This window comes from Marinoscillum pacificum, from assembly GCF_024714495.1.
Lineage (GTDB): Bacteria > Bacteroidota > Bacteroidia > Cytophagales > Cyclobacteriaceae > Marinoscillum > Marinoscillum pacificum.
Window position 1 is genome coordinate 1 of record NZ_JAMZMJ010000010.1, and the last position, 115343, is coordinate 115343.

General features: G+C 40.2%; 94 protein-coding genes and 2 tRNA genes (1 of these 96 running past the window's edge). 48 read left to right on the plus strand and 48 right to left on the minus strand.

All coding sequences use genetic code 11. The features are described from left to right. The 3 genes from NXS00_RS19110 to NXS00_RS19120 form a co-directional block, all read right to left on the minus strand. On the minus strand, window positions 1–781 hold a 781-nt coding region (locus NXS00_RS19110), incomplete at its 3' end, for a CHASE3 domain-containing protein (protein ID WP_258100870.1). A gap of 5 nt (window positions 782–786) precedes the next feature. Continuing rightward, window positions 787–2157: a sigma-54-dependent transcriptional regulator gene (locus NXS00_RS19115; protein ID WP_258100871.1), complete on the minus strand. Its 1371-nt coding sequence runs from the start codon at window positions 2155–2157 to the stop codon at window positions 787–789. A gap of 16 nt (window positions 2158–2173) precedes the next feature. Beyond that, entirely contained in the window at window positions 2174–2539 is a 366-nt protein-coding gene (locus NXS00_RS19120; protein ID WP_258100872.1) for a response regulator, read from the minus strand. A 308-nt stretch (window positions 2540–2847) separates the two neighbouring features. Between NXS00_RS19120 and NXS00_RS19125 the strand changes: the two genes are divergently transcribed. The 4 genes from NXS00_RS19125 to NXS00_RS19140 all read left to right on the plus strand — a co-directional run bounded on the left by NXS00_RS19125 (window position 2848) and on the right by NXS00_RS19140 (window position 5052). Beyond that, window positions 2848–3267: a DUF2267 domain-containing protein gene (locus tag NXS00_RS19125; RefSeq protein ID WP_258100873.1), complete on the plus strand. Its 420-nt coding sequence runs from the start codon at window positions 2848–2850 to the stop codon at window positions 3265–3267. Window positions 3268–3271: 4 nt separating this feature from the next. Beyond that, entirely contained in the window at window positions 3272–3691 is a 420-nt protein-coding gene (locus tag NXS00_RS19130; protein ID WP_258100874.1) for a hypothetical protein, read from the plus strand. 459 nt (window positions 3692–4150) lie between these two features. Further along, window positions 4151–4777 (plus strand): porin family protein, encoded by a 627-nt coding sequence (locus tag NXS00_RS19135; protein ID WP_258100875.1) that lies wholly within the window; start codon window positions 4151–4153, stop codon window positions 4775–4777. Window positions 4778–4980: 203 nt separating this feature from the next. After that, window positions 4981–5052: transfer RNA gene (locus NXS00_RS19140), tRNA-Arg, on the plus strand. A 359-nt stretch (window positions 5053–5411) separates the two neighbouring features. On the opposite strand, the gene NXS00_RS19145 is transcribed toward NXS00_RS19140, so the two are convergent. From NXS00_RS19145 to NXS00_RS19175, 7 genes are all read right to left on the minus strand, one after another. After that, a complete protein-coding gene (locus NXS00_RS19145; RefSeq protein ID WP_258100876.1) occupies window positions 5412–12689 on the minus strand; it encodes a sugar-binding protein in 7278 nt (2425 codons plus the stop codon). Between the two features lie 287 nt (window positions 12690–12976). After that, window positions 12977–14575, minus strand: a complete 1599-nt coding sequence (locus NXS00_RS19150) for a hypothetical protein (protein ID WP_258100877.1) — start codon at window positions 14573–14575, stop codon at window positions 12977–12979. A gap of 26 nt (window positions 14576–14601) precedes the next feature. Beyond that, window positions 14602–15813 (minus strand): glycoside hydrolase family 99 protein, encoded by a 1212-nt coding sequence (locus NXS00_RS19155; protein WP_258100878.1) that lies wholly within the window; start codon window positions 15811–15813, stop codon window positions 14602–14604. A gap of 51 nt (window positions 15814–15864) precedes the next feature. Continuing rightward, window positions 15865–17424 (minus strand): RagB/SusD family nutrient uptake outer membrane protein, encoded by a 1560-nt coding sequence (locus tag NXS00_RS19160; RefSeq protein ID WP_258100879.1) that lies wholly within the window; start codon window positions 17422–17424, stop codon window positions 15865–15867. A 9-nt stretch (window positions 17425–17433) separates the two neighbouring features. After that, entirely contained in the window at window positions 17434–20892 is a 3459-nt protein-coding gene (locus NXS00_RS19165) for a SusC/RagA family TonB-linked outer membrane protein (protein ID WP_258100880.1), read from the minus strand. Window position 20893: 1 nt separating this feature from the next. Then, window positions 20894–21931, minus strand: a complete 1038-nt coding sequence (locus NXS00_RS19170; RefSeq protein WP_258100881.1) for a FecR family protein — start codon at window positions 21929–21931, stop codon at window positions 20894–20896. Between the two features lie 134 nt (window positions 21932–22065). Continuing rightward, window positions 22066–22728, minus strand: a complete 663-nt coding sequence (locus NXS00_RS19175) for an RNA polymerase sigma factor (protein WP_258100882.1) — start codon at window positions 22726–22728, stop codon at window positions 22066–22068. Between the two features lie 183 nt (window positions 22729–22911). Between NXS00_RS19175 and NXS00_RS19180 the strand changes: the two genes are divergently transcribed. Next, window positions 22912–23784, plus strand: coding sequence for a sterol desaturase family protein (locus NXS00_RS19180; RefSeq protein WP_308709492.1), 873 nt, complete (start codon window positions 22912–22914; stop codon window positions 23782–23784). After that, on the plus strand, window positions 23784–24581 hold the full coding sequence (locus NXS00_RS19185; protein WP_258100884.1) for a M23 family metallopeptidase: 798 nt from the start codon (window positions 23784–23786) through the stop codon (window positions 24579–24581). Before NXS00_RS19180 ends, NXS00_RS19185 begins: the two co-directional genes overlap by 1 nt. Here the strand turns inward: NXS00_RS19185 and bamG are convergent. The 4 genes from bamG to NXS00_RS19205 all read right to left on the minus strand — a co-directional run bounded on the left by bamG (window position 24578) and on the right by NXS00_RS19205 (window position 28312). After that, window positions 24578–25807, minus strand: a complete 1230-nt coding sequence (gene bamG, locus NXS00_RS19190) for a BamG family beta-barrel-assembly machinery protein (RefSeq protein WP_258100885.1) — start codon at window positions 25805–25807, stop codon at window positions 24578–24580. The two genes, NXS00_RS19185 and bamG, sit on opposite strands and share 4 nt — an antisense overlap. After that, window positions 25800–26810, minus strand: a complete 1011-nt coding sequence (locus NXS00_RS19195) for a Kelch repeat-containing protein (RefSeq protein ID WP_258100886.1) — start codon at window positions 26808–26810, stop codon at window positions 25800–25802. Before NXS00_RS19195 ends, bamG begins: the two co-directional genes overlap by 8 nt. Further along, complete coding sequence (locus NXS00_RS19200; protein WP_258100887.1) at window positions 26803–28056, minus strand: DUF4270 family protein; 1254 nt, start codon at window positions 28054–28056, stop codon at window positions 26803–26805. The genes NXS00_RS19195 and NXS00_RS19200 overlap by 8 nt, the downstream gene beginning before the upstream one ends. Window positions 28057–28123: 67 nt before the next feature. Beyond that, window positions 28124–28312 carry a hypothetical protein gene (locus NXS00_RS19205; protein ID WP_258100888.1) on the minus strand — a complete coding sequence of 63 codons (189 nt, stop codon included), beginning with the start codon at window positions 28310–28312 and terminating at the stop codon, window positions 28124–28126. Between the two features lie 224 nt (window positions 28313–28536). Between NXS00_RS19205 and NXS00_RS19210 the strand changes: the two genes are divergently transcribed. Together NXS00_RS19210 and NXS00_RS19215 are read left to right on the plus strand one after the other, a co-directional pair. Then, complete coding sequence (locus NXS00_RS19210) at window positions 28537–29601, plus strand: sensor histidine kinase (RefSeq protein ID WP_258100889.1); 1065 nt, start codon at window positions 28537–28539, stop codon at window positions 29599–29601. After that, the gene (locus tag NXS00_RS19215; protein ID WP_258100890.1) at window positions 29594–30286 is read left to right on the plus strand and encodes a LytR/AlgR family response regulator transcription factor; all 693 of its coding nucleotides are present in this window, start codon (window positions 29594–29596) and stop codon (window positions 30284–30286) included. The genes NXS00_RS19210 and NXS00_RS19215 overlap by 8 nt, the downstream gene beginning before the upstream one ends. Here the strand turns inward: NXS00_RS19215 and asnS are convergent. After that, window positions 30283–31731 (minus strand): asparagine--tRNA ligase, encoded by a 1449-nt coding sequence (gene asnS, locus NXS00_RS19220; protein WP_258100891.1) that lies wholly within the window; start codon window positions 31729–31731, stop codon window positions 30283–30285. The two genes, NXS00_RS19215 and asnS, sit on opposite strands and share 4 nt — an antisense overlap. Window positions 31732–31843: 112 nt before the next feature. Here asnS and rpoN point away from each other — a divergent pair, with 112 nt between their 5' ends. Together rpoN and NXS00_RS19230 are read left to right on the plus strand one after the other, a co-directional pair. Then, window positions 31844–33289, plus strand: a complete 1446-nt coding sequence (gene rpoN, locus NXS00_RS19225) for an RNA polymerase factor sigma-54 (RefSeq protein WP_258100892.1) — start codon at window positions 31844–31846, stop codon at window positions 33287–33289. A 12-nt stretch (window positions 33290–33301) separates the two neighbouring features. Continuing rightward, window positions 33302–33907: a hypothetical protein gene (locus tag NXS00_RS19230; protein WP_258100893.1), complete on the plus strand. Its 606-nt coding sequence runs from the start codon at window positions 33302–33304 to the stop codon at window positions 33905–33907. Here NXS00_RS19230 and NXS00_RS19235 read toward each other — a convergent pair. Then, window positions 33904–34590 (minus strand): outer membrane beta-barrel protein, encoded by a 687-nt coding sequence (locus NXS00_RS19235; protein WP_258100894.1) that lies wholly within the window; start codon window positions 34588–34590, stop codon window positions 33904–33906. The two genes, NXS00_RS19230 and NXS00_RS19235, sit on opposite strands and share 4 nt — an antisense overlap. A gap of 269 nt (window positions 34591–34859) precedes the next feature. Here NXS00_RS19235 and NXS00_RS19240 point away from each other — a divergent pair, with 269 nt between their 5' ends. Next, on the plus strand, window positions 34860–35108 hold the full coding sequence (locus NXS00_RS19240; RefSeq protein WP_258100895.1) for a GIY-YIG nuclease family protein: 249 nt from the start codon (window positions 34860–34862) through the stop codon (window positions 35106–35108). Further along, window positions 35099–35175: transfer RNA gene (locus NXS00_RS19245), tRNA-Arg, on the plus strand. The genes NXS00_RS19240 and NXS00_RS19245 overlap by 10 nt, the downstream gene beginning before the upstream one ends. A gap of 172 nt (window positions 35176–35347) precedes the next feature. Here NXS00_RS19245 and NXS00_RS19250 read toward each other — a convergent pair. After that, on the minus strand, window positions 35348–36475 hold the full coding sequence (locus NXS00_RS19250; protein ID WP_258100896.1) for an amidohydrolase family protein: 1128 nt from the start codon (window positions 36473–36475) through the stop codon (window positions 35348–35350). Between the two features lie 75 nt (window positions 36476–36550). Between NXS00_RS19250 and NXS00_RS19255 the strand changes: the two genes are divergently transcribed. After that, window positions 36551–37291 (plus strand): murein L,D-transpeptidase catalytic domain family protein, encoded by a 741-nt coding sequence (locus NXS00_RS19255; protein ID WP_258100897.1) that lies wholly within the window; start codon window positions 36551–36553, stop codon window positions 37289–37291. Here NXS00_RS19255 and NXS00_RS19260 read toward each other — a convergent pair. Beyond that, window positions 37288–38880 carry a L,D-transpeptidase family protein gene (locus tag NXS00_RS19260; protein ID WP_258100898.1) on the minus strand — a complete coding sequence of 531 codons (1593 nt, stop codon included), beginning with the start codon at window positions 38878–38880 and terminating at the stop codon, window positions 37288–37290. The two genes, NXS00_RS19255 and NXS00_RS19260, sit on opposite strands and share 4 nt — an antisense overlap. Before the next feature lie 103 nt (window positions 38881–38983). After that, a complete protein-coding gene (locus NXS00_RS19265; RefSeq protein WP_258100899.1) occupies window positions 38984–39406 on the minus strand; it encodes a hypothetical protein in 423 nt (140 codons plus the stop codon). 315 nt (window positions 39407–39721) lie between these two features. On the opposite strand from NXS00_RS19265, the gene NXS00_RS19270 reads away from it, so the two are divergent. Both NXS00_RS19270 and NXS00_RS19275 read left to right on the plus strand, forming a co-directional pair. Then, a complete protein-coding gene (locus NXS00_RS19270) occupies window positions 39722–39991 on the plus strand; it encodes a hypothetical protein (protein ID WP_258100900.1) in 270 nt (89 codons plus the stop codon). Between the two features lie 2 nt (window positions 39992–39993). Then, on the plus strand, window positions 39994–40188 hold the full coding sequence (locus tag NXS00_RS19275) for a PspC domain-containing protein (protein WP_258100901.1): 195 nt from the start codon (window positions 39994–39996) through the stop codon (window positions 40186–40188). Here NXS00_RS19275 and NXS00_RS19280 read toward each other — a convergent pair. From NXS00_RS19280 to carB, 5 genes are all read right to left on the minus strand, one after another. Beyond that, window positions 40185–41351 (minus strand): formimidoylglutamase, encoded by a 1167-nt coding sequence (locus NXS00_RS19280; protein WP_258100902.1) that lies wholly within the window; start codon window positions 41349–41351, stop codon window positions 40185–40187. The two genes, NXS00_RS19275 and NXS00_RS19280, sit on opposite strands and share 4 nt — an antisense overlap. A 105-nt stretch (window positions 41352–41456) precedes the next feature. Continuing rightward, window positions 41457–42758: an NADH:ubiquinone reductase (Na(+)-transporting) subunit F gene (nqrF, locus tag NXS00_RS19285; RefSeq protein ID WP_258100903.1), complete on the minus strand. Its 1302-nt coding sequence runs from the start codon at window positions 42756–42758 to the stop codon at window positions 41457–41459. Between the two features lie 132 nt (window positions 42759–42890). Continuing rightward, window positions 42891–43730 (minus strand): acetyl-CoA carboxylase, carboxyltransferase subunit beta, encoded by an 840-nt coding sequence (accD, locus tag NXS00_RS19290; RefSeq protein ID WP_258100904.1) that lies wholly within the window; start codon window positions 43728–43730, stop codon window positions 42891–42893. 102 nt (window positions 43731–43832) lie between these two features. Then, window positions 43833–44087 (minus strand): DUF4834 family protein, encoded by a 255-nt coding sequence (locus NXS00_RS19295; protein WP_258100905.1) that lies wholly within the window; start codon window positions 44085–44087, stop codon window positions 43833–43835. Between the two features lie 14 nt (window positions 44088–44101). Further along, entirely contained in the window at window positions 44102–46915 is a 2814-nt protein-coding gene (carB, locus tag NXS00_RS19300) for a carbamoyl-phosphate synthase large subunit (RefSeq protein ID WP_258100906.1), read from the minus strand. Between the two features lie 168 nt (window positions 46916–47083). On the opposite strand from carB, the gene NXS00_RS19305 reads away from it, so the two are divergent. The 5 genes from NXS00_RS19305 (at window position 47084) to NXS00_RS19325 (ending at window position 50216) form a co-directional block, all read left to right on the plus strand. Continuing rightward, window positions 47084–48061, plus strand: a complete 978-nt coding sequence (locus tag NXS00_RS19305; protein WP_258100907.1) for a helix-turn-helix transcriptional regulator — start codon at window positions 47084–47086, stop codon at window positions 48059–48061. 55 nt (window positions 48062–48116) lie between these two features. Beyond that, window positions 48117–48743, plus strand: a complete 627-nt coding sequence (locus NXS00_RS19310; protein ID WP_258100908.1) for a GyrI-like domain-containing protein — start codon at window positions 48117–48119, stop codon at window positions 48741–48743. Between the two features lie 68 nt (window positions 48744–48811). Further along, window positions 48812–49489: a VOC family protein gene (locus tag NXS00_RS19315; RefSeq protein ID WP_258100909.1), complete on the plus strand. Its 678-nt coding sequence runs from the start codon at window positions 48812–48814 to the stop codon at window positions 49487–49489. A gap of 7 nt (window positions 49490–49496) precedes the next feature. After that, window positions 49497–49937, plus strand: coding sequence for an SRPBCC family protein (locus NXS00_RS19320; RefSeq protein ID WP_258100910.1), 441 nt, complete (start codon window positions 49497–49499; stop codon window positions 49935–49937). 63 nt (window positions 49938–50000) lie between these two features. Next, window positions 50001–50216, plus strand: a complete 216-nt coding sequence (locus NXS00_RS19325) for a DUF3185 family protein (protein ID WP_258100911.1) — start codon at window positions 50001–50003, stop codon at window positions 50214–50216. Window positions 50217–50263: 47 nt separating this feature from the next. Here NXS00_RS19325 and NXS00_RS19330 read toward each other — a convergent pair whose 3' ends face one another. The 4 genes from NXS00_RS19330 to NXS00_RS19345 are packed head-to-tail and all read right to left on the minus strand — an operon-like array spanning window position 50264 to window position 58068. Further along, complete coding sequence (locus NXS00_RS19330; RefSeq protein ID WP_258100912.1) at window positions 50264–51991, minus strand: OmpL47-type beta-barrel domain-containing protein; 1728 nt, start codon at window positions 51989–51991, stop codon at window positions 50264–50266. Between the two features lie 36 nt (window positions 51992–52027). Further along, complete coding sequence (locus NXS00_RS19335) at window positions 52028–53770, minus strand: ATP-binding protein (RefSeq protein ID WP_258100913.1); 1743 nt, start codon at window positions 53768–53770, stop codon at window positions 52028–52030. A 55-nt stretch (window positions 53771–53825) separates the two neighbouring features. Then, window positions 53826–55556, minus strand: coding sequence for an ATP-binding protein (locus tag NXS00_RS19340; protein WP_258100914.1), 1731 nt, complete (start codon window positions 55554–55556; stop codon window positions 53826–53828). Between the two features lie 58 nt (window positions 55557–55614). Next, window positions 55615–58068 carry a zinc-dependent metalloprotease gene (locus tag NXS00_RS19345; protein WP_258100915.1) on the minus strand — a complete coding sequence of 818 codons (2454 nt, stop codon included), beginning with the start codon at window positions 58066–58068 and terminating at the stop codon, window positions 55615–55617. A gap of 221 nt (window positions 58069–58289) precedes the next feature. Here NXS00_RS19345 and NXS00_RS19350 point away from each other — a divergent pair, with 221 nt between their 5' ends. After that, entirely contained in the window at window positions 58290–59963 is a 1674-nt protein-coding gene (locus NXS00_RS19350) for an FAD-dependent oxidoreductase (RefSeq protein ID WP_258100916.1), read from the plus strand. A 140-nt stretch (window positions 59964–60103) separates the two neighbouring features. Here NXS00_RS19350 and NXS00_RS19355 read toward each other — a convergent pair whose 3' ends face one another. The 4 genes from NXS00_RS19355 to NXS00_RS19370 form a co-directional block, all read right to left on the minus strand. Continuing rightward, window positions 60104–61186: an alkaline phosphatase family protein gene (locus NXS00_RS19355; protein WP_258100917.1), complete on the minus strand. Its 1083-nt coding sequence runs from the start codon at window positions 61184–61186 to the stop codon at window positions 60104–60106. 130 nt (window positions 61187–61316) lie between these two features. Beyond that, on the minus strand, window positions 61317–62714 hold the full coding sequence (gene lpdA / locus NXS00_RS19360; protein WP_258100918.1) for a dihydrolipoyl dehydrogenase: 1398 nt from the start codon (window positions 62712–62714) through the stop codon (window positions 61317–61319). Between the two features lie 67 nt (window positions 62715–62781). Continuing rightward, window positions 62782–64326: a 2-oxoglutarate dehydrogenase complex dihydrolipoyllysine-residue succinyltransferase gene (odhB, locus tag NXS00_RS19365; RefSeq protein ID WP_258100919.1), complete on the minus strand. Its 1545-nt coding sequence runs from the start codon at window positions 64324–64326 to the stop codon at window positions 62782–62784. A gap of 10 nt (window positions 64327–64336) precedes the next feature. Then, window positions 64337–67051: a 2-oxoglutarate dehydrogenase E1 component gene (locus NXS00_RS19370; RefSeq protein ID WP_258100920.1), complete on the minus strand. Its 2715-nt coding sequence runs from the start codon at window positions 67049–67051 to the stop codon at window positions 64337–64339. A gap of 210 nt (window positions 67052–67261) precedes the next feature. Between NXS00_RS19370 and NXS00_RS19375 the strand changes: the two genes are divergently transcribed. The 16 genes from NXS00_RS19375 to NXS00_RS19450 all read left to right on the plus strand — a co-directional run bounded on the left by NXS00_RS19375 (window position 67262) and on the right by NXS00_RS19450 (window position 82232). Further along, window positions 67262–67858 (plus strand): 30S ribosomal protein S16, encoded by a 597-nt coding sequence (locus NXS00_RS19375; protein ID WP_258100921.1) that lies wholly within the window; start codon window positions 67262–67264, stop codon window positions 67856–67858. Window positions 67859–67870: 12 nt separating this feature from the next. Continuing rightward, window positions 67871–68404, plus strand: coding sequence for a ribosome maturation factor RimM (gene rimM / locus NXS00_RS19380; protein WP_258100922.1), 534 nt, complete (start codon window positions 67871–67873; stop codon window positions 68402–68404). Beyond that, complete coding sequence (gene trmD, locus NXS00_RS19385) at window positions 68401–69075, plus strand: tRNA (guanosine(37)-N1)-methyltransferase TrmD (RefSeq protein WP_258100923.1); 675 nt, start codon at window positions 68401–68403, stop codon at window positions 69073–69075. Before rimM ends, trmD begins: the two co-directional genes overlap by 4 nt. Before the next feature lie 111 nt (window positions 69076–69186). Next, complete coding sequence (locus NXS00_RS19390) at window positions 69187–69864, plus strand: hypothetical protein (RefSeq protein WP_258100924.1); 678 nt, start codon at window positions 69187–69189, stop codon at window positions 69862–69864. 234 nt (window positions 69865–70098) lie between these two features. Continuing rightward, window positions 70099–70488 (plus strand): hypothetical protein, encoded by a 390-nt coding sequence (locus NXS00_RS19395; protein ID WP_258100925.1) that lies wholly within the window; start codon window positions 70099–70101, stop codon window positions 70486–70488. A gap of 8 nt (window positions 70489–70496) precedes the next feature. Beyond that, on the plus strand, window positions 70497–71258 hold the full coding sequence (locus tag NXS00_RS19400) for a sensor histidine kinase (RefSeq protein ID WP_258100926.1): 762 nt from the start codon (window positions 70497–70499) through the stop codon (window positions 71256–71258). Beyond that, window positions 71255–71878 (plus strand): response regulator transcription factor, encoded by a 624-nt coding sequence (locus NXS00_RS19405; protein ID WP_258100927.1) that lies wholly within the window; start codon window positions 71255–71257, stop codon window positions 71876–71878. The genes NXS00_RS19400 and NXS00_RS19405 overlap by 4 nt, the downstream gene beginning before the upstream one ends. 103 nt (window positions 71879–71981) lie before the next feature. Next, complete coding sequence (gene rplS, locus NXS00_RS19410) at window positions 71982–72335, plus strand: 50S ribosomal protein L19 (protein WP_258100928.1); 354 nt, start codon at window positions 71982–71984, stop codon at window positions 72333–72335. A gap of 159 nt (window positions 72336–72494) precedes the next feature. Continuing rightward, window positions 72495–73274 carry a diaminopimelate epimerase gene (gene dapF / locus NXS00_RS19415; RefSeq protein WP_258100929.1) on the plus strand — a complete coding sequence of 260 codons (780 nt, stop codon included), beginning with the start codon at window positions 72495–72497 and terminating at the stop codon, window positions 73272–73274. A 49-nt stretch (window positions 73275–73323) separates the two neighbouring features. Further along, entirely contained in the window at window positions 73324–76683 is a 3360-nt protein-coding gene (gene secA, locus NXS00_RS19420; RefSeq protein WP_258100930.1) for a preprotein translocase subunit SecA, read from the plus strand. Further along, entirely contained in the window at window positions 76662–77183 is a 522-nt protein-coding gene (locus tag NXS00_RS19425) for a hypothetical protein (protein WP_258100931.1), read from the plus strand. The genes secA and NXS00_RS19425 overlap by 22 nt, the downstream gene beginning before the upstream one ends. Further along, entirely contained in the window at window positions 77176–78369 is a 1194-nt protein-coding gene (locus NXS00_RS19430) for a M20 metallopeptidase family protein (RefSeq protein WP_258100932.1), read from the plus strand. Before NXS00_RS19425 ends, NXS00_RS19430 begins: the two co-directional genes overlap by 8 nt. Window positions 78370–78516: 147 nt before the next feature. Then, entirely contained in the window at window positions 78517–80241 is a 1725-nt protein-coding gene (locus tag NXS00_RS19435; RefSeq protein WP_258100933.1) for a Na/Pi cotransporter family protein, read from the plus strand. A gap of 24 nt (window positions 80242–80265) precedes the next feature. Next, entirely contained in the window at window positions 80266–81423 is a 1158-nt protein-coding gene (locus tag NXS00_RS19440; RefSeq protein WP_258100934.1) for a Na/Pi symporter, read from the plus strand. A gap of 67 nt (window positions 81424–81490) precedes the next feature. Further along, a complete protein-coding gene (locus NXS00_RS19445) occupies window positions 81491–81856 on the plus strand; it encodes a phage holin family protein (protein ID WP_258100935.1) in 366 nt (121 codons plus the stop codon). Beyond that, entirely contained in the window at window positions 81837–82232 is a 396-nt protein-coding gene (locus NXS00_RS19450; protein WP_258100936.1) for a hypothetical protein, read from the plus strand. Before NXS00_RS19445 ends, NXS00_RS19450 begins: the two co-directional genes overlap by 20 nt. On the opposite strand, the gene NXS00_RS19455 is transcribed toward NXS00_RS19450, so the two are convergent. The 7 genes from NXS00_RS19455 to panC all read right to left on the minus strand — a co-directional run bounded on the left by NXS00_RS19455 (window position 82229) and on the right by panC (window position 87932). Next, window positions 82229–83146 carry an AraC family transcriptional regulator gene (locus NXS00_RS19455; RefSeq protein WP_258100937.1) on the minus strand — a complete coding sequence of 306 codons (918 nt, stop codon included), beginning with the start codon at window positions 83144–83146 and terminating at the stop codon, window positions 82229–82231. The genes NXS00_RS19450 and NXS00_RS19455 overlap by 4 nt on opposite strands. 126 nt (window positions 83147–83272) lie before the next feature. Further along, window positions 83273–84412, minus strand: a complete 1140-nt coding sequence (locus tag NXS00_RS19460; protein WP_258100938.1) for an acyl-CoA dehydrogenase — start codon at window positions 84410–84412, stop codon at window positions 83273–83275. Window positions 84413–84554: 142 nt separating this feature from the next. Beyond that, window positions 84555–85250 (minus strand): zinc metallopeptidase, encoded by a 696-nt coding sequence (locus tag NXS00_RS19465; protein WP_258100939.1) that lies wholly within the window; start codon window positions 85248–85250, stop codon window positions 84555–84557. A 13-nt stretch (window positions 85251–85263) separates the two neighbouring features. Then, complete coding sequence (gene rfaE2 / locus NXS00_RS19470; protein WP_258100940.1) at window positions 85264–85737, minus strand: D-glycero-beta-D-manno-heptose 1-phosphate adenylyltransferase; 474 nt, start codon at window positions 85735–85737, stop codon at window positions 85264–85266. Continuing rightward, the gene (locus tag NXS00_RS19475; RefSeq protein WP_258100941.1) at window positions 85718–86719 is read right to left on the minus strand and encodes a lysylphosphatidylglycerol synthase transmembrane domain-containing protein; all 1002 of its coding nucleotides are present in this window, start codon (window positions 86717–86719) and stop codon (window positions 85718–85720) included. The genes rfaE2 and NXS00_RS19475 overlap by 20 nt, the downstream gene beginning before the upstream one ends. A gap of 6 nt (window positions 86720–86725) precedes the next feature. Continuing rightward, window positions 86726–87076, minus strand: a complete 351-nt coding sequence (gene panD, locus NXS00_RS19480) for an aspartate 1-decarboxylase (RefSeq protein ID WP_258100942.1) — start codon at window positions 87074–87076, stop codon at window positions 86726–86728. A 7-nt stretch (window positions 87077–87083) separates the two neighbouring features. Further along, window positions 87084–87932 (minus strand): pantoate--beta-alanine ligase, encoded by an 849-nt coding sequence (gene panC / locus NXS00_RS19485; protein ID WP_258100943.1) that lies wholly within the window; start codon window positions 87930–87932, stop codon window positions 87084–87086. Between the two features lie 107 nt (window positions 87933–88039). Here panC and NXS00_RS19490 point away from each other — a divergent pair, with 107 nt between their 5' ends. From NXS00_RS19490 to glmS, 3 genes are read left to right on the plus strand one after another with little or no spacing between them, the layout of a single operon-like run. Next, window positions 88040–88849 carry a glycogen/starch synthase gene (locus NXS00_RS19490; protein ID WP_258100944.1) on the plus strand — a complete coding sequence of 270 codons (810 nt, stop codon included), beginning with the start codon at window positions 88040–88042 and terminating at the stop codon, window positions 88847–88849. Continuing rightward, window positions 88842–90206 (plus strand): DUF4270 domain-containing protein, encoded by a 1365-nt coding sequence (locus NXS00_RS19495; protein ID WP_258100945.1) that lies wholly within the window; start codon window positions 88842–88844, stop codon window positions 90204–90206. The genes NXS00_RS19490 and NXS00_RS19495 overlap by 8 nt, the downstream gene beginning before the upstream one ends. A gap of 6 nt (window positions 90207–90212) precedes the next feature. Next, complete coding sequence (glmS, locus tag NXS00_RS19500) at window positions 90213–92051, plus strand: glutamine--fructose-6-phosphate transaminase (isomerizing) (protein ID WP_258100946.1); 1839 nt, start codon at window positions 90213–90215, stop codon at window positions 92049–92051. 451 nt (window positions 92052–92502) lie between these two features. Here the strand turns inward: glmS and NXS00_RS19505 are convergent, their stop codons facing one another. Continuing rightward, window positions 92503–94005: a DUF4374 domain-containing protein gene (locus NXS00_RS19505; protein ID WP_258100947.1), complete on the minus strand. Its 1503-nt coding sequence runs from the start codon at window positions 94003–94005 to the stop codon at window positions 92503–92505. Between the two features lie 14 nt (window positions 94006–94019). Beyond that, window positions 94020–96317, minus strand: coding sequence for a TonB-dependent receptor plug domain-containing protein (locus NXS00_RS19510; protein ID WP_258100948.1), 2298 nt, complete (start codon window positions 96315–96317; stop codon window positions 94020–94022). 375 nt (window positions 96318–96692) lie between these two features. Between NXS00_RS19510 and NXS00_RS19515 the strand changes: the two genes are divergently transcribed. Both NXS00_RS19515 and NXS00_RS19520 read left to right on the plus strand, forming a co-directional pair. Next, on the plus strand, window positions 96693–97913 hold the full coding sequence (locus tag NXS00_RS19515) for a PepSY-associated TM helix domain-containing protein (protein ID WP_258100949.1): 1221 nt from the start codon (window positions 96693–96695) through the stop codon (window positions 97911–97913). Next, the gene (locus NXS00_RS19520; protein ID WP_258100950.1) at window positions 97900–99009 is read left to right on the plus strand and encodes an alpha/beta hydrolase; all 1110 of its coding nucleotides are present in this window, start codon (window positions 97900–97902) and stop codon (window positions 99007–99009) included. Before NXS00_RS19515 ends, NXS00_RS19520 begins: the two co-directional genes overlap by 14 nt. On the opposite strand, the gene NXS00_RS19525 is transcribed toward NXS00_RS19520, so the two are convergent. The 5 genes from NXS00_RS19525 to NXS00_RS19545 form a co-directional block, all read right to left on the minus strand. After that, entirely contained in the window at window positions 99006–101426 is a 2421-nt protein-coding gene (locus NXS00_RS19525) for a TonB-dependent receptor (protein ID WP_258100951.1), read from the minus strand. The two genes, NXS00_RS19520 and NXS00_RS19525, sit on opposite strands and share 4 nt — an antisense overlap. Further along, a complete protein-coding gene (locus tag NXS00_RS19530) occupies window positions 101404–101865 on the minus strand; it encodes a PepSY-like domain-containing protein (RefSeq protein WP_258100952.1) in 462 nt (153 codons plus the stop codon). The genes NXS00_RS19525 and NXS00_RS19530 overlap by 23 nt, the downstream gene beginning before the upstream one ends. Before the next feature lie 83 nt (window positions 101866–101948). Beyond that, the gene (locus tag NXS00_RS19535; protein ID WP_258100953.1) at window positions 101949–102581 is read right to left on the minus strand and encodes an START domain-containing protein; all 633 of its coding nucleotides are present in this window, start codon (window positions 102579–102581) and stop codon (window positions 101949–101951) included. Between the two features lie 19 nt (window positions 102582–102600). Beyond that, window positions 102601–103887, minus strand: a complete 1287-nt coding sequence (locus NXS00_RS19540) for a sensor histidine kinase (protein WP_258100954.1) — start codon at window positions 103885–103887, stop codon at window positions 102601–102603. Further along, window positions 103884–104558: a response regulator transcription factor gene (locus tag NXS00_RS19545; protein WP_258100955.1), complete on the minus strand. Its 675-nt coding sequence runs from the start codon at window positions 104556–104558 to the stop codon at window positions 103884–103886. The genes NXS00_RS19540 and NXS00_RS19545 overlap by 4 nt, the downstream gene beginning before the upstream one ends. Window positions 104559–104829: 271 nt before the next feature. Here NXS00_RS19545 and NXS00_RS19550 point away from each other — a divergent pair, with 271 nt between their 5' ends. The 5 genes from NXS00_RS19550 to NXS00_RS19570 all read left to right on the plus strand — a co-directional run bounded on the left by NXS00_RS19550 (window position 104830) and on the right by NXS00_RS19570 (window position 111675). Next, window positions 104830–107223 (plus strand): TonB-dependent receptor, encoded by a 2394-nt coding sequence (locus NXS00_RS19550; protein WP_258100956.1) that lies wholly within the window; start codon window positions 104830–104832, stop codon window positions 107221–107223. Between the two features lie 27 nt (window positions 107224–107250). After that, window positions 107251–108453 (plus strand): DUF4374 domain-containing protein, encoded by a 1203-nt coding sequence (locus NXS00_RS19555; RefSeq protein ID WP_258100957.1) that lies wholly within the window; start codon window positions 107251–107253, stop codon window positions 108451–108453. A 14-nt stretch (window positions 108454–108467) separates the two neighbouring features. Then, the gene (locus NXS00_RS19560; RefSeq protein ID WP_258100958.1) at window positions 108468–110003 is read left to right on the plus strand and encodes an ankyrin repeat domain-containing protein; all 1536 of its coding nucleotides are present in this window, start codon (window positions 108468–108470) and stop codon (window positions 110001–110003) included. Window positions 110004–110008: 5 nt separating this feature from the next. After that, window positions 110009–110497 carry a DUF2271 domain-containing protein gene (locus tag NXS00_RS19565; protein ID WP_258100959.1) on the plus strand — a complete coding sequence of 163 codons (489 nt, stop codon included), beginning with the start codon at window positions 110009–110011 and terminating at the stop codon, window positions 110495–110497. 713 nt (window positions 110498–111210) lie between these two features. Continuing rightward, complete coding sequence (locus NXS00_RS19570; RefSeq protein WP_258100960.1) at window positions 111211–111675, plus strand: MBL fold metallo-hydrolase; 465 nt, start codon at window positions 111211–111213, stop codon at window positions 111673–111675. Between the two features lie 162 nt (window positions 111676–111837). On the opposite strand, the gene NXS00_RS19575 is transcribed toward NXS00_RS19570, so the two are convergent. Then, window positions 111838–113943: an outer membrane protein assembly factor BamB family protein gene (locus NXS00_RS19575; RefSeq protein ID WP_258101048.1), complete on the minus strand. Its 2106-nt coding sequence runs from the start codon at window positions 113941–113943 to the stop codon at window positions 111838–111840. Between the two features lie 174 nt (window positions 113944–114117). On the opposite strand from NXS00_RS19575, the gene NXS00_RS19580 reads away from it, so the two are divergent. Beyond that, the gene (locus tag NXS00_RS19580) at window positions 114118–114846 is read left to right on the plus strand and encodes a YoaK family protein (RefSeq protein ID WP_258100961.1); all 729 of its coding nucleotides are present in this window, start codon (window positions 114118–114120) and stop codon (window positions 114844–114846) included. A 452-nt stretch (window positions 114847–115298) separates the two neighbouring features. On the opposite strand, the gene NXS00_RS19585 is transcribed toward NXS00_RS19580, so the two are convergent. Then, window positions 115299–115343, minus strand: partial view of a hypothetical protein gene (locus tag NXS00_RS19585; RefSeq protein WP_258100962.1) — the 3' portion only. It continues 450 nt past the right edge of the window; 45 of the gene's 495 nt are visible here — the last part of the coding sequence; its start codon lies beyond the right edge, outside the window; it ends in the stop codon at window positions 115299–115301.

Here is a 115343-nt window from a genome sequence, read left to right on the forward strand (position 1 = left end):
CAACAACCTCACCATCACTATTTCGAATGGAATTGAATGCCAAAATTCCATTTGGAGAACTATCTAACACACTCTTAATGAGGTTCTGATAAAACTTTCTTCGGTCTATTTCGGACTGCAGTTCTTCAATTTTGGAAGCTAGTTGTTTATTCACTTTGACATTGCTGTTCACTAACCGATTCGCTCTAATAAAAAGCAAACCGATAACGACCAAGGTAACTATAGTAAGAGCAAGCAAATTACGTGGTGTGGAAGTTTCTTCATCTTCTCTATGCTCTAACCTATTCAATAAAATAGATTGCTCCTCGCGAACTATTTTGCTAGACTTATCAAGAACAAGTTCTAGCGCATTGGCTTCTTGAAGTATTAGAGACGAGATCACTCCCTTCGCACTATCTCCACCTAAAAAGGTATTTTTCACTTGTTCGCCAATATCGAGATAATCCATTATCAGCAGGTGCAACTCTTTAACTCTGGTCCTTTGATCAGCATTATCCAACACCAAACTGTCCAACAAAGCAGATTTGATTTCTACATATTGTCTAATGGCAACTGGATCTGAAATAATGGTATCATTCAGAATAACCGCTTTTCTTATTTCATTGGAAAAGTTTACCGGGTAGTTGGTCATCTGCTCGGTCTCTATCCGAACCAGTTCGCTATGCTCTACCCAAAGGTTGTCTGTTTGATGGTCTTCAAAAGTGTTGTATACCCGCCAGGAAATCCCCAAAACGGTCAAAAGTGAAATCACAAATACCGCTTGATATGCTCTGTTACTCATTCTGGTTATATCGTAATATCAAATGCCTTCAACTTATTATAAAGCGTCTTTCTGTCAATGTTGAGAAGTTTCGCTGCTTTGGTCTTGTTATAGCCTGATTTCTTCAAGGCATTGATTATCACCTGTCGCTCCGCCAACCCTGAAGCAACCTTCAGATCTGGTGCTCCAATGGCAACAGGAACTGCCTCATCTTGCATTTCTTCCACTTCCATCGGATACATAATTTCCTCCGGAAGTTGCTTCACCGTAATGTACTCTCCAGGACATAATAGAACTGCCCGCTTGATCACGTTGCTCAGCTCTCTTAAGTTGCCATACCAACCATATCCCTTTAACACGTCCATAGCCTCGGTATCAAATCCTGCAACATCTTTATTTAACTGAGCATTGGCCATCGCCAAAAAATGAGATGCAAACAATGCTACATCATCTGGGCGATCTCTTAGTGGTGCCAGTTCTATTTTAAATTCGTTTATGCGATGGTAGATATCCTCACGGAAGCGATTTTCTCGTATCGCTAGTTTTAGGTTTTCATTTGTTGCTGCTAAAACGCGTACATCTATCGGAATGTCTGAATTGGATCCGATCCTTCTGATCTTACGCTCCTGAAGCACTCGAAGCAATTTGACTTGATTATCATAAGATAAATTTCCAATCTCATCCAAGAATAGCGTACCACCATTCGCCATTTCGAAACTACCTTGCTTGTCCTTCAGTGCACCAGTGAATGACCCTTTCACATGACCAAATAATTCAGAGCCTGCCAGTTCTTTTGGAATTGCTCCACAATCAATTGCCACAAATGGACCATCGGCTCTATTGCTTTGATGATGGATAGCATTGGCAACAAATTCTTTACCCGTACCCGTTTCACCTGTGATTATTACAGACATTTCAGTTGGTGCAATCAAAGCTATTTGCTGAGACACGCTCTTGGACTGCTCACTTACGCCTACTACGAATTTGCTGGTTGTTTTTTTAGGCTTAGAAGTCTTAATGGGTTCAGAAGGAGGAGTTGCTTTTTTCAGCGCCTCTTTGATCGTAACCAGAATTTCATCCGGGTAAAGCGGTTTGGTTACATAATCACAAGCACCGTGCTTCAGCGTTTCAACAGCTGTGCGAACATCTGAATATCCTGTAATAATGATTACGGAGACATTACGATCTAATATTTTGATCTTTTGTAATAACTCAACTCCCTCAACATTTGGAAGTTTGTAGTCACAGAGAATCAAGTCAAATCGATCCGTTCTTAAAGTCTGGAGAGCATCGTCTGCTGTATGAGTAAAACTCGCCTCGTACCCATTTTTGGTCAGAAACTTAGATAAGAGAAGGCATATATCCTTGTCATCATCTATGATAAAAATTTTCTGCATCTGAATGGAGCTTTAGTTACCCCTTTGTTTTAAGTAAAAAATCTTCAAATAATTCTAGCACGTCGGATTTTGAAAATGGCTTAGGCAGAAACTTATAAACCTGCTTCTCTATCATTTTCTTATGATCACTTACGGAAGTATACGCACTGCATACTATCACTACAATATCATCCTTGATGGCTTTCAATTTTGGGATGATATCCAATCCATTACCATCCGGGAGGTTTATATCCAGGAAAGTAACTTCAAAGTCTCCTGTTTTAAATAAATTCAATCCACTCTGAAGCGTATTTGCTGTCTCCACAGTATGACCAGATTTTTTCAACACTTGACTTAGCAAAAAACAAATTTCCGTTTCGTCATCAATTATCAATATTCTCATCGACGGGCTATTATCTATACTTTATTAATCAGTAGGTAGTGATACTAAATACTATTCTACTTCAATAAAGAAAATATCAAACCAATCTACTCCACGAGCCAGATTCCCCGAATGGGGCGTCAGCTATGTTGGGAATATTCCACAAGATGGGGAATAAATTCCACACACTGTGGAAGCGACTTCTTCTTAACACGCGTTTATTCTAATTGTTTTGATTGATTTCTCAGAAAAAACGAAGAAAATGATCTTTTCCATTTTTTGGCACGACTTTTTGATAGTTATCCGCATACTCAAAAACCACAATCACTATGAATTACAACAATGACGAAGTGCTTTTCAATCAGATCCAAATAAAACTTGGAGTTGTAGACAGCTTAGATAATAAAAGAATCATCGGCAGAGTGATTCATGTTTTAAGAGATCAACTTTCTGAAGAAGAATCAGAAGAGATCATACAAAAACTGCCTGTAGATCTTACCATGATTTACCTAACTGCCTGGAAGGTGACTCCACACAGATCAAGCACCTATCACCTGGATGAGTTTGTCACTCGACTTTTGGAAACAGATAGCATCATGCCTAAGAAGGTTTTCAGAACAGAGATAGAAGCTCTAAGAGCATCAATCATTGTTCTAACAGAACTAGACAAGAGATACAACCTGTTGGATTATCTACCAGGTAGCATCAAAAATGAATTGAATAACGCAATGTTAAACGAAGCAGCATAATATCATGATACTTGAATCCACAACACAGACCGCCTCTTTTCAAAGAATTGATCTTAGCTCAGATAACATTCTTGGTAAACTAAAACAATCAACGAATAGCTATCAAAACATTCTGATGCTTTGTAAATATCCTCCTCTGCACAAATTGATTTCAGAGACAATCGAGGAACGAAAAAGGCTAATGAACCTGCTAGACTTTGAATTACCGGAAACACATCGCCAGTTCAATACTCCTAATGAAACGCTGACATGGGCTAGAACGGATGAAAATGAGTCATTAAAGCAAGTGGATCAAGGCTTAATCAACAGCATGAATTACCTGGTTCAATACTATCCTTTCACTACTTCTACTTCAAGAAAGATTCAGTCATTCGTATCAAACCTTGAAAATCATATAGAGCAAGTAGAAGCTATTCTTGAATAGCTAAAGGAGTTTTTAGAACCTAGTCCCTTTTTTCACTCTACTATTATCACCATGACTTTTTTTATAGTGTTGTCATTTAAGATGTTGCAGCTTCATGTAAGGCAAAGCATCCGACATTTATGGCAACGATTACTTGGCAAATAAACATTACCCAAAATGATAAGACCTTTTGACTTCATATTAAACACTCATAGCAAAAGGTCTAAACTCACCCCAAACTGTGGAATTATATCTACACTGTCGATTTAAATCCACACTAATTACCCAGCCGAAAGGCTAACAATCCACCAAAAACCAATGATATAGCTAAATAGAAGGAATTTTCACCTTTTGGCATGTCTATTGAATAATTACAAATAACTCAAAGCTATACTTCTTCTGACAAAATAGTCGATCGGTGATCACTGACAGGAGAATTTGGCCAGCTTAAATTTTTAAAAATTAAAAGATTAATTCAACATGAAAACTCTATACAAAACAACCTTATTGCTTGCCTTTGGTCTTATTGCAGGTCTGAATATTTCAAACGCACAGGAAGCCCGCTCAGGTCTTAAAGGTGGTATTAATTTAAGTAACCTTTATCTAGATGAAGCAGATGATGAAAACCTAAGATTTGGATTTCATGTAGGTGCCTATACTCAATTATTAGGCCCTTCCAACATGGTAGGATTCCAACCAGAGATCGCGTTTTCAACGAAAGGGGCACGTGGAATGTATGATTTCGCTGGATATGAAGGAGAAGTAAAATTCAATCTTAATTATGTGGACGTCCCTTTACTAGCTGTAATTAAACTGGGTGAAGTAGCTGAAATTCATGGTGGTCTGTACACTGGTTATTTGATCAACGCTAATGTAACCACTGAAGGTGACCTGGGAAGTGGAGAAGATGAACTAGACAGAGACAACTTCAACACCTGGGATTACGGTTTAGCGGCAGGTTTTGCTTTCAATCTAGAAGAAATCAGCATCGGTGCAAGATATAACTATGGCCTACAGGAACTAGCCAAAAGCGATGAAGCAAAGACTTTATTGGATGACTCGAAGAACTCAAACACTCAATTCTTCATTGCATTCAATTTGAATTAAAAAAGACAGTAATTTTCCTCTTCATACAAGAACCTATCACTTACAGAGTGGTAGGTTCTTTTTTTATGAGAATCAGCTTAAAGTGATTAAAATTTGAAATAATTGTCGTGAGTAGCTGATTTCACTATTTTTGCGACTTCTCATTAAAGAGATGGTCCCGTAGTTCAATGCCTGCCTGCCGGTAGGCAGGGATAGAATATTTTGGCCTCTTAGTTCAACGGATAGAATAGGCGTTTCCTAAACGCTTGATCCAGGTTCGATTCCTGGAGAGGCTACTTCCTAAACTTTAGATGCAGCCGCGTCGGCGGTCCGATTCGATTCTCTACCTTGTCGGCAGACAGGCTGCCGGGACTACAAATACCAAAGTTTCCTAAACTCCTGATCCAGTGTGAACGACAAGTTCGGGTAGCCGGTGCCATTCGATTCCCTTTCTTGACGGCAGGCAGGCTGGAGGGGCTACTTTCCTAAACTTTAGATACAGCCATCCGAGGTTTCGGCGGTGCGCCGCTGCGACTCGATTCCCTGCCTTGTCGGCAGATAGGCTGTAGAGGCACTTATACAATTATGAATTCTTCATAAAAAAGCCCTCCATTGCTGAAGGGCTTTCCAAAAAATAAATGAAGAATCAATCAATCTACTTCACCAAAACTCTCTTCAATACCTCACCTTCACCTACCAAACGAAGGAAGTAAACCCCAGGGATTACCTGCGTCACATTGATGGTTTCTTTAGAGGATTTGATTTCTCCTGACTGTACAACAATCCCCGTAAGAGAAATCAATTCGTAACTATTTAGGACATGCTCTCTAGAATTCACATAGATCTTATCATCCATTACTGGAACCGGATACACATCTACATCTTCTGAACTCAAAGTACTAAATAGCTCACTTGCTACCCTTGCTCCTCCTACTGACTCTAGTGCCCACTGAGCACTTTGCCACGATCCGTCAATGGTACCATGCTGAGCATTTCCGTTCAGGTTCTCCACATGGATGTAATTAGTACTTTGCCATACATTGCGAACTCTACTGTATGTGCCATCTACATTTTCAAGGGTCCATCTTGAGCTGTACCATCCATATGTTCTGGACGTACACTGCACATTTCCTGTTAGGTTTTCAATATGCATGTATTCTCCAGTGCCAACGTTGCGGATTTCTACATTTCCGCCACCTACATCTTCAAGTTCCCACAGATAGTTATCACCCGATCCTGTAGCGCTGTACGTAACTGTAGCACCACCATCTCCAAGATACGTATTCTGCCATCTGTTTCGGATTCGATATCCAGAAGCACTTGTACCATTATTCACCGTTACGCTTATATCATCTGTAGCAGTTAGTGATCCATCACTTACAGTCAATCTGAAGACATACGTATTGCCATCACTCAAGCCAGTTACAGAAGTACTTGCATTTGATGAATTGCTAATAGTAGCAGAAGGTCCACTTATCTGGCTCCAGCTGTAGCTAATCGGATCGCTATCAGGATCACTTCCAGAACCACTTAAACTCACTGAGGTGGTGCCTGAATTGAGTGTCTGATCTGAACCAGCGTTAGCTGTTGGTGCCTGATTGGATGTACCACCTGCACTTGAGATGATGATTTTATCCAGATTGTGATTCGGATTATCAAAAGCGACACGCATTACTTGCACACCAGCACTTAGTGGAACATTATCCACACTTACTGTGGTCCAATTTTGCCATCCTCCAGTATTCACACTTGTGACAGTACCTGTCTTATCTACTCCATTAAATTCTACATGGAAGGTTCCTCCACTGAGAGTAGAAGCCACTCTAAAGTCAAAGTCATAATTACCTGCAGCAGTAACATTAACAGTATACTCAGTCCACTCGCCTGCTGACGTCCAGCCAATATTAAGACCTCCATCGCTACAGTTTTCAGTGTCAACTCCTTCGTTTGTTCTGCCTTGTCCCCCTTGATTGGCCGCATCGGCATCATTGTATGCTACCCCTGCACCACCAGTATCAAAGTTTTCAGCCTCTACCGTTCCTGGCAAGCTCACTGGTGATCCCAGATAAGGATCCTGCTGAACCACAACTACCGTGATTTCACAATTATCAGTAAGACCGTTGGCATTGGTCGTCACCGTAATAGTAGCCGTACCAGCTGCATTTGCTGTCAATAAACCACTAGAGTTAACAGAAAGAACTGATGCGTTGCTCGTCGAGAAAGTCACATTCTTATTTGTCGCATTGGCAGGAAGTACCGTCCACGACAACTGATGTGAATTGCCTGCATCCAATGATCCAGGACAGGTCAACGAAACACTTGTCGGCAAAACTTCTTGCGTTGAAACGGTAACAGTTGTTGTCGCTGTAATACCATTGACTGTAGAAGCGGTAATGGTCGCTGTACCATCTGCTACCGCAGTAACCACGCCATTAGAAACTGTTGCCACACTCGTATTACTACTTGTCCACGTTACCGATTTATTGGTAGCGTTTCCTGGAGATACCGTTGCCGTGATGGTACTAGTACTACCAGAATTCAGACTCAAAGAAGTCGGACTCACAGTGATTCCAGTTGGATCAACAGAATTACAATAGGTCAAATTGATATTACCTGGAGTATCTAACTGAACATCTGGTTGAGATGCAGCATTGGAAACGGACAAATCACAAATGGTCACATTCGCCTGAATCTGATTATCCATCAAAATAGCATACCCAGCATAATCATCATAAGTACCAGTAGTAAAATTGTTCGCATTGCCATCCAAACCTGTTCCATTGATCGTTATGTTATTCAACTGTAAGTTTTGAATGGTATATGAAGGGTTCACTGCATAAATGAAAATAGCATCCTTCTGTGAATCGATGATATCGATATTGTCAAAAGTGACATTATTGATATTGTATAATTTGGTAAAGATGTCAATCGCACCGTATCGATTCGACCACAAGTTGGCATTGGTACCTGATCCAATTACCGTGATGTTGCTAAACTCAATCAGGTCATTGGTAAACTGATAGCCAGGGAAATCCGAATTGATACGAAGGCCAGCTTCTGTGTTGTCTTTTACAATGATGTGATGAGCTTTGTGTCCACCGCCACCAAAGAATCCAACACCGGCTGCTCTCAAGGTATTTTCTGTAGTACAGTATCTAAATTCATTGAACATACTTGCAGTAGGACCATCAGAAGGAGACCATGAAGCTATCGCATCGTCCAGGTTATTTCGCATGTCAGAATGCTCTACAATCGAGTAGGATGTTCCACTTGACAAGTTGATACCATCCGCATAATTGTTTCTGAATCGGCATTCGCTAACTGTCAAATTAGATGTAGCCACTCCATTGACCTGCCAAATCCATGCACCAGTTTCATGGTGAACCACCCACATTCTTTCGATTGTGGAATTACTACCGAATGATCCGGTAATTCCTTTGTAATCCGAAGTTCTATTGGTATTCTCAGTAGTCAGGTATAAGTCTGATACATGGACATTGCCTCCATCAGCGCTGATACCTCCAGCACTTGGAGTCCCTTGCAGGAAATGTAATTCTGAATACCACATTCCAGCACCCTGAATCGTAATATCATGACCAATACTCAACTTGAAACTCAAGTCCCAAACACCTTCTGGAATGTACAACGTCTTTCCACTTGTTCGCGCATTATTCACTGCATTGACAAATGGCTGAGTGTCTGAAGATCCATCATTTTTCACCGCACCAAAATCCTCCACAGAAATCATAGTCGCTGCATTGAAGGCTACCGGAGCAGGAATTGGTTCCAACTCCATGAAATCAACGATGTAATACGCAATACTTCCTGAAGCAGCATTTCTCTCCAATCTGAAAGTGGTTCCCTGAGGGTACGACTGATCCAGCTTGATTCGCTTCTCATCATATCTCATGCGAATTGTACGATTGGTACCCGGTTCGTTGCGAGGCAGATTAGGATCGCCACTATTTACATTATCAAAATAGTTATACGCCCACTTAGAAGTCAGATCAATGTTGCTATGGAAATTGCCATTGATGTACAAAGCCAGACTTCCGTTCAATCCACCACCATTTGGCGCATCTGGCATGCTGTAACGAATCACCATACCCTGTCCACCTGCTGAGGTCGTCCACTCTACGTATTGTCCAGTGCTGTTTAGTTTCACAGCAGTTCTATCGGTAGCTTCAAACTGAAGATCCGCTTGAGTCATACTGAATGGAAGCACCTCTGCGCCACCACCTGCAGATGCTCCTGAAGCCTCATATCGGGTATAAGGTGCATCATAATAACCTCGATCTGTAGGATATGTTGGTTGTGTACTTACCGTCACCGTTGATACGGCTGCATTTGTATTGCCGTCGTTATCAGTAACGGTTAATTCAAACTGATAAGAACCTTCGATCAATCCACTTAGGCTTAAAGTAGCCGTATTTTGTCCTGAAAGAGTCGCTGTATTTGGACCGCTCAGTTGTACCCAGGCATATCCAGTGATTGTCCCATCTGCATCTGAACTAGCGGATCCATTAACAGAAGTACTGTTATCTGGAAGTGTAATGCTACTGTTAGTTACAACTGCCACAGGTGGATCCTGAGGAGCCTCCGTGACAGTAATCACTAAAGACTCGGAATCTGTTCCGGCAGTATTGGATGCAGATATGCTCACATTATAAGTTCCAGCAGCACTCAAAGTGCCACTCAACTGGCCAGTACTGGTATTAACAGAAATTCCGGAAGGCAAATTGGTCGCTCCAAACGATGTTGGGAAATTAGCTGCAACAATGCTGTAGTTAATTGCTTGACCTTCTTCTCGAGTAATCTCCAATTGACTGGTGATACTCGGAGTTGTAGGCGTGATTGGCTCACAAGTAGTCAAGTAAACCGAACCAAACAGACTTGGATTGCTCCAACCCATTTCTGTAGTGGCAAAACTTGATACCTGAGAATCTCTACTTCCTCCTCCATCATCATCATCTACAGCTACATCAAACCCGATGGTATAGCCGATGGAAGGAGATACGCCAATCGTTGACCATGGAATGGCAGCCTTGCAAACATATCCTCCAGAAACCGCAAACATGTTGAAGGTAATGCCTGTCGAATTTTGAACTGAATTTCCACCTAAATGCACGGTTGCATCATTCCAACGGAAGCCAAATTGGAAATCATTGATCCCGTCGTAAGAAGTTCCTTTTGAGTTGTTTCCATCAATGAAAATGTTCACCACGTCATCATTCCACCATTCAGAGCCAGAGTCATTGTTCAGTGAATTATCCGATACTTCAACCAACACATACAGTGCTTGATTGTCATACATAGCACGCCACTGTCCTGAATAATCACCTGGCAATCCACCGACAGTCACATTAGAGATGCTACGAGATGGAACTTCACTCCATGCAGATTCAATAGTAGCCGTATTTCCTGGTGCATTGGCCGTCAACCCGATTACAGGAGCGGTACACGGAGGATTTTCATTGTCCTTGATGGTTACAGTGGCAGTACCAGCACCAATATTGTAGTTTCCATTATCGACAATAGTCAATGTAATCGTTTCGTCTCCTTCAAAATCCGAATCGTCTGTTGCCGTGACAAAAATAGACTGAGACAAACTGGACTGAGTCAATGTTACAGATCCCGATAAAGCAGGAGTTGCTGAATAATCTCCAGCAGAGGCAGAACCACTTACCGTATAACTGACCGTAAGATCTCCTGCCAATTCAGTGGTACTAATCACAAACTCTCCATTTGCGCCACCTTCAAAAGCTTCACTCACCACTGCTTCAATATTGACTGCAGAAGTCACATTGATCGTTACCTGATCAGTTGCTGAAGGATTGTCATCAGATGTTACGGTGATGATTGTCTGACCTACACCCGTTGCTTCAAACTGACCTGTTACCTGATTGATCGATCCAACAGATGAATTGCTGTCTGTATAAGTCACTGCTTTATTCGAAGCATTTTGAGGTGCAAATGTCGGTGCAAGATTTACTGTCTGACCAACCACCAAAGAAAGCGGGCCGTCTGGCATGTTCACAGACTGCACACCAACTGGCTCTGTGAAATAAGTGTTAACCACCAAATTTCCAGTAGTAATGATGCTATCCTCTGTTTCCCAACTGATCCATTGTGGATTGTACAAATCTATTTGTCCACTGGCGCTGGCCGCAATTCCAGTACCACCATCAGTATAAACCACTGTATTGTGATCGTATGGATCTAGTCCTGTCCCATCAACTTTCAACGAATGAAACTCAATATTTTGATAAGGCCCACCTTCAAGCGTGATCGCATGTCTCTGTGAATTAATCAGATCAATATCTTCCCAATACACATTCCAAAGTCCAGCTGCACCAGAAAGGTAAATAGCACCAATTTCCTCATTGAACAAGTCATAAGTTGTACCATGATTGATGATGGTGATATTACTCATCACTGACTGGTTGTTTTGAAGAAACTTAAATCCTGGGAACGTATCAGTAAATCGAATACCCGCACATCCTCGTCCATCACGAATCAAAACGTGGTTCACACCATGTCCATCGGCACCATGGAAAGCCACACCACCTGCGCGCCAAACATTCTCCACCGTACTAAATTGCAAGGTGTTGTGAGTACCTGGTGTTCCGTGACCAAAGGCATCAGATGACCAAACCGCAAACCCATCATCTCCACTGTTTCTGATATTGGTATGCTCTACTGTACAATGGTTACTTCCTTCCGCAAAGTTGACCCCATCAGCATAGTTGTTTCTGATTCGGCAATTAGAGATGAGCATATTATTGGTAATATCTGGTTGTGAAGCTCCTTCTACTGCCCAATCGTAATCCGCAAACCACATGCCTGTCTCAAAGTGTTCTACCCAGACATTTTTCACCTGAGAGTAACTACCCCATGTACCAAAAACACCTTTGTATCCTTTGTACGGCTCATTCCAACCAGGAATTCGCTCATTATCCGGGCAAAAGCGATCGTTATTATTGGTGGTAATATGCACATCTGAGAACTCAAGTTGATCTGCTCTCGCCTTAACTCCTCCAGAAAATGCCAGATCAGAAGAGAAGAAAAGCTCGGTATGCCACATTCCCGCACCTTGCACTTTGATGTTGCTGGCGTTTAGTCTAAACTGACCGTTCAGATAATACTTTCCCGGTGGGATGTACATGTTTTTACCTTGTGCATTGGCATCAGCCAAACAAGCATGGAAAGCTGCCAAGTCATCAACCTGATCATTTCCATTGGCATTGTAAGGCGCATCTGTTACCGACAGGTAATTAGCAGGAGGTCCTTTTACGGCTTCAATTGGTTCTATTTCTATAAAGTCAATTCCATATTCAAAAGAACTTCCGCCAGTCTTTTCCAATCGAATGGTACTTCCTGGAGAAAGAGGGGTATTCAGTTTGAAGTTGATATCATCAAAATACATCCTGACTTCACTGAAACCTTGATTAGGAATATTTCCTCCCTGGGCTCCCTGGAATTTATTCAAGTAATGAAATGCCCAATAAGAGTTTAGTGTGATCGTTTGATCCAAAGCTCCATTTACATAGACATTCAATGCTGCTTGATTTCCAGTACCCGATGCATTATCAGGAATAGTGAATCTTAAGGTTACTCCATTGGCTGATTCTCCAACTGTCCATTCTGCATAATCTCCATCAGAAACTAAAGCCAAATAATGCTGAGTAGAAGCTTCAGCCGCTGCTACATCAGGTAAGAATTCATAATCTGTGCGGGCTTGAGCCTGAGACTGGGACGTATTGTCCGACTCATATCTGGTGTAAGGCATTTGATAGGCTCCTCTTGGGAGACCATCGCCTTGTGCATACAATGCCGCACTCAGTGCGAACAATAGTAGATACGTGAGTAGTTTTCCAATTGTCGTTGACTCTTGATGGAGCCAACCAATTGGTCGTTTTTCATCATTTTTCATAGGGTTTTACATTTAATAGGTTGGTTTTAAGAGTAGACAGGTGTCAAACTCTTGTGATTCATTTTGAAATGGTTCTGTTTCATAGGCATTATTGATTTATTTTAAATAGCGGTTTTGTAAAAACATACCTCACCTGTTGGCATCAATACCTTTAATGAATCATTAAGAAAAGCGGGGAAAAATGCGATCCGTCTTGAGCGACGGATCGCGGAGTGATGATGGAGCCTTACATCAGGCTCTATTACTTCTTCATACTATTACATCATCCTAATATCTATTTCAAACTACTACTGTGCAGGCTCAATGTTCAGCGTTCTTCCCTGATCCAGTGAGTTAATAGTGAAGGTTATCACATAATCTCCACCAGTTGCCACGAAGTAGTTGTCTTGTCCATCTTCTTTGATGATTTGCTCATCATCGAAAGCTGCTCCGGTATGGTTTGCACCACCGAAGGTTACCCATTCTCCATCAGGGCTTTCTCTGAAAACAAATGATCTTCCTTCAATCAATTCCAATTCCCAGGTCCATGAGTAGATGTCTCCATCTTTTTCAGGAGTCTTTGCAAAGTGAATGGCATCCCACGCACCTTCTGTTGTTCCTTCTACAAAATATGCGTTGCCAAATATTCCATACTCTTTAGCAGACAAATCATCACCACCTGCTGAAGGTTCAATGGTCAAAGTACGGCCATCATCCTCGGAGTTGATTGTGAACGTCACATCATAAGTACCTGCAGTTTGCACCCAGTAGTTGTCCTGACCATCTTCTTGAATGATCAATTCATCATCAAAAGCAGACCCTACTTTTCCAGCACCTCCATAGGTAATCCAAATGGTTCCATAAGGATCTCTTAACACGAATGCTCTGTCTGCAATCAATTCAACAGTCCATTTCCAGTTGTAAAGATTACCATCTCTTTCAGGCGTTTTCACCATATGAACAGTTTCCCACTGACCAGTCGGTTCTGCGCCATCTATTTTGTAAGCATTGCCAAACCATCCGATCTCCACAGCAGAATAATCATTCTCCAATGTTCCAGTTTTTTCTTTGGTCTCATCCCACTCACCTGTGCTTGCATTGAATGCCAATGTGTACGTAAATAACCCTGTTTCAATGTTTGGCAGGTTTACATCCATATAAACCAAATCATTTTCACCAGCATCCCAGGCTGCTTGGTAGTCAGCCACACCCAGATAATCTATCGTAGCGATTACGCCATCATTGTACAATTCATAACCTTGATTGAAGCGAATTTTGTAACCAGCTGCTCCAAACAAACCTAAGTCTGTTGCTTCGAAAGTAGTTCCTTCAGCAGTTGCAGATTTCATTGGAATCGCAGTGCTTTCTGTCCATTGACCAGGAGTAGCATCTCCGATCACATTGATTTCAACTTTCATCATTCGGAATGATTCCGTAGAGATGTCCACAAACAGCTTATAGAGCCCTTCATCAGCTATAGTGATTGGATCTCCATCAGCAACGAGTGTTCCATGGATGATATCTGCATCAATGTCCGTAAAGTCAAGTTCTAAACCATTAGTAACAGAGGCAGCTCCTTCTACGCCGTAGGTAGTAGCTTCTTCACCCTCTACATAACTGATTTGAAGGGTACTGTTAGCTCCGATATACATGAGCTTTCCGAAGTAACCATCTACGTTTTCTGCTCCACCACTTTTAGCTGGATTAAGAGTCGCTAAACTCATTTTTGCATTGGGCTCCAGTGCTGTGGTCGCAATGGTATTACTTCCAAAAACATAAGCACCATCCACTTTTGGCACCAGCACTTCTGGCTCATTTGGTTCATCCTCTCCACAGGACATGAAGATGGATGTCGTCAGCACTAAGGCAGCTAACAAAATCCTGTTTAGGTAATTAGATTTCATCATATTAGGATTTAATTGCGATTAATGATTTACAGTTGATTTATTATTTCCGAAGCCTTTTCAGGCCTTAGTTCCGATAAATGCAGGAATGCCTCATCCAACTTCTCCATCGCTCCTTCATTCCCTTTTGATTCTTTTCTTTTCGAGTAATACTGATGTACTAATTCCAACTCTTCCACGCCATAGGTCACTCCGGAAAAATTCTGAATGCTTTCCAGAAACTGAAAGCCAAATTCATCAGTAGGTTCAATCATGGTTCCTTCTCCAAAGTCATTCCATGTGACCAGTTGTACATAATCCAGGTTATACTCCGCAGCTTTTGCTAATTGATCTTCCAAGGTTTGGCCACCTCGATGACTCAAATACCCGTAGCCTTCACCCCAGCCACCTTCTTTGTAGTAATCGTCAAAACCAGGGCATGCTGAGCCAACCAACAATCCATCTTTGTAGGTGGAATAAAAATTATCCAGATCACGCATATCTGTATTGAAATCCACCCAGGAAAACTCCCCACCCCCATTGGATCCTACATAATAATCATGTCCCCAAAGCGGCAAGAAAAGGGGCTTCTCCTCGGTAATGGAAAAGATTTCTGTCCAATCATCGGCATCTCTGAAGTAGCGAGGGCCGAATGTCAGCAGCAGCGGACGATCATTGATACTGATGTATTGATCTCTGGTGAAATAATCGGTTTCAAGAAACTCTATATCCTGCTGTGCTGCTTCTACTTCTGTAATATTCTTTCTGGTGGCTACTGCTTCTACTGTATATTCTTCGTAGACAATACCGAAGCCCAAACCAATGGTATCAAGCTTGGATACCAGAGCATCACTATTGGCGAAGTTGACATGGTAATCCAATGCTTTATGTGTGCCATACCAATCAATAAGCACACCATCAATGCCAGCATATTTCATTAATAAAAGATGATACTCTATCACATCTGGGTCAGCAGAATCATAAGGTCCGATCAATGGATAATAGTGAGCAGCAATATCTCTTTTACCTTCACCATCTATATTATCCGGGTTGCTGTTAGCCATGCGCCAATGACTTCCCCAAAGGCCAGAAAAATCCTTCGATTGGAACCACGGCATGTAGTGCATGTAGAGTTTTGTAGCATTGGTTTTATCCACCAAAACAGGCTCATACTTCACTTCATCGGGCGTGACCTCCTGATCTTTACAACCAGTCAACCAGACTGAAAAGAGCATAGTTATCCCAGTGATCAAACTGATCATTTTTTTATTTTTTTGATACAAAAGCATTATTCTATCTTATCCGCAATCGATTTATTCGTAACCTGTACTTGGTGTCATATTTGGGTTATTATCTATTTCCTGTAGTGGCACCGGGTAGTAATAATCTTTGTCATCATAGATGATTTCACCTTGAGTTACCCGAAAGTCATTGTACTTCATCACCTCTTCCTGTACAATTCCCCATCTCACGATATCATACCAGCGATGACCTTCCGCAAACAGCTCTCTAAAACGTTCTTCTCTAATCGAATCTCTCAGCTGCACTCCCGACACTGCATAATCCACACTTCCTTCAGGAGTATTGGGATTGAAACCGTAAGCTCTACGACGAACCTTATTCATAAATTCTGCTGCCAAAGCATCATTTCCAGTATTATTCAGCACTTCGGCATACATCAAATACACATCCGAAAGGCGCATATTCACGAAGTTGATTCCGCTATTTCTATTGGTTGAATAGACTGAATAATCTTCAGGAACGTACTTTCTAAAACTATGACCAGTATAATTGAACTCACTCTCACCTACAGGCACCATAGTGCCATCTACATTGGCTGCTGAATCTTCTGGCGCATATGTGCTAATTTTCAATCTCGGGTCATTGCCAAAGCGGAAAATATTCACCCCATGTGGCGTACAGTTGCTCCACCCTCTTCCCGGAGGTGCCAGAGTCAGAGCTATTCCAGAACCCAAACCATTCTCCCAGATATTCTGCTGCATATCTATGGTATAACTCAGTTCAAAAATGGTCTCATCACTGAACTCCTGCTTGCCTTGAAACATGTCGTCAACCCCTTGAAAGTCCAGTAATGAAAAATTCCCTGAGTTAATCACTTCTTCGAAATAAGCCTTTGACTGATCATAATCCTCCATGTAGAGATATACCTTCCCAAGGTAGCCTTTTGCTGCCCAGCTCGTGGCACGAGCAATATTGTCATCATTCCAACTTGGAGGCAATAGTGATTCGGCCATTTTCAAATCCTCGACAATTTGATTGTAGACCCGACCAACTGAAGCTCGCTCCTTCATCATATCATCGCGAGTAGTTGCTACTTTCAAATGAAGAGGAACAGATAGTTTGGTGCTATCCTCGGCAAACCCAGCTTCTCCCCAAAGTCTCACCATGTGGAAATAGGCAAAACCTCTTAAGAAATGTGCCTGACCCAAAATCAAATCCAATTCTGCTTTCTCCGTTTCATTCGGAGCATATTTATCAGTGAATATTGGTGCATTCTCTATCAAGTCATTGGCCCGAGCCACTACACGATACCAACCTCTCCAGGCGAGGTATAAATTACCATCTCCGGAAGTCACTTCGTTTCGACATTGGGCATTCCAATAGTCAGAAGTGTGAGGCAAGGCCAGCAATGTCTGCACATAAAATGCCTGCCCGAACAGGTCGATACTCTTGGTAGCGGAGTAAACAGAATTGAGTGAATACTCGAAATTATCTACGTTAGTATAAAAGTTCTCAGCAACAATTTCATTTGGATTGGTCAGATCCAAAAACTCATCCTCACATGCCATGACCAATGTCAAACCGATGAATGCTAGTGCTATGTGTTTTATTCTTTTCATGATCGTTTTCATCCTTTGTGTTTAAAACTGCACTTCCAGTCCTCCTCCAAAAGTTCTGGTGTGAGGATACAATCCATAATCAATTCCTCTGCCTACATTGGATCCTGCGATTTCCGGATCCATGCCAGAGTATTTCGATATAGTCAGCAAATTATTCGCATTTACATACAAGCGAATTTTACCAACCTTTAGCTTGCTCAGAATATTTTCAGGCATGTTAAATCCAATCTGGGCATTTCTCAATTTCAAGTAAGAACCATCTTCAACGAAGTAAGTAGATGGTCTACTAAAGTTCCCATTCGGGTCACTAGCAATGTTTCTAGGATGCTGAGTGTGATTTTCAGGAGTCCAAGCTTCAAAAATGTCTGTAGAGGTATTGGAATCGCCGAAGAAGTTACGGGAATACGCCTTATTGGCATTGAACACGTCTACCCCTTGAAGTCCCTGAAACTGCAGCAACAAATCAAAAGTCTGATTGTAGGACATGTTGATATTGAAACCATACATCACTTTTGGCCAAGGATTCCCAATGAAGGTTCGGTCATGCTCCCAAGTAACTTGTCCATCAGGAACACCTTCCGGACCACTAATATCTTTGTACATAAAATCTCCTGCTCCTGTACCACCTTCCTGATAGGTCCCGTCTGGCGCCCAGCTATTGATCGCATATACATCTGTTTCAGAGTTGAGCATCTGCTGTACCACAAAACCATAGAAACTTGATACTGGCATACCTGCTTCTGTTCGAGTCATTCCTCCTATTTGTCCTCCACCAGCTCCAGCCGTGATGTACTCATCACCGAACAGTTGCAGTACCTCGTTTTTCATGAGCGAAGCATTGGTATTCAAAGTCAATCCAACCTTCCCATAGTTATCCCGATACGTTATCTCCAGGTCAAGCCCGGTATTACGCATGGTTCCAACATTTAGCTCTGGATTAACCGGATTGAAGTTGTGCACTGCCAAACCGACAGACGAAGGAACTGGCACTGGGTATAATAGATCTTTGGTGTCTTTGATATAATAGTCTGCAGTGACCGAAAGTCGATCCTCCAAAAGACCTACATCTAACCCAATGTTATGCATGTTTACCTCTTCCCATTTTACATCTCCGTTTGGGAACTTACTGATGAAGTAACCCGGCACTTTGTTCGTACCATTGAGATCGAATGCGTAGGTACTAAATTGAGAGGAGTACGTCTTGGACCAGATATATCCAGGGATCTTATCTGATCCAAGCTTACCGGTACTCACTCTCACTTTTAGGTTGGAAATGAAGGCAATCGAATTGAAGAAACTTTCATTAGACACTCTCCACCCAAGAGAGTAACTAGGAAAGATTCCCCAGACATTGTTGGGACCAAACTGCGGTGACGAAGCATCGCGACGGACGTTTGCTTCTAACAAATAGCGGTCGTCAAAATTGTAGTTGATTCTACCAAATTGTGACAAAATTCTTGATTGACGTAAAGTATATCGATCCGAGATAGTGGCATTAGGCCCCATCACATTGAAACTCCAAGCTACGTCAAGTGGTGAACCGGAAGCCATAACAGGAAATCCATTCCCTTCATACTTCTGAGCTTCGTAACCACCCATTACTTTGATGTTGTGTTTACCAAATGTTTGATCGTAGGTAGCCACCACATTGCCAATGATCGTTTCATCATTTCCATCTACATAAGTCAAGCGACCAATTGGGTCTGCAAAAGCTCCATAGTTGAAGGCTTCTTTGAATGACTTACCAAGAAATGATAAGTAGTTGTACCCTACCTGACCTCTGATAGTCAAAACATCCAGTGGCTTGATCGCTAAATAAACACTTCCATCCAATCTGTTGTAAACTCGTTTTTCATGCTGCTGATATTGAGAAGCGACAGGATTTGGCCCCTGAAAATAAGCAGGAGCCATACCCCATCCGCCGTAAGGATTAGTCTCATCATAAATTGGCATGATCGGAATGGAGCGATAAGGAATGGCTCCATTATAGTCTTCATTGAAATTATCAATTGGATTCTCAGATACACGCGACAATAAAACGCGTTCTCCAATGGTAATCCACTTAGCTAGATCCAGATCCGAATTGAATCGCATGCTGAATCGCTCAAAGTTGTTTTCGATTAAGATTCCTTCCTCGTCATCATACCCGAAGGACAAGTAGTAATTAGAGGACTCAGTTCCTTTAGCAACAGAGAAGTCATGGTAATGAGAAAAACCAGAACCGTCATAAAAAGCATCTATCCAATCAGTATCATGTTCCCAGTCATCCCAGGAAGGCTCGGGGTTCTGACCAGCGTTGATTCTGGACTGCTTTTTATAGTTGACAAAATCTTCGCTCCCTAATAAAGTTGGCAATCTGATAGGGTTCACTTTAGCGAAAGAGCTCTTGTAGCTGATTTGCGTTTTGCCTTCCTTTCCTCTTTTGGTTGTTACGAGAATTACTCCATGAGCAGCAGCAGCGCCATAAATAGCGGAACTTGCAGCATCCTTGAGAATCTCAATTGATTCAACATCGTCCAGATTGAAATGATTTCCAGGAGCCATTCGAACGCCATCAATGATCCAAAGTGGATCTGTATTATTAATGGAGCCTACACCTCTGATGTGAATAGTCGGGCTAGCACCTGGAGCACCTCCACCTTTGGAGACAAAAACACCCGAGGACATACCTTGCAGCGCCTGATCTAAACGTATCACTGGACGGTTTTCTAAATTCTCCACTTTCACAGAGGAAACTGATCCAGTCAGATTAGATCGCTTTTGCTGTCCATATCCTACCACAACAACCTCCTCCAAAGCAGAAATATCAGTTTCCAAAGTCACGTTGACTTGAGTCTGATCTGTGACCAGAACTTCTTTGGATTTATATCCTACAAAGGACACAATTAAAATGGCAGGAAGTGTTCCCTCCTCAATGTCCAACTTGAAAGTACCATCTACATTGGTAATGCTTCCATCCCCAGCATCTTTCACGATAATGGTAGCCCCAGGCAGGCCTTCTCCGTTATCATCTGTCACTTTTCCCGTAATTGTTCTAGGTCCGGTTGAGATTTTACTGTTCTTGACAGATTGTATTCCATTTCGGTTCAGTTGATCAAATTGCTTTGCTTTTTGATCTTCTTTCTGCTTTGTTGGTACGTCTGCCTTCTTTAGGATGATGTAGGTTGATTCGTTGAGCTTTTCGAATGTGAGTTTGTGTGGCTCTAACAGTTTTTCTAAGAATTGATTTAGCTGTGCTTTTTCTTTTGGCAGTTCAAGCTGTTCGTCAATGTCCAGATCTTTGAGTAAATCATCATCGTAATTGAAAAATACCCCGAATGATTTCTCAATCTCAAAAAGTATCTGCTTGAAAGTATCTGCCGAAGTATCGCTGAGCACTACTTCGTGAGGCTTAGCTAAAGCCTTTTTGCTCAAACCAAAGGCACTCACACTCAATATGAGTAGGGAGAGAAAAAGTGATATGGTTTTAATGCGTATCATTTCAAAGGTTAGGTTTGATGATTACAGTTTGTCCTTTTCGGTTGATCTCCAGATCAAAAGTTTTACTGATGGTAGTCAGCAGTAAGTCGATATTGTCAGCAGGCACAGTTCCAGTGAAGTAATGTTCAGAACTAGCACCTTGAGTGAAGAAAACATCGATATCATAATTGGTTTTTAGCAGCTCACTGATTTCTTCCAGAGAAGTTCTTCTGAAAATGAGCAGGTTATTTTTCCATGATGACACTTCCTCAGGATCAACTTCTTCTTTTACTGCTTGCTCAGTTGGGGTGTCATAGGTTACGCGTTCTCCAGGCATCATGTCAACATCTTCCTGGGTAACTTGATTCTTCAAAACTACTTTCCCTGAAGCGAGATCAATTTGACTTTTCTTACCTCGGCTGAAGACATTGAATTCTGTTCCAAGAACATTGACATCTACTTTATTAGCATGAACAATGAACTTTTGATCAGAAGCAGTGTGGATGACATTGAAAAATGCCTCTCCATCCAGCCATACTTCTCTATCAGCATTCTCAGCTTCAAATTCACCCACATAAAGTTTTGAATTAGCATTGAGTACTACCACCGTTCCATCTTCCAATTGTACTTCTCTGGTTTCTCCAAAGTCTGTCGTGTAGGCCAGCTGATTGTTTTCAGTAACTTTTATTAGCGAATAGATCGCAGCAACCATAGCCAGCACCAACGAAGCAGCAACAGCCAATTTGGCCCATATCCTAGTTCCATTTGATGAATAGCTATCTAATGGCATGAATCGAACTGGAACTTCATCGTTAGTTCCGTCAATTCTAGAGGTGATATTATTGAAGATCAGATGCTCATCTTCATCCGACAGCTCATGATAAGGGAAGGATAGATTTTCCAGGATACGCTTTGCCGCTTTGATATCCGCAAGTCTCTCCGGGTGCTCCTGCAACCAATTATTCCAATAAGCATCGGAATGATCATCTGGTTGAAGAACCCACTCGCGAAAGTCTCGGTCTAGCGCAAAATCTTCTATCGTGTAACTGTTGTAATCCATTCTTCCTTGTTCTGACCCTAGAAAGGAAGAATGTCCTCTTTTTTCTACTCCAAAAGAGAAGAAAATTTCAACATTTACATTTTATTCAAAATAAAGAGAAATATATTGAATATAAAAACAGCAATTCAGGAGTTTTATTGAGAAATTTCTACCATTTCCACACTACATTCTACAGCAGCTGCGATCAAAGCAGGACTCAAATAGAAGAAATTAGCTCTTGATAATGTTTTTCTCAATGACTCTACTCCACGCCATGCCAGATTGTAGACCGTCTTCACATTCACATTCATCATGGATGCTGCTTCCTCATAGCTAAGGTTTTCATAATAAATATGATAAAGCGCTTCTCGCTGACGAGCAGGCAAATCAGAAATCGCCTCACTGAGTTTCTGTGCAATTTCTTTTTCGGTTAATCCTGCCCTTGAAGTGAACTCAGCCAGACTTCTTTTGCTCATTATCTGAGAAAGTTTGGTAGAAGTACTGGACGTAGATTCCCAACGTTTGTTGTTTGATTGTGTTTTGGCGATTTTTCTACGAAGCGATCGCATGAGGTAAAACTTAATGTTGTCTGTATTACCCAATCGCTCTCTATTGGCCCAGATTTCTACAAATAGGTCCTGTATACTTTCTTTAACCAAAATAGCATCCGGAACGAACGTCATCCCGTAATTATAGAGTTGTTTGACAAATTTGTGATATATCAATTCAAAGGCATCACGATCTCCTCCTCGGAATAAATCCCAAAGCTGAGCATCGTTTTGATCCTCAAAAAAATGATGAATTGATCTTTCGTTCAAAATCTCGTAATTAACTGGTTATTTATTGATGCTATTTTTAATTTCTTTTAGAAGTAAGATCACTAAAAAATCAATTTTAAATTTAAAGCAAAATTTTTCGTTTTCGCAAATAGCCCCAATTTCTGATTGTTAAGGCCACTTTTTTCAATCATTAATCGTTAATTTTATAGAAACAACAACCCAATGATGGAACAGCTGATAGACTTTTTTGGTGAAGTACCTACCTGGTTTAGGTCGATGATATTGATAGGAGGAATTGTCTTATTTTGGATTGCTGAAGGAATACTCCCACTATTCAAATTTCAATATCAGAAGGTTCGTCACGCAGGGATCAATCTCTTTTTCACAATGACCACTGCAATCATTGGTTTTGGACTGGCAAGTGTACTTTTAATGTCTTCCAATTGGGTAGCCGAGAACCAGTTTGGATTACTTTATATCATTGATTTACCTCTTTGGGCACAAATCGTGGTAGGTGTATTGTTACTCGATATGATAGGAGCTTATTTTATCCATTGGACGGAGCACAAAGTGAAGTGGATGTGGAAGTTTCATCTGGTTCATCATAGTGACACCACTGTGGATGTGACCACAGGATTGAGACACCATCCAGGTGAGACAGTTTTCAGAATAGCATTCACCATTATGGCCGTCATAGTAGTTGGAGCACCTATAGGTATTGTGATGTTGTATCAATCATTATCTGTGTTATTTGCACACATCACTCATGCCAATATCAATCTTCCAAAAGGTCTTGACAAGGCGTTATCGTACATTTTTGTGACACCAAACATGCACAAAGTGCATCATCATTTCACTCAACCGCTCACTGATACCAACTATGGAAATATTTTTTCCATCTGGGATCGCATCTTTGGGACCTTTGCTAGCGTTGAAGATACCAGAAGCTTGAAGTATGGTATTGATACGCATATGGATCCTAAAGAGAACGATCGTTTGACCAATCTTTTGTCCATTCCATTTCAGCCATACCGAACTCCGGAAAGCATTGTGGAATTAAAAGATCAGACCAAGGAAAAGGTCGCTAGTAGCTAATGAGATTAACTCTTCTATTATCATTTCTCTTCATAACAGTATTTGTAAACGCACAAAAGAAAGACGTGGAAGTCTTTCATCAAGCTCAAGATGATGGCACGCTATTCATTATGGCTAAAAATAATACGGATGTGCTACAAAGTGTAGTAGTCAACATTATCTTGAAAGGAATGGAATCCAGTGAACCTTTGCCTGTGACCAAACTTCTGGAACCTAAAAAAGAGTCTCGGATCACCATTTTAAAGCCTGTTAAAAAATCTTATTCGTACAATACGCAGCTGAGTTACATCAAGGGAGATATTACTGCCAATCACAATGACCAAGTAGTTTATCAACTTCCATATAAAAGTGGAGAATCCTATAAAATTGATCAGGGATATAATGGCACCTCAACTCACATGGGCAAATTTGCTTTGGACTTTCACATGGATGAAGGAACCGAAGTTTGTGCAATAAGAGATGGAGTAGTATTTGAAGTGCAAGAAAGCAACAACCGAGGCTGCCCAAGTAACGACTGTTCTAAATTCAACAACTTTATTTTGGTGCGTCATGATGACGGATCAATAGCCGATTACTCACATATCAAGAAAAATGGCGCTCTGGTAAAAACTGGAGATCAAGTAAAAGCTGGAGATGTGATTGCATTAAGTGGAAGCACAGGCTACGCTAGCGGACCACATCTCCACCTGGAAGTGTATGTCATGAGGCTCAACGGACAAAACTCCGTAAAAGCTCAATATCAATTAGGCAACTCGGCAGGCATTCCAAAAGAAGGAGAATCCTACCGTAAAAATTAATCGTAAACACGTTTGGCAAACCACAAGTCTCTGATAGAAACACTCAGAGAAAAAGTATGCATTTGCTCTTCAATCAGTCTGGTTCCTACTTTTCCCTGTTGCTGGTAAGAGTAACCAAGGTTTACATATCCTGTTCCTCGATTCACTGGCAAACCAAAGCCTGTAGAGAACCGATGTGACTCGAAAGTATTGCTTAATGCATCGATGTAACCCTGACTATATCGATATCCAAATCGGTAAATCACTCGATTCAAGTATTTCTCTTTGTAGTCTTTGGCTTGATATTCCGCACCTCCTGAAAAGGAAATTAGGTCCTGATAGTCAAAATTTGACTCACCTTCATTGACACCCCATCTTTCAAGCTCTCCATCTCCCATCAATGTCCAATTCTTCAAAGCCAATTGAAAACCAGCGCCAAGTTTTTCAGGAATAACCTTACTTCCATCAGACTCACTTGTCAGCGTATCATACCCTGATCTTAGGATACTCTGGTCGATATCATAACTCACAGAAAAGGAAGGTTGATAGGTAACACCAAGAGTTAAGCTTTTTGATTTACCCAGAGGCACATTATACTGAAGTCCAACATCATAAACTGCTCTCGCCACATTCATTTCCTGGGTAATACTGGTACCATCTACCAAGGAATTTCCAGACATGGTTTGGGTCTTAGTCAAACTTCCAAAAATCAATCCCCCTCGAAAACCAAGACTCAATCTTGGTAATACATCATACCCTACTGCTCCATACAATTGAGACAATCCTCCACTTCCCTGATATCGGACTTCATATGCTCCTACTAAAGCAGAAGAGGTGCTAAGATCCGTCACATCATATCTGGCGTCACTGTATTGTGACAAGCCGAAAGTAAAGGCTGTTTTCTTGCCTGACTTCACCCAAAAGTTCATAGATGACAGACCTCCAATAGCCGTAGAAAACGATGACGAAGAATTAAATTGATTTAACTGGGTAATATTCAACCCTAAATCGAATGAATGATTAGGACCTACTATTGAAGTCAATGCTGCTGGATTCTCAAGGTTCACACTACTTGCAAGTCGGGCTCCTATTCCGGTGTAACCCAACTGTGAAAACTCTGTGAGACCTGTGTTATTCAGCGATCCAAATCCAAAAGCATTATAAGCGGAGCCTGTGGTTGATTGTCCAGAAACCTGAACTTGTAATAGTATGAAGAATGCACAGGCTCCCGCAAATATCTTAGTCATACTCGTTATACTCTTCATCAGGATAATAAGCCCAGATATCATCAAATCGCTGACTACTATTTCTTCCTGTTACGATATATGGAACATTATCTAAAACAAAAGCCACAGCATCTGACCTCCCTGATCCTTCAAACTCAGTTACTTCATCATCCCACTCATTAGTAGATGGATCATAAGTATAAAAACTTGTGCTGTAAGAAGAAGCTACTCCCAGCCCAACATATGCGATCCCATCAACTACAAATGCACTAGCATCATATCTTCCCAAAGCAAGAACGAACTCATCGTAAGTATCATCCTCATCGTTCAGAGATAATTCAGTCCAAGATTCAGATTCAGCATCAAAAGCCCAGAAGTCATACAAATAGACCCCATTGTTTCTTCCTGAAATGATATATGCCTTATTGTCAATAACAAAGGAAACAGCGGCTTCTCGCTTAGACCCATAAAGACTTACTGTCTGTGTCCAGGTATCGGAAGTTGGATTGTAACGATAAAAATCCTTCAAATAATTGCCGTCATAGCCTGTTCCTACATATCCATGATCGTTCAGCGTAAAGGCGACAGCATCGTAACGTGCAGTACCAGGGAATGAAGTTTTTTGAGTCCATGTATTGCTCGAAGGATCGTATTCCCATAGGTCATTCAATTCTTCTGTATCCAGATCATCATTGAAACCAGTAGTAACATACCCTTTTCCATTCGCCGCAAATGAAACAGCACTTACTCTACCTGGCCCAGGGAAATCGGCCATTTGCTGCCAGAAGTTCTTAGCAGCGTCATATCTCCATAAGTCTAGTAGGTAGTCATCGCCATCTGTTCCTAAACCTACGTAAGCATATTCTCCAATCGTAAAAGACACTGCACTGGATCTGGTCACACCTTCATAGTCAGAATACTTCACCCAGTTTCCATACTCCGTTTCTTCCGTTTCGTCACAACTGGCTATGGCCAAAACCATCAGTTGAAAAATGAACATCAAACGCATTTTCATATTATTCATTAGTAATAGTATATAGAATTAATTCACTGTTATAAACCTCATCACCGAGCCAAAGACTAGAGAATGAATTGTTATATTCTTCACCCAAAGTCAATACAATTGAGTATTCACGGGCAGTTATATCTTCATGCATTGCAGACACTAAATCACTCACATCCATTGCATAGTAAGTATCTCGTCCGTGATCATCGTCCAGGACCAAACCAAGACTCATGGTCGTTGAGGACAACACGTTGAACTCCTCATCTACATAGTGCGCATAAATCGTCTCAGGGAGATCATCTGAGCTTTCAGTAGGATATATTTTCAATAATGCACCAGAGATCACATAGTCTTTGCCCGCCAAAAAAAGTTCCTCCAGAGTTGGCATAGAAATAAGTGGTGCATAACCCAAGCCTCCATAAATCAGGGAGGCATGTCCGGTAGAACTTGAAGAGACTAAATCACCCAATTCAGTAATTGAGGATAACTCTTCAGGCACTTCATACAGATAACGTGTATAATATGGCGCTCCATAGCTGTACATATCCAGCGTATTTTGCGCATTGGATGTTGTAGAATTATTGGTGTAATAAATACGGAATCGAATACTGTCGGCAATGATTCCTAATGCCTGAGTCTCATCAGCAGACATACTTATCTGGAATCCTTTCAAGTATTGCCTAAACTCGGATACTGACTCTATTTTGTCTGTAGCTTCTTGAAACTGTCTATACAACTCATAACCAAAACTATCATCTAACCTTACTTCCACGTCAACATCACGATCTATGTAAAACTTCACGTTTTGACTGACAAGTGATGTTTTAGATGATGTAGTTGAAGCCGGTGTTGAGAAATTATAATAGCTGTCTGATTCCAATTCTACTGACAATCTGCTTACTTCTAAGCCTACCTCCGTGTAGTCTTCAATATTAAGAGCATATCCATCTTGAGGAATCAGAATGGTCAACGAATCAAAAACATCCGTATCATCTATTTCATAAAGGGAACCAGGCAGGGACAATGAAAAATACCCTTCTGATTTCACCTCACTAAAAAAATCATCCGTCTGATAACCAAGCACAATTCTGTCCGAAGAACTCGTCAACAAAGAGTCATATTGAAAAGTATTGACTTGAAGACTAATCGTATCAATATATGACACATCCAAACCATCATCTCCTATAAACTCATCACCTAAAATCGATGACTCAGAACAGGATATTATAAGAGCAGCAATAAGATATAAATAGCTATACTTCATGATTTTTATAAATAATCCCGACGCACCTGCGCCGGGATCTACCTAATACTGAGATGTTAAACCAAACTCAACTACTTTTCACCTCAGCCTTGAACTCTCGGAATCGCTTTGGACCTAATAGCTCTAACAGTTTTTGATCTCTTAACTTACTTGCAATCCCCACTTCACCCTTGGATGACAAATCGAACACCCATGACAATGACTCTTCATAGATTTGATCGATTACGTGGTGCTCTTCAGATGTTAAGAATTCCATTATTCCTTTTTATTTCTGGCTCGAAAGTATGGAGGGAATGAAAAGCCTGAAAATCAATTCAACCAACGATGATTAGAATTCAACCAACGTAGGGAATTGACACATTTGGGTAAATTGTTGATGAAAACCGCCTGTTTATTGAAGGATGCTGATGATTGGTTGAAATAGTTATCGCTTCCTGATGATATTAGCTAGACTTGTTGTAGTTAAGTACCTGATAATAAATGAAAGTCCGAGAAATTCTTATTCACGCCCTGGTTTGGCTAGCATTCCTGGCCATCATTACCTTTTGGCAATGGGATATCTTTTCCTTGCAAGATTCCCTAATTCACGCATCCAGAATGGCAGTGATATCCATCGTAGTATTCTATTCCAATTATTACTTGCTACTCCCGAGACTATTCGCAAAAGGAAATACATTCTATTACGTGCTTTCCATTGGTGCTATACTTGTTGGTGTCTATATTATTTTTGAATTAACCCGTGAGTGGATGCCTCGACCGGAATTCATGAATTTTCCAAGAAGAGCGGAATTCAAAGAGATTTTTAAAGACATGCCACGTATGGAACCTCCCAAAAATATGTGGGCACGAATGTTACCTCAAACTGCAGCACAAACAATTCCCATGTTGTTTTTCTCTTCATTGCTATGGTTCGCTAATGAAAACAGGCAGCGAAAAGAGAAAGAGGTTTCTCTAATGAATGAAAATTTGATCTCCGAAATGCGCTTCTTAAAATCACAGATCAACCCACATTTTTTATTCAACGCCCTGAACAATATCTATTCCCTGGCTTTCAGAAAATCTGATCACACACCAGAGATGATAATGAAGCTATCGGATATGCTACGACATGTAGTTTATGACAGTTCAAATAGTGTAAGTCTGAATAAAGAAGTGGCCTACATCAAAAATTATATTGACTTCCAAACACTTAAGCTGGGTAATGAAAAAGGAGTAACATTTGCTTATGATGGTATCAATGATCGATTGGTACTAGAACCTATGCTACTCATTCCCTTCATAGAAAATGCATTTAAGCATAGCAATATTGAAGATTCTGCTGATGGCTCTATAGACATTAAATTATCTACTGAAGGAACTATTATTCGATTAGAAGTAAAAAACACCTTTTCGGAAAGCACTCAAACGAAAGATCATACTCCGGGAATTGGTATGCAAAATGTACAGCAAAGACTTAATTTGGTATACCCAGACAAGTCTAAACTAACCAAAACGATTCAGGATGGAGTATTCATTGTAAATGTAGAAATCGACACCAATGCTTAAGTGTGTAATCATAGATGATGAACAGCCGGCTAGAATGCTGATTGCTGAGTATGTCAAGAAAGTTCCTTTTCTTGAGTTGGTTGGAGAATTTAAAAGTCCAATTGAAGCAATGACTCAGTTTCAAAAACTGCAAATTGACTTAATCTTTTTGGACATTCAGATGCCAGGATTAACAGGTCTTGAGTTTGCTCGCACGTTGAACAATAAGCCACACATTATACTTACTACTGCCTATTCTGAATATGCATTGGAAAGCTATGAGCTGGATGTGGATGATTACCTAATGAAACCGATCTCCTTTGAGCGATTCTTCAAAGCAGTGAGCAAAATTGTTCAAAAACCAAACACTCCTGGAACTCCTACACAACCGGTGGTTTCAGATACTTCGCTCATTGTAAAAGCCGATGGACAAACGCATCGTATCTTCACCAAAGACATTTTGTACATCGAAGGATTGAAGGAATATGTGACGATTCACACCGCTGAGAAGAAAATCATCACACTTGAATCGCTGAAAAAACTGACCGAGGAATTACCCGCTGATGAATTTCTAAGAGTACACAAATCATTTATCATCAATCAGCACAAGGTCTCCAGTCACTCTAATCATGACCTTACCATTGGAGCAAAAAAAATCCCGATAGGGTCAAGCTATCGGGATGATGTATTAAAAAAGTTATTTTAAAATTCGCAGTTACCAGGAGTTCTCGGGAATGGGATTACGTCTCTGATGTTACCCATTCCTGTTACGAATAGGATCATACGCTCAAACCCAAGTCCAAAGCCACTGTGCGGAACTGCACCGTATCTTCTGGTATCCAGATACCATGACATCTCGTCTGCTGGAATATCCATCTCCTGCATTCTGGTAGTTAATAGATCCAGACGCTCCTCACGCTGTGATCCACCCACTATTTCCCCAATACCCGGGAAAAGAATATCCATGGCTCCTACTGTCTTTCCGTCCTCATTCTGACGCATGTAGAATGCTTTGATGTCTTTCGGATAGTTATAAAGGATTACTGGTTTGTTAAAGTGCTTCTCCACCAAATAACGTTCATGCTCAGATTGCAAATCAGCACCCCACTCTTCAATCAAGTATGAGAATTTCTTCTTCTTATTCGGCTTAGAGTTTTTCAAGATTTCAATTGCCTCTGTATAGCTTACTCGCTCAAAGTCATTATCCAGAACAAACTTCAATCGCTCTGTCAAAGTCATTTCAGAACGTTCTGCTTGCGGCTTGTTCTTTTCTTCTTCAATGATTCTTTTCTCAAGGAAGGCTAAATCATCGGCACAGTTATCCAATGCATACTTCACCAAGTATTTCAGCATCTCCTGAGCAAGGTCCATGTTGTCTTGCAAATCATAGAATGCCATTTCTGGCTCTATCATCCAAAACTCCGCAAGGTGTCTTGTTGTATTGGAGTTTTCAGCTCTGAAAGTAGGTCCGAACGTATATATTTCAGACAATGCCATTGCTGCCAACTCACCCTCTAACTGTCCAGATACCGTCAGGTTAGACTCCTTCTCAAAGAAATCCTGTGCGTAATCAACCTGACCTTCCTCCGTTTTCGGAATGTTGTTCAAATCAAAGTTGGTTACTTTAAATGCCTCACCAGCACCTTCCGCATCAGAAGAGGTGATTATTGGAGTGTTGATATAAAAGAACCCTTTATCGTTAAAGAATTTATGCACTGCAAATGCCAATGCATGACGAACACGCATTACAGCACTGAACGTATTCGTTCTTGGTCTCAAGTGCGCAATCTCACGTAGAAACTCCAAACTATGCTTTTTAGGCTGTAGAGGATATTTATCTGGATCTGCTTCACCAAATACTTCAATGCTCTCCGCTACCAATTCACATGCTTGTCCTGCACCTTGAGATTCCACTATTTTACCAGTCGCAGAAATACTTGCGCCTGTAGTAATTCGCCTTAATATGTCTTCGCCAAATTTTTCTGCATCAGCTACAACTTGTAGGTTATTGATCGTAGAACCGTCATTCAGCGCAATAAAGGCTACATTTTTGCTGGCACGTTTGGTACGGACCCACCCCATGACCGTTATTTCCTGGCCTACTAGCTCATCGGTCAAAACAACTTGAATCTTGGTTCGTTTTTCTTTCACAGTCTCAACAACTTAAAGTCACTTATTAAAAACAGGGCAAAAAAAGGATATTTTAGCGGACTAATCAAAGAATCACAGAATTATGATAATTTTGATTACTAGCAAATAGATCATGCAGAAACTCAACCTTACACAATCATTATCTCAGAAGCTGTCTCCACAACAGATACAGTTTATAAAGCTGTTGCAAGTTCCAACAGCTGAGCTTGACGCACGCATAGAAGAAGAGCTTGAAGTAAACCCTGCTCTGGAAGAAGGAGCGGTTGAAAAAGAGGATGATTATAGCTCGGATGACGAGTATGATGATTACGAAAATTCTACTGAATCGGAGAGCATAGAAGAATACTTGCACGATGACTACTCCGGTTACAAAATGCAAGGCGATGGCCGTGGCTCGGATGAAGACGATAAAGAAATGCCGATCTCCGTTGGCTCCACATTGCATGAACGATTGACTACTCAGCTAGGCTATTTAAGACTTGATGATAGAGAACATAAATTAGGAGAACAACTTATCGGTAGTGTAGATGCGGATGGATATATCCGTCGGGAGCTCGAAGCTATTGTTAATGACCTGATTTTCTCTCAAAATATAGAAACAGACGCGGAGGAACTAGAAAGTATCCTTTACAAAATTCAAAACTTTGACCCTCCAGGGATCGCTGCAAGAAACTTACAAGAATGTTTGATGCTGCAGCTTGAACGAAAGGATGAACATACAGATCACCTGGAATCTGCTAAGCAAATCATTGATAAATGCTTTAATGAGTTCTCTAAGAAGCACTATGACAAGATCGCCAAGAGGCTGAATATAGAAGACGAAGAAGAGCTAAAAGGAGCCATTTCACTTATTACTAAATTGAATCCAAAGCCAGGTGGAGCTGGTGAAGAAAACGTTCGAACAGCTCAGTATTTAATGCCGGACTTTTTGCTAAACAACAATAACGGCAAGCTAGAACTCACGCTAAACTCTCGCAATGCTCCGATGCTCAAGGTCAGCAGATCTTATTCTGATATGCTTCATGCCTATGACAAGAGTGATAAGAAGGACAAAAAATTAAAAGAAACCGTTTCGTTCATCAAACAAAAGCTGGATTCTGCAAAGTGGTTCATTGATGCAATCAAACAACGTCAAAACACCTTACTCAATACGATGCAAGCCATCATTGACTTCCAATATGATTATTTTCAGGAAGGAGATGAAAGTAAGCTCAAACCAATGATCTTAAAAGACATTGCCGATCGTATCAATATGGATATTTCCACAGTTTCCAGGGTTGCGAACAGTAAAAGCATCCAGACAGAATTCGGAATATTCCCATTGAAATATTTCTTCTCTGAAGGAATTGCTACAGACTCTGGAGAAGATGTAAGTAGCCGTGAGGTTAAAAATAAACTCAAGGAATTCATCGATGGCGAAGACAAGTCCAAACCGCTCTCTGATGACAAATTGGAAAAACTACTTCGTGGTGAAGGCTATAACATTGCCCGACGAACAGTCGCTAAATACCGCGAACAATTAAATATTCCAGTTGCCAGACTAAGAAAACAACTGTAAGTGCAGAATGTAATGAAAACCATATCCGCAGTGTTTCACCCACTGCTAATGGCTACTTATAGTTGTGTCGTCATGTTTTTGGTGATCCCTGAGATATTTTCACCGATAAGATATGAAGCTATTCCTTCATTTATCATCATCGTGTTCATCACAACATGCGTAGTTCCGGCAATTAGTATTTTGTTTCTGAAGTTTACTCAGCGGGTATCTAGTCTGGAGATCACCAAACTTGAAGAACGTTCTTTACCGTTTTTGTCTATCGGAACATTTTATGGAGTGACTTGCTATATGTTCTATTCGAAGCTGAATGTTCCGTGGCCACTTCTGATCATGATGATATCCGTAACGCTACTCATATTCATCATTTACCTAATTAGTTTCCGCTTTAAAATCAGCGTTCATTCAGCAGCTATCTGGGGAGTAGCTGGCCTTTTTAGTGCAATGGCAGTAAAATATCTATCTACTGTGAATGTAGAAGTATTAGCACTACTATTTGTTTTATCTGGATTAACGACCACTTCTAGATTATTTCTTGGTCGTCACACTCCAGCAGAAAGCTGGAGTGGAGCATTTTTAGGATTTGTATTCTGCTTTACAGCATTCTTCTTATTGGGTTAGAATCCACTTACATTAATTCCGATTGTCCAAGCTTGAGGGTTAGACCCCTCTAAAGAATTATTGAATACATTGTTTAGATAGTGCTTGTAGTACACATGAAACGATCTGAATCCAAATCTTGCTTGAACCCCATATCTAAAATCTACTGTATCAAAATCATCAAATAATTTCTCCTTGTATTCTCCCTGAGCAACCTGGTATTTTATTTTCGTATGAGCCGCAATCCTTCTACCAGCAAACGCACCCAAACCTATGAACCATCCTTCTCCTTCTTTAGTACCTAAAGGGTGAATTCTAAATTCTACTGGCAATTCAGCGTAAGTTGTTACTAATTTATTCTTAGCAAAGTTTGCTGAAGTCAATGAATCAAAAGAAACATCACCATCACTATCCCTAAGCCATGTAGCGTTACCTTCTGAAGCATATTTATCAATACTAATCCCTGGATTTAAATGGAAAGCGATATGCTTACTAATTTCAAATCTCTTGCTATAATAGATTCCTATTGAATTAGAGCCCAACCACTTAGTTTCGTATACATCTGGTGCATTATTCCAAAAGTTAAACCCAAAGTCAAACATCAAATCTCCTGGGAAGTTTGGCTGAGTAGGTCTTTCTTTCTCTTGCGCAAACACAAAAGATGTCACTAAAATCAAAAGGGCTGTTCCTATTAGTCGCTTCATAAAAATGATTATTTCGGGGGCAAAGATAGAATCTATTTTAAAACCTAGAAGATTAACGTTGATTTATAAGACAAATTATTAACTTTGCCCTCGATTTTAGTCAAGCATCTAGATAACAGGTGCAAGATACACTCAAGATTTCAGGTCTAAATAAGCCTTCATCTTAAAAAGTGTTAATCGAAAATGGCCTCCTAGTCTACCTCGTCGGCAGACGGGCTCAACTGAATACCTGCCTTGCCGGCAGGCAGGGAGCAGTTGATTACAGGCTTATGACAACATACACTGTATATGTTTTAAAGAGTATTAACTTTGACAGATATTATACAGGAATGACAGCTGATCTTGAACGAAGGTTAGCAGAACATAACAGCGGAAAAACAAAATCAACTAAAGCATACAAGCCTTGGAAGATTGTTTATAAAGAATCATTTTCATCAAGATCTGAAGCTCGCGCTCATGAGAAATATCTCAAAAGTGGGTCAGGAAGAGAATGGATTAAAAAGAAAATGGCCTCCTAGCTCAACTGAATAGAGCACTTGATTACGGCTCAAGAGGTTGCAGGTTTGAATCCTGCGGAGGTCACCAAGAGAGCAAAGCCCTTTCATTCATATGAAAGGGCTTTTGTGTTTTTAGACGTTCAGAATTTATTCTGATAAGGATTTAAAAACGCAAAAGACTAAATCTTTGATTTAAGGCTTTGCTATCGGAATTAGGAACGACATCAGGATCACCGTAGGTAATCCTACGATTTCAATTATCAATCTGGAAACGCACTTTTATCTAACCCTGGAATAATTCGAAGGGCATTTTTATAATACACCTTCTTAAGCACCTCATCAGACAAGCCTAGACCATACATTCTCCAGAAGGCATGGTATTTCTTATAGTATGGAAAATACTCATCTTCTGTCTCCAATACCCTAAAGTAAGTGTAATACTCCACAGGGTTGTAAGCATCTTTAGCGAACAATATTCGATCCTGATATTTCTCAAAGAATGCTTTTGCAAATCGAGGCTGTCTTCCCAACTCGGCAATCACTGCTCCTATACCAACATTGACATTCGGATAAGTATCAAGGTGTTTTGCTAATGCACCTAGATCGTTAGCCATCCAACCCATGTGTGCATTGACAAAAGTCGTATTCGGATGCTTTTTAAACACATCATGCTGCTCAGCAATGATCTGCTCGAAAGGTGCAGGATCCGTATCAGTTCTTTTTCTTCCTGGACGCAACTTCAACTCCAACCAACGTTCATTTTTCTCATCATGATCATCCCAAAATGATTTAGGATCAGCCGAATGGATCAAAACAGGAATGCCCAATTCACCACACTTAGTCCAGATTGGGTCCAAACGAGCATCATTTACAGGTACACGATTACCATCCACATCATTGATACCCATCCCCAGACTCTTATAGATTTTCAGACCTACAGCACCATTAGCAACATCTTCTTCCAATTGTTTTACTGCCTGTTGGGTCCATCCTTTCTTTCCGATTTCTTTGAAAGAGACATTAGTGAACACTACGATTCTTCCCGGCGCTTCTCCCTCTATTCTTCTCACCATAGATGCCAAATATTCCTGCGAACCAATATCACCAGCTGAACGATCATACCCTCTACCACTCAGATTGACCATGACCCCCATATTGAGCGCATCCATTTCTGGCTCTAACTTATTGATCCCATCAATAGTCAAGTTCCATTGATGACTATGCACATCAATAAATGGAAATTTAGCTCTTATCACAGGATGCTCTGGAACCACCAGAGTTGATATCGGATCATACTCCTCAAAGTCCATTCGGACCGTATCCATATCCTGTGCCTTGGAATAATTAAGTAGCCCCAAAAGGGTGATGATCAATAAATGCTTCTTCATAAATTATTTTTTCTCGTTTGACGGTTACCACGCACCTTTTATACTGATTTTACGTTATCCTCGTTACGTTTTACAATGATGAAGCTCAATTTAAAAGTGTTTTTCGTTAACGCCATCATTACTGGGATTTTGATGGCCTTTACCCATGATAGTTATGGTCACCCTGACCTGAAACTTCACCCATTTATTTCACAACAATATCAAAGTCTAACACCATTAGACGGTAGCAAACCCGCTTATGATATTTATGAAAAAGGGATAATCGGGTATTACAACCTTCTTGCTCAAGGAAAGAAAATCGACAATAATAAATTAACTCTGATTGATTTTCGCTTATCAAGCAACAAGAAACGCATGTGGGTAATTGACCTTACAACCAATAAGGTACTGTATTACCGATTAGTTGCCCATGGAAAAAATACGGGAGAGGAGTATGCCACCAACTTCTCTAATGTTAAGAATTCTAATAAAAGCAGTGTAGGCTTCTATCTAACTGGAGAGAATTATTATGGCAAACATGGACTTAGTCTTCGACTTGATGGAATGGAGCCTGGCTTTAACAGCAATGCAAGGGACAGAGCCATTGTCATGCATAGTGCAGCTTATGTGAGCAAAGACTTTTCAAAGAACATTGGACGATTAGGTCGGTCTTTCGGTTGCCCGTCGATTGCCCTAAAAAACCATAAAGAGATCATCAAAGGCCTAGCGGAGCGGTCAGTGCTTTTTATTTACTACCCCTTAGATGAGTACCATCAAAAATCTACTTTAAGCAATGTGGAGGCAGCCGAATTGTATTACAGCAAACTAACACTCTAAAGCGTACTCAATAAAGCCTTTTTCAACTTTGGATTTCGATCATAAATATCAGGTCTAAAGTTCAAATAGCCGTTTTCATCCACAAAGGCAGTCCAGTATTGCAAATGCACCATAATTGGTGAATTCATAATAATGGTTTGATTCGATTTTGATTTAGAGATCTCATCTATATCTCTTTCAGATAAAGGCTTGTTTTGAGTAGCACCGATATAATAAGCTAATTTCATTGGTTCAGACAATCTCACGCATCCTGAACTCAACGCACGATTGTATTTGGCAAATACTTCAGGATGGTTGGTATCGTGCATGTAGATATTGAATTCATTCGGGAAAATGAATTTTACTCTGCCCAAGGCATTCATTTTTCCTGGCTCTTGCCTCAAGGTATAAGGAAATTTCCCGGCATTCTGCCAGTTAATAGAAGCAGGGTCCACTTCATTTCCTGACGCATCTAACACCTTGATTTGTAAAGAAGATAGGTAGTTTGAATTCTTTGCCTGTGCAGGTATCATGTCCTGATATAAGATCGTTGGAGGCACTGTCCAATAGGGATTTACAACGAAGTAGGTCATTTTGGATGAAAAAACAGGTGTTTGACGATACGGCTTCCCTACAGCAACTCCCATTTCCAATTTGATTTCACCTTCCTTGACCACCTCCATTTCATAAGCAGGCAAGTTCACCATAATATAGTGCTCACCTAATTCTCTAGGCAGCCATCGGCAACGCTCGAGGTTCAGAATAATATCTTCAATCCTAACCTCAACCGGCACATTCATACTTGCTCGTGTCGATTTACCGACCGCTCCATCTTCTTCCAGACCGTAGCGTTTTTGATATTTCAATATGGCCTTTTGCAATTCATCATCAAACACTTCAGGCTCATCATTAGTATATGGCAGCAGATCGCCGCTTGCTTCTAGTCTTTTTCTTACCTGCAATATTCTTTCCCCAGACTCACCAAGTTTGATCGTAGCTCCTTCATCTATCATACCCCAACCACCACTTGAAGCTATCTTACGATACTTCACTAACTTGGCAGCTAGACGTCTGTAGGATTTATACTTTGGTTTTGCTTCATTCATTGCAGCACTCACATCTCCACTCTCTATTGCTTTCAACAAAAGCTCCACAGGATCACCCTCACGACGAACCACTCGCCAGTCTGAATTTAGGCTGACAGGATTAACTTTTCCTGACATCAAGTGAGTAGTGAGCAATAAAAAAGAATCCGTGAGCAACAAATCAAGATTAGCTTTCTCAAAAGCATTCATATTCCCTCCAGTCAACAGATCTTGTAATAAGGAATAATGATAATCTTCTGGGTTTAATCCCTCTATCTCACATTTAAGAATTTCAAGCAAAAGCTCATTCGCCAGAGAATCTGTCCATAATGGATTAAATACACGCTCTGAATAGATTGAAGTGATCGATTGACCACAGCAAATCTTTTCTCCCTGAACGAATAATCCATTACCTCGGAGAAGTTCAGTTTTGATTCGGATTTCATTCCTCAGCTCATCATCAATCTGGCCGAGTGAAACTATGCTAACTAAAAGAAATGAAGAGTATAATAAATGCTTTAACATATTAAGGTTCCGTTGCGAAAATTAAAATTAGGGCATAGCCTATAAATAAAAAAAGCCGCCCGCTATAAAGCGGACGACTTACTCGCCATAACTGATAAGTCTATTATGAGTTGAAGACTTCTTCTACTCTGTCACCGAAGTTTTTCAGTGCTTTCTCTACTTCATTAGAAGTTTCCTTAGCAAACTCCTTCGTATCATTCCAAGCTTGTTTGGTAGAGTTTTCTACTTTATCAATTGCTCTATCCAAGTCATCTTGAGTTTCTTCCAAGTCAGCTTTGATCTTCTCTAGCTTGGTTTTATTACCATCCGTTGCATCAGCAATTTTGTCGTTGATGTCATCAAGCTTAGTTTCTACATCCAATTTCATTTCTTCAAGCTTTAATTTCAAATCAGACTGCTCCGACTCAAATGAGTCTTTCATTTCTTCCATTGCATTTTCTGCTTTGGATTCGTTTTTCGTATTGTTACACGCCACAACAGAAGTTCCTATAATGGCAATCGCAAATATTTTAGTTAGCATTTTCATAGTAAAAAGTGTTTAAGTGAGTAAAGCTTTGTTTTGAGTATTTGATTGGTACTATGCCAATACCAGACCAAAACCACTATCCATTGATTATCAATTACTTACATTTTACATCTTTTCAAAATTCCTTTCATTTTGAAAAATCCCTTCCAGATTTGAAAAAGTGTCCGACAAAATATTGCAAGCGTACACTTATGAGACTTTCAGTGTCCACTTGCGTACACAATTAATTGCATTAAAAAAGCAATACCATTACAACTTATTGATTATCTGTGTTTTATGATTTTTGGCACACCAGTTGCCAATTAGATAATCGTTATGCTAAGCAAAAGATCAATCAGTAAAAGCGGAATAGGAAAAACCTTATTAATCATACTAGGGGTAATAGTCGCTTTGCTCTTGACATATAACAGTCCGCTGTTTACAGCGGAAGTCTTCAATCTAACCGGAAGCGAAGTTGAGCCAGTAGCCGAAACACCTAAAGATCAAAACTCAAAACTCAAGGGCGTAGCTGGCTCAACTTTCAATTCTACATCAGAACTATTTCATGTATTAACCATGAATTCACCATTTCTCAACAGCAAATAAATATGCCAAACAATAGACTTTTCAGATCCAAAACAGAATCAATGTTGGCTGGAGTATGTGGAGGAATCGCCAAATACTTCGACCTGGACCCATCCTTAGTAAGACTAGGGTATGTAGTACTTTCAGTACTGAGTGCTGCCTTTCCAGGAATACTGGTTTACATCATTCTATGGATAATAATACCTGAGGAATACTAAACAAACTTCGAATAAGTAGTGATCCACCGATTAGGGACTTCCCCTTCTAAAGCAGTTTCATAATCAGAGTAATTACACGGAATCATTCTACTTCTTAAGAAACCTGAGGTTTCTTCTGGATGCGGAACTTCCATCCACCACTTTTCGGACAGCTTACTCTTGTAAAACTTAATAGAAGAAGGTTCACCGCCCATTGATACCTCATAAACAAGGTAGTCATTGGATCGAAAGTTCTTATCTCCTTTTCGATTATAGAAGCCTTCTATGAAGTACCAAATCATGGTGCCGATCACAAATGCTGTCTTACGATCTGTAGTATCCTTGTAGACATCATAGTCATAGAAGCCGATACTACTGAGCTTATCATTAAGACCTGCATACCAGCATAGCTGACATGCTTCTTCTCCAGTAAGCCCATAGACATTGGAATCAACTGCTCCTGGGCAGTAATGCGCCTGAAGTGATGAAATATCAAAGCTCATCATATCCGCGTCTCGTACGATTGGTTCTAATTCTTTGATGTTTTCTTTTACCACACCAAGTCTTACTGCTTCGAAATATAGCTTCTCAATTAATTCTGCCTCCTTAGCCTCTACCAGATATGATTGATAGGCTAATTGATAGTAGTTAAAGAGATAATTTGGGTCGTATTTAAAAATCTTATGAATATGAGCATCTACTGGAAGAGCTGATTTAGGATCTGCAAGATCTAGCTTGTTGTCTATATTCAATACGGTAATTAGCTTCTCTTGATTTTCATATGCCTGATACTGTCCCAGATCAACATCATGACTACCTCCAATTATGATCGGCAGTATATTATTTTCCATCAAGTATCCACACACCTCCTGCAAGCGCTGGTAAGTGTCTGTCAACTCAGGACCATTTCTAAAATTACCAAGATCAACAACTTTAAGATTCCCTGAACCTTTCTTTAACCGATAAAAGCTCTGACGTATTTCAGTAGCAGATAAGGATATCCCTTTCTGATTTTCTTCATTGGCTCCCCTTGACTCCTGCACTCCAATGATTGCAATATCCCGATCATCCAATTCTGGAAGCTGACCTTGATTGATGTACATGGAATGAGCAATTGCCGAAGAAGGCAAAGAATCCACTTGAATATCAGATGAAATTGGGTCAAAGAAGAGTTTTAAATCCATGAAGTTGAGGCTGTGTTTGGACAAATCTAATGAAAATTGGCTAGGCTGAAAGCCATAAAAAAAGGGGAAAATTGCTTTTCCCCTTTTCGTATTTTTTTTGATGGATTAACCTCCGAAATCGTCAAATCGGATGTTTTCATCAGGAATACCAAAGTCCTGACCCATTTTCTCTACTGCTGCGTTCATCAATGGAGGTCCACAGAAGTAAAGCTCTATTTCTTCTGGCTCATCGTGCTTGCTCAAGTACTGATCAATTACAGCCTGGTGAACAAATCCTAAGAAGCCGTCTCCTTCTTTGTCATTAATGTCTGTCTTCACTTTCCAGTTATCTTCAGGAAGTGGCTCAGAAAGCACAACAAAGAACTGGAAGTTAGGGAAGTCTTTTTCTAGCTTGTAGAAGTGATCCAGATAGAATAGCTCTCTTTTAGATCTACCACCGTACCAGTAAGTAACTTTTCTACCAGTTTTCAAGGTTCTGAATAGGTGGTAAAGGTGAGATCTCATTGGAGCCATACCTGCTCCACCACCTACGTAAAGCATTTCAGCTTCTGAAGGATTGATGAAGAATTCACCGTAAGGACCTGAAATAGTCACTTTATCACCTGGCTTTTTCGAGAAGATGTAAGATGAAGCTATACCTGGGTTTACCTTCATCCAGCCATTAGCTGATCTATCCCATGGTGGAGTAGCTACCCTTACATTTAGCATAATCTCTCTTCCCTCTGCAGGGTAAGAAGCCATAGAGTAAGCTCTTTCTACTGTCTCTGGATTAACCATTTTCAGATCCCAAAGACCAAATTTATCCCACTCCATTTTGAATTTCTCAGGATCATCATGCTCCTCAGGGTGAGCAGTGATATCCATATCTTTATAATCTACTTCGCATTCTGGAATTTCGATCTGAATATATCCTCCAGCTTCGTAATCCATATCTTCAGGAATTTCTACTACAAATTCCTTGATAAAAGATGCTACGTTATAATTTCTAACCACAGTCGCTTCCCACTTCTTGATTCCGAAAATTTCCTCTGGAATCTCAATGCGCATATCCTGCTTCACCTTCACCTGACATCCAAGACGAACACCTTCCTGCTGTTGCGTGCGGCTTAAGTGTCCTTCCTCTGTAGGAAGAATCTCTCCTCCTCCTTCTTTCACGGTACACTTACACTCTGCACAGGTTCCACCACCACCACATGCTGATGGTAAGAAAATCTTCTGACCCGAAAGTGTAGACAACAAAGATGAACCAGCTGGTGCTGTGATCGGGTTTGCTTCATCACCATTAATGATGATCTTCACTGGTCCTGACTGAACCAACTTAGACTGAGCAAACAATAGGATGAATACCAATAGCAGGATAACTCCTGTAAAGGCAATGATTCCTGAAGTGATAATGACTGATGACATAGGTCTTTAAGCCTTTTGTTTTTAAATTAAAATCGGGTGCAAATATAAGAGATAAACCCTTGTGATTAAAGATGAATCAATTCAATTATTGCACGATTCGGTAACAGATTGATAAATAAAAAGGTTTTATAATCAATAGATCATTTTCAACAGAGCCGTAAGCTTCGCTTTCAGATGTCTACGATCTACGATAAAATCCAAAAATCCGTGATCCAATACAAATTCAGAGCTTTGGAAACCTTTTGGTAAATCCTTACCGATGGTCTCTCTAATAACTCGAGGACCTGCAAAACCAATCAAAGCGCCTGGCTCCGCAATATTGAAATCACCAAGCATTGCATAGGATGCTGTAACTCCACCAGTTGTAGGATCTGTTAGCAAAGAAATGTATGGAATACCTGCCTCTGAGAGCAGCGCTAGCTTCGCTGAAGTCTTCGCCATTTGCATCAAAGAGAAACCTGCCTCCATCATACGAGCACCTCCAGATTTAGAGATCATCAAGAATGGAATCTTTTTCTTTAATGAATAATCAATACCTCTAGCGATTTTCTCTCCCACTACTGATCCCATAGAACCACCAATGAAATTGAAATCCATACAACAAATGGTGATATCACGACCATTCATTTTACCATGTGCCGTTCTTACAGCATCTTTCAAACCAGTTTTAGCTTGAGTCGCTGCAATACGATCTGGATATTTCTTGCTATCTGTAAATTTCAACGGATCGGCAGAACTTAAGTCCTTATCCAGTTCCGTGAATTTGTTTTCATCGAATAGAATTTCGAAATACTCCTTAGAGCCAATTCTTACGTGAAAATCATCATCTGGACATACGTAAGCGTTGTTTTTAAGCTCACGCATGTGAATGATATTTCCACTTGGAGATTTATACCAAAGACCATCTGGGGCCTCTTTTTTCTTCTCTGTAGGGGTGTGTATTCCTTTGTCTTGTCTTTTAAACCAAGCCATAAGCCGATTTTTTGTGAGTGTGCAAAACTATATGATGTTCCTGAAATCAAATAACGCCTGCTCGGATTTCTCCAAACAGGCGTTATCAATTTAGTCGTATTATTACTTTACTTCCTCAAAATCAACGTATTCTCCTCCGCCGAAATTCTTGGTATCCTTCTTATCTTTTTGAGGAATATGATCAATATTCAAGTTACTATTGGGTGCTTTTTTATGATTATGCCTTTGTTGCTGGTCTGCATTGTAGCCCCGATTAAACTCCTGAGCTCCTCTAAACAACAGACCGAACAAATAGCCCCCTACTCTTACGAATAGGTAAGCTACCAATATTAAAATGATGATAAATTTTAAAAACATAGTACTCCTATAACTTATCTACTCAAGTAGAGGTTTCGTTCTGAGTAGATTTCTAAGAAATAATCGTCCATTAAGTCATCAATGAAATAGATCGCTTCACCAGTAGATTTCATCTCAGGGCCCAATTCCTTGTTTACATTCGGGAATTTGTGGAATGAGAATACAGGTTCTTTGATCGCATATCCATGCTTGTAAGGTTTGAAATCAAAATCCTTCACCTTCTTATCACCAAGCATCACTTTCGTTGCATAGTTAACATATGGTTCTCTGTATGCTTTACAGATGAACGGAACTGTTCTGGATGCTCTTGGGTTTGCTTCGATGATGTATACTTTATCTTCTTTGATCGCGAACTGGATATTGATCAAACCTACAGTTTTCAAAGCTTTAGCAATCTTCACTGTATATTCCTCAATCTGACGCATCACAAAATCTCCAAGGTTATATGGAGGAAGTACTGCGTAAGAATCACCTGAGTGAATACCAGCCGGCTCTATATGCTGCATGATACCGATGATATATACATCTTCACCATCACAGATTGCATCTGCTTCTGCCTCAATTGCACCTTCCAGGAAGTGATCCAACAAGATTTTACCATCAGGCTTGTCTTTCAATAGATTTACTACATGCTCTTCAAGCTCTTGCTCGTTGATTACGATCTTCATGCTCTGTCCTCCAAGCACATAACTTGGACGAACTAACAATGGGAAACCAATTGTTTTAGAAAGCTCAACTGCACTCTCAGCATCCTCGATCGTACCATATTCAGGATAAGGAATGTTCTGCTCTTTTAGCAAATCAGAGAAACGACCTCTATCCTCAGCTAAATCAAGTGCTTCGTAACTAGTACCTATAATTTTGATACCGTATCTACTTAGTTTTTCAGACAACTTCAAAGCAGTCTGTCCACCAAGCTGCACAATCACACCTTCTGGTTTCTCATGAAGGATGATGTCATATATGTGCTCCCAGAATACTGGCTCAAAGTATAATTTATCCGCTGTGTCAAAGTCAGTAGATACTGTCTCCGGGTTACAGTTGATCATGATGGTTTCATAACCTGCCTCTTTTGCAGCAAGTACACCATGCACACACGAGTAATCAAACTCAATCCCCTGACCAATACGGTTAGGACCTGAACCTAAAACAACAATTTTCTTCTTATCAGTAGGCTCTGACTCGTTTTCCTCATCAAAAGAAGAGTAGTAATATGGAGTTTGTGCTTCGAACTCAGCAGCACACGTATCAACCAGTTTGTAAACACGCTTGATACCTAGATCAATTCGCTTCGTATATACTTCACTTTCCAGACACTTCACCAGGTGAGCGATCTGACGGTCAGCATATCCTTTTTCCTTCGCTTCTTTCAGTAGTTCTTTAGGAAGAGACTCAACTGTATGCTTTTCAATGTCTTTTTCCAATAAGATCAGCTCCTCAATCTGGTGTAAGAACCATGGATCGATCTTAGTCAACTTATGAATGGTTTTGAATGGAATTCCTAGCTTGAATGCATCATAGATATGGAACAACCTATTCCAGCTTGGATGCTCCAGACTGTAAAGCAATGCAGCCTGATCTTTCAGCTCTTTTCCATCAGCACCTAATCCATTTCTCTTAATTTCTAGAGACTGACATGCTTTTTGAAGGGCTTCCTGGAAGTTTCTTCCGATACCCATAGCCTCACCAACAGATTTCATCTGAAGTCCTAGCTTTCTGTCAGATCCCTGGAACTTATCGAAGTTCCATCTTGGTATTTTCACGATTACATAGTCCAAAGCAGGCTCGAAGAACGCTGAAGTTGTTTTAGTAATCTGATTTTTCAATTCGTCAAGGTTATAACCGATTGCCAACTTAGCAGCAATTTTTGCGATAGGATAACCAGTTGCTTTTGATGCCAATGCAGATGAACGAGATACACGCGGGTTAATCTCAATACCGATGATTTCATCAGTATCAGGGTTTACTGAAAACTGAACATTACACCCACCAGCAAACTGACCGATACCATTCATCATCTTGATCGCTAGATCACGCATGTTCTGATAAATAGTATCTGGCAATGTCATAGCAGGAGCCACCGTAATCGAGTCTCCAGTATGAACACCCATTGGGTCGAAGTTTTCGATGCTACAAATAATAATAATGTTTCCAATATTATCTCTCAATAGCTCCAACTCATACTCCTTCCAGCCCATGATACTCTGCTCCACCAAAACTTCGTGGATTGGAGATGCCTGTAGGCCGGCGTTCAAGGCTTTGTCAAATTCCTCAGGATTATCTACAAATCCTCCTCCGTAACCACCAAGGGTATAGGATGGTCTGATAACCAATGGGAACCCAATTTCTTGAGCAATTTCTTTTCCTTTTAAGAAAGAAGTAGCCGTTTCACCTTTACAAACTCCAACATTGAGTTCGTGCATTTTCATACGGAATTTCTCACGATCCTCAGTAGTTTCTATCGCATTGATATCCACACCGATGATACGCACTCCGTATTTCTCCCAAATTCCTGCTTTGTCACAATCAATAGCCAGGTTCAATGCAGTTTGACCACCTTGAGTAGGTAATACAGCATCAACCTTATGCTTTTCAAGAATCTCCTTGATCGATTGTTTCGTAAGAGGCTTCAGGTAAACGTGATCCGCAGTAACCGGATCCGTCATGATCGTAGCAGGATTGCTATTGATCAGAATCACTTCAATTCCTTCTTCTCTTAAAGATCTTGATGCTTGAGAACCTGAATAATCAAACTCACAAGCTTGTCCGATGATGATCGGTCCACTTCCAATAATTAGTACTGACTTGATACTGGAATCCTTCGGCATATTCGTATGGTGGTTTACATAGGTACAAATTGTGGCAAATTTAAGTCACGGATTCTCCACCGGAAAACTGTTTAAAATTAAATTTGGCAGAATTCTCATTTTTTTCACTTTTTATTCGATTCTTGAAAGAAAAACAGGGTATTCTCACAATTTCATTTCTGAAGACTCATGAACCGTATCGACCGACTTACAGCCATATTAGTACACTTGCAGAGTAAATCTCGAGTTCCACTGGAAGAAATGGAGGAGCGTTTTGAGGTCAGCAGACGCACTATTTTTCGTGATGTGAAGTCTCTGATGGAGGCAGGAGTGCCTATCGGAGGTGATGCAGGCGAAGGATACTTCATAGTAGAAGGTTATCATTTGCCACCTGTCGTTTTTAACAAAGAAGAAGCTGCGGCGATCCTGGTTGGTGCCAAGTTCATACAGAAAAATGGTGGTGAGAAGATCTCTAAGAATTTTGAAGAGGCCATGTATAAAATCAAAGCCGTACTCAAATATCGTGATCGTGAATTCCTGGAAAACCTGGAAGAGAGCATATCCGTAATTGGTCCGCCCACTGCAACCAAGATGACCAACATCGATCCTCATATTGAGGAATTGCAGATTGCCATAGCTTCTCAGAAAAAAATCAAGATTACCTATTACTCCAATTACACAGAGCAAACCAATCAACGTGAAGTAGAGCCTTTAGGCCTCGTTCATTACTCTGGCAGATGGCACTTAATTGCATATTGCTTACTCCGAGAAGATTTTAGAGACTTCAGAACAGACAGAATCCAGCAACTGCATATCACTTCGGAATCATTTGATAGATCAAAACACCCCAACTTTATGGAGTTTGTTCACGGCATGGTAGGAGGAACTGATGCGAAAGAAGCTGAGATTCGATTTTCAAAAAAAGCTGCTCGGTTCACTCAAGACCAACGCTACTATTATGGTTTTTTGGAAGAAACTAAGCATGAGGATTTTATTGATATGAAATTCATCACTCCACATTATCCGTATTTAGCTAAATGGTTACTCATGTATGGAAGTGAAGTCAGCGTGTTGTCTCCTCCTCAGCTTCAGGGATTGGTTGCAACCTATTCCAAAGAGCTTTTTGAGCACCATCAAAAATATTTTACTGCCGAACTAAGGAAGTGACATAGGGTTGACACTTTCGAATTTTTCTTTGATCCTGAAACCAAACTTCAGGAACATGGAACTACTCAAAACAGATCTCATTAAATCCGACCCCTCTTATTACAAAGCAGGCAAAAATCCTCAACTCGTTGAGCTGGGAGAATACTATTATTTAACGATCAAAGGACAATCAAGCCCAGAAGATACACTCTTCCTAAATGCACTTCAAACCATATATCCCGTAGCCTACGGGATCAAATTTCTATGCAAGGCAGAAGACAATGATTTCACTGTCCCTAAAATGGAATGCTACTGGTATGTCAATGGAGGGCAAGAAGTGCAGAAACTCTTTAGGCAGACTCCACGAGATGAATGGATGTGGCAAATCAAAATCCGCATGCCTGATTTTGTAGAACATGATCATTTCTTCAGAGCGGTTCATAACGCAAGACAGAGAAAACCTTATCAGACCAACTTTGATGACGTCAAGTTTGAACTGGTAAGAGAAGGGCTTTGCGCTCAAATTCTTCACATTGGATCTTATGAAGACGAAGCTCCAAACATAGATCTGTTGCACCAATTCATTGAAGAACAAAACTGTCAGATTTCAGGATATCATAAGGAAATCTATTTGTCAGATCCTAGAAGAACAGCTCCTGAGAAACTAAAAACAATTATCAGATATCAAATTTCACCCAAGTGAATCTTAGAATCGTCATTATGATCCAATGTCTTTTCTGCATTGGAATTAACCAGGCAAATAATCAAACCATGAACATAGAAGCAAAAGGACTCAGAACCACCATTTACAAAGTAGACGATTTAGCAGCGGCCACCGAGTGGTATAGCAAAGCGTTCGGCACCAAACCTTATTTCAATGAACCATTTTATGTGGGGTTCAATATTGGAGGATATGAATTGGGATTACTTCCAGAAAAAACAGAAACGCCAAAAACCACCAATATACTATCCTACTGGGGAGTGGATGACATCACAGATGCTTATGACATCATGATTTCTAATGATGCTATTGAATTGGAATCACCGCAAGATGTAGGCGATGGCGTAATGGTTGCTCTTGTCAAAGATCCATGGCAAAACGTGATCGGGTTGATTTATAACCCATACTTTAAAACAGAAACTCCGGAAAACAGCATCATAGAGTGGGCTCCATTTGAATTAGCGGACCATGCAACCAAAGAGGAATTATTCAATGCGGGAATGAGACTAGAAAAGGAATTTCTAATCAAACAACCCGGATTCATCAAGAGAGAATTGCTTCATAAGCAAAGCAATCAATGGGTAGATCTCATTTATTGGGAATCCGAAACAGCTGCGCAAGCGGCAAAGGATGCATGCAAAACCAATGAAGCCGCCGAAGCATATTTCTCACTGATGAAATCAGTTGACGAAACTTCTATTAAACATTATTCAATCATCAATAAGTAACCAAACCATGCTAAACAAAGACCTAGTTTTCAAGACCTCCATTCAAATCAATAGTACAGCATCTGAAGTTTGGGATGCGCTTATCAATCCAGAAAAGATCAAAAAGTATTTTTTCGGAACAGAAACAAAGAGTGACTGGAAAACCGGAAGTGACTTGATCTTTCAGGGTGAATGGGAAGGAACTCCCTACATTGATAAAGGAACAATCCTGTCAATAGAACCAAATCGTATGTTGTCATACAATTACATCAGCAGCTTTTCGCAGCTAAAGGATAAGCCTGAAAACAGAGCAACGATCACTATGGAAGTTCTTGAAGAAAATGATCAGGCAAACTTGACTCTCACTCAAGAAGGTTTCGAAACTCAAGAGGCTTTCGATCACTCGGCAAGCAATTGGTCTAGTGTACTGGAAGATCTGAAGAATCGCGTTGAGAAAAACGACTGGTGATCTGATCAATTCAAACCATTTGCCTGGAAATCGATTTATTATAGAAACAAACGAATCGAAACTATGAAAAGTGGAATGGTCCGAGGCGTGGTAATGATCGCTGCAGGAATTTTTTTAGTCTATTGGGCTCAATCTCACTCACCTAAAGATTTTGGACAAGTAATTGGCAATGCTGTCTCTGGAGGCTACACCATGTCAGAACCATGGTATTATGTATGTCTTGTCTTGGGAATAGTAGTAGGCGTAGTGGGTGTGCTTAGAACATTCAAATCGATGTAACAACCTATTAGTACGGACATTAAAAAAGCGGCTCCAGGCCGCTTTTCTTATTTTATCTTAAACTCTATCGTTACTTCTTGCTCGTTATTGAGATAATCTACTGCCTTGATCGTCATTTCATGCTTGCCTTTACTAAAGCCGGTAATCAAACCTCGATAAGGAACAAATGCCGAACCATCTAAATTGTAAGAAAGCGATTTAATACCAGAGGTCTGGTCTGTAGCTGACAAGAAAAGTCCAGATGTAATAGGATATGTTGGGATTTTTGAACCTTCCACAGCTCCTGTGTTGAACTGCGTGAAAATCTCTGGTAGAGTCGCATCATAGAAGAACGCAAACTCAGCCACATTTCGGTTGTTCACATTGTCATATCCATAGTACTCCATTATGTAATACCCATCCTTCTCACCTTTGATCTCAAATGGTTCAGAATAATCCGTTTCTCCAATATCTGTTTTGAATGAGTAAGCAAATTTACTCAACCCAGATTCAACATCTTTTCCGGAAAATTTGATCTTGGTATACGGCCCAATAAACAAGGTATCATCTCTTACAAATGAGTGATTTAAAATAGCATGATCGATAATTGGGCCTGTTAAATCCACATAAAACTTATTGACGTTATGCTTGTACTCCTCATAACCACCTTGTCCTAAGTATCTACTTTTCTTCTGATCGGCAGTAGAGTTATTCAAATTATCTACCGAATAATATTTAATGGAGTGAAGTCCTGCTACACTTGGTAAATAAAACGGTTTATCATATTCAACGAATTCAGAATTATCAATTGAGTACCTGATTTCCTTTACTCCAACCTTATTATCAACCGCAGTAAGTTTCAACTTCGTTCTTCCTGAGAAATAGATTTCATCCCCTACGATAAATCGATCACCAAGGACATCAGCCACCATTAATGGAGCTGAACGATCTAGATAGAATTTAAAAGAATGTGGTTCTTCTGTATTCCCAACATTATCTACAGAATAATAGGTAATCAAGTGTTCACCCTCTTTCAATGAAGCAACTTTAAGTTCCTTTCCTGGATATTTTAAATATTCTCCTCCATCCAATTTGTAGTAAACAGACTGAATTCCTGAAGTGGAATCATATGCCTGGAGATACATTTTAGAAGCCAAGGAAATGATATTATCACCTGTGATACCATTAATAGTCAAATCACTGAAGGGAACATCTGAATCCACAATAAAATCTACGGAATGCTTTTCTTCAGTATTGCCAACGTTATCAACCGCATAATAATCTATATGTACTTCACGCTCATCAAGCGTAAACGCACTATCATAAGCAAGTTCTTCAGCTCCGTTGATGGAGTACATTAACCTACTTACTCCTGTTAAATTGTCTTTAGCTTCCAAAGCAACCACAACTTCATTCGCATAATACACCGCGTCTCCTTGATATTTCGAATTATAGTCGATTTTTATATTACTTATTGGATTAATTCCATCTGCATAAACCTCAAACATCACTTCAGTATTTGGTACTGGGCGCATTGTTTTTGGATCTACAGCTTCTCTTGATCGAATGTAATTTACCCCCTCCGTATCCAGATAAAACGGCTCAGCGTATTGAGGAGTAGACTTGCTCTTCAAGCGTTCTGTATCATTTCCTTCAGGATTGTCGGCGATAAATAAATAAACTGGCTGTGACTTTTTCCAATATAAAGTGCCTGTAGTATCAATGAAGTGGGTTGGTTCCTGTGCAACTACCGAAAAGCTGATTATGCCAAGAAGAGTAAAAAGTAAAGACCTCATAATATATCGTATACTGAGAAATGATGGTTTGGTGATTTAATTGGAAAATTTAAGGGAGAATTCGGTACCGACACCTAGTTCACTAGAAACTTCGATAAACCCTCCTACTTTCTCGATTAACTCCTTACATATAATAAGGCCTAACCCAGAACCTTTTTCATTATTGGTACCGTTAGTTGTTTTATTTGTAGAAATATCAAAAAGTGTCTTCAACTTCTCGCTACTCATACCGACACCCGTATCCTTAATTTTGAGAATAGTTGCAGACTGCTCATGATCCAATCTAACCTGAACAGTACCTCCTTTTGGAGTGAACTTAATGGCATTCTGAATCAAATTCCTTAAAGTAATATCGACAAACCTCTCATCACTCTTGATGTAAGAATGTTTATCCACGTGATTCGCTAATGCAATTCCTTTTTCAATAGCGAGTGGTTCTAGTAACCGGATACTTTGGTCAATTAACGACCCAACTTCAATTTCAGAAATATCAGGATCTGCATTTTCCAATTGTGATCTAGACCATACCAGTAGATTATCCAGTAATGTAGCGCTATTAGAAAGTTGTGACTCCACACCTCCTAATGCTTCTTTTAATTCTTCTGAAACATCAAACTCATCGATGTAATAAAAGAATCCTCGCAGTGAACTGATTGGACTTCTCAAATCATGACTGATTACGGAAAATATCTTGTCTTTGGTATTGTTTGCTTTAACTAATTCAACCTTTTGATCTGCAATCTCTTCATTTTGTGACTTCAGCTTTTCATTATATCGGGTAATCTTTCGGTTGTGTCTAGTGATCAAAAGTGTTAGTATGACAAAAAAAGAAACAATTAAGACTCCAAAAATTATCCAAAATTGCTGACGGGCTTCCAACTTCTCACGCTCCACTTTTTCTTCATGAACCCTCATATCTGAAAGCTGCTTATCCTTCTCTAACAATTGAAGCGCCAACTCACGCTTAGATAGTTTGCTGTTCAAGTATTGATTGATTGAATCCTTTTCATCAATCTCTTCATACAACTCAAGCTGCTGTCTTAATGCTTCAATCTCCTGCTGAGCTTTTTCTATTTCAAGTAATTCTTTGGCTCCTTTTTCAACCTGAAGTTCCTGATTGATCTCTGCAATTTTTCTTTTGTTAATGTCTTCATGGAATGATCGATACAACTCGAAATACTTTAGAGATTTTTCTACGTCACCTTTCTTTTCATAAGTTTCAGAGAGCATCCCGTATACACTCCGCATTTGTTCTTCATCAAATAACTCCCGAGCTATGTCCAATGCTTCCATTAAATGATCAATGGATTCATCATAACGCTCCAAATTATTTAAAACTACCGAGAGGTTTATAGATGCTGAGATGACTCCAATAGACTCTTTATTTGATTTTCTTGATGCGAGTGTTTTTGTAAAACTATCCAATGACTCATCAAACCTTTCCAAGTCTGCATAAAGCATTCCCAGATTGTTATGAATCATAGCGATACCATTTTCATTACCTACTTGTTCATTAAATGCTAATGACCTTTCGTAATAATCTGCCGCCGTAGCGTAATGATTATTATTCCAATAGACAAATGCCACTTGATTCAGAGCTTCGGAAGCTCCTCGCCAATCTTTGAGTTCTGATAAATATTCGTACTTCTCAAGACTTTTTATGACAATTCCAGAATCACTCTTGGATAAGGGGTGCTCCTGTGAGTATCCTATTAAAGGAATGATTAACAGAAATAGAAAGACTATCCGAATTAAAAAACGTTGTAAATGGGAATGCATGGATATTCAGTCTTCAAGACTTAAAACCTAAGTGTTGTTTGAATAAATTTACGTTCTACTTCTTGAATTTCAATGAGAATTCCGTTCCTTCACCTGGCTCACTCGAAACTTCAATATGACCACCTACTTTCTCAATTAATTCTTTACAGATAATCAATCCTAACCCAGAACCCTTTTCATTATTGGTACCGTCAGTTGTTTTGTTAGTAGTGATATCAAACAAAGTCTTCACTTTTTCAGAAGTCATACCAACACCATTGTCAGATACTTTCAAGTAGGAAGCTTTTCCATTGTGAACCATATCTACTTTAACTGTACCACCCTTCGGGGTAAACTTAATCGCGTTTTGCATCAAGTTTCTTACCACAATGCTAACCATCTGAGGATCGCTGTTAATTTTATCCGATGATGCCACTGAATTATCCAAGGTTACTCCTTTAGAAGTAGCCATTTGTTGCAGCAACCTCATGTTATGATCAACAAGATCGGCCGGTGGGAATTCCTGAATTGTTGGCTCATCTGTTTCCAATTGTGACCTTGACCAAACTAATAAGTTATCTAGCAAAGTGGCACTGTTGGTAAGCTGTGATTCTACGCTACTCAAGGCTGCCTTCAGATCATCAGGAATTTCGAATTCATCAATAGCCATGAAAAACCCTTGAAGGGATGTAATCGGACTTCTCAAATCATGAGAAATTACCGAGAACATTCTGTCCTTGGTATGGTTAGCTACTTCTAGTTCTTTGGTCTTTTTCTCTAGAGATTCGTTAATGGCAGCAAGTTTCTCATTATGCCTTTTGGTACGTTGCTGACCCATCCAAATCAGAACAGCAATAATTAAAACAGCGACAATTGTTACCAAAAGAATATTCCGTAGTTGCTTTTTTTGCACAGTCAAACGGTCATTTGCAAGCGCTTGATTTGCTGCTTTAGCTTCAGCTAATTCCTTTTCGTTCTCAAGAAGTTTACGACTCATCTCGGCCGCTGTAAGACTGGTATTCAAACTTTCGTTCAAAGAATCTCTCACCAGAATTTGTTCATCCTTCTCATACAATTCGAGTTTCTGCTTAAGAAGTTCATTCTCCTTTTGTGCTTTTTCCGCAATTAGGATTTGCTTTTGTAGCCTTTCTTCTTCTAGCTCGGTTTGTACATTGGCAATTTGCTCTCGATTAATCTTTTCATGGAACGTTTTGTATAACTCGAAATACTCCAACGATTTATCTACATCGCCCATTTTTTCATACGTTTCAGAGAGCATGCCATACACACTGCGCATACGTTCTTCATCGTAACTTTCTCTAGCCAAATCATTGGCTTCAGTTAAATATTCAATGGACTTGTTATAGCTACCAAGGTTGTTATGAACTACAGACAAATTAATCAATGCAGAAATGATCCCCTCTGTCTCTTTTTCTGATCTTCTAGCGGCGAGTGTTTCGGTGAATTTTTGAAGCGATTCGTTATACCTTCCCAAATCAGAATACAACATTCCTAAATTGTTGTTGATCATGGCAATGCCATTCTCATTTCCAATTCGCTTGTTGAAGGAAAGTGATAACTCGTAATAGGATGCGGCTTGAGCATAATGGTTGTTATTCCAATACACAAATGCAACATCATTTAAAGCTTCCGATGCTCCTCGGAGATCATTGTCCGCTTTAAGTCTTTCATATTTCGCAAGACTCTTCACTACAATACCAGAATCACTTCTGGACAGTGGATGTTCTTGCGCGTTAATAGTCAATGCCCAAAAAAGGCATGCAACCAAAACAGTTAGTCTAGCCATAACGTGACTAATGTAATTAATTGCATGCCTAAACATCAAATTTTTTAGGTGAACTGGCCTATTTAGGGTCTAAAACTTGGTTTATCCTCTTTAATAAGTCTTCAAGATGATATTTTGACACGGTATCTGACTGTCTAGAAATACCTCGTGACACTTCCGTTTTAAGTGACTTTAGAGTACCTAAAGCTAAAGAAGGAATGTCCGTAGTTCTTACATCTTCGTCTTCAGTATTCACCAACTCTTCCATCGTATCAACAAATGCCTTTTGAAGGTTTCTTCTGTAGGTATCTATTTTTTGACCAGATCTTAGCTCTGAATAAATTCCTTTGCGAAGGTCATCAAACAATGCTGATGCAGTGTATGCATCCTTACCATTTAGCACCTCGTTTTCGATCATTCGCTTCAAACGGTCATCGTCCATCAATCGGCTTAATGTTCTTGTTTGCAATGACTTAATTCGATCAACAATACCGTCTTGTTCTATTCTACCCAATATTTGCGGATCAACGAGCCATTCTGGAGTAGCAAACAGTTGCTCATTAAAAAACTTAACTGCACGTTTTTGCTTGTCTAAACTCACATGTGTATAAACCAAACCTTCTTGTTCTGAAGTCTTGAAATTCTCATATACACCACCAACATTGGCAGCTACGTGTCCGAGGTATCTGTTATACTGACCAACAATGTTGTTATAAAGTTCTTGCAAGTCATCATAGTCTTTACCTTCCTCAGTTCCCCACTCGATCAATTTATCTTTGATACGCTTCAGGTTTCTAATTCCAAGCTCTGATGCTATCATGCTATCATCCCCAAGGTCTTCAGTTTGAGCACTTGGATCAACTACTCCACCTCTTTGTCTTCCATATCTATAAAGAGGATTACCTGCTTTCTCAAGAATCCAGGCATTCAAAGTAGTTTCCTCCTCTTCTGCGGATTCTACATTGGCAATTGGGTGGTAGCCATAGTAAATCGCCCAATCATCATACTCTCCAATACCAGGATAGAAACTTGTCACGCCATCTTCTGGCTGTGCTACATAGTTGAATCGTGCATAATCCATAATGGATGGAGCCGTTCCGTGAGTAGCAGTAAATGAAGGAGATCTCAATGAATCAACAGGATACCCTACTGAAGATCCCATGTTGTGAGGCAAACCTAATGTATGTCCTACTTCGTGAGCCGCCACAAAACGGATCAACTCTCCCATAACCTCATCTTCAAACTTCACACCTCTTGCTGTTTCATTAATTGCTGCGGTCTGTACGAAATACCAGTTTCTCAAAAGGTTCATCACATTGTGATACCAAAGAATATCACTTTCTAGAATTTCTCCTGTTCTTGGATCATGAACATGAGGACCTTGAGCGTTTTGAATATCTGTAGCGATATATCTGATGACAGAATAACGTACATCTTCTGGACTCCAATCAGGATCCTCCTCTGGTGTTGGTGCATCTTTTGCGATGATCGCATTTTTCAAACCAGCTTTTTCGAATGAACGCTGCCAGTCTTCAACACCTCGCTTGATGAATGGTCTCCACTTTTCTGGTGTAGCTGGATCAATGTAATACACGATTGGTTTAACAGGCTCCACTGCCTCACCTCTATTGAAGGCATCCCAATCACTTGGCTCCAATCTCCAACGAGTGATAAATCTATTTCTTGCAGCTCTTTGCTCATCCAATGAATAGTCTAGCTGACTTAACGAAAAATACCCAACTCGATCATCATGATTTCTTGGTACCATCGGATCTGCAGGTAACAAAATAAAAGATTGGTTCATTCCGATAGATAAGGCACCAGTTAATTGATTGTCTGGAAGGTCAGATCCCTTATAGGTTAATACGTGTCTTACTTCTACATTTTCTGGAAATGCTTTCACCCAGTCAATCATTGATCTACTTTTATCAACAGAAGAAACTTTAAAGCTCTTTCTCTGATAGTCATACAACGCACCAATCATTGGCACATCAGTAGTAAAGAAGTCTTCTATATTGATCACATAAGAAGCAGAGTCTTTTCCTTGTGCTTCAATTTTGAACGAATGAATAACAGGCTCGAAATTGTTATTCACAACAGACTTGTAAATTGGATCTTCTTCGCTCGCCACTGAATTGTAGCTCACAGATCTGATAATAATGTTATTGTCCTTTTTCTGGAAACGAATTACTTGCTGTGGTCTGGACTTCATACCAGCTCCACCAAAATTTAATCCTTTTACGTGACCTGAAATTCTAGACACTACAAGAATTTCCTTTTCTAAAATATCTGTAGGCAATTCGAAGTAATACTTATCATCAACCTTATGGAAGGTGAATAGACCTTCATCCGATTCTGCTTTATCAGTAATTACTTCTGAATAAGGTTTGTAAGGACCTTTTTCTTTCTTTTTAGGTTGCTCAGCAGCAGCTTTTTTCTTCTTTTTCCCGAAGAGCTGCGCATGAGAAGGTGTGGTCACAATCGAGAAAGCCAGGATGGCCATCAACCCAATTGCTTTGGTGTTTACTCTCATTCTATCCTCTATTATAGTTTTTACTTGCCAACTAAAGTATAACAGCAAATTTTTAATAGCGGATCAAAATCCACAGACGGCCGATAACTCTTTTAAACTCATCGAAAATGACCTATGTAGCTCCGAGGTTGACTTAAGTCAACGATTTGAGTCACCTATGTTACAGTTGCCTGTTCGTATGATATAGACATTTGCTTTCTCACAATAAGGGGAAAATTAGCATGAGAAAACCAAGAATCATCATCATAGGAGGCCTTTCTGCTGGACCATCAGCCGCAGCAAAAGCAAGACGAGTAAATGAAAACGCTGAAATTATTCTGTTTGAAAAAACGGCTCACATAAGTTACGCTACTTGTGGTATTCCATATGCGCTTTCTGGTAAGATCCAGTCTCGAGACAAATTAATCGTAGTTCAACCGGATCAATTAGTGAAACGATTTGACATAGATCTTCATTTGAATGAGCCTGTCACAGACATTGATCCGAATGCTCACATGGTTTATACCCACAAAGGTGCTTATCAATATGACAAACTAATCTTCGCTACTGGTGGACGAGCCATTTTACCTCATATTGAAGGAATAGAGGAATACAATAATTGGGCTCACGCTAAAACACTGGAAGATTTTGATAAGATCATGAAACAAGATGTGGTCGCTAAATCGGATCATATCACCATCATAGGCGCAGGATTGATCGGATTAGAAAATGCTGAAAACCTGGTGAAAATCGGCAAAAAAGTAACTGTAATTGAGTTAGGAGATCACGTACTAGCTAATTGGGATGCCAAGTTTGCTACTATGGCAGAGAAAGTGTTAATAGATAACGGAATTGACCTTCGATTGAAAACGAGTGTTGTTGGTGTAGATGCTACGACCAATGAATTGATTCTGAACACAGGTGAACGACTATATACTGATTATACGCTAATAGGAATAAGTATCCGTCCTAACACAGAAATGCTTACTAGCAAAGGAGCTGAACACTTACCTAATGGCGCGCTTATTGTCAATGAGAAAATGGAAACTTCCATTGAAGACGTTTATGCTGCAGGAGACTGTGCCAGTATTCCTCATAAACTAACTGGAGAATCTGGCTGGTTCCCAATGGGCACGCATTCCAACAAAGGCGGAAGAACAGCAGGAGCCAATGCAGTAGGCGGTGAAAGTGCTTTTGATGGAGGTTATGGAACTGCCATTATGAAATTGTTTGATTTCACCATCGCCAGAACTGGAATGGGACCCAAAGAGCTCAAGCGAAAAGGTATCAATTTTAAGTCTTCATTTTCCATTTCCGGAACGACACCTGGCTTTTATCCAGATCAGAAAGACTTATTCCTGGAAATCTATTTTGATCCAGAAACTAAAGTATTGCTAGGCGCTGAACTTATGGGTGAGCGAGGAGTAGATAAGCGAGTAGATGTACTCTCTACCGCGATTTATGCCAAACTAACTATTGATGACCTTCCAAAATTGGATTTAGCCTATGCTCCTCCATTCTCTCCTGCGAAAGACCCTGTAATCGTAGCAGGTTTTGTAGCAGGGAATTCCATAACTGAAGGCTATCAAGAAGTTTCTGTTACCGAAGCAGATGAAATTTTCTCCAACCCTAATATTTCTAACTACATCATATTGGACGTGAGAAATCCTTCTGAAATTCACAAAAATGGCTTGATTGAAGACTCCATCAATATTCCACTAGATGACTTGAGAGATCGGTTAAGCGAATTGAATAAGCACAAACACATATTCGTGTATTGTGCGAAAGGGCTGAGAGGCTACCTATCAAGTCTTATATTGCTACATCATGGCTTTGAAAATGTGAGCAATATTGGAGGTGGCTTCACTGCCTGGGATAAAATTATTCAGAAGTCCGTTTCCCTCGAACTAGATTGATTCAACAGAGGCTGTCTCAAAAACTGTCATTTCGACTTAGGAGAAATCTTTCTCAAACATTAGAATAATAAAATCGAAAAAATGAGATTTCCGATTACCTCTAAATGACCATTAAAAGATCCTTTTGAGACAGTTTCATTTTACTTCTTAAAGACTGAAGGTATTGACTCTCCTGCTTTTGATTGATTGTATGAAACACCCAGAGCCTCTGCAACTGTAGCAGCAACTTGATTTTGATAGAGCTGAGCGTTTGTTTTTACCTCACCTAAAGCCGGCACATTAGGCCCCATAGCCATGAACCAAATCTGACTGGATTCTGGCGTGCCTTCTCCATGATATCGCCACGCATCTTTTGGCACCGTTCCTCTGCCATGATCTGTGGTTATGATTAACGTCGTTTGATCTTTATAAAACGGATCACTTTGGACATAGGCCCAGAGCTTAGCGATGTAGTCATCAGTTTGCCTGGCGGATTTTAAATAATGATCGTATTTACCATCATGAGCATAATCATCGGTCTCACCATAGGCGATGTACATCAACTTTGGCTTTTTACTCTTCAAACATTCCATCGCATAATGATGTGTGAAGACATCTAAACGAACATTGCCCCATGGACCAATTACTTCATCCTGGAGTTCATTCAAGAATCGTTCTCTTTCAGTAAGACTCTCATTTGCCTTTTCAAATCCAGCATTCACTGGCACTCCTGATCGTTCTTCATTGATGATAAACGGAAACACATCCCAGGAACCAAAAGCAAACACCTTATTTTCAAATCCGTTCTGTTTATTCACATATTCTAGCAGCGTTTCATTTGGGTTGAGGATTTTATCGTTGCTTCGAATGTTTTCATCATCTGCAAAACCTGTCAATATTTCATTATAGCCCGGATATGAGAAACGCATTTGATTGCTACAATCCACTTTATTGCCAAGTTCACGATTCCCGTAAATCTGACCTTGTTCAACCAAAGTTGACCAAACGAACGGCATCAGAATTTCTCGACGTTGCAGCGGATCGTTCGTCCAAAACTCTTTAGCTAAATCATCTAGATGCTCCGTGTATCCAGAATCACCCACCAATGATGAATCAGCTCCTGTGAATAATTCTTGCCACCTCAAACCATCTAATGTAATCCAAATGACTTTGGGTGATTTCTTCTGCGCAAAGACTTGCAACGAAAGCAATAAGAAGAATCCAAGCGTAAGTTTTTTAATCATGGCAAGCGAGTAGAGTTAAGGTCAAAAAAAATGCTATCACTGACTAATAGAAGTCAATAATAGCATTCTTTAAGTTTATTATTATCAATTGAGGTGTTAGGATATCATTATTATCCGTTGTTCCTCAACATTAAATATGCAATGGTCTATTATCTGTAGCTGCCAAACATGCTTCTTTCACCGCTTCCATATAGGTAGGGTGAGCGTGTGACATTCTAGAAATGTCTTCAGCTGATGCTCTGAATTCCATAGCAGTTACTCCTGCAGCAATCATATCTGCTGCTCTTGCTCCGATGATGTGAATTCCAAGAATTTCATCGGTCTGCTGATCAGCCAATACTTTCACTAAACCGTCCAGATCCATACTTGCTCTAGCTCTACCAAGTGCTTTGTATGGGAACTTACCAGTTTTAAACTTCACTCCTTTTTCTTTCAGCTGCTCTTCAGTGAATCCTACACTCGCAACTTCTGGCCAGGTATAAACCACACCAGGAATCAAGTTATAATTGATATGTGGCTTTTGTCCTGCCATTTGCTCAGCAACAAACACACCTTCTTCCTCCGCTTTGTGGGCCAACATGGCTCCTTTTACTACATCACCAATTGCCCAAATGTCATCAACGCTGGTTTTCAAGTGGTCATCTACTTCGATTTGACCTCTCTCAGTCGTTTTGATACCCACATTTTCAAGTCCAAGGCCTTCAGTGTATGGCTTTCTACCTATAGAGACTAAACAATAGTCACCTTTCAATTCGACAGTTTCACCTTTCTTATCTTCTGCCTTTACAATCACTTCTTTTCCCTTAGCCTCAACAGCTGTCACTTTGTGACTTGTAAAAATGTCGAAACCAAGTTTCTTTAAGGACTTCTGAAGCTCTTTCCCCAGGGTTCCATCCATTGACGGAATCAAGTTATCCAGGTACTCAACAACAGAAACTTTAGCACCTAAACGCGCATAAACAGAACCAAGCTCCATACCAATTACACCACCACCGATTACGATCATGTGTTTTGGCACTTCCTTCAGTTCCAATGCTTCTGTACTCGTGATCACACGTCTCTTATCCAATTTGATGAATGGAAGAGATGCAGGCTTAGATCCAGTCGCTATAATAATTTTCTCAGAAGTGATTTCTTTCTTTCCTTCATCAGAAGTGATCACCACAGTGTTTTTGTCTTTGAAAGATCCAACACCTTGATGCACATCGATTTTGTTCTTTTTCATCAAGAACGAAATTCCTTCCACGTTTTGCTTCACCACATCTGCTTTGCGAGCAATCATCTGCGTAATGTTCACTTTTGGTTTAGGAATATCAATCCCATGCTCCTTAAAAGTATGCTCCGCATTGTGAAAATGCTCTGAAGAATCCAATAATGCTTTTGACGGAATACATCCTACATTAAGACATGTTCCTCCAAGAGTGGGGTATTTCTCTATGATTGCGGTTTTGAAACCCAATTGCGCCGCACGAATCGCAGCAACATATCCACCAGGTCCAGAACCAATGACTGTTACATCGTAATCCATTTGTGTAGTATTTATAAAAACTCAGCACCTGGTGTTGGTGCTGAGTTTATTGTTGTTATCTAAAAAATTATACGCCAAGTAAGATTCTAGTAGGATCTTCTAAAAGCTCTTTTACTCTTACAAGGAAGCTAACTGATTCTCTACCATCAATTACTCTGTGGTCATAAGAAAGTGCTACATACATGATTGGTCTAATCACGATCTCACCATTCTCAACTACCGGACGCTCTACGATATTATGCATACCCAAGATTGCTGACTGTGGAGCGTTTATGATTGGAGTAGAAAGCATCGACCCGAAAATACCTCCGTTTGTGATCGTGAAAGTACCACCTTGCATTTCGTCAATACTCAATTTACCATCTCTTGCTCTTGTCGCTAATCTGATGATCTCTTTCTCTACCTGATCGAAGCTCAATTGCTCTGCGTTTCTAATCACTGGAACCACCAAACCTTTAGGAGTAGATACCGCGATAGATACATCACAGTAATCGTGGAATACCATTTCCTCACCATCAATAGCTGCTCCAACTGCTGGCCAATCTTGCAATGCCATACAAACAGCCTTAGTGAAGAATGACATAAATCCAAGACCTACCTCATGCTTATCCTTGAAGCTTTCTTTATACTTCTTACGGATATCCATGATTGGCTGCATGTTCACCTCATTGAAAGTGGTCAACATCGCAGTTTCGTTCTTCACAGATACTAAACGCTTAGAAATAGTCTTTCTCAATGAAGACATTTTCTCACGTTTCTGCTCTCTGCTAACACCTGTGCTAAACGTTGGTGCTTCAAATGCTGGTTTGGAAGGCTTAGGTTCTGCCTGAGGAGCAGCTTTTGGAGCCGCTGGTTTAGGGGCAGACTTCTGAGCATTCATCGCATCTTCTTTGGTGATACGACCATCTTTTCCAGAACCAGAAACATCAGATGCTGAAATTCCTTTTTCTTGAAGAATCTTAGCAGCTGCAGGAGACGCATGTCCAGTTGCATATGTTTCATTAGAACTAGATGATGCAGAAGAAGTAGAGGCAGATCCAGCATCTGAAGAACTGGCACTGCTTGAAGAAGATCCTCCTTCAGCAACCTCGATCTTGCAGATCAATGCACCAATCTCTAATGTTTCACCTTCCGCAGCGATAATCTCAAGCTTACCGCTCGCCTCTGCAGTTAATTCGAAAGTTGCTTTATCTGACTCGATTTCAGCAATTACCTCATCCAACTCAACCATATCGCCAGAAGCTTTGGTCCAGTTAGAAATGGTCACCTCATTGATAGACTCACCAACAGCTGGCACATGCATTTCTAGCACTTCACCCGTTGGTTTTGCCTCTTTTGGCTCTTCTTTTACTTCTGGTTCAGCTGATTGCTCAGCCTTTGACTCATCTATTTCGCACAGCAAACCGCCAATTTCTAAAGTATCGCCCTCTTGAGCTTTAATTTTCAATTGACCAGCCGCTTCTGCTGTTACTTCAAATGTTGCTTTGTCAGACTCCAATTCGCAAATGACTTCATCCATTTCTACTATGTCGCCATCTTGCTTCATCCATTGTGCGATTGTTACCTCGGAGATCGATTCGCCTACCGTAGGAACTTTCATTTCAAGGCTCATAATTGTCTGTTTATAATTCGAATGCTTTTTTAACTATTTCTGCTTGTTCCTCTTTGTGAACTTTTGAATAACCTGTTGCAGGAGAAGCTGATGCTTTTCTGGAAATCAAAGTAAGATCTAGTCCAGATACTCTAAGCATGAAGCCCCATGCACCCATGTTCTCAGGCTCTTCCTGTACCCATACAATTTTAGGGTTGTTATATTTCTTCAGTATTGCCTCAAGTTGTTTTTTCGGATAAGGATACAATTGCTCTAGTCTAACGACAGCAATATCCTTGATCTTTTTCTTCTGCTGCTCTTCCTGAAGATCGAAGTATACTTTACCAGTACACAACAACACTTTCTTCACGTTTTTATTGGTCACATAGTCGTCACCAATTACCTCCTGGAAGTTTCCTTTCTCGAATTCCGCAATTGGAGAAGCTACTTTAGGATGTCTCAGCAATGACTTAGGTGAGAATACCACACATGGCTTTCTATATTCCCAGGTCAATTGTCTTCTCAACAAGTGGAAGAAGTTTGATGGAGTAGTGATATCCGCTACAATCATATTTTCCTGAGCAGTCATCTGAAGGAAACGTTCCATTCTAGCACTAGAGTGCTCTGGACCCTGACCTTCATAACCGTGAGGAAGTAGCATCACCAAACCATTCATTCGTTGCCACTTAGTCTCAGCACTTGTAATGAATTGGTCAATCATTACCTGTGCACCATTAGAGAAATCCCCGAACTGTGCTTCCCAGATAACCAATGCATTTGGTGTAGCCATGGCATAACCGTATTCGAAACCTAATACCGCATACTCTGAAAGCAACGAGTTATAGATTCTGAATGGTTCCTGATCTTCCTGGATGTGATCCAAATTACAGTATGGCTCATTGGTATTTGAGTCAAACAAGTAAGAGTGTCTATGAGAGAAAGTTCCTCTCTTCACATCCTGACCTGACATTCTAACGATTTTACCTTCAGCAAGCAATGAACCGTAAGCAAGCAATTCAGCATCTGCCCAGTTCAACACCTTATCATCATAGAAATGAGCTTTGCGCTCTTTCAACAATTTATCAATCTGACGAAGTGGCTTGAACCCTTTAGGAATGGTTGTTAAAGCTTTCGCTACTTTATCCAAAGTCTCTTTAGATATCGATGTATCAGGAGATTTGTCAAAATCTTCAATTTTCGATCTTCTTAAGAACTTCCACTCCTCTTCAATTTTCTGTGGCTTATATGGAAGAGGCTTTTGCTTCACCTCATCCAAACGCTCTTGAAGTTGCTGTTTGAAATCTTTATCTAATTGCTCAGCTTCTTTCTTATCGATATCTCCGCGCTCAGTCAATGTCTGCACGTAGATCTCTCTAGGATTGCTATGCTTCGCAATGAGGTTGTAAAGTTTTGGCTGAGTGAATTTAGGCTCATCACTTTCATTGTGTCCATGTCTTCTGTAGCACAACAAATCGATGAAGAAGTCCTTTTTCCACTTCTGACGATATTCGATTGCTAAATTAGCAGCAAAGTTTACCGCTTCAGGATCGTCACCATTTACGTGAAGCACTGGAGCATCTACAATCTTCGCTAAGTCAGTACAGTAGATACTTGATCTAGCATCATCATAGTCTGTAGTGAACCCAACCTGGTTATTGATCACAAAGTGAATGGTACCACCTGTTCTATATCCAGGAAGTAAGGACATTTGAATACACTCGTAAACAAGACCCTGACCAGCTACCGCTGCATCTCCATGTATCAATATTGGAATAGCCTTGCTAGAATCTCCACGGTATTCATCATCTATTTGAGCTCTAGTATATCCTAGAACAACTGGATCTACCGCCTCGAGGTGAGATGGGTTTGGAGCCAGCTTCACATATATTTTTTTATCACCGATTTGAATGTGGCTATTGTAGCCCAAGTGATACTTTACATCACCGTCACCCATTGTAAGATCCGGATCGGTACTTCCTTCAAATTCCGCAAAGATCTCTTCGTAAGTTTTACCCATGATGTTGGCCAAAACATTGAGACGACCTCTGTGCGCCATACCTATCACCACTTCTTCCACTCCCATTTCAGAAGACTTCCTGATGATCTTATCAAGAGCAGGAATGGTATTTTCACCACCTTCAAGGGAGAATCGTTTCTGACCTAAGAATTTGGTATGAAGGAAATTTTCGAATACTACCGCTTCATTCAGCTTTTGCAGCATTCTTTTCTTTTCCGCATTCGATGGATCGATGTTAGCTCCTTCGGTTTCCACCTTCTGCTTCATCCAATCGAAAATCTCCGAATTTCTTAAATGATTGTATTCATACCCGATATGCCCGAGGTATACTTTATCTAGTCTATCGATAATTGTCTTCAGACTAGCTCTTCCAAGTCCTATTTCAGAACCAACTTCAAATTCCTCTTTGAGGTCTTTCTCTGTCAATCCGAAATTCTCAAGATTCAAGCGAACATTGTGCTGACGTCTTTGTCTTACAGGGTTTGTATCAGACTTCAGGTGTGCTCTGGACCTGTGCGCATAAATAAGGTTTCTTACCTTAATTTCATTGGAACCCTCCAACCCTTCGGTTGGTGCTCCATTTTCTCCATACTTCTGTAAAGAGAACTCATATCCTTCAAAAAATTTTTGCCAAGTTTCATCTACACTTGATGGATCTTCCTTGAAAGACTGGTATAACTCGTCGATGTACCCCACATCGGCATTGGATATGTATGAGTATTTGTCCATTTTATGGGCGTAAAACGCTTTTTGTCTATTGGACAACAAATATATGTAGACATTGTTTATTATCTAAATCGCCTATCCGCTTTAACGAATATCAAAGCCTAACTATCTGTTTTTCAGCGTACCTTTCAAAAAATCAAAATATCACTTATCTTTGCGGTCCTTTTATAAATAAATCTTTGAATGGACGAGTTCCATAACTAAAAGAAAATTATGCCTGTAAAAATCAGACTAGCGCGTCGAGGACGCAAAAAGCAAGCTATGTACGATGTAGTAATAGCTGACTCAAGAGCACCACGTGATGGTAAATTCATTGAGAAAATCGGAACATACAATCCGAATACTGATCCAGCAACTATCTCTTTGAACGAAGAGAAAGCGTTTGACTGGGTAATGAAAGGAGCGCAACCTACTGACACAGTAAAAGCGATGCTTTCTTACAGAGGTATACTTCTTAAGAAACACCTTCAGATTGGTGTAAACAAAGGAGCTTTGACTCAAGAGCAAGCTGACGAGAAATTTGCAGCTTGGTTACAAGACAAAGAAGGTAAAATCCAAGGAAAAATGGATAAGCTATCTGCTGATAAAGCTGCAGAAGCTAAGTCTAGACTTGAAGCAGAGAAGAAAGTTGCAGCTGCTAGAGCTGAAGCTATCGCTGCTAGAAAGAAAGCTGCTGACGAAGCACTTGCTGCTGAAGTAGCTGAAGCTGGTGCTTCTGAAGAAGAAAAAGCTTTAGAAGAAGAAGGACAAGATGCAGTAGCTGATGCTGAAGCAAAAGCTGATGAGTCTTCTGAAGAAAACAAAGACTAATAAGGAGTAACAATGGGTTTTGATGAGTGCTACCAACTTGGTAATGTGGTCAAGACCCATGGTCTTCGCGGAGAGGTTGTAATATTTCTAGACGTAGATCACCCTGAATTGTATCAAGAAATGGAATCAGTGCTCGTTGATATGAACGGGAAACTGGTTCCATTTTTTATTGAATACCTCCAATTCAATGGAGATCGTGCTATTACGGCTTTCGAAGACATTGAAAACATAGATGATGCCAAGCAATTGGTTGGCAAAAACCTATTCCTCCCCTTAAAAAGCCTCCCAGAGTTACCAGATAGCGGATACTACTTCCATCAATTGGTGGATATGGACTTCTACAACGGAGACCAACTACTGGGCAAAGTAACTGGCGTTTATGAAATGCCTACCAATCACCTTATCTGTGTAGACCATAATGGAGCAGAAGTACTGGTACCTGCCGAAGATGAAATTGTTAAAGAAGTAGATCTTTCCAATAAAATCATCAAGGCAGAATTACCAGAAGGACTTTTGGACATCTATTTAGACAACTCAGAATCATGAGATTAGACATCATCACTTGTTTGCCAGAGTTGTTTGATGGACCAATCAATCAAAGTATAGTTAAACGCGCGCAGCAGAAAGGTTTGGTAGAGATCCATGTACACAACCTGCGAGACTACTCTACTAACAAACACAAGAATGTGGATGATTATGCATTCGGCGGTGGTGCCGGCATGGTGCTAATGATTGAACCGATCGATGCATGTATCTCTAAACTCAAATCTGAAAGAGAATACCAGGAAGTCATCTACCTCACGCCTGATGGTGAAACACTCAATCAAGGAATAGCGAATGGCTTATCCATGAATGAAAACATGATCTTACTCTGCGGACATTACAAAGGTGTAGATCAGCGAGTACGAGATCATTTTGTCACAAGAGAAATCAGCATTGGAGATTATGTACTGTCTGGTGGTGAGCTTGCCGCAATGGTGCTCGCAGATTCTTTAATACGATTAGTCCCTGGCGTGTTGAATGATGAGTCATCTGCCCTGACAGACTCCTTCCAGGACAACCTTCTTGCACCCCCGGTCTATACGCGCCCTGCTGAATACAAAGGCTGGAGTGTTCCTGATGTTTTAACCTCTGGCCATGAGGCCAACATTGAAAAATGGCGTCATGATGAAGCCGTAAAACGCACTCAAGAAAGACGTCCGGATCTATTGACCTAATCAGGATACCTCCTTTTAGGTATTTACAATTCCCCCTATTTGTTAGATTTTTGGTTTAACGGTTTTGAGCCGTATATTCAATTACCTGTTACACCTTAAATACCTAGCAAAATGAAAAATTTAATATTGGCAGCTTCTTTGATCCTGGTCATGGGGTCATGTGTCTTAAAATCAGATTATGACGCACTAAAAAGCCAAGCCGACTCATTAACCACCGCCTTAAAAAACAATAAAGATGCATTTGGATTAGAAGCCCCTACTGAAGACCAAATTACCCTTAAGGCTAAGGCTGAAGAGTTACTCAAGAAAAAGCCTGATGTATCAAGAGGTCAAGGTTCAAGAATTTCAAGAGTAGTGGCCGAAAGGCATATTAACGACTTCAAGAGTATAAGAAAAAGTCTTGACCCTTGTCTGACATCTATTGATCTGGTTATGTCATCGTCCTATTCGTTTGGACTTGATGAGATAAAGTCCCTCATTGATGATATTGAGAAGTTGAACAGAACTTTTAGTGGAACATATTCAGGAGACAAAGAACTTACAGGAATCAGAGTCCATATGGGTAAAAGCATGATAAACGTTCCGAATCCAGAGGGCGATTCATCAACTGTTTTTTATATCGATGCTTTTATTACACCTGTTGATAAGAAAGGTAGGCATATCTTCACTGATGGTGCTATTGCCTATAGTAATATTCCTGACCCTAACTCAACTCGATCCAATACTCTTTCTTCTCCAGGTTCTGGATCACTCAATGAATCAAACCCATGCCCTGATGTTTGTCCCTGATAATTTATGATAAAGTTTTTTGTTTATCTATCCATATTTTCAGCAGTTATTCCCCTTGCTACGGGAATAACTGCTTTTAATAAAATAACACGAAATCCTTCTTTATTAATTATATGGCTTTTGATTATCGTCTCATTTTTCACAGACATCACATCCAATATGTTAGCACGCGTATACGGTTTCAACTATTGGATTATTAACATCTATTTTCTAATAGAATTAGTTCTATTAATAATGTTTTACTTCTTAACTCTTCCTTTCAAAAAAGCAGTGATCTTTCTAGGTTCAATCCTATTCATAATTTTATGTATTCAGCTAGTTGATGAAGGAGTTCATACAAGGCCAAATGAATATTTGATTGCTAATAAAATGTCTCAAATTTCTTTTAGTCTTTTTTTCTTTTACGTGTTATTCGAACGTGGTACAGAAGTATTTATTGACAAGTCACCTTTATTCTGGATTAACACAGGTATCCTATTTTATTTCGCTGGGAGTTTATTTACTACTGTAATGGCATCAGAAATTCTTTCCGGCCCAATGCCTTGGCTCTTCCACAACATCGCAAACACAATGAAAAACACTCTTATTGCAATCGGTTTATGGAAAGCGAGACAAACAACATAAACTCCGAAATGGTATTGATCATAGGCACATGCGGAATGTTGTTACTTACAACCGCCATTGTGATGTTTATCTACCTATACCAACGCAAACTGATCAAGCAAAAACTGAAGTATCAAGAAATAGAAGACCTCCTAAAACAGCAAGAACTCAAATCCGCCTATGCTATGCTTGCTGGTCAAGAAAAAGCACACAAGCGAATAGCCCAGGAGCTACATGATAACTTGGGCAGTATCCTAGTTACTCTGAACATGTTCGCAGATTCACTTCAAAATAAAAAAGATCCTGAAGCTCTCAAGCAATTAGCAAGTCGAATTAGCGAAGTAGCTCAGCAAGCCAATGAAACCACTAGGCAAATCTCACATAGCCTGGACTCTGGAGTGTTAAAGCACTTTGGCTTAGAAATAGCCGTGAAAGAATTGATGACGGCTCTGGGGGAATCAGGCTCACTTCATGTTGAGAATCATATTCAAATAACCACACAGCTAGATAGTGAGCTAAGTATGAACATTTACCGAATCATACAAGAGTTGGTAAACAATACTTTGAAGCATTCTCACGCCTCCAAAATCACTTTAGAGCTCAATCAAATCAAAGATCACCTTAGTCTCATCTATTATGACAATGGAGTTGGTTTTAATAAAGAAGAGATAGAGCCAGGACTGGGACTGAAAAACCTGGAATCTCGTGTTGACAACTTAGATGGCACAATTACCATAGATAGCCAACCAAACAAAGGCACCACCACTATTATAGACGTACCTGTATTATGAGAGACATTAAAATCCTTTTAGCCGATGATCATGCAATCGTCATGGAAGGCATCAAGGAAGTTCTAAGTGCTGATGAGGAAATTTCTGTCGTTGGCACTGTGGCCAATGGCGAGGAAGTCATTCGATTTATCAGAAGAAATCCTAACAGTGTAGATGTGGTGGTTCTGGACATTAATATGCCAGTAATGGACGGAATCAGCTGCTCGCGTCAGTTGAAAAAAGAATTTCCAGAATTGAAAATCATCATCCTCACTATGTACGCGCAAAAGTCCTTTGTAGAAGAAATAGTCAAGCTAGGCATAGATGGATGCTTATTAAAGAACAATACCGGTAAAGAACTTATAGATGCTGTACTCAGGGTGATGAGTGGCAAACAATATTATGATCGCATTGGCACGTTCAACTCTGACGAAGAGGAAGTCACTCAGTACAAGTTGAGTGAACGTGAGCTGGAAATCATTAAATTGCTATCCGAAGGAATGACAAGTGGAGAAATCGCAGAAAAACTTTTCCTTTCCGGGCATACGGTGAAAACGCATCGCAAGAACATCCTTCGAAAACTCAATGTAAGTAACAGTTCACAGGCTGTTCAATTCTGCCTGAGCAACCAATTGATTTAGTGTTCGATATTATTTTGAAAATAATCAAAGTACTATTACCTATTAATAATTAATTACCTATATTTGCACTCCTTTTTGAGAAACACTCAATAGAGAATAGAACATGAGCGAGTTAATAAAATTTGTAGAGGCGGAAAGCCAAGCGGTAAAAGAGAACTTCCCTAAATTCTCAGCAGGTGACACTGTAAACGTACACTACAAAATTAAAGAGGGTAATAAAGAAAGAGTTCAGCAGTTCCAAGGAGCTGTTATTCAAATAAGAAACGTCAATTCAAACGGTGAAACTTTCACTGTTAGAAAAATCTCTAGTGGCGTTGGTGTAGAAAGAATTTTCCCTATCCTTTCTCCAAACATCGAGAAAATCGAGTTGGTAAGAAAAGGTAAAGTTAGAAGAGCTAGATTGTTCTACTTAAGAGGTAGAAAAGGTAAAGCTGCTCGTATCAAGGAGAAACTTTAAGATTCAATCATTACGATATAAGGCCAACTTTGTCATGAAGTTGGCTTTTTTAGTTTACACCCATTCACATTCTGTCCTGCTCACTGACTATTTGGCAGAATATTAATTTAATTTGCACTCTTTTTTACTTGTGTATGGTTTTTGACCACACTAAATCTCATGCAGATTAAATTTCACAAATATCAAGGTACTGGAAACGACTTTGTCATGATAGATGACAGAGACGGTTCTTTCCCTATGGATGACTCCAAAGTCATCGGATTCCTATGCGATCGTAAAATGGGAGTCGGAGCGGATGGAGTTATCCTGATCCAAAATCATCCAACACTAGATTTCCGGATGATTTACTATAATCCTGATGGCAGCAAAAGTTTATGTGGAAATGGCAGCCGATGTGCTATTGCCTTTGCTGAAGCTTTAGGAATTATCAAGGATAAAACAACTTTCGAAACAACCGATGGAGAACATGATGCCTTTATCGAAAAGGACATCTACCATTTTCATTTGCACGATGTAAAAACCATCGAAGATATTAACGATTCAGAAGTGTTTATCAATACTGGCTCACCACATCACGTACAGTTCGTGAATGATATAGAAGCAGTTGATATTCTCCCAGAAGGAAGCAGCATCAGATATAGTGAAAAATATGCTCCGGCTGGCACCAATGTCAACTTTGTAGAACAGGTTAAATCTGGCATCAAAGTTCGCACTTATGAGAGAGGTGTAGAAAACGAAACTTTATCATGCGGAACTGGCGTAACTGCCTGTGCCATAGCTGCTAGCTTAAAAAATTATCACAGTCCAGTAAGCGTAGAAACACGCGGAGGACAATTAACGGTATCATTTGAAAAAAGTGATACAGATACATTCGAAAACATCTATTTGGCAGGACCAGCTAAAAAAGTATTCGAAGGAGTGGTGGAAGTAACTCTTTAATCAACTTCCATTTTATAACTTTAGACCCAATTTATTAAGAGATAGATTCATGTTAGATATAGTCAATAAGGGATTAGCGAAGATATTCGGAACCAAAGCGGAGAAAGACTTAAAGGAGATTGCTCCTATCGTAACTCAGATCAACAAAGAATTTGCCAGCCTTTCAAGCCTAAGCGATGATGAACTGAGAGGCAAGACTGATGAACTAAAAGGCATCATAGCTGATAGATTAAAGCACATCGATGAAGAGCTTGCTGCACTTCACGAAAAAGTAGATGCCGACGAGTCTTTAGACATTGAGCAGAAAGAGGCCATCTTCGAGCAGATTGACAAACTAGAATCAAAAAGAGATGAAGAACTAGAAGTAGTTCTAAAGGAAATTATGCCAGTAGGCTTTGCTGTGGTTAAAGAGACAGCAAGACGTCTTACTGAAAACAAGCAACTTGTTGTAACAGCTAATTCCTATGACCGAGAGCTATCAACAAGAAAAGAAAATGTAAAAATAGATGGCGATAAAGCCATCTGGGCAAATAAATGGAAAGCTGCAGGGACGGATGTAGAGTGGAACATGATTCACTACGATGTACAGCTGATCGGAGGTATCACCCTGCACTCGGGCAAAATTGCTGAGATGGCGACGGGTGAAGGTAAAACCCTGGTAGCTACATTACCTGCTTATCTTAATGGTTTATCAGGAAGAGGAGTTCACGTTGTAACCGTAAACGACTACCTGGCAAAACGTGACTCGGAATGGAATGCTCCAATCTTTGAGTTCCACGGAATGAAGGTTGACTGTATCGACAAGCATCAGCCAAACTCACCTGAGAGAAGAGCTGCCTATCAGTGCGATATCATTTATGGTACTAACAACGAATTTGGCTTTGACTACTTAAGAGACAATATGGCTCGAAACCCTGAAGAATTAGTTCAGGGTAAGCACCACTATGCAATGGTCGATGAGGTAGACTCTGTATTGATTGATGAGGCGCGTACTCCATTGATTATCTCTGGTCCTATTCCAAAAGGTGACGAGCATGAATTCTACGAGTTAAAGCCTAGAATCAATAAGCTCGTTGAAGCACAGAGAAAACTAGTTGGAGAATACTTAAACCAGGCGAAAAAATTAATCAAAGAAGGCAATGAAGGAGAAGCTGGACTACCGTTGTTCAGAGCCTACAGAGGTCTTCCTAAAAATAAGCCTTTGATCAAGTTTTTAAGTGAAACTGGAATCAGAGCATTATTGCAAAAAACAGAAAACTTCTACCTTCAGGACAATCAGAAAATGATGCCTGAGGCTGATGATCCATTGTTCTTCACTATAGATGAAAAGAACAACAGCATCGACCTTACAGAAAAAGGTATTGACTTGATCACTGGTTCAGGTGAAGATCCTAACTTCTTTATTCTTCCTGATATTGGTGAAGAAGTAGCAAAACTGGAGAACAATACTGAGATTGACGAGAAAGACAAGCTTCAAAAGAAAGAAGAAGTCATTCAAGACTATAGTGTAAAAGCTCAGCGTATCCATAGTGTTAACCAATTGCTTAGAGCTTACTGTTTATACGAAAAAGACACTGAGTACATCGTAGTTGATGACAAAGTGAAAATCGTAGATGAGCAGACTGGTCGTGTGATGGAAGGCCGTAGATATTCTGACGGACTTCACCAGGCCATTGAAGCAAAAGAAAGTGTTAAAGTAGAAGACGCTACACAGACTTACGCAACAATTACACTTCAGAACTACTTCCGTATGTACCACAAGTTGGCTGGTATGACAGGAACGGCTGAAACGGAAGCTGGCGAATTCTGGGACATCTACAAATTGGATGTAGTAGTAATCCCTACCAATAGAAAAATTGCCAGAAAAGATGAGCACGATAAAGTTTACAAAACAATTCGTGAGAAATTCAACGCCGTAGTTGAAGAAGTTGTAGACTTAAGACAAAAAGGAAGACCAGTATTGGTGGGTACCACTTCAGTTGAAATCTCTGAGGTACTTTCTCGAATGCTGAAGATGAAAAATATTGACCATCAGGTATTGAATGCGAAGCAACATGCTCGTGAAGCAGATGTAGTTGCAGAAGCTGGTAAGCCTGGAACTGTAACGATCGCAACCAACATGGCGGGTCGTGGTACGGATATCAAGCTTACTCCTGAAGCAAAAGCAGCAGGAGGTTTGGCCATCATCGGTACAGAACGTCATGAGTCACGTCGTGTAGACAGGCAGCTGAGAGGTCGTTCTGGTCGTCAGGGAGATCCAGGTTCTTCACAGTTCTACGTTTCTCTAGAAGATAACTTAATGCGTTTGTTCATGTCTGACCGAGTAGCGAAGATCATGGATAGACTGGGACTTCAAGAAGGAGAAGTAATCCAGCACAGCATGATTACCAAGTCAATCGAAAGAGCACAGAAGAAAGTAGAAGAAAACAACTTCGCTATTCGTAAGCGTCTTTTGGAATATGATGACGTGATGAACTCACAACGTGAGGTAATCTATAAGCGAAGAAGAAACGCACTATACGGTGAGCGTCTTGACCTGGATATCAACAACATGTTGTTCGATACCTGTGAGGACATTGCACTTAATGCTAAAATGGGCAATGACCTGGATGGTCTTAAACTAAACTCCATCAGTGTATTGGGAATTGACTTCCAAATCAATGAGGAAGAATTAACCAAAATGAATGAAATGGAGCTAAGCCAGAAATTGTATGAGGCCGCTCAGAATCATTACATCACTAAGAATAAAAATATTGCTGAAAGAGCATTACCGCTTCTACAGCAGATTCATAGAGACAAGGGAGCTACAGTAGAAAACATCCTAGTACCATTTACAGATGGTAAAAAACAAATTGGTGTGGCTGCTCCACTTGAAAAATCTGTTCAGACAGAAGGTAAGGCAATGATCAAGTCCATGGAGAAAATGATCACCCTGGCAATCATTGACCAAACATGGAAGGAACACCTTCGTGACATGGATGATTTGAAACAGTCTGTGCAGAATGCAGTTTATGAACAGAAGGATCCTTTGATCATCTATAAATTCGAAGGTTTTGAATTATTCAAAGCATTCCTGGGTAAAGTAAATGAAGAGTGTACTTCATTCTTAATGAAAGCGCAGATTCCGGTAAAAGAAGCGAATCAAGTACAGGAAGCGAGAGCACAACGATCTAAGCAGGATTATAAAGAATCTAAAGAAGACAGTGGCTCGTTGCTAAACAAAGGCGGACAACCACAGGCAAATAGAGCTCCTGCAGAAATCACTAAACCTGTTCAAACCATCAAAATAGCTAGCAGAAACCAAAAAGTGACTGTTCAATATTCAGATGGCTCTGTGAAAAAGGATGTGAAATTCAAAACAATAGAAGAAGACTTAAAGAATAATAAATGCGTGCTTCTAGACTCTTAATTTTCGCCTTAGTACTGGCAGCAGCCTACAGCTGTAAAACCTCTTCTACAACTACCAAAAGTAGTAGTAAATCAGAGAGTTATAGAGAAGATCTTTCAGTTCTTAGACCGGACTTGAAAGTTATTGATCCAGACTCTTCAGCTGTAGACGAGAGTAAAGTGGCTACTAGAACGGAACCGATCAAAGGCCATCTTAAATACGAACTAGATAGTGTTAATCAAATCATTATCACTCAAAACAAAGTTCGTAAGTATGTGGATGGCTACACGATCCAGGTTTACACCGGCAATGATCGTGACAAGGCTTATGCTGCAAAAAGCAAGGTTTTAGAGATCAATCCAGAATTAAATCCAAGCATGCACTATTATCAACCGAGCTACAAAGTGAAGGTTGGACAATACGTAAGCAAACTAGAAGCTCATGAGATCTATGAATCTCTTCGTAAAGAGTTTCCTCTTGCACTTTTAATCCCTGAAAGAATACCTGTCGATTATGACTGATACCATATCTGCCATCAAAGGATTGTCAGAAGAATATTATGAAGAAGTGCTTTCATTTAGAAGGCACCTTCATAGCAACCCTGAACTTTCTTTTGAAGAATACAACACCGCTGATTTCATTGAAGCCAAACTCAAAGAAATGGGTATCACTGATTTTGAGCGAAAGGCAGATACCGGAGTTACTTTCCTGATAAAAGGACATAAAGACAATGGCAAAACTGTTGCTATGCGTGCCGATATTGATGCGCTACCAATTGTAGAAGCCAATGATGTATCCTACAAGTCAAAAAATGAAGGTGTAATGCATGCTTGCGGGCATGACGTACATACCTCTTCTCTACTCGGTGCTGTCAAGATATTATCGCAACTCAAGGATCATTTTGAGGGTACGATTAAGGTAATCTTCCAGCCAGGAGAAGAAAAACTTCCTGGTGGAGCATCTCTACTGATTAAAGAAGGAATATTAGAAAACCCACAACCTAACAGAATACTTGGACAGCATGTCATGCCGCTCATCGAGTCAGGAAAAGTAGGCTTTAGAAAAGGTATGTACATGGCTAGTGCTGATGAAATCTACTTCACTGTAAAAGGTAAAGGTGGTCATGCAGCAATGCCAGAGAATGCGATAGACCCTGTTTTGATCACTAGTCATATTATTGTGGCGCTTCAGCAGATCATTAGTAGAAATAGCAGTCCTAAAATTCCATCAGTCTTATCATTTGGTCGAGTGGAAGCCCTAGGAGCTACCAATGTGATCCCAAATGAAGTAAAGGTGCAGGGAACCTTCCGTACTTACGATGAAGAATGGAGAGCCGACGCTCACAAACGAATGGTCAAAATGGCCGAAGGTATTGCAGAATCAATGGGTGCTACCTGTGAGTTCAATGTAATGAAAGGCTACCCACATTTAAAGAATCACCCAGAATACACTGAAGACAACATCAAATCTGCAAAGGAGTACTTAGGTGAAGAAAACGTAGTAGAACTTGATCTCTGGTTGGCAGGTGAAGACTTTGCCTACTACTCACAAGAAATTGATGCTTGCTTCTACAGATTAGGTACACGCAACGAAGAAAAAGGAATTATTTCAGGAGTGCACACCCCTACTTTCGACATAGATGAACCATCATTAAAAATAGGAATGGGCCTGTTTGCATGGCTAACAATTGCTGAACTGAATCGATAATTCTCTTCTCAACTTCATTCCTGGCATTTTCTTTCCCGATTATGAGTTAAAATTCAGGTAATCGTACCTGGAATGGAATAACTTAATATTCTCTTAATATGCAAAGTGTACTTTTGCACTTCATAACTTGATGCCAATAATTAGACAATGAAGTTTGGACTTATAGATTTATTGAATCTGCTTGGTGCTCTGGCATTCTTCATCTACGGAATGAAGATCATGAGTGAGGCCATCCAGCGAGTAGCAGGTTCTAAAATGAGGCAGATCTTAAGATCAATGACCTCTAACAGATTTAAAGGTGTACTTACAGGTTTTTTGATAACTGGACTAGTACAATCTTCATCTGCAACTACAGTACTGGTAGTAAGCTTTGTAAATGCAGGACTCTTATCACTTATTGAGTCTATTGGAGTGATTATGGGAGCCAATATCGGTACAACAATCACTGCATGGTTAATCTCCATCATTGGGTTTAAAGTTAAGATTGATGCTTACGCCCTAATCATCATAGCATTTGCTTTCCCTCTTTTGTTCTTTAGTAAGGATAAGATTAAAACCTGGGGAGAAGTATTCATCGGGTTTGCTTTATTATTCATGGGATTGGCCTATTTGAAGGATGCAGTACCTGATTTAAAATCAAATCCTGACTTATTAGCCTTTTTAAGTGAGTATTCGAATTTAGGCTTCCTTTCTACCCTATTATTTGTTGGTATAGGAACGATTATCACCGTAGTAGTTCAATCATCCAGTGCGGCAATGGCTTTAACCTTAGTAATGGCCAATAATGGATGGATTCCATTTGAATTAGCTGCCGCTATGGTACTTGGAGAAAATATTGGAACAACTATTACAGCCAATCTAGCTGCATTAGTAGGAAACGTACATGCTAAAAGAGCCGCGTTTGCTCACTTCATCTTCAATGTTTTCGGTGTAATTTGGATAGTGATTTTAATGCAACCGTTTGTGGCTGCCATCGGCTCCTATGTTGCTTATCAGACAGGAATGTCGCCAGAAACCAATCCGGAAGCCATTCCAATTGCATTATCTGTATTCCATACAGCCTTTAATATCATCAATACACTGATTTTAATTTGGTTTGTTAAGTACATCGCACAAATAGTCACAAGAGTCATCAAAGCCAAAGGTGATGACGCTGACGAATTCAAACTAGAGTACATCGGTACAGGGTTGCTCAATACCGCAGAGCTTTCACTAGAAGAAGCTCAAAAAGAAACCGCTTCATTTGGTAATGTCATCCAAAAAATGTCTGGCGTTCTTCGAGACTTGCTTTCGGAACCTAAAGCAAAAAAACAAAGAAAGCTCTTCAAGAAAATGAAGAAGATGGAAGATGCTACTGACCATCTGGAAGAAGAAATTGTCAAGTATTTAACTAAAGTTTCAGATGGCACATTAAGCTCTGAAGCTTCTACAAGAGTCACTTCACTTTTATCCATTGTGAATGACATGGAGCGCATAGGTGATGTCTTTTATCAAATGTCACGCGATTTCGAAACGAAATACGAAGACTCTAAGGCGGAGACATTTACTAAGAAGCAAGTCACGAGTTTATCAGAAATGTATAAGCTATTGAATGAGGCGATCAATGTTATGGTTAAAAACCTTAATTCAACTTACAAGAATGTGTCTATTGAGGAAGCTCTTGACTATGAGCTTGCCATAGATAAAATGCGCAATAAGCTTAGAAAAGAGCACACCAAACACATGCAGGATAAGAACTTCAATAATCGCATTGGAGCTCTGTACCAGGATCTATTCCAGTCCATGGAAAAAATCGGTGATCATGTGATCAATGTTACTGAAAGCATCACAGGTGAAAGCGAAAGAGAAATTAGAAGACAAGAAGCAAACTAATTGAGTCAGTCGTCTGATATAGCTATGCAAAACGAAGAATCCATAAAGTCTTATAGCATTACCAACATTGTTGGTATCATTCTGTCTATTGTAGGCTTCTTCGTGTCTATTCACTTCTTAGGGATGAGCTTCCAAACCATTGGCTCAGACTTCTCACAGAACTTCGAGATTGCTTTCGGTAATCCGGCCATTGGGCTATTTATAGGCCTGTTAGGAACAGCGATACTTCAGAGCAGCTCCACTACTACCTCAATGGCAGTGGCGGCTGTAGCAGCTGGGACAATCACTTTAGAGAATGCAATTCCCGTGGTGATGGGTGCCAACATTGGAACAACACTCACCAGTACGATCGTATCGATGAGTTATGTGACCAAGACAGCTGAATTCAAAAAGGCAGTTACGGCTGGCACCTGTCATGACATCTTCAATGTATTGACTTGTATAATTTTGTTCCCTCTTGAGTTGAAATATGGAGTGTTGAGTCAACTGAGTCACTCATTGGCATCCTTATTTGACTTGAGTACGGCAAACTCACCGGAGACTGATAAATTTTTCATTTATACGTTCCTGGATAAAATAGGAACTGCAGTAATTGGCTGGGTTGGTGGATTCGTCCTTCTTGTCATTAGCATTATTGGACTCTTTGGAACAGTAAAGGCGATTTCAAATATATCTTACAATCAGTTAATTGGTCCAACCAGAACGCGTTTTGAAGCAATTGCTTTCCAAAACACATTCCGCTCATTTGGATGGGGCTTCCTTTTAACAGCAATTATCCAAAGTAGCTCTATTACCACATCACTTATTGTGCCTCTGGTAGCAACCAGCAAAGTGTCTGTAAACAGAGCATTTCAGTTTGTGGTGGGATCCAATATTGGTACTACGATTACAGCAATTCTGGCAGCACTGTTCAAAAGTGAAGCGGCTATGAGTTTAGCATTTGCCCATTTCTTGTTTAACATGGCTGGTATGATACTTTTCATGGGAGTACCTCTTCTAAGAAAATTACCTTTGTACTTAGCAGACAAATTAGGCTCTATTGCTCTTAGATTTAAACTTTCTGCATTTGCCTATATCTTAATCTTATTCTTCGTTTTACCGTTCACTTTGATCTATTTCAGCAAAACAGAGAAACAAACTCCTCCAGCTGTTGCTACAGAAGAGGTATCTTCAAATAATTAGATCAAACATTTAGTGCCTCAATCATATTGTATATATTGATCATCTGATCCAAATTTGGACCCAGCATATGGCAGTAATAAACAAACTAGTAGATAAGATATCTGATTTCATCAGACTCAAAGGAGAAAAGATCAAACTTGACATCATAGCTCAAGTATCAAAATTACTTGCTCACTTTGTAGCCTTCATGACCATGGCGGTTGTAGGGTTCTTCTTATTGATATTTTTATCCATAGCTCTTGCTGCTTACCTTAACTATGTCCTGGAGAGTCCACATTTCGGTTATCTGATTGTAGGCGGAATATACCTTATTGGCCTGATCATTATCATCTTGCTCCTTAGATCCAACAAACTTCAAAACTGGTTGGAGACATTGTTTTTAAATTTGAGTGAATCAATTCAAGACGAATCTGATGATGAAAAAGAGATCTAAAGCATGGATAAGCCAGAGATCTAAACTTGACTCTAAGGAATTAAAAGTTAAAAAGGATCTCGAAAGAGCGAGCAACGACTTTGAAAGTCAAGTCAAACGTGTTGCAATAATTTCACTGGTTTCGGGAGTTGCTGTACTTGGAGGCTATGCACTTTTCAAGACTATGAGCCGAAAGGAAGAAATCATCCCAGAGCCTAAGAAAACAATCATCGAAAAGGCACCAATTCCTACTCCTGCAAAATCTAAAGGATTTGGATTTACTATCCGCAACATGGTTATGGAGCGCGCAGCAATGATCGCTCTCAATTTCATTGGAGCTCAGCTTACTGTTTTATTAGCTAAAAAATTTGGAGAAAAAGAAGAAGACGAAGATTAAACGTTAATTAACGACTCTCTTCTTCTCATTTTACCAGCAGGAATTCCAAACATCATCTTGAATCTTCTACAGAAATAAGCAGTGTCTTTATACCCAACTTCTTTGCCTATTTCTCGAATACTTTTCTTAGATGTTCTAAGCAGATTCACTGCTTCTTCCATGCGCTGGTACTCAATATAATCCTGCGGATTAATTCCTGTAAGCATTTTAAAATACTGCCCTACATAGTCTTCAGACACATTGGCAACATTTGCCAAAATCTTATTCGATAAGTCTTCTCCCAGATTCTCTTTGATAAAAGTGAAAATATCGATCAATCGAGGGTCTTTGAAGTACGTACTATTGGTAGCAAACTGCTCTACGAACAAACCTTGCTTCAAAATGTATCGAATCAACTCAACAACGAGTTGCTCTGTCATCACTTTGATGATTCTACCTTTACCAGGAGCAGTATCATTCACCTCATGGTTGATTGACTGAATCAAAGAAGATATTTTACCATCATCTTCAATTTTGAATGGCGGTATATCCAGAGATGCAAAAAAGTTTACTGAGTCAAAAGCCTTAGCTTCAAAAGAAACATAGCTGTAGCTCTCGCCATTTGAGTCATTGTCATTAGCGTAGCTTTGAAAATAAGACTCTTTATTGTTTAGGAAATCGTCTTTAGATAGGCTTACTGCGGCAGAAGAACCGTATGTAATGGAAACCTGTTTTCCTCCAGGCACAAAGAACACTTCTCCACCATGACACATGTCTTTATCCTTGCCAAATGCAAGTGATCCTTTGTTTACCAAAATCAAAGAATTCTCGATATCGTAGTTATTTTCTATGGTAACAGGCTTCAAAATATTAATATTCTTAGCCTTTATGAACCTAACTCCAAGAGATTCAATGATCTTATTATAATCTTCCACGCAGCTCTAATATGATTAAATACGGATAATCGAATGATTACCGAACAAATAATTGTATAAATCTAATATTAAAAAGTGGAATAATCCAAATATTGGGGGGATTAACCCCCAATATCCAAATTTATACTATTTCAATAATCCTCTAGAGATGACGATTTTTTGAATTTCTGACGTGCCTTCATAGATCTGTGTGATCTTAGCATCACGCATCAATCGCTCTACATGATATTCTTTCACATAACCGTATCCACCATGGATTTGCACTGCTTCTATAGCATTTTGCATAGCTGCTTCGGATGCATATAATTTAGCCATAGCACTTGCCTGACCATAATCTTGCTTCGTATCTTTTAAGTATGCAGCCTTCAAACACAACAGTCTTGCAGCCTCTACTTTCAATCCCATATCAGCTATTTTGAACTGAATAGCCTGGTGGTTAGCGATTTCCTTTCCGAAAGCTTTACGCTCTTTAGCGTATGCAATAGATCTTTCTAGTGCTCCAGCTGCAATTCCCAATGCCTGAGAGCCAATACCAATACGGCCGCCACTCAAAACCTTCATGGCAAACGTGAAACCAAATCCATCGTCGCCAATTCTATTTTCCTTAGGAACTTTTACATCCGTAAACATCAAAGAGTGTGTGTCAGACCCTCTAATTCCTAACTTATCTTCTTTCTTACCTACAACAAAGCCATCGAACTCACGCTCAACAATTAGACAGTTGATTCCCTTATGACCCTTCAACGGATCTGTTTGAGCCATTACTAAATAAATAGATGCTGAATTACCATTTGTTATCCAGTTCTTAGTTCCATTTAGTAGATAGTGATCTCCTTTATCTTCGGCAGTCGTTCTTTGTGAGGTGGCATCTGAACCCGCTTCTGGCTCAGACAAACAGAACGCACCGATTTTCTCACCAGTTGCTAAAGCAGGAAGGTATTTTTGTTTTTGCTCTTCTGTACCGAACGTCTCCAACCCCCAGCATACCAAACTATTGTTCACAGACATGCAAACAGAAGCAGAAGCATCGATCTTAGAAATTTCCTCCATCGCCAATACATAGGAAATGGTGTCCATTCCTCCTCCACCGTATTTTGGATCCACCATCATTCCCATAAAACCAAGCTGCCCCATTGCTCTGATTTGCTCCATCGGGAATTTTTGCTCGTTATCACGCTCAATTACTCCTGGTAACAATTCTTTTTCAGCAAACTCTCTTGCAGCGTCTCTTACAGCTAGATGCTCTTCTGATAAGTTAAAATCCATCTCTTTTACTTAAAGGTTATTGTTTGTTGTTTATTCCTAACTACTACAAATTTACAAGAATTTTGTTATGCATGCATACCATTTAAAAACAAAAAAACCTCTCGACTGAGAGGCTTTTTTCAAAATATTCTTCCGATTTTAATTAATCACGACTACCACCTAGATAGATCATCACCCAATACAATAAAGTAACTAAAGCTGACAATGCGGCAATCACATATGTCTGAGCAGCAGTATTCAAGGCGTCTTTTGCCATTCGGTGCTCTTCCGGGTTTACGATATTACGATCCTGTATCCATGCCAGAGCTCGTTTACTAGCATCAAATTCCACCGGTAAAGTAATGAATGCGAATAGCGTGAAAACACCGTAACAACCGATGATTACCAATATTGCCAGGTTAAAAGGAATAATACTAGGCAATAAAAATGCTCCAAAGAACATCATCATAAATACGATGTTGATTATTCTCGCACTTACGTTTTGGATCGGCACCATTGCTGATCTGAATTCCAAGAAGCTATACGCAGTAGCGTGCTGAACAGCATGACCACACTCGTGAGCTGCAACAGCTGCAGCAGCTGCAGATCTACCATTGTAAACTTCTGGACTCAAATTAACCGTTTTATCTGCTGGGTTATAATGGTCCGTTAACTGCCCAGGAACACACGTCACAGACACATCATGAATGCCATGATCTGCTAGCATCAATTGTGCAATTTCTTTACCTGAAAGATTGGATGACAATGCAATCTTCGAGTACTTCTTAAATTTATTTTTCAAACGTGTACTGACCACCAAACTGGCAACCATGAACACTATAATGATTAGAAATAACATATTCTCTTAATCTCTATTTAGTCTTTATCTTCTTAATAATCTCTGTGGTAGAATAGCCTGGTACTAAGTTAATCAGTTCCACTTTTCCACCATGGCTTTCTACGATATCTGCTCCTACGATGTTGCTTTTTTCATAGTCACTGCCTTTAACTAAAACATCTGGCAAAAATGATGCTATCAATTTTTCAGGCGTGTCTTCATCAAAAAGCACTACCGCATCTACAGTTTCTAATGCCGCCAAGGCTAACAATCGACCTTGTTCATTAATAATAGGACGATTATCCCCCTTTAATCTTTTAACTGAAGAATCAGAATTCATGCCAACCACCAAACGACTGCCTAATTGTCTTGCTTTTATGAGGTACTGGATATGCCCCGGATGTAACAAGTCAAAACATCCGTTGGTAAACACCACTTCTAATCCCTGGTCTTTCCATTTAGTGACCAATGAAACCAACTCACCTTGATCAAATATCTTTCTGGACATCTGGGCTAGAAGCTTTGTGTTTATTAATAAATACCGAAATCAATAAGGCGGCTCCTCCGAATACAGCGGTTGCAACTAATTGAGAGGTATGTAAGAGTGTGGCAAGAAAAACACCGGTTGTTTCCTCCACAGCATATAATACTAAAGCACTACTAATAAATGCATGATAGGTTCCTATTCCTCCTTGCACGGGTATAACTAATGCTATTCCGCCAGCCACCAATAGCATAATTCCCGTACTCCAAGGCAAATCAGCTGTTTCTGGCACAGAAAACACGATGAGATAACTCATAAAGTAATAAGTTACCCAAAGTAGCAGTGTGGATAAAATAAACTGCACTGGGCTATTTAATTCTCTCAATGAAAGCAAAGCCCTGAACAGATCGTCTAGAAATGCTTTTACTTTTGGAACCTTTTGATAGAGGAGATAAATAGCAATTAGACCTAAAATTCCTCCAACCACTAAGAATATACCCAACTTCCAGGCTAAGCCTGTCACATCTCCGAGCCCCGAAAACACATCTGTAATTAGCGCCATGAAATTGTCATACTCCAGAATGAGTGTGGCAAGAATCATCAAAACAAGGGTGATCATATCCACGATACGCTCCGAGATAACCGTACCTAAAGAAGTAGCAACAGGCACATCATCACTTCGCTTCATCATTCCACATCGTGTGATTTCTCCCAACCGGGGAAATGCCAAATTGGCAAGGTATCCTACCAACACTGCCAAATTGGTTCGATGTACATTCAGATTGGGATAGCCTAATGGCTTCATCAACAGATTCCATCGATAGGATCTGGAATAATATGCCAACAAAGACAGCACAATGGATAAGATTACCCATGTGTAGTCTACTTCTGCGGTCTTCGCCCAAAACTCTTCGAAATCAACATTGCGAAAAGCGAAATAGAGTAACACCCCCGCCAAACCTAATGTCAATACATATTTGATGACGGAGATTATCTTTTTTACCATAAAATATTAGTTGCTCAGACGATTCTTCTCGTCCGGGAAAATCACTACTGGCTTGTGGGTTTTAGCTTCTTCTTTATCGATAGAGCAATAAGAGATAATGATAACGATATCTCCTACCTGTGCTTTTCGTGCAGCCGGGCCATTCAGACAAATTTGTCCTGTGCCTCGCTCACCTGTAATCACATAGGTTTCTAATCGTTCACCATTATTGATGTTAACAATCTGTACTTTTTCATTCTCTATCAAATCAGCAGCATCCATTAGATCTTCATCTATCGTGATAGAACCCACGTAGTGAAGCTCTGCTTCTGTGATTTTTACCCTATGAATCTTCGATTTTAGTACTTGTATATGCATTTCTGGATCAATCTTGCCGCAAATATAGGTTATCAATTAGTCTTACACCCTCTACAAACCCTGCAACGCAAATTACAGCAGGTTGATTCACATTCTCATCAAGATCTTCTAAATCATGTGGGGAGACAATGTTGATGTATTCAATTGACAATCCTTCCTGTTTATTATAAAAAGCAATAGCAGCGTTTTTAGTTTCATCTGGACTTTTAGCCTGATCCCATTCTTGCTTAGCAATGGTCAACCCTTTGTATATAGAGCTTGCTATTTCAAGTCCATCATTAGAAAGTCTTTGATTGCGTGAAGACATAGCCAATCCAGAAGGTTCTCGAACTATTGGCACACCAATAATCTCGACCGGCTGGGACAAATCCTCAACCATACGCTTTACTAGCAAATATTGTTGCATGTCTTTTTTACCAAAATAGGCTCTGGTAGGATTACAAATATTAAAGAGCTTCGTTACTACCACGCCTACTCCAGAAAAGTGTCCTGGACGGAACGCTCCTTCCATCACTCGCTCCATTTGACCAAAGACTATAGAAACTTGTGGCTTTTCTGGATACATGTTTTCTTCAGCTGGTGCAAACACCAAATCAACTCCTAATTTCTCTAAATGAGAAAGGTCTTTTTCAAGTGTCCTCGGATAGTTATCCAGGTCCTCCTGATTGTTGAATTGTAGTGGGTTCACAAAGATGCTAACTATCAGAATATCATTCTCTTTACGGGCCTGTTTGACCAGGTGAAAATGTCCTTCATGTAGCGCACCCATTGTAGGTACCATTCCAATGGATTTCTCCTGGAATCTAAGGCGTTGGGTTTCATTAAATATCTCAGCTGGGAGACTGTAGACTTGCATCAAGTATAGAATTAATGTTGCGTAACTTACTGAAAACGTTGATTATATGGCAAAAATATCGTAATTTTGGGGTCATTTTAGTCAATCCTCAATAAAATAGCATATCTATGTCGAATTTAAGAATCCTTTATGTTGCAAGTGAGATTAACCCTTTCTTGAAAACTTCTGAGGTCGCTGATTTTGTCAGAAGACTTCCACAAGCAATGCAAGAGAGGGGGATGGAAATCAGGATTTTAGTACCCAGATTTGGGTTGATTAACGAGCGAAAAAATAGACTACACGAAGTTGTAAGATTATCTGGTATCAACATCTCTGTTGGTGATGAGGAGAAGCCTTTAATTATCAAAGTAGCATCTATTCCAAATGCTAAGCTTCAGGTATACTTCATTGACAATGAAGATTACTTCCATAGAAAGTCAGTATTCTTTGATAAAGAAGACAACTTCTATGAAGATAACGATGAGCGTGCAATATTTTTCTGTAAAGGCGTTTTAGAAACTGTAAAGAAACTTGGATGGTCTCCGGACATTATTCACTGTAATGATTGGATGACAAGCTTGATTCCACTTTATGTGAAATCAACATACAAGAACGATCCAATTTTTAAGGATTCTAAGACTGTATTCACAATTTATAATAATAAGTTTACGCACAAATTCGGCGAAGACTTACTTGAAAAAGTGAAAATGATTGACATTGACGACAGTATGCTAGGACCATTGAAAACCGGAGATTACGAAGGTTTTGTGAAAATGGGATTAGAATATGCTGACGCAGTGATTAATGCAAATGAAGAGTCATCCGAAAGTTTCGATAAGTTGATGGACGACATGAATGATAAGCGTGTCGATATTTCTGAAAAAGATGAGAATTTCGAAGAATCTTACTTTAACCTTTACAATGACCTTGTTGGATAAACTAACTTGCTTATACAAGTCGGGATTAGCTTTGTTGCTAATCCCGTTTTTTTTTGCCTGTGATGACCCCTCACAGCTCGGTCTGGAAGTTCCAGACACAGATGATCGATTTAATGTTCAAAAAGCCGAATTCTCCTTACCTGTAAGCACGATTTACATAGACAGTCTTATTTCAGGGTATTCAAATTTCTCTACTTTCGGCCAATACACAGACCCTGTTACCGGTAAGGTAAGAGCAACTGCTTATAATCTGATCGGTATTGACGGTGGCCACCTACCGGACACAACAGACACGTTTTTGAGAGCTTATATGAAACTTGCTGTAAGTGAAAACAGGATGAATTCCGAACTGGTTGGCGAAGAACTTCACATTCATGAAGCCGAGGATTCTCTTTTCACATCAGCTGTCTATTTATCCAGAAATTCCATTCCATATAATTCGGAGCCAATTCTTTCGCACACATTTGATTTTGACCCAACGGGTACCAGACCTGATAGTATCATCACTGTGGATCTGTCTGATGAACTGGCTCTAAAATATTACAATCAACTTTACAGAGCTGCAATTGATGGATCCGGAGAAACATTAGATTCTTTAAGAAGAAACTATTTCTTTAGAAAACCACTAGTATTTGTACCAGGAGAAAACAATCAGGGTCTTTACAATTTTGATGTAACCAGTGAGTATACAGGTATTTATTTTGAAATGGAAAATGATGCCAAGGACACTGTTTACACCTACAAGTATAAATTTAGAAGACATTTCAGCAATCTTGAGCGAGATAAGACAGGAAGTGAGTTGCAAAACTTAACAGAAGATTACCAGGAAAACGCAAGTACCGATACCTACTCCTACAGTGACGTAATGGCTGGAGTTTATACGAAAGTGAGTTTACAACCTTTACTTGATTTTATCGAAGATCAAAAATTAGTTACGGTCAATAGTTCAAGAATACAATTGCAGGCAACCGACCCTAACCAAAACTTCACATCAAATATCCAGGCATTTAACGGATTCTTTGTGTTAGGTGATGGAAGAATTAATGGCCCTGGAGGACAAGCCCAAGATCAAAACGGGAGTCCTAATCCAGCAGCTTCAAGAAATGCCATATTGCGAGATGAGTCTTACTTCTCTGCTCAACCTGCATTGCTCAATATTACATTGGATTCAACTAATTTATACCGAGCAAACATGGCGTTGTTCACCCAATTACTATTCGATAATCATGAAAATGATAAGGAATTTATAACGAAAGAATTTGTCTTGGTGAGCCCTCGCTCCTCAACATTAAATCAAACGGCATTGATTAATTCAGAGGTTAAACTTACCTTGTACTATACATCCTTAACAGAATAAAAATCTATGTGTGGAATAGTAGGATACATCGGGCATAAGCCCGCATTTCCTATACTCATTAAAGGTCTAAAACGATTAGAGTACCGAGGATATGACAGTGCAGGCGTAGCACTAATTGAATCTAGCGACCTTGATATTTTTAAAAAGAAAGGAAAAGTTTCTGAATTAGAAAAATTCACTGAAACGAACTCCTTTAAGGGAACAATCGGAATCGGGCATACGCGTTGGGCAACTCATGGAGAGCCCAACGACCGAAATGCTCACCCTCACTACAGCCATGATCAAAAATTGGCCATTATTCATAATGGGATTATTGAGAATTATGGCGCCTTGAAGACTGAACTTACCGAAAAGGGCTATGAGTTTAGAAGTGACACAGACACGGAGGTTTTCATCACATTCATTGAAGACATCAAAAAGTCACTTGATCTGAACCTGGAGGATGCAGTTCGAGTAGCACTTACCAAAGTGGTTGGAGCTTATGCCATCGTAATCATGTCTGTTGAAGAACCAGACAAATTGATTGCCGCCAGAAAAGGTAGTCCAATGGTCATTGGTCTTGGACAAGGTGAGTATTACATCGCTTCAGATGCCACTCCAATTGTTGAATATACCAATGAGGTTGTTTATTTAAATGATGAGCAAATAGCAATCATTTCCAGAGAGAACCTGGAAATAGTTGACACCAAGGATGTGCCTCAAGAAGCAGAAATCCACAAACTAGACCTGAAACTTGAAGCAATCGAAAAAAGTGGTTATGATCACTTCATGCTGAAAGAAATCATGGAGCAGCCAAATTCCATTGCTGACTGCATGCGTGGAAGATTAAATGCCAATGAAGGATTATTAACACTTGGTGGTATCCGTGAATATGCGGAAATGATCACTAATGCTAAGAAAATCACCATAGTGGCCTGTGGCACTTCATGGCATGCCGGATTGGTTGCTGAATATATCTTTGAAGATCTATGTAGAATTCCTGTAGAGGTAGAATACGCTTCTGAATTCCGATACAGAAACCCGATCATCAATGAAGGCGATATCCTTTTTGCGATTTCTCAATCAGGAGAAACCGCAGACACACTAGCTGCCATTGAGCTGGCTAAGTCAAAAGGTGCGTTCGTTTTTGGTGTAGTAAACACCGTTGGCTCGTCTATTTCCAGAGTTACTCATGAAGGAGCTTATCTGCATGCTGGTCCTGAGATTGGGGTTGCTTCTACAAAAGCATTCACGGCTCAGCTGACAGTTTTAACGATGATAGCCCTGAGAATTGCGTCCAAAAAAGGAACGATCTCAGACTCTAAATACAGAGAGTTGTTGGTTGACCTGGAGAACATTCCTGGAAAAGTTGCCAAAGCGCTAGAAACTGACAAAACGGTAAGAGAGATCTCTGCCCTCTTTAAGGATGCTAAGAACTTCTTGTATCTTGGCAGAGGGTATAACTTCCCTGTAGCACTAGAAGGAGCCCTGAAACTTAAAGAAATTTCCTACATCCACGCTGAAGGCTACCCTGCAGCGGAAATGAAGCACGGACCAATTGCCTTGATCGATGAGAATATGCCTGTGGTATTTATCGCCACCAGAGATAGCTCATATGACAAGATTGTCTCCAACATTCAAGAGGTTAAGTCCAGAAAAGGTAAAGTAATTGCTGTAGTAACGGAAGGTGATGTATTGATTCCTAAGATGGCAGACTTCACGATAGAAGTGCCTTCTACGCATGAAGCTCTGATGCCATTAGTATCTGTGATTCCTTTACAGCTACTCTCCTATCATATCGCTGTGATGCGAGGAGCTAATGTGGATCAGCCAAGGAATCTGGCCAAATCTGTGACGGTGGAGTAAAGAACAAAACAAGAGGAAGCTACTTCCCATACGGAAATGCTTCCTTTAGCTTGCGTTTGATGTAAGGACACTCAGATTCTTTGATAGCACGCATAATTATTCTGTGCTTTTCGGAGGGTTGACTCTTTATCTTTTTAGTCAATTCAATCAAGACCTGATCAAAATCGTTGATATCCATATCTAAAAAATGGTGCCTCATTAAACCGTGCAGCAACACGGCTTAAGAGGTCTTTATTGGTTTAATTAAAGCGCTATCAAGCATGTCCAATTGATAGCCTTATTATTTAGAATCATTCTAAACTATAGCAAAGAAACAATATGCCAGCTAACCCTACAATACCTATTGGTAGTGAAATCCAATGGCTAGAGTTAGCTATAAACGATAAAACACAAACAAAAAAGGCTCTAGACACGACGTCCAAAGCCTAATAAAACAATCGAAACTTACTTTTTAGTACCTAAGCACTCCTATAGCCTTCACTCCCTCCGCAGTAACCCGAGACAATTCTGACGCAGAAGAAGCAGATGGATCAATGGTGTATAAATAGTGAGTGTTTTCAGATGTAGTGATTGGAACCACCAATTGATTGTTTTCCATATCTATATAAGGAGTTCCTACCAAGAACGGATCTTCTTCTAAACCAGCTGCAGAAGGAAGTCCTGTCACCCAGCTAAAAGATTCAGAAGCTACATCAACCACAGCAAATCTATCTGCATCAATCCCAAAGGTGGCATTGGCGTTAGTTCCTGGATACATGCTTAAAACGAACGTAGTACCTCCCATATAATACGCTCTAAACAAGTTGTAACCACCAGAGGCAGCTGATATATCAAAGAAGTAATCCTGATCAAAAGAAAAGTCACCCTGATTGATTTTTAGTACTCCAGAAGGAATAGTCGTTGACTCTGCATCTGCATAATTAGTTTGACCAGAAGAAAATACGTATAGGTCTCCACTTTCTACTACTTCTAAGCCAGTTTCCCCTTGAGAGTATTTCTGTCCTGCTACAAAACCCGTTCTTCCTGAATCTTTGATCACTTGATCCACTGTAAAGTCTTCATTAAATACCACTACATAGGTGTTGTTATAATGAGCTGAAGAGAAACTACTTGAAGAAATACTTCTTGCTCCAGCAATCAACTTACCTTCGTACTCTGCGATATCAGTAAAATAAGCAACCTCACCTTCTTCCAGAAGGTCATCTGTTACCACATTGTATAAAGTAGAAGCGTCTGTCTCGGGATCTACTTGATAGAAGTACCCTTGTTGGGCTACGTCTGGATCTCGTAATCTGTCCGAATAGGCTAAAATCAAACTGCCGTTCACTTCGCCTCTCGTTTGGATAGACACATCTAGACCTAACTCATTACGCTGAATCACTTCTCCATCTTCTGACAAAACATAAGAAGCAGTTGTTCCAGCATCTGCCTGATTGTATAAGAAACCGTAGACTACTTCCTGCCCATAAAATGTCCACGTTCTACTACCTGGTGACTGCACCGCTGACGATGCTGTCGCATCAAAAGTAGTCTCGGAAGAAATCCCGCCTCCCAATACCAGATAATCATTATCTCCTGAGGAAGCTGCAACCACATATTTCAGTCTTCTGTCATCGTTATCATCACTGTTTGCGACATAACCATCTGGTTGCTCGCACGCCTCTTCTATCACTTCCGGGTTTCCAAGTCCATCACCATCGTTATCTTCAAACCAGGTAAGAACCTCACAGAAAGGAACTGTATCATCAGTATCATCGCTGTTGGACACATACCCTTCAGGTTGTTCGCAAGCTTCCACGAAAGAGTCAGGATTTCCCAACCAATCGTTATCTGCATCTTCATACCATGTAAGTTCATCACATGATGGCTCATCGTCATTACAAGCAACAAATGTTGTCATCGCTGCAAACAACATCACTGCCATGACTCGTCTTATTAGAATATTAGTTTTCATAAAATTAGATATGGTTATATCTGGTTAAAAAAATACCTGACTTTGATAGAAAAGCTCCTACCAGGTTTCTGTAGACTATAGTTGTCATACAGGTCAGCATCAAAAATATTTTTACAGTCTACAGCTGCATTGTATCTGCCATTTTTCCAGGTATATGTCGCGTAAATGGAATGATTCCACTGAGTAGGAACTTCTAGCCTGTTTGCCGCTTCATAGGTAGAATAATCATACAGGAACTTGCGAATGAATTGGAGGTTATATCCAAAACCCAACCGACTATCTGGCAACCATAAATTGTGCAAAATGTAGGTCGCATCGGCATTACCAAATACGTTGGCTAGATTTGGCATAACCGCATCATAATAGGTACTCCCTTCGGTTTTGTTCACAGGATCCTGAAAGGAAAGATTAGCACCACAGGAAAACTGATCTTTAAATGAGTAGCGTATCTCCGTATCAAATCCTGTAGACTTCACCAACTGAGTATTCTCATAGGTCCCTTCTCCTTGAGAGTAATTGATATTTCTTCTGATAAAATCTGAAGTACTTCTGTGAAAGAAATTAAAATCCACATTAAGCACGTGATACCTATTGATAGCGTAGGTATAATTTGTCCCCAGGTTTACATTTCTACTTTGCTCAGGATTCAGATCAAAATTGGCGACATAAAAGCCAAACACTTCTCCAAAAAGCTCAGCACTTTCTGGCAGTCTCGCAGTTAATTCATAATTAGCCTTTACCTGAAGGTTCTTCGTAAAAAAATATGAAGCAGCGGCGCCATAGCCATATTTCGTACCGCTTTTAGTTACGGTTTCAAAATTACTGATGTGGGTGTTGGATAAATCCAAGTAGGTAGAAGCATAATAAGAGTAAATCTTCCCAAAAACTGATGTACTAAAACTCTCTGTCCAATCGCTATTAAAGCTTGCTCCGAGTATATTTCTATTGTTGACACGTGGTTTCTGGTTGATGTAATCATCTACCGCCTTTTTCTCATCACCGTGACGTGCGAAAAAATTGGAGACATTGTTTAGCGTGATTTTGTGATCCTTGCTGACGGCATAGTTCAAATTGGCATTGATGGTTCCATTATTGTTTTTGTATTCGTAATCTGAATACTGAATCTCCCCCGGAGAATTAGAGAGCTTTGACTCTCCTAACCAATTATACTCCTTGTCCGATACGTCATAATTATTGCCTCCTCCCAAATTATAGTTTGCTGCAACACTAAAATTGAGGCCGTTTAGCAACAAATTGCTTTTAGCGAATAAAAAAGATGGCATGATGGTTTCTGATGTCTGATATTTCTCCCCAAAAGCCAGGTTGAGATAGGCAGGATGTTGAATTTCATCATATTCCTGGCCTAAAGTGATCCCAAAAAGCAGTTGATCCACAAAGGACTTGTTGACCACCCCGATTTTTGCAATAATTGTTTCATTGTAATATACGTCATGAAAGCGTCTTACTCGCTGAAGATCCTTTGACAAAAGGTTGGTCTCAAAATCCTTAATCTTGACATCAACGAAATAGTTATTATCTGAGTAATTCTGATATGCACTTATTTGAGCTGTAAAACCACTTTTGGTAGTGACTCCAGCATTCACAAACGTCATGTGCGTGTTGAATGATCCAAAAGAATATGAAGCATCTATGTATTTACCTGGCGTTTTTTTGGTCACAATGTTTACCGCTCCACCCAACGCATCCGAACCAAAATTGACAGGAACCACCCCTTTGTACACTTCTATACGCTCAGCCAGATTCACCGGAAGATTGTTGATTTGGAATGCAGAACTCATGGCATCCATAGGCATCCCATCTATAAAAAACCGAACATGTCTTCCACTGAGTCCATTAATTGTGACATTTGATTGAGATCCTAACCCTCCCTCTTGCTGAATCTTCACTCCTGGTGTTCGGTCCAAAACCTGGGACAAATTAATGGAAGCATTATGGTACGGGCGGGCATCAATGGCCACCACATTAAAGCCAGATTCCTCAATTTCTCTTACTTCAGACTTACCCAGAACCATTACCTCGTCGAGGGTTTTGGGATCTTCTTTTAGTTGAATTTGTAAATTCTCAGCTGAATAATCAGCCAATGAAATTTCCTGACTGATAAAACCAAGCATCGAGAAAACTAAAACAGCATTTAGCTCTTGGACTTGAAGCTCGAAACGTCCTTCTCCACCTGTATAGGTCGCATTCGTTGTGGTCTTCTCCAAAACAATTGCACCAACCACTGGCTCGCCATTGAGATCAGTGACCAACCCTATCACTTGAGTAGTCTGACCACAAACTATGACAGCCATCAATAGAAAACATGTGAAGAGAAATGTGAATCGCATTATTTATAATCAGTCTAAATAATGTCGCGAAAGTATTCAGGAAAAAACGCTGAAAGGAGCATTTACCAGACTAAAACAGAAAAATGACTAGCTGTAGCTAGGCACGTAACTAACACTAGCGAGATGACATTCACTACTATTGGCAATTGTGTCTCTGGATACCATAGACGTAGATTTGCCATATATTTTTAGCGCTAAACAACTAAGTCTGAAGCTAATAGTTCCGTTTTACGCCAATCAACAAAGTCACCTCAATGTATAACAGAACTACACTTTCATACTAAGACCATCGCTAATGCTTCAGACAATACCAGAAAATCATTACTTCATCAAAACATCATGAAAAAAACCAAAAACAAATCACTCTTTAATCGCCTCAATGCCTGGCTTCATTTATGGCCAAGTATTGTAGCAGGTGTAGTGGTCGTATTTGTTTGTATTACTGGTACCATAATTGTTTACGGTGATGAAATCATGGACTTGACAGCTGGAGATGCTAAGTATGTAGCACCTGGAGACGAAAGGATTTCAGCAGAGAAGATCATGATCAATCTAGAAGAAGCCTATCCCGGATATGCGGTATCTGAATTCGTATTTTTCAAAGACCCAACTCGCAGCATACGGTTACGAGCATTCAATAGACAGGAACGCAGACTATCCATGATCTATATGAACCCTTACACTGGAGAAGTATTGAAAAAAGATGATACCATCTACTTTTTCTTCGTGACGGCTCATTTGCACGCATCTTTTTTAGCTGGTGAAATTGGGCACTGGGTAGTTGCTATATCTACCATCATCTTTGTGATTAGCTGCATTACTGGCCTTATTCTCTGGTATCCTAAAAAATGGAATAAAAAGACCTTCAAAGACAGCTTTACAGTGCGGTGGAAAGCTAAATTCAAGCGGTTAAACTATGACTTGCACAACGTATATGGATTCTATTCACTCGTAATTTCTGTAATTCTTGGAGTCACTGGCCTCATAATTTTTTTCCACGGTTTTATGGATTTGACTGTCAAGCTTACAGGAGGAGATACAGCCGATATTCGAGAATTATTACCGAAAATGGACACCACTAAGACGTCTTTGGACATGGTTCCTTTTGCATACCAGGTATTGGAATCCGAATACCAGGATAAAGAAGAAGTGAGTATCTGGAACTTCGATGCGCAAAAAATGGGAGTATTTGCCTTTAGATCAGGGCATGTGGGACTTAAAAGTATTGAAAATGCTGACCTTGATATTTATGACAGGTATACCGGTGAAAAGATCCTCCTCGACGAAAAGCACCTCCAGCATGAAGCCACCGAAAACGTGATATGGCAGCTACATCTGGGACAGTGGTGGGGCCAAATAGGCAAATTATCCACTTTCCTGGCAGGAATAGTGAGCACCAGCTTACCAATTACCGGCTTTATTATCTGGTGGGGTCGACGAAAAAAGAAGAAACCTTCAACTCAAAAGTCACCTAAACCATCATCCACTTCCAACAAATCTGTGAATCGCCCTAAGATTGCGACTAAACCAACAATCAAACCCAAGTATGTGGAACACTAACTGGATATTCTTTTTATTCATCTTGCAGCTATTGACCAATTGTACCCCGCAAGAACAACCTGCAGAAAAGCAGGACACTGGTTCACAACTGTTCACAATTGGCTCTAAACATAAACTCAAATCAGCCATTCTCAATGAAGAACGGGAATACTGGGTCTATTTACCTGAAGACTATTATGACACCACCTACGCACCTTATAACTACCCTGTTTTATATGTATTGGACGGAGATAGACACTTTCACTCTTTGTCTGGCATTCAAAATTTTCTGAGCAGCGGACCATACACCTCTCTCCCCGAGATGATCATTGTAGGGATTCTCAACACGGATAGACCTAGAGACCTCACACCTACACATCACAATAGACCAGACATTGGCCCACGCCATGCATTTCCTACAAGTGGTGGAGGCGCTAGTTTTCTTCAATTTATAGAAGAAGAGTTGATGACGGAGATCAGCTCCAATTATAGAACCAACGACTACAAGCTATTGGCAGGTCACTCTTTCGGTGGCCTGACCACCATCTATACGTTACTTTCCAAACCCGAACTTTTCAATGCCTATATAGCAATTGATCCAAGTGTATGGTGGGATGACAACTATCTGCTAAAGAAAGCTCGAAAAGAACTCGACAGCATGGACTTATCTGGCCGAAGGTTATATCTGGCACAAGCTAATTTCATTCCTATCCCAATGGACACCACTACCGAACATGAGCGAGCTCTTTCTGCTTTTAAAAACGAGTTAAAAAAAGTAAACAATGGACTAAAGTGGCAATACAAGTTTTACACGAATGAAGATCACGGTACCATTCCTTTAATAGCTGAATATGACGGCTTACGGTTCATTTTTGAAGGCTTTCAAAGCGAAATCAAAATGGTAGCTGAGGACCCTCAGTTAATTATTGATAATTACGAACAAGTATCTGAGAACCTGGGATACCAGTTCATCCCAACGGAAAGCCTGATCGACTGGGTAGCTAATTATAGTTTGCGTATGGGGAATAAAGACCAAGCAAAAAAGCTATTTGAGCTCAATGCAACGCTCTACCCACATAGCGAGCATGCTCAAAGTCAATTAAAAAGGATTAACTAAAATTTATAATTATAACCTACTCTCAAAGTCTGGGTCTCGTAATAATCTCGACTGGAATAGGTGAAATTATTGCCGGTAATTGTTTTTCTAATCACCATCGTATTCAGCAAATCAGTTGCATTGAAATAGAGCTCACCCTTTCCTTTTTGCAGGGACTTTTTCACTCCTGCATTCAGCGAAAATCTGGAATCAATTGTACCCTGAGGAATGATGTCCGGAGCCAGGTAAATAGCTGTAAGCTGTGCGGTCAAACCATTTGCCCATTTCAAATTGGAATTGATCTTCACATTACCTGAATAGATTTCCTGCTTATCTGAAACAAACGTGTTGATCACTGGATATAAACTAACTGCCGTAAAAGCGTCAATCTGATTTCTATAACCATTCAAATTCAAGTCAAAAGAAACATGATCAGAAACATCCTGAGTCCACACTATTTCAAGTCCGGTATTGTAACTCAATCCAGCGTTTTGTGAGACGTTATAAATTAAATTGGTATCATCTACCGTAGCAGCTATTCTGGTGATATATCCATCAGAAACCTTATGATAAACTGCACTATACAGATATCCTTTACTCCAATCGTTGCGATAGCCTACTTCAAAGCTATTGGTAAACTGAGGGTTCAATGCCGGATTACCTACCTTGATGATTTCGGCATCATCGTACTTTGGAAAGATTCGAATGTCTCCTTCGTCTGGCCGGTCTACCCTACGATTATAAAAAGCTGAGAACTTATTGTGAGCATTGATCTTGTAAGTGATTCTAGCATTTGGAAAAGGCTGCACGTAATCATATCCATCGCTTAGATAGGTGTTGTGATTGGGATCTACTTGATACTGCAAGTCTACCAGTTCCACCCGCATTCCAATCTCTGCCTCCAGTTTCTGCACCTCATAAGTGTAGTTACCATACATTGCTGGAATGGTCTCTTTATAAGTAGCCAAACCATCTGCTCCAGTGTCCAACACTGAATTAGTGGCAGATGGATGGAATTGCATATTCGTAGGAATGGTACGCTTTCTAAACTTAAACCCAGTCTCCAACAGACCATGTTTCATAGGCTTGGTGTAGTCTATGGTAAAGTCTGCCACCTTCTGATCCGCAATCAAATGAAAGTCCTCTTTCGCACTATAATCTGGTCGAGTGTTCGTGAAGAAATACTTTTCATTCTCCCGATCGAAGGTATAATTGAATCCAATAGTTAATTTGTGGCCGGGCTGATCAAACTTATGTTCGAATGCTGCAGTTCCCATCACTGCAGTCAACACTTCATCTTCCAAAAACTGCCACAATCTCAATTGTTCTCCCGAATTACCGCTGTAAAATGGTTGATCACCATAGTCGTTGATGGATTCATTGCCATACAAGCCTGACACGGTAAATGAATTTTGGTCATTGATGAACCAATCAAAACCTGCTTTCGAATTAAAGAAATTCGTATTTCGGTTTCGCTTCATCTGCTGATTGATCACCGTACCATCGTCATAGGTTCTGGTGGTGAATTCATTTTTGTTCAACGTCTCTGTGTACAAATTATCTGCTTGAAGAAACAGATTGATTTTCTTTTTGCGGTAGTTCAGTGCTACTGAAGGATTCACTTTAGGAGTTGCCACATATTGAGGCCTTATACCCGGCAGATTCTCCTTTCTAACCCATAATGCGCCAAGACCTGTAGACAAACCGACTTTACCATTCAGACCTTCCTGACCGTCTTTTTTTAGCACAATATTGATAATACCCGCATTGCCATTCGCATCATACTTAGCCGATGGATTGTTGATGATTTCGATCTTTTCCACGGCGGAAGCTGGCAAATTATCCAGACCATTTTGCTTGCCAAATCCTGATATAGCTGTTTGCTTACCATCAATCAGAACCATCACCTGCTCATTGCCACGCAGCTGCACTTGTCCATCCTGAGTTGTCACTCCTGGAAGATTCGACATGGACTGCAACACACTACCTCCACTTTGACTGATGTTCTGATCTACATTGTAAGTCTTTTTGTCCATGATGGTGGAAACAGCATCTTTCTCGCCAGTCACTACCACTTCAGCCAACTGAGTAACATCTTCCTCCAATAGAATAGCTCCTAAGTCAAGATACGCCGATACAGACCCTATAAACTGTGTGGATTGATAGGTCTTAAACCCAACATAACTGGCTTGCAACACATACTCTCCCGGCTCGACATCTGACAAAGTAAAACGTCCCTTATCATTGGAAATAGTCCCCGTGATGGTAGTGGAATCCTGAGACATCAGCTGGAGTGTTACAAAAGGTAATACCTCGCCGGTTGATTTACTTTTCACAATCCCTGAAACACTAACAGGAGATTTTTGGGCAGCCAGGCTGCTACTGATCATTAAACTAACTACGGTCAACCAAATGTTAATCTTTGTCGCTTTCCTCATGTTCTTCTATTACTTTTTTAGTCACTTCACCTTTAAGATTGACAGCTACTTCAAGCTCCTCTTCACCCACCTCCAGTTCAAATTCATACACCTGACCTTTGACTGTTTCAGCAATTTCCACTTCCTCTATTTCATATTGCTCAAAATTGGCGTTCAGAACATCTATAATAGAAGTTGGAACTTCACTTTCCTCTATCTCATATTCTGTCTCCACCCAGTCACCAGCGGTTGAGAAGTTTGCAGAATATTCTTTTCCTTTCCATTCAAACTCTGCTTCCCATTCAGTTTCATCTTCCATTTCCCATTCCACCATTTTTGAGCCGGGAAATTTAGATTTAAATGATTCCAAAACTTTCTGAGGAACATTTCCTTCTCTAGAACTGCAAGAAGTCAACCCAATGACTCCTGCTAGCATTGTGAATCCTAATATCTTTTTCATGTTTAAATACTTTTAATGATTTAAAGACTCAAACATCCATACCGATTTAGAAGAAATTTAGAATTCTGAACGCTGCAGCAATTTTATTCCACAGAACCTTTTTCCAACTGCTCTATGAACTGCTTCATGGTGTGATACGGCCCCTGATCAATTGCCATATTGATCAACCATGCCGGGAGATCACCTCCGGGATCGGAGTGTGCGAAATAATCAATGTATAGAGTTCCATCACTTTGTGGAGAAATTTCCCAGGTGGATTCAAATTGTGAAATCCGTATAAAGTCACTTGCTTTGGTGGGAAATTCTGTACTAGCTGCAGAATGTGACCTGTAGACACCCAGGCTATCGATGCTATGTTTGCTATGAATGACCAAATCCCGATCAGTCATTGGAAATGGAAAATTCAGCGTGATATAATAGATGATTTCTGTATTGGATATCTGCTTCAGTAGAAGTGATGTATCGCATTTATACACCCAATCGGCATATTTTGGAACATCAGAAAGGAACGACTCCAGATGTTCCATGCTTGACTTGACACTGCAAGTAATTCGAATTTCCTTGATGGAAGAAGTCTCTCCGATTCTGGAAAATACCTTGATGCCCTCATCTTCTCTTACCAACTTCCAATCGTCCACTTGAGCAATAGACACTTGACTCCACATCATGAATGTAAGGAGTACCACAACATGGCTGATGAGGTAATTTGGTTTCATGGGGATAAGATAGCCCAGGTTAATCAAATTTTACGCTAAAATGATGCATCCCCGCATCAAAAGAATAATCAACATTCCAATCATACTTGGTCACAATCTCCTTGATAATTGCCAGACCTAATCCACTACTCACTTTTTGATTAGTCAAACTACTGAATCGATCGAACATCTGATCCTCGTTCAGCGCGGACACCCCACTATTGGAAATTTGCAGCACTCCTTCTATTACATCAATATGAATCTGACCACCTAATTCTGTGTACCTGATGGCATTGGAAATTAAATTATGCAATAGCGTCTCCAGCAAATAAATATTCGCCGACACTCTTGTGGATTGAGTCTTGACACTCAGTTTTAGCTTTTTATTCGACACATAATCATCAAACAAAACCAGAGAATCTTGAAGAATCTCCTTCACGTTGACCACCTCTACATGATCGTATTGATGGCTCCCAACTTTGGCTAGTACCAACAAGTTTTTGTTGATCCTAGATAATCTCGATAGAGGTGCCTCGATACTGGCGATTAGCTCCGATACGGCTGGTGTCAATTCCTGTTGCTGCAACAGCAAATCAAGCTTAGCCTTTAGCAACGCAATGGGTGTTTGCAACTCATGAGAAGCATTCTCTGTAAAGGATTTCTGTATTTTATAGGTTTCTACATTGTTTTGGATCAGGCGTTCTAATGATTGATTGAGCTCGTGAAACTCGAATATGTTCGATGCTGGCAGTACCAGAGATTGGTCTTTAGAGAGCTCAAATGACTTCAATCTCGTCAAGGTTTCGTAAAAAGGTCTCCATGCCTGAATGGCGATTTTCCTATTGAGCATAACAAATCCAATAATCAACACCACAAAGAAAAATAGGGTGATCAAAGCCACCGCCACAAACGTCTCGTCTGTCTCCTCTACATTGGTTTCTATAGTCAGTGCATAAGGAGTATCATTAATCAAGACATGCCGTTTCAGTCCCCGGAAACGATCCTCCTCGTCATCTATATCATATGCATTGGGACGAATCACCTGATAGACACTGTCAGGAAAAGGTGCTTTCGATTCAATTGGAACAATTGACAATCCTGGTTGCAACTCACTCCACAACCGATTCATCAGTTCGATTTCTTCGGAACTGTAGGTGTTCGATTCCAGCTTTTCGATGGTATGTTCCAACGTCAACCAGTTATTTTCGTCCAACTCAGTCAGCCAGATATAGTCAATCACCAGCACATACATGGGAATGCTCACCAGCAAAATGATTAGTGAATAAATGGCAAAACTCCGCAGTGGTTTGTTTAACAGCCTTTTCATATTTCCCATTTATATCCAGACCCGTAAATGGTCTTGATGTAGTCCTGATAGCCAGCTTCTTTTAACTTTTTCTTGAGGTTTTTGACGTGTGCATACACAAAATCATGCGTATCAAACATATCTGCCAAATCACCAGAAAGATGCTCAGCCAAAGCTCCCTTACTTAACACGCGATTTTTATTGCCTACAAAAAACAATAACAACTCATATTCCTTCCTAGTCAAAACCACCCCCTCACCACGTACAGTAACCGTTTTAGCCTGCAGGTCGATCATCACTTCATTTTGCGTAATCGTATTGTGGCTGTCAAATTGCTTTCTACGAATCAGCGACTCCACCCTTGCAGCGAGTTCCGCCTGATGAAATGGTTTGGCCAGATAATCATCCGCTCCCAGCTTCAATCCACTCACTTTATCCTCAATTGAATTTTTGGCCGAAATGATAATGACCCCTTCGTTTTTGTTGAGTTTTTTTAACTCCTGTAAAATGGAAAGTCCATCACCTCCGGGCAGCATCAGATCCAGTAAGATGCAGTCATACTCATAGGCATAAACCTTTTCCATAGCCTGATCATAGTTAGCGACCAACTCACAGTGGTATGCTTCTCGCGACAGGAACAGCTCCATGTCTTTGGCCAATTCTACTTCATCTTCAATGATCAGGATCTTCATAAGGCTCAAAGGAAATGATCAATTTGGAAGAAATTCTGAATTACTCAAAGCACTCTTTGATCAAAACAACTAAGCATTAATTCATACAAGTTAAAGGATTGAGTTGGACTTACACTAATTATTCAAACATACTACAACTAGTGATTTGGGCTCCAAACCGGGTATCTGAGCAGCCCAAAAACCACTATTAGTAGCAATTGATTGTTGGTACATTGGATTAGACCTTTGCGCTGCTATTTAGAATATTTCTAAATAAAGAAAAGGCAATTCGATGACAATACGCTACTTGATTCCATTACTGGTTTTATTCTCATTTACCAGTTCTATCGCTCAAACCGATACTGCCTTCATTTATGGCAAGGTATTAACCAATGATAAAGAAGCAGTACCTGGTGCTTATGTTTTCCTCGAGAATACCGCTATCAAAAGCATTACAAATGACCTGGGAGAATTTCAATTGGAAGCATCTCCGGGTGAATACAATTTAGTTTGTCAGACAATTGGGTATGAAACCAAAATCCAGTCAGTCCATCTAAAATCCGAACAGAAGATCGAAATATCATTTAGTGTAAATGAAAAGGAAGAAGTTTTAAACGATATCGTGATATCAGGCAATGCCATTAAACAAGTACAGGAATCGCCTTACAATGTTGTGGCTTTAGATGCAAAGGATTTACATAATTCCACAATGGACCTTGGAGGAATGCTGAATCGGGCGTCCGGTGTAAAAATTCGTTCCTCAGGAGGAGTGGGTTCTAACCTATCCATCTCTTTGAATGGATTTACTGGAAGTCGTGTGAAGGTCTTCATGAACGGCGTACCCATGGAAGGATTTGGCTCTGCATTTCAGCTAAATAATATTCCGGTATCAGTAGCTAACAGAATAGAAGTTTACAAAGGTGTGGTACCTATAGAATTTGGGTCTGACGCTATAGGTGGAGCCATCAATATTGTAACGAATCAAGAGTCAAATACATTTCTGGATTTATCCTATTCTTTTGGTTCTTTCAACACCCACAAACCGAGTGTAAGCGCTGGATATACTTCAAAAAATGGGTTTTCTGTTCAGTTAAATGCTTTCCTCAATTATTCTGACAACTGCTATAAGGTTCACCTGGATAAGATGCTGGACATTGAAACAGGTTCATATAAAAGAGGGGATTACACGGTAAAGAGGTTCCACGATTCCTACTTCAATAGGACTATCATGACTCAGGTCGGGTTTGTAGAAAAGCCTTGGGCTGATCGGTTCTTTATTGGTTTGACAGCTGGTGAGTTGGATGCTGATATCCAAAATGCTTCCACCATGGAAATCGTCTATGGACAGAGAACACGTTCCGCCAAGACGATCTTACCTTCCATAGAGTACTATAAGAGAGATTTATTCATTGACAATTTAACCTTTAGACTGACAGGCAACTTAAACTTCAATGTCAACCATAATATTGATACTGCCGCGAGATTGTATAATTGGTACGGCGATTATCTTCCTATAAAAACGCGAGGTGAGAGTGGTACCAATACCTTGTCAGAATACACAAACCAGAACTTTTCCTCCACAGCAAATACTTCCTATAGAATAAACAAACATCATTCTATCTCCTTGAATGATGTCATCACAGGATACTCGCGGAAAGTATCAAGTGATGTGCCAGTGGAAGACCTCACGGCGGCAGACACCATGAGACGAGCAGCCATTAAAAATGTATTAGGGCTATCATACGTATACCGCTACAATGAGAATTGGAATGTCAACATCTTCGGAAAACACTACCATCAATATATAGTAGGCCCAATGGATACAGCATCCACTGGTGACCCTAAATATGAAGAGCAAGCTCGATCCTTTCAAACCACCGGATATGGAATAGCTCTGACGCATTTTTTAAATAAGGAAATTCAATTAAAGGCATCGCTAGAGCGTGCTTATCGTTTGCCATCCGGCAGGCAATTGTTTGGAGATGAGCTGCTAACATCAGCTAATACTGATCTTAAGCCTGAGAATTCTACCAATGTAAATATTGGGGGTTCTATCAATCAAGTATTCTCCAGATTTCACACCATCTACATTGACCTGGGTGCCTATTACAGGTTCAACAAAGACTTTATAAGACAGGTCCAGAATGCCCGCTACGGCACCATTAGTAATGTCAATTTTGGTCAGGTAAGAAATATTGGAGTGGATTTGGAAGCGAGGTATTACTATAAAAATACGCTGACTCTGGGTAGTACACTGACTTATATGGATATGCGCAATCGAGAAAAGTTGCGTAGTGCAAATTCTTCAGTCGTAGATGCTACTTATAATAACAGAATGCCAAATATCCCCTACTTCTACGGTAGTACTGATGCGACTTATTACAAGCATAATCTCTTTGGGATTGGTAATGTCCTAAGCATCAATTACACCTTCAATTTTGTTGGGGAATTTTATCTCCTGTGGGAGAGTCAGGGTACGCCAAACACCAAGGCGACATTACCTCGTCAATTGTATCATGATTTAATAATCAATTACTCTCTAAAAAACGGCAAATACAATATCAGCCTGGAAGCTCTCAATTTCACCAACGCCCAGCTATATGATAATTGGAGTATGCAAAAGCCTGGCCGCAGCTTCAACGTCAAAGTGAGATACTATTGGAACAAGACACTTAATAACAATTAAAATTTAGAAACAAAGAAGAACGACAAAATGAAAATAAAAGCACATTTATGGCTAATTCCTTTAACAGTTTTAGGATTAGTGATGATTTCCTGTTCAGAGAACGACAATCAGGATCCGGACCCAGTAGAACCATCAGCACCAAGCAAGTATTTTATAGCAGCAGAGAACAATGACGGCACCTATTTCATAGCAGTAGATAGTTTAACCGGCGGCATTACTACTACTTCTGGAAACGGAATTGAAGACCCTAATAGCTATACCCATTATGCATACAATGGTACTGATGCTGTTTTGGCGATTAGTTATCGTCAGGGAAATCCGGCTGTAGGCAGAATCTTTGGCCTGGATGAATTAGGTCTATTGTCAGAAATTGGCGCTGGATTTCAAATGACAGCTGGGTTTTCATCCTTAGGACCATTTGAAAATTACTTAGTAGCAACAAGACGTACAACCTTTAGTGATGAAACACAAGGTCAAAATTTCTATTTTATTGATCTAGAAAATGATGCAGCTATCTCTGATAAGCAATTGGCAACATATGGTATTCTAGGAGATACCCTGGATTGTCAACTTGTAGGTGTAGTAGACGCAGGAGATGGTACTTTCTTATCCGCTGCCGAGGTTATCGACGGAGATGTGGATGACTGCTACATGCTCAAACTGGATGGTGATGCCAATGTAGTTACCGTTTTAAACGATGATCGAATAGGAAGAGCGCTAGGACAGTTCAGATCAGCACGATACTCGCTAATAGCCAACGATGATGAGGGCAACACGTTTGTTTTCGCTAATCCAATTGGTGGGACTAAAAAAGGTGCTGCATTAAAAATCAATCAGGGTGAAACTGATTTTGATGATAGCTACTACTTCAACATTCAAGATTTAGCTGATGACTTCACCTTTAGAAAAGTTTGGCATCTGACAGGAAAATACTTCTTACTAGAGTTTTACAATGAGTTGGAACCTAGCAGCAATACCCCTGCCACCCAATATGGCATTGTGAATATGGATACCAAATCATTCAACTGGGTTACTGGTATTCCTTCAATAGAAGATATTGACAATGTTGGTTGGCCATACGCCGGAGATGATCTGGTTTACCTCCCAATAACAACTGTAGACTCTAACCCTGTAGTGTATGTGGTAGATCCTGAAACGGCAAGTGCCTATGCAGGTGTGGAGATCGAATCGGCGACAGGTATTGGAGGATTGGCCAAACTTACTTACTAAAAGAAAAATCACTTATGAAAACTTTACTATTGGCTGTTTTTGCATCCGTCGTTTTAATTACGTGCGATGCAAAAACTGAACAAAAACAAAACGAATCTGTAGCTGAAAGTCAACTAGATAGTCGGGACTTTTGGAAGGATAAGCCAGACATGGCCACAGTCAAAGCCGAACTGGATAAAGGATTTGATTTCACTGAAGTAAACGGGATGTCTGATCCCGTTGCTCTTTCAATAGTCAATGATGCCGACCATGAAATCATTAAGCTATTGATCGATCAGCCTGGAGTGGATCTCACACACTTGACAGCAGAAAATAGAATTTATTTGCACTGGGCAGCCAATAAAAGCAATCACATCATTGCTGATTATTTGTTGGAAAAAGGGTCGGATATTAACTTTTTGGACGCCAATGGGCATACGGCATTCACATTTGCAGGATTTCAGGGAAACTTAACGACAGATCTGATAGACGTATTCGTAAAGCATGGTGTGGACCTACAGAAAAAGTATCCTGAGAAGAATGGGGCAAACATTCTGTTAATTTCTATTCCCTATGACAAGGACCTAACAGTTACAGATTACCTGGTATCTAAAGGGGTGTCTATTAAATCTGTAGATGACGAAGGGTATACCGCATTTCATCATGCTGCCAAAATCGGTCATGTAGACATGATGAAGAAACTGGTAGAAAGAGGAGTAGACTATGATGATCAAGCGCTAATCGTTGCGTCCCAGGGAACTTACCGAACTGCCAATACTATTCAGGTTTATCAATTCCTGGTTGAAGAGTTAGGGCTAAATGCGCAGGTGGTATCACCCAAAGGTCAGAATGTATTGCATGGGGTAAGTAAAAAGAATGGCCAGGAAGATATCATCTCGTATTTCCTGGAAAAAGGTGTGGACATCAATCTCACCGACGAAGCTGGGAATACCCCATTTATCAACGCTAGTTCAAAAGGGATAGAAACGGTCAAACTAATGAAACCTTACTTAAAGAAAGGTTCAATTAACAGGATCAATAGCGATGGTCAAACAGCTTTAATGCTTGCTGCCGGCAATGGGGACTCCCAGACTGTTTCGCTACTCATAGATTTGGGTGCAGATGTAACTATTAAAGATGAAAATGGAAACGACGCTGGATATTACCTGGTGGCCAACTATCGCGCTCCGGGCAGTAGAAGAGGTCCTGCAAAGGGAGCAAAAGATCCGTTCCCAGATAAGCTGAAGGCGCTGATACAAGCAGGCTATGACCCTAACGCTACTCAGGAGAATGGCAAAACCCTGTTGCATCTGGCTGCTGAAAGCGACAATTTGAATTTAGTAGAAGCTGTTGTTTCGTCCGGAACAGCAATCAACAAAGTAGATGAAGACGGGACTACACCACTGCAGATAGCAGCTATGAAAGCCACAGATGACCAGGTACTGAAGTTTTTGGTAGAAAAAGGTGCAGATAAGTCTGTGGAAACTGGATTTGGTGAAACCGCCTATGACCTGGCAGCCGAAAATGAGACTTTGATGAAGGCTGGAATTGACATTCAATTCTTGAAGTAAACCTTATGAAAATATTCAAATCAATACTGGTAGTGGTAGTAGCACTTGCATTAGCAGGTTTTACCTCGCACGGCACAAAAGAAGAAACATCACTCAAATGCCTGGTTCAGCTGATTAACTACCAGGGAGAAGGCGCTTACATGGTGGTTTCACTTATCAACCCTGACGGGAAATATGAAAAAACGCTGTATGTATTGGGAGAGGATGAAGAATGGTACCATGACCTCACCCAATGGTTTGCTTTTTTTGAAACCGGCAAGGAAAAGATTGATGCCATTAGTGGCGCTACAATAGCAGGTGGTGAGCGTACAGTCTGTGTTCTGGGTTTTGACAAGACCAAATTGGATGCCGGATACAAGCTGCGTTTCGAAACAGCTGTAGAAAATCAAAAGTACTATACAGAAGATGTTCAGATCGACCTTACTTCGGCCAACCTAACAGGCAAATTTGAGGGATCCGGATACATCAGATATATACGTCTGATACCTAATTAATCATCATCCTTTTCATATAATTGTTTCAATTTGGAGATATAGCCGCTTAATTCTGGCTATATCTTCTTTTGTTTTCATCATACCGACCACTTTAAATCAAGCCGGATCGATTCAATTTCCCCTTTCAGAAGAGTGAAACGTTGAGTTGCATTGTTATTAATCCTCAAAGGTCGATCGTTACGTTTGGTTTCATCCAAAGGACCTATTCCGAACAATCAATTACCATTCTGACATTCAAGAGAGATCTAAACTAAATGCGCGTGTATAGCTCTTAGATGCAAGAAAAGGATTAATAGAGCATCTCAAACAATCCGGAAAGCTGCATGCTAAGCAGGTGGCTCCACACGATACCATCATTCCTTCTTTGTGAGATTGAGTTAGATTCAACACACTTCTGTCGATCATAGGGTTAATTACGTCGTTCAAAGAATTTTTTACCAACTCTCATTCACCAATCCTTTCTTTGATCGATCAATTAAACAATGCGTGAATTGTGCTTAATAACTCTAATCGCCCCTACCACTCCGGTGACCATTTAGCCTTATGAATTCGTCTCTAAACTCTGAAATAACCAGGCATCTTCCTACAGGAAATCTATCCATACCTCACCTCTGATGTGGATAACCCTTACCAATTGAACCCGGACATTAGTCAAGATGATGTTGAACCCAGGACTTGTTTAAAAAGAAACTGCAGGACACAGAATTCAACAAATGAGCAGAAGAATAAAAAATAAATTGGTACTGTCTAATGAGATCACTCTGTCGAAGCTAAACGGTGCAGAATCAATAATGGTACACGTGCATGGCGCCCATAGTGATGAAGACTCCATTGTTTTTTTTCAAAATGAAAATCTATTATACACGGGTAATATTTTCCAGCTAAGTAGAAAAAGCAACATCTATGGCCTCTTGAAAGCGATAGGATACATTATATCCATGTCTGATGACAACACTAGAATACTTCCTGGTTATGGTAGAATCATAGACAAGAGTAAACTCAACATATTCTATGACTATTTGAAATCCATAAAAGATCAGATTCAGGAAAGAAAACAACATGGCTTAAGCATAGAAGATTTGATCAAACTAAACCTTCTCAATCAGTTCAGACCTGAATACTTGCTTTTTAATCTTACTGACCATGAGCTAATAGCTTATATCTACAACAGTATGTAAAGCCTACAATCTGCCATTTTCATTACTAAAACATTATCTCCAAACAATCAAGCCTCCTCGCTCCGGCCAACTCCACTTCATCTTCTACTATTAAGATCTTCATAAGGCAGGATGGAAATGATCAATTTGGAAGAAATTCTGAATTACTCAAATCCCTAACCTTTAATCTGGCAGCGCAAAGGCTACATAATATTTTCCTTCTGGTGTCCCGAGTTTAGTACCACCGCAGGCGAGAACGATGTACTGCTTTCCGCTAACCATATAAGTGGCTGGCGTGGCAAAAGATGCTGCGGGAAGATTGGTCTCCCATAGCAGTTCTCCATTGGATGTATCGAAGACTCTGAAATACCCATCTTTAGTTGCTGCGATGAACAATAACCCACTAGCAGTCACAACAGGTCCACCGTAGTTTTCTACCCCTGTGTTGTTGATACCTTTTTCCTCCAATGCTGGTTCATGTCCCAATGGAATTTGCCAAACATACTCTCCTGTATTCAAATCAATGGCACTCAAAGTTCCCCATGGAGGACCAATGGCAGGCAATCCATTCTGATCCAGAAACTTGTTGTACCCCTCACTTCGGTATGGCAACCAGGTCTGTTTGGAAGTTTCCGACTGACCTACTTCCTGCTTTTCATCTCCAAACAAGTAAGCGACAAGCGCCTGAACATCACTATTGGATAAGGTGGTAAATCCGGGCATCATCCCTTTCCCGTTTTTGATGATCTCATGGACGAACTGCTTATCCCGTCGCTCTTCAATATTTATCAACGATGGATAATTAGAGACAGCATTCCCTTTCCTATCCGCTCCATGGCAGCCAATACAATAGGAAGTATACAGTTTTTGCCCTGGAGAGAGATCAGACAACTCCTCCTCTTTAGGCGCCTGTATCATTCGGTGGATCCAGGCCATCTCATTAGCATTTACATACAATATCCCCCCTTGTGGATCAGCCGCAGCTCCGCCCCACTCTGCTCCGCCATCATATCCAGGCAACAGCACTGCGCCATTTAGACTGCCCGGCGCATAGATTTCAGTATCATACTGCTCGAACTCCGCCATTAACTCTTCCCGATTGGAAGCATAAGGACTGATATCTTCCTTGGTGAGATCGCTAGACTGTCTGGCAAATGGAGCAGGCTTGGTGGGGAAAGGCTGTGTAGGCCACAATTCTTCACCCTCCAAAGTAGACTGAGCTACTGGCATTTCTTCTATCGGAAAAATAGGTTCACCAGTGATTCTATCAAACACAAACACATATCCTTGCTTGGTTACCTGAGCCACCACTTCCAATTGCTTTCCGTCTCTGGTAATCGTCATTAAATTGGGTGGCGCTGGTAAGTCCCTATCCCAGATATCATGATGAGTGGTTTGAAAATGCCATAGTCTCTTCCCGGTTCGGGCATCCAGCGCAAGTAAGCAATTGGCATACAAGTTCTCACCTTTGCGATTTCCTCCATAAAAATCATACGCTGTAGAGCCTGTTGGAACGAACAAGATCCCGTTCTTCTCATCTACAGCCATTCCAGCCCAATTATTGGCACCACCTACATATTCATTTTGATAGGCATCTACAGGGAATGTCTCATACCCGTCTTCCCCAGGATAGGGAATCGTATGAAAAGTCCACTCCAACTCACCCGTTCGGACGTTGAACGCTCTGATGTCTCCCGGTGCTGCATCAGCTCCTTCCGACACCCGGACTGGCATAATAATTAAGTCTTCGAATATCGTTCCGGGCGTATTAGAGATTACAAACTTATTCTGCGCTATTTCCGGCAAACCCTTATGAAGATCAAGTTGACCATTATTTCCAAATTCTTGAATGGGCTCACCAGTTTTAGCATCCAGACACCACAGCGCTGAACCAATGGTATAGAAAATGCGCTGATCATCGCCATCGCTCCAGTAACTCACACCCCTACTGGTACTGGCCCAATGTCTGAGTGTATCTCCGAACAGCCAGAGCTCCTGGCCTGTAGCAGCATCCAGAGCAAATGCCTGCAGTGTTGGGGTGACTCCATACAGCACACCATCAATGACCAATGAATTGATCTGCATCTGGCCAGCACTGGGAGTTTCATACGTCCAGACTATTTCGAGCTGGTCCACATTGTCAGCAGTAATCTGAGTAAGCTCCGAGTAGTGATTACGATCCGAGCCTCCGAGATAGGAAGGCCAATTTTCTTGACGGGAGTCTGTGACTTCTGAAACCTGACTACATGCCAGCATCAATATAAAGGCACAAAAATTAATATGCTTCATCATTTGGATAGGTTTGAAATACAAGTTAATCAATTGAAGATGAGTTATTTAATCAGGAACTTTTCCACTAAATAACACCTTTACTGATCATTGAAAATTGATTGGATAGTGGGCTTTTTGCTACATTGACGATCAGTATTCTAGTAACTTTCCATTGTTAATTCCACCTCATACATGTTTAGACATCAAGGTAAAAACAGGACCTTAAGGCATAATTTCAACATCGCCATATTATTGTCTTTGGTGGCAGGAATCGTCAACATCACAGGTTTTTTATCCATTCAAGAGCTAACCACCAATGTCACAGGTCATTTCGCTCAATTTATAAATGATTTGGCTCATTATGAATTTTGGGGAGGCCTGGTCTATTTCGCTTATATTTTCTTTTTCTTAATTGGCTCGTTCAGTGGCGGCATTCTTACGGAGTATTTCAAACGAAAAGGTTGGCGCAATGTCCTTACCATTCCTGTGCTGATAGAAGTAGCGCTCCTCGCGAGCATTCCACTATTGGATTATGCCAATCTGCTATCCACAAAGGATGTAAGGGCGTTCATACTCCTGTTTGCCATGGGGCTCCAAAATGCTTATGTCACTCGCATCTCCAATGCCGTAGTACGTACTACCCATTTAACAGGTCTGTTTACAGATTTGGGGATAGAATTGTCGCAATTGATCTATTCAAAATCCAACCCAAACCACACCAATACGGTCATCATGATCAAAATACGAATTCTTATCATTTCCTTCTTTTTTACAGGTGGTTTTATTGGGGGATTCCTGTTTTCGAAAATGGAACTGGGTCTACCAACATTGTATGTAGCCTCCCTCCTTCTCTTACTAGGGCTGTTTTATGACTACTGGCATTTTAGGATAATCAAGGTGAGGAGAAAATACAAATTATAGCATACTTGTTCGAAACCCTGGTGATCAGGATTTGTAATCGAGTATTTATCAAATAGCCATTATATACTGGATTATAAATTCAGAGACACTACCATTTGGATGGCAAATCTGAAGGAGCAAGTGACCTTAGGCTTGCAACCTATTGATAATAGAATTATTAAAAATAAATAGTGGTTTTGATTGGTGCGACTCATTCTATTGGGATGGATGTTATTTCAATATACAGCTTCCACCTCAAAAAAAGCAGAGGATTGAGCCCAACCACTCAACCCTCCTATTAATCAAACTAACCGTATTAAGTAGTCAGCAACCAAACTATCCAAGAACAGCAACCAGGAGGAGTTGAAAAAATAATTCTTTGCTCGCTCCTGGGAAAAACATACTTGTACTCTTAATCATGGGAGGACAACCTCCCAGCCCAGCAGATGACACGAAGCTTTACCTTCTTCGTGTCACCCGAACACCCTGGATAAACATTTCTCCGCAAAAGAATCCTC

Bases quoted from the DNA above. Each gene is read 5' to 3' on its own strand.
- NXS00_RS19115 (WP_258100871.1), bottom strand. From the start codon at position 2,157: ATGCAGAAAATTTTTATCATAGATGATGACAAGGATATATGCCTTCTC.
- NXS00_RS19120 (WP_258100872.1), bottom strand. From the start codon at position 2,539: ATGAGAATATTGATAATTGATGACGAAACGGAAATTTGTTTTTTGCTA.
- NXS00_RS19125 (WP_258100873.1), top strand. From the start codon at position 2,848: ATGAATTACAACAATGACGAAGTGCTTTTCAATCAGATCCAAATAAAA.
- NXS00_RS19130 (WP_258100874.1), top strand. From the start codon at position 3,272: ATGATACTTGAATCCACAACACAGACCGCCTCTTTTCAAAGAATTGAT.
- NXS00_RS19135 (WP_258100875.1), top strand. From the start codon at position 4,151: ATGAAAACTCTATACAAAACAACCTTATTGCTTGCCTTTGGTCTTATT.
- NXS00_RS19145 (WP_258100876.1), bottom strand. From the start codon at position 12,689: ATGAAAAATGATGAAAAACGACCAATTGGTTGGCTCCATCAAGAGTCA.
- NXS00_RS19150 (WP_258100877.1), bottom strand. From the start codon at position 14,575: ATGATGAAATCTAATTACCTAAACAGGATTTTGTTAGCTGCCTTAGTG.
- NXS00_RS19155 (WP_258100878.1), bottom strand. From the start codon at position 15,813: ATGATCAGTTTGATCACTGGGATAACTATGCTCTTTTCAGTCTGGTTG.
- NXS00_RS19160 (WP_258100879.1), bottom strand. From the start codon at position 17,424: ATGAAAACGATCATGAAAAGAATAAAACACATAGCACTAGCATTCATC.
- NXS00_RS19165 (WP_258100880.1), bottom strand. From the start codon at position 20,892: ATGATACGCATTAAAACCATATCACTTTTTCTCTCCCTACTCATATTG.
- NXS00_RS19170 (WP_258100881.1), bottom strand. From the start codon at position 21,931: ATGGATTACAACAGTTACACGATAGAAGATTTTGCGCTAGACCGAGAC.
- NXS00_RS19180 (WP_308709492.1), top strand. From the start codon at position 22,912: ATGATGGAACAGCTGATAGACTTTTTTGGTGAAGTACCTACCTGGTTT.
- NXS00_RS19185 (WP_258100884.1), top strand. From the start codon at position 23,784: ATGAGATTAACTCTTCTATTATCATTTCTCTTCATAACAGTATTTGTA.
- bamG (WP_258100885.1), bottom strand. From the start codon at position 25,807: ATGACTAAGATATTTGCGGGAGCCTGTGCATTCTTCATACTATTACAA.
- NXS00_RS19195 (WP_258100886.1), bottom strand. From the start codon at position 26,810: ATGAATAATATGAAAATGCGTTTGATGTTCATTTTTCAACTGATGGTT.
- NXS00_RS19200 (WP_258100887.1), bottom strand. From the start codon at position 28,056: ATGAAGTATAGCTATTTATATCTTATTGCTGCTCTTATAATATCCTGT.
- NXS00_RS19205 (WP_258100888.1), bottom strand. From the start codon at position 28,312: ATGGAATTCTTAACATCTGAAGAGCACCACGTAATCGATCAAATCTAT.
- NXS00_RS19210 (WP_258100889.1), top strand. From the start codon at position 28,537: ATGAAAGTCCGAGAAATTCTTATTCACGCCCTGGTTTGGCTAGCATTC.
- NXS00_RS19215 (WP_258100890.1), top strand. From the start codon at position 29,594: ATGCTTAAGTGTGTAATCATAGATGATGAACAGCCGGCTAGAATGCTG.
- rpoN (WP_258100892.1), top strand. From the start codon at position 31,844: ATGCAGAAACTCAACCTTACACAATCATTATCTCAGAAGCTGTCTCCA.
- NXS00_RS19230 (WP_258100893.1), top strand. From the start codon at position 33,302: ATGAAAACCATATCCGCAGTGTTTCACCCACTGCTAATGGCTACTTAT.
- NXS00_RS19235 (WP_258100894.1), bottom strand. From the start codon at position 34,590: ATGAAGCGACTAATAGGAACAGCCCTTTTGATTTTAGTGACATCTTTT.
- NXS00_RS19240 (WP_258100895.1), top strand. From the start codon at position 34,860: ATGACAACATACACTGTATATGTTTTAAAGAGTATTAACTTTGACAGA.
- NXS00_RS19250 (WP_258100896.1), bottom strand. From the start codon at position 36,475: ATGAAGAAGCATTTATTGATCATCACCCTTTTGGGGCTACTTAATTAT.
- NXS00_RS19255 (WP_258100897.1), top strand. From the start codon at position 36,551: ATGATGAAGCTCAATTTAAAAGTGTTTTTCGTTAACGCCATCATTACT.
- NXS00_RS19260 (WP_258100898.1), bottom strand. From the start codon at position 38,880: ATGTTAAAGCATTTATTATACTCTTCATTTCTTTTAGTTAGCATAGTT.
- NXS00_RS19265 (WP_258100899.1), bottom strand. From the start codon at position 39,406: ATGAAAATGCTAACTAAAATATTTGCGATTGCCATTATAGGAACTTCT.
- NXS00_RS19270 (WP_258100900.1), top strand. From the start codon at position 39,722: ATGCTAAGCAAAAGATCAATCAGTAAAAGCGGAATAGGAAAAACCTTA.
- NXS00_RS19275 (WP_258100901.1), top strand. From the start codon at position 39,994: ATGCCAAACAATAGACTTTTCAGATCCAAAACAGAATCAATGTTGGCT.
- NXS00_RS19280 (WP_258100902.1), bottom strand. From the start codon at position 41,351: ATGGATTTAAAACTCTTCTTTGACCCAATTTCATCTGATATTCAAGTG.
- nqrF (WP_258100903.1), bottom strand. From the start codon at position 42,758: ATGTCATCAGTCATTATCACTTCAGGAATCATTGCCTTTACAGGAGTT.
- accD (WP_258100904.1), bottom strand. From the start codon at position 43,730: ATGGCTTGGTTTAAAAGACAAGACAAAGGAATACACACCCCTACAGAG.
- NXS00_RS19295 (WP_258100905.1), bottom strand. From the start codon at position 44,087: ATGTTTTTAAAATTTATCATCATTTTAATATTGGTAGCTTACCTATTC.
- carB (WP_258100906.1), bottom strand. From the start codon at position 46,915: ATGCCGAAGGATTCCAGTATCAAGTCAGTACTAATTATTGGAAGTGGA.
- NXS00_RS19305 (WP_258100907.1), top strand. From the start codon at position 47,084: ATGAACCGTATCGACCGACTTACAGCCATATTAGTACACTTGCAGAGT.
- NXS00_RS19310 (WP_258100908.1), top strand. From the start codon at position 48,117: ATGGAACTACTCAAAACAGATCTCATTAAATCCGACCCCTCTTATTAC.
- NXS00_RS19315 (WP_258100909.1), top strand. From the start codon at position 48,812: ATGAACATAGAAGCAAAAGGACTCAGAACCACCATTTACAAAGTAGAC.
- NXS00_RS19320 (WP_258100910.1), top strand. From the start codon at position 49,497: ATGCTAAACAAAGACCTAGTTTTCAAGACCTCCATTCAAATCAATAGT.
- NXS00_RS19325 (WP_258100911.1), top strand. From the start codon at position 50,001: ATGAAAAGTGGAATGGTCCGAGGCGTGGTAATGATCGCTGCAGGAATT.
- NXS00_RS19330 (WP_258100912.1), bottom strand. From the start codon at position 51,991: ATGAGGTCTTTACTTTTTACTCTTCTTGGCATAATCAGCTTTTCGGTA.
- NXS00_RS19335 (WP_258100913.1), bottom strand. From the start codon at position 53,770: ATGCATTCCCATTTACAACGTTTTTTAATTCGGATAGTCTTTCTATTT.
- NXS00_RS19340 (WP_258100914.1), bottom strand. From the start codon at position 55,556: ATGGCTAGACTAACTGTTTTGGTTGCATGCCTTTTTTGGGCATTGACT.
- NXS00_RS19345 (WP_258100915.1), bottom strand. From the start codon at position 58,068: ATGAGAGTAAACACCAAAGCAATTGGGTTGATGGCCATCCTGGCTTTC.
- NXS00_RS19350 (WP_258100916.1), top strand. From the start codon at position 58,290: ATGAGAAAACCAAGAATCATCATCATAGGAGGCCTTTCTGCTGGACCA.
- NXS00_RS19355 (WP_258100917.1), bottom strand. From the start codon at position 61,186: ATGATTAAAAAACTTACGCTTGGATTCTTCTTATTGCTTTCGTTGCAA.
- lpdA (WP_258100918.1), bottom strand. From the start codon at position 62,714: ATGGATTACGATGTAACAGTCATTGGTTCTGGACCTGGTGGATATGTT.
- odhB (WP_258100919.1), bottom strand. From the start codon at position 64,326: ATGAGCCTTGAAATGAAAGTTCCTACGGTAGGCGAATCGATCTCCGAG.
- NXS00_RS19370 (WP_258100920.1), bottom strand. From the start codon at position 67,051: ATGGACAAATACTCATACATATCCAATGCCGATGTGGGGTACATCGAC.
- NXS00_RS19375 (WP_258100921.1), top strand. From the start codon at position 67,262: ATGCCTGTAAAAATCAGACTAGCGCGTCGAGGACGCAAAAAGCAAGCT.
- rimM (WP_258100922.1), top strand. From the start codon at position 67,871: ATGGGTTTTGATGAGTGCTACCAACTTGGTAATGTGGTCAAGACCCAT.
- trmD (WP_258100923.1), top strand. From the start codon at position 68,401: ATGAGATTAGACATCATCACTTGTTTGCCAGAGTTGTTTGATGGACCA.
- NXS00_RS19390 (WP_258100924.1), top strand. From the start codon at position 69,187: ATGAAAAATTTAATATTGGCAGCTTCTTTGATCCTGGTCATGGGGTCA.
- NXS00_RS19395 (WP_258100925.1), top strand. From the start codon at position 70,099: ATGTTTTACTTCTTAACTCTTCCTTTCAAAAAAGCAGTGATCTTTCTA.
- NXS00_RS19400 (WP_258100926.1), top strand. From the start codon at position 70,497: ATGGTATTGATCATAGGCACATGCGGAATGTTGTTACTTACAACCGCC.
- NXS00_RS19405 (WP_258100927.1), top strand. From the start codon at position 71,255: ATGAGAGACATTAAAATCCTTTTAGCCGATGATCATGCAATCGTCATG.
- rplS (WP_258100928.1), top strand. From the start codon at position 71,982: ATGAGCGAGTTAATAAAATTTGTAGAGGCGGAAAGCCAAGCGGTAAAA.
- dapF (WP_258100929.1), top strand. From the start codon at position 72,495: ATGCAGATTAAATTTCACAAATATCAAGGTACTGGAAACGACTTTGTC.
- secA (WP_258100930.1), top strand. From the start codon at position 73,324: ATGTTAGATATAGTCAATAAGGGATTAGCGAAGATATTCGGAACCAAA.
- NXS00_RS19425 (WP_258100931.1), top strand. From the start codon at position 76,662: ATGCGTGCTTCTAGACTCTTAATTTTCGCCTTAGTACTGGCAGCAGCC.
- NXS00_RS19430 (WP_258100932.1), top strand. From the start codon at position 77,176: ATGACTGATACCATATCTGCCATCAAAGGATTGTCAGAAGAATATTAT.
- NXS00_RS19435 (WP_258100933.1), top strand. From the start codon at position 78,517: ATGAAGTTTGGACTTATAGATTTATTGAATCTGCTTGGTGCTCTGGCA.
- NXS00_RS19440 (WP_258100934.1), top strand. From the start codon at position 80,266: ATGCAAAACGAAGAATCCATAAAGTCTTATAGCATTACCAACATTGTT.
- NXS00_RS19445 (WP_258100935.1), top strand. From the start codon at position 81,491: ATGGCAGTAATAAACAAACTAGTAGATAAGATATCTGATTTCATCAGA.
- NXS00_RS19450 (WP_258100936.1), top strand. From the start codon at position 81,837: ATGATGAAAAAGAGATCTAAAGCATGGATAAGCCAGAGATCTAAACTT.
- NXS00_RS19460 (WP_258100938.1), bottom strand. From the start codon at position 84,412: ATGGATTTTAACTTATCAGAAGAGCATCTAGCTGTAAGAGACGCTGCA.
- NXS00_RS19465 (WP_258100939.1), bottom strand. From the start codon at position 85,250: ATGTTATTTCTAATCATTATAGTGTTCATGGTTGCCAGTTTGGTGGTC.
- rfaE2 (WP_258100940.1), bottom strand. From the start codon at position 85,737: ATGTCCAGAAAGATATTTGATCAAGGTGAGTTGGTTTCATTGGTCACT.
- NXS00_RS19475 (WP_258100941.1), bottom strand. From the start codon at position 86,719: ATGGTAAAAAAGATAATCTCCGTCATCAAATATGTATTGACATTAGGT.
- panD (WP_258100942.1), bottom strand. From the start codon at position 87,076: ATGCATATACAAGTACTAAAATCGAAGATTCATAGGGTAAAAATCACA.
- panC (WP_258100943.1), bottom strand. From the start codon at position 87,932: ATGCAAGTCTACAGTCTCCCAGCTGAGATATTTAATGAAACCCAACGC.
- NXS00_RS19490 (WP_258100944.1), top strand. From the start codon at position 88,040: ATGTCGAATTTAAGAATCCTTTATGTTGCAAGTGAGATTAACCCTTTC.
- glmS (WP_258100946.1), top strand. From the start codon at position 90,213: ATGTGTGGAATAGTAGGATACATCGGGCATAAGCCCGCATTTCCTATA.
- NXS00_RS19505 (WP_258100947.1), bottom strand. From the start codon at position 94,005: ATGAAAACTAATATTCTAATAAGACGAGTCATGGCAGTGATGTTGTTT.
- NXS00_RS19510 (WP_258100948.1), bottom strand. From the start codon at position 96,317: ATGGCTGTCATAGTTTGTGGTCAGACTACTCAAGTGATAGGGTTGGTC.
- NXS00_RS19515 (WP_258100949.1), top strand. From the start codon at position 96,693: ATGAAAAAAACCAAAAACAAATCACTCTTTAATCGCCTCAATGCCTGG.
- NXS00_RS19520 (WP_258100950.1), top strand. From the start codon at position 97,900: ATGTGGAACACTAACTGGATATTCTTTTTATTCATCTTGCAGCTATTG.
- NXS00_RS19525 (WP_258100951.1), bottom strand. From the start codon at position 101,426: ATGAGGAAAGCGACAAAGATTAACATTTGGTTGACCGTAGTTAGTTTA.
- NXS00_RS19530 (WP_258100952.1), bottom strand. From the start codon at position 101,865: ATGAAAAAGATATTAGGATTCACAATGCTAGCAGGAGTCATTGGGTTG.
- NXS00_RS19535 (WP_258100953.1), bottom strand. From the start codon at position 102,581: ATGAAACCAAATTACCTCATCAGCCATGTTGTGGTACTCCTTACATTC.
- NXS00_RS19540 (WP_258100954.1), bottom strand. From the start codon at position 103,887: ATGAAAAGGCTGTTAAACAAACCACTGCGGAGTTTTGCCATTTATTCA.
- NXS00_RS19545 (WP_258100955.1), bottom strand. From the start codon at position 104,558: ATGAAGATCCTGATCATTGAAGATGAAGTAGAATTGGCCAAAGACATG.
- NXS00_RS19550 (WP_258100956.1), top strand. From the start codon at position 104,830: ATGACAATACGCTACTTGATTCCATTACTGGTTTTATTCTCATTTACC.
- NXS00_RS19555 (WP_258100957.1), top strand. From the start codon at position 107,251: ATGAAAATAAAAGCACATTTATGGCTAATTCCTTTAACAGTTTTAGGA.
- NXS00_RS19560 (WP_258100958.1), top strand. From the start codon at position 108,468: ATGAAAACTTTACTATTGGCTGTTTTTGCATCCGTCGTTTTAATTACG.
- NXS00_RS19565 (WP_258100959.1), top strand. From the start codon at position 110,009: ATGAAAATATTCAAATCAATACTGGTAGTGGTAGTAGCACTTGCATTA.
- NXS00_RS19570 (WP_258100960.1), top strand. From the start codon at position 111,211: ATGAGCAGAAGAATAAAAAATAAATTGGTACTGTCTAATGAGATCACT.
- NXS00_RS19575 (WP_258101048.1), bottom strand. From the start codon at position 113,943: ATGAAGCATATTAATTTTTGTGCCTTTATATTGATGCTGGCATGTAGT.
- NXS00_RS19580 (WP_258100961.1), top strand. From the start codon at position 114,118: ATGTTTAGACATCAAGGTAAAAACAGGACCTTAAGGCATAATTTCAAC.